General features: G+C 64.3%; 74 protein-coding genes, 2 tRNA genes, 2 pseudogenes and 1 CRISPR repeat array. Of the genes and pseudogenes, 30 read left to right on the forward strand and 48 right to left on the reverse strand.

The window, feature by feature from the left end; genetic code table 11:
* Positions 1 to 59 precede the first annotated feature (59 nt).
* Positions 60 to 454: direct repeats of the CRISPR family, unit length 28 nt; unit sequence GTCTGCTCCGCACACGCGGAGATGATCC.
* 410 nt (positions 455 to 864) lie between these two features.
* Positions 865 to 2052: pseudogene (locus OU11_RS06935) on the forward strand (IS110 family RNA-guided transposase); the annotation flags it as partial.
* Positions 2053 to 2314: 262 nt separating this feature from the next.
* Here the strand turns inward: OU11_RS06935 and OU11_RS06940 are convergent.
* Together OU11_RS06940 and OU11_RS06945 are read right to left on the reverse strand one after the other, a co-directional pair.
* On the reverse strand, positions 2315 to 2569 hold the full coding sequence (locus OU11_RS06940; RefSeq protein ID WP_033515703.1) for a DUF2442 domain-containing protein: 255 nt from the start codon (positions 2567 to 2569) through the stop codon (positions 2315 to 2317).
* Between the two features lie 10 nt (positions 2570 to 2579).
* Positions 2580 to 2837, reverse strand: coding sequence for a DUF4160 domain-containing protein (locus OU11_RS06945; protein ID WP_033515608.1), 258 nt, complete (start codon positions 2835 to 2837; stop codon positions 2580 to 2582).
* Positions 2838 to 3448: 611 nt separating this feature from the next.
* On the opposite strand from OU11_RS06945, the gene OU11_RS08680 reads away from it, so the two are divergent.
* The 9 genes from OU11_RS08680 (at position 3449) to OU11_RS06990 (ending at position 13888) form a co-directional block, all read left to right on the forward strand.
* Positions 3449 to 6829: a CRISPR-associated endonuclease Cas3'' gene (locus tag OU11_RS08680; protein WP_081963511.1), complete on the forward strand. Its 3381-nt coding sequence runs from the start codon at positions 3449 to 3451 to the stop codon at positions 6827 to 6829.
* Positions 6822 to 8510 (forward strand): type I-E CRISPR-associated protein Cse1/CasA, encoded by a 1689-nt coding sequence (gene casA, locus OU11_RS06960; RefSeq protein WP_161782768.1) that lies wholly within the window; start codon positions 6822 to 6824, stop codon positions 8508 to 8510. Before OU11_RS08680 ends, casA begins: the two co-directional genes overlap by 8 nt.
* 38 nt (positions 8511 to 8548) lie before the next feature.
* Entirely contained in the window at positions 8549 to 9220 is a 672-nt protein-coding gene (casB, locus tag OU11_RS06965; RefSeq protein ID WP_052122762.1) for a type I-E CRISPR-associated protein Cse2/CasB, read from the forward strand.
* A 74-nt stretch (positions 9221 to 9294) separates the two neighbouring features.
* On the forward strand, positions 9295 to 10485 hold the full coding sequence (gene cas7e / locus OU11_RS08685; protein WP_052122763.1) for a type I-E CRISPR-associated protein Cas7/Cse4/CasC: 1191 nt from the start codon (positions 9295 to 9297) through the stop codon (positions 10483 to 10485).
* A gap of 3 nt (positions 10486 to 10488) precedes the next feature.
* A complete protein-coding gene (gene cas5e, locus OU11_RS06975) occupies positions 10489 to 11325 on the forward strand; it encodes a type I-E CRISPR-associated protein Cas5/CasD (RefSeq protein WP_081963512.1) in 837 nt (278 codons plus the stop codon).
* Positions 11322 to 12014: a type I-E CRISPR-associated protein Cas6/Cse3/CasE gene (gene cas6e, locus OU11_RS06980; RefSeq protein ID WP_033515611.1), complete on the forward strand. Its 693-nt coding sequence runs from the start codon at positions 11322 to 11324 to the stop codon at positions 12012 to 12014. The genes cas5e and cas6e overlap by 4 nt, the downstream gene beginning before the upstream one ends.
* A gap of 1 nt (position 12015) precedes the next feature.
* Positions 12016 to 13194 (forward strand): type I-E CRISPR-associated endonuclease Cas1e, encoded by a 1179-nt coding sequence (gene cas1e / locus OU11_RS06985; RefSeq protein WP_081963513.1) that lies wholly within the window; start codon positions 12016 to 12018, stop codon positions 13192 to 13194.
* Positions 13188 to 13553, forward strand: coding sequence for a type I-E CRISPR-associated endoribonuclease Cas2e (cas2e, locus tag OU11_RS09030; protein WP_081963514.1), 366 nt, complete (start codon positions 13188 to 13190; stop codon positions 13551 to 13553). Before cas1e ends, cas2e begins: the two co-directional genes overlap by 7 nt.
* A 247-nt stretch (positions 13554 to 13800) precedes the next feature.
* Positions 13801 to 13888 (forward strand) — tRNA-Ser (locus tag OU11_RS06990).
* 129 nt (positions 13889 to 14017) lie between these two features.
* Here the strand turns inward: OU11_RS06990 and OU11_RS06995 are convergent.
* A complete protein-coding gene (locus tag OU11_RS06995; protein WP_033515612.1) occupies positions 14018 to 15667 on the reverse strand; it encodes a hypothetical protein in 1650 nt (549 codons plus the stop codon).
* A gap of 380 nt (positions 15668 to 16047) precedes the next feature.
* Between OU11_RS06995 and OU11_RS07000 the strand changes: the two genes are divergently transcribed.
* Together OU11_RS07000 and OU11_RS07005 are read left to right on the forward strand one after the other, a co-directional pair.
* Complete coding sequence (locus OU11_RS07000) at positions 16048 to 17397, forward strand: FtsX-like permease family protein (RefSeq protein ID WP_033515614.1); 1350 nt, start codon at positions 16048 to 16050, stop codon at positions 17395 to 17397.
* Positions 17394 to 18560, forward strand: a complete 1167-nt coding sequence (locus OU11_RS07005) for an ATP-binding cassette domain-containing protein (protein WP_052122766.1) — start codon at positions 17394 to 17396, stop codon at positions 18558 to 18560. Before OU11_RS07000 ends, OU11_RS07005 begins: the two co-directional genes overlap by 4 nt.
* Positions 18561 to 18792: 232 nt before the next feature.
* Here the strand turns inward: OU11_RS07005 and OU11_RS07010 are convergent, their stop codons facing one another.
* Positions 18793 to 19623 carry an HD domain-containing protein gene (locus OU11_RS07010; protein WP_033515616.1) on the reverse strand — a complete coding sequence of 277 codons (831 nt, stop codon included), beginning with the start codon at positions 19621 to 19623 and terminating at the stop codon, positions 18793 to 18795.
* A 199-nt stretch (positions 19624 to 19822) separates the two neighbouring features.
* On the opposite strand from OU11_RS07010, the gene upp reads away from it, so the two are divergent.
* The gene (upp, locus tag OU11_RS07015) at positions 19823 to 20467 is read left to right on the forward strand and encodes a uracil phosphoribosyltransferase (RefSeq protein WP_033515618.1); all 645 of its coding nucleotides are present in this window, start codon (positions 19823 to 19825) and stop codon (positions 20465 to 20467) included.
* 319 nt (positions 20468 to 20786) lie between these two features.
* On the opposite strand, the gene OU11_RS08690 is transcribed toward upp, so the two are convergent.
* From OU11_RS08690 to OU11_RS07050, 6 genes are all read right to left on the reverse strand, one after another.
* Positions 20787 to 24299 (reverse strand): family 43 glycosylhydrolase, encoded by a 3513-nt coding sequence (locus tag OU11_RS08690; RefSeq protein WP_081963515.1) that lies wholly within the window; start codon positions 24297 to 24299, stop codon positions 20787 to 20789.
* A 131-nt stretch (positions 24300 to 24430) separates the two neighbouring features.
* The gene (locus tag OU11_RS07030; RefSeq protein ID WP_223224120.1) at positions 24431 to 30457 is read right to left on the reverse strand and encodes an Ig-like domain-containing protein; all 6027 of its coding nucleotides are present in this window, start codon (positions 30455 to 30457) and stop codon (positions 24431 to 24433) included.
* A gap of 436 nt (positions 30458 to 30893) precedes the next feature.
* Positions 30894 to 32912 (reverse strand): glycoside hydrolase family 127 protein, encoded by a 2019-nt coding sequence (locus OU11_RS07035; protein WP_052122768.1) that lies wholly within the window; start codon positions 32910 to 32912, stop codon positions 30894 to 30896.
* Positions 32913 to 33088: 176 nt separating this feature from the next.
* Positions 33089 to 33907, reverse strand: a complete 819-nt coding sequence (locus OU11_RS07040; RefSeq protein ID WP_033515619.1) for a carbohydrate ABC transporter permease — start codon at positions 33905 to 33907, stop codon at positions 33089 to 33091.
* A gap of 12 nt (positions 33908 to 33919) precedes the next feature.
* A complete protein-coding gene (locus tag OU11_RS07045) occupies positions 33920 to 34846 on the reverse strand; it encodes a carbohydrate ABC transporter permease (RefSeq protein ID WP_033515620.1) in 927 nt (308 codons plus the stop codon).
* A 171-nt stretch (positions 34847 to 35017) separates the two neighbouring features.
* Entirely contained in the window at positions 35018 to 36337 is a 1320-nt protein-coding gene (locus OU11_RS07050; RefSeq protein WP_033515621.1) for an ABC transporter substrate-binding protein, read from the reverse strand.
* 454 nt (positions 36338 to 36791) lie between these two features.
* On the opposite strand from OU11_RS07050, the gene OU11_RS07055 reads away from it, so the two are divergent.
* On the forward strand, positions 36792 to 37826 hold the full coding sequence (locus OU11_RS07055; RefSeq protein ID WP_033515623.1) for a LacI family DNA-binding transcriptional regulator: 1035 nt from the start codon (positions 36792 to 36794) through the stop codon (positions 37824 to 37826).
* Between the two features lie 182 nt (positions 37827 to 38008).
* Here OU11_RS07055 and OU11_RS07060 read toward each other — a convergent pair whose 3' ends face one another.
* From OU11_RS07060 to OU11_RS07075, 4 genes and pseudogenes are all read right to left on the reverse strand, one after another.
* Positions 38009 to 39058, reverse strand: coding sequence for a glycerophosphodiester phosphodiesterase family protein (locus tag OU11_RS07060; RefSeq protein WP_033515625.1), 1050 nt, complete (start codon positions 39056 to 39058; stop codon positions 38009 to 38011).
* Positions 39059 to 39124: 66 nt separating this feature from the next.
* The gene (locus OU11_RS07065; RefSeq protein ID WP_033515628.1) at positions 39125 to 40171 is read right to left on the reverse strand and encodes an aldo/keto reductase; all 1047 of its coding nucleotides are present in this window, start codon (positions 40169 to 40171) and stop codon (positions 39125 to 39127) included.
* A 158-nt stretch (positions 40172 to 40329) separates the two neighbouring features.
* Positions 40330 to 42123, reverse strand: coding sequence for an ABC1 kinase family protein (locus OU11_RS07070; protein WP_081963517.1), 1794 nt, complete (start codon positions 42121 to 42123; stop codon positions 40330 to 40332).
* Positions 42124 to 42192: 69 nt separating this feature from the next.
* Positions 42193 to 42399, reverse strand: a pseudogene (locus OU11_RS07075) (phasin family protein); the annotation flags it as partial.
* A gap of 292 nt (positions 42400 to 42691) precedes the next feature.
* Between OU11_RS07075 and OU11_RS09035 the strand changes: the two are divergent.
* Positions 42692 to 43072 (forward strand): aquaporin, encoded by a 381-nt coding sequence (locus OU11_RS09035; RefSeq protein ID WP_206538228.1) that lies wholly within the window; start codon positions 42692 to 42694, stop codon positions 43070 to 43072.
* A 105-nt stretch (positions 43073 to 43177) separates the two neighbouring features.
* On the opposite strand, the gene OU11_RS09255 is transcribed toward OU11_RS09035, so the two are convergent.
* From OU11_RS09255 to OU11_RS07120, 8 genes are all read right to left on the reverse strand, one after another.
* A complete protein-coding gene (locus OU11_RS09255) occupies positions 43178 to 43954 on the reverse strand; it encodes a type 1 glutamine amidotransferase (protein WP_052122769.1) in 777 nt (258 codons plus the stop codon).
* A gap of 9 nt (positions 43955 to 43963) precedes the next feature.
* Complete coding sequence (locus OU11_RS09040) at positions 43964 to 45562, reverse strand: Mur ligase family protein (protein WP_152597115.1); 1599 nt, start codon at positions 45560 to 45562, stop codon at positions 43964 to 43966.
* Between the two features lie 2 nt (positions 45563 to 45564).
* Positions 45565 to 47034 (reverse strand): replicative DNA helicase, encoded by a 1470-nt coding sequence (gene dnaB, locus OU11_RS07095; RefSeq protein ID WP_033515632.1) that lies wholly within the window; start codon positions 47032 to 47034, stop codon positions 45565 to 45567.
* Positions 47035 to 47074: 40 nt separating this feature from the next.
* Complete coding sequence (locus OU11_RS07100; RefSeq protein WP_033515634.1) at positions 47075 to 48337, reverse strand: ATP-binding protein; 1263 nt, start codon at positions 48335 to 48337, stop codon at positions 47075 to 47077.
* Positions 48338 to 48578: 241 nt separating this feature from the next.
* Positions 48579 to 49934, reverse strand: coding sequence for a hypothetical protein (locus OU11_RS07105; RefSeq protein WP_033515636.1), 1356 nt, complete (start codon positions 49932 to 49934; stop codon positions 48579 to 48581).
* 94 nt (positions 49935 to 50028) lie between these two features.
* The gene (locus OU11_RS07110; RefSeq protein ID WP_033515638.1) at positions 50029 to 51012 is read right to left on the reverse strand and encodes an ATP-binding protein; all 984 of its coding nucleotides are present in this window, start codon (positions 51010 to 51012) and stop codon (positions 50029 to 50031) included.
* Positions 51009 to 52022 carry a hypothetical protein gene (locus OU11_RS07115; RefSeq protein ID WP_033515640.1) on the reverse strand — a complete coding sequence of 338 codons (1014 nt, stop codon included), beginning with the start codon at positions 52020 to 52022 and terminating at the stop codon, positions 51009 to 51011. The genes OU11_RS07110 and OU11_RS07115 overlap by 4 nt, the downstream gene beginning before the upstream one ends.
* Positions 52019 to 52843 carry a LytR/AlgR family response regulator transcription factor gene (locus tag OU11_RS07120; RefSeq protein WP_033515642.1) on the reverse strand — a complete coding sequence of 275 codons (825 nt, stop codon included), beginning with the start codon at positions 52841 to 52843 and terminating at the stop codon, positions 52019 to 52021. Before OU11_RS07120 ends, OU11_RS07115 begins: the two co-directional genes overlap by 4 nt.
* An 809-nt stretch (positions 52844 to 53652) precedes the next feature.
* Here OU11_RS07120 and OU11_RS07125 point away from each other — a divergent pair.
* Positions 53653 to 54993 carry an MATE family efflux transporter gene (locus OU11_RS07125; RefSeq protein WP_033515644.1) on the forward strand — a complete coding sequence of 447 codons (1341 nt, stop codon included), beginning with the start codon at positions 53653 to 53655 and terminating at the stop codon, positions 54991 to 54993.
* Between the two features lie 171 nt (positions 54994 to 55164).
* On the opposite strand, the gene OU11_RS07130 is transcribed toward OU11_RS07125, so the two are convergent.
* From OU11_RS07130 to ftsY, 4 genes are all read right to left on the reverse strand, one after another.
* Positions 55165 to 57087 (reverse strand): [protein-PII] uridylyltransferase family protein, encoded by a 1923-nt coding sequence (locus OU11_RS07130; protein ID WP_033515646.1) that lies wholly within the window; start codon positions 57085 to 57087, stop codon positions 55165 to 55167.
* A 198-nt stretch (positions 57088 to 57285) separates the two neighbouring features.
* A complete protein-coding gene (locus OU11_RS07135; protein ID WP_033515648.1) occupies positions 57286 to 57624 on the reverse strand; it encodes a P-II family nitrogen regulator in 339 nt (112 codons plus the stop codon).
* Between the two features lies 1 nt (position 57625).
* Complete coding sequence (locus tag OU11_RS07140; protein ID WP_033515650.1) at positions 57626 to 58909, reverse strand: ammonium transporter; 1284 nt, start codon at positions 58907 to 58909, stop codon at positions 57626 to 57628.
* 356 nt (positions 58910 to 59265) lie between these two features.
* Positions 59266 to 60495, reverse strand: a complete 1230-nt coding sequence (gene ftsY, locus OU11_RS07145; protein WP_033515652.1) for a signal recognition particle-docking protein FtsY — start codon at positions 60493 to 60495, stop codon at positions 59266 to 59268.
* Between the two features lie 101 nt (positions 60496 to 60596).
* Between ftsY and OU11_RS07150 the strand changes: the two genes are divergently transcribed.
* From OU11_RS07150 to OU11_RS09335, 4 genes are all read left to right on the forward strand, one after another.
* A complete protein-coding gene (locus OU11_RS07150; RefSeq protein ID WP_081963519.1) occupies positions 60597 to 61385 on the forward strand; it encodes a TetR/AcrR family transcriptional regulator in 789 nt (262 codons plus the stop codon).
* Positions 61386 to 61561: 176 nt separating this feature from the next.
* A complete protein-coding gene (locus OU11_RS07155; RefSeq protein ID WP_033515654.1) occupies positions 61562 to 62599 on the forward strand; it encodes a glycosyltransferase family 2 protein in 1038 nt (345 codons plus the stop codon).
* A gap of 83 nt (positions 62600 to 62682) precedes the next feature.
* Positions 62683 to 62758, forward strand: a tRNA-Lys gene (locus OU11_RS07160).
* A gap of 225 nt (positions 62759 to 62983) precedes the next feature.
* A complete protein-coding gene (locus OU11_RS09335) occupies positions 62984 to 63589 on the forward strand; it encodes a hypothetical protein (protein WP_052122770.1) in 606 nt (201 codons plus the stop codon).
* A gap of 398 nt (positions 63590 to 63987) precedes the next feature.
* Here the strand turns inward: OU11_RS09335 and ucpA are convergent, their stop codons facing one another.
* Entirely contained in the window at positions 63988 to 64794 is an 807-nt protein-coding gene (ucpA, locus tag OU11_RS07170; protein ID WP_033515656.1) for an SDR family oxidoreductase UcpA, read from the reverse strand.
* Between the two features lie 91 nt (positions 64795 to 64885).
* Positions 64886 to 66310: an APC family permease gene (locus OU11_RS07175; protein WP_081963520.1), complete on the reverse strand. Its 1425-nt coding sequence runs from the start codon at positions 66308 to 66310 to the stop codon at positions 64886 to 64888.
* 373 nt (positions 66311 to 66683) lie between these two features.
* On the opposite strand from OU11_RS07175, the gene OU11_RS07180 reads away from it, so the two are divergent.
* A complete protein-coding gene (locus tag OU11_RS07180) occupies positions 66684 to 68255 on the forward strand; it encodes a C69 family dipeptidase (protein ID WP_033515660.1) in 1572 nt (523 codons plus the stop codon).
* A gap of 9 nt (positions 68256 to 68264) precedes the next feature.
* Here OU11_RS07180 and OU11_RS07185 read toward each other — a convergent pair whose 3' ends face one another.
* Entirely contained in the window at positions 68265 to 68543 is a 279-nt protein-coding gene (locus tag OU11_RS07185) for an Lrp/AsnC family transcriptional regulator (protein WP_033515662.1), read from the reverse strand.
* A 104-nt stretch (positions 68544 to 68647) separates the two neighbouring features.
* On the reverse strand, positions 68648 to 69886 hold the full coding sequence (locus tag OU11_RS07190; RefSeq protein ID WP_052122771.1) for a putative ABC transporter permease: 1239 nt from the start codon (positions 69884 to 69886) through the stop codon (positions 68648 to 68650).
* Between the two features lie 194 nt (positions 69887 to 70080).
* Between OU11_RS07190 and OU11_RS07195 the strand changes: the two genes are divergently transcribed.
* Both OU11_RS07195 and OU11_RS07200 read left to right on the forward strand, forming a co-directional pair.
* On the forward strand, positions 70081 to 72738 hold the full coding sequence (locus OU11_RS07195) for a YhgE/Pip domain-containing protein (protein WP_152597114.1): 2658 nt from the start codon (positions 70081 to 70083) through the stop codon (positions 72736 to 72738).
* Positions 72735 to 74912: a YhgE/Pip domain-containing protein gene (locus OU11_RS07200; protein ID WP_033515664.1), complete on the forward strand. Its 2178-nt coding sequence runs from the start codon at positions 72735 to 72737 to the stop codon at positions 74910 to 74912. The genes OU11_RS07195 and OU11_RS07200 overlap by 4 nt, the downstream gene beginning before the upstream one ends.
* Before the next feature lie 19 nt (positions 74913 to 74931).
* On the opposite strand, the gene OU11_RS07205 is transcribed toward OU11_RS07200, so the two are convergent.
* From OU11_RS07205 to OU11_RS07235, 7 genes are all read right to left on the reverse strand, one after another.
* Complete coding sequence (locus tag OU11_RS07205; RefSeq protein WP_033515666.1) at positions 74932 to 75483, reverse strand: FMN-binding protein; 552 nt, start codon at positions 75481 to 75483, stop codon at positions 74932 to 74934.
* A 117-nt stretch (positions 75484 to 75600) separates the two neighbouring features.
* Complete coding sequence (locus OU11_RS07210; RefSeq protein WP_033515668.1) at positions 75601 to 76392, reverse strand: ABC transporter ATP-binding protein; 792 nt, start codon at positions 76390 to 76392, stop codon at positions 75601 to 75603.
* A gap of 98 nt (positions 76393 to 76490) precedes the next feature.
* Positions 76491 to 77714 carry an ABC transporter permease gene (locus OU11_RS07215; RefSeq protein WP_033515740.1) on the reverse strand — a complete coding sequence of 408 codons (1224 nt, stop codon included), beginning with the start codon at positions 77712 to 77714 and terminating at the stop codon, positions 76491 to 76493.
* A gap of 19 nt (positions 77715 to 77733) precedes the next feature.
* Positions 77734 to 79035, reverse strand: a complete 1302-nt coding sequence (locus OU11_RS07220) for an ABC transporter permease (protein WP_033515670.1) — start codon at positions 79033 to 79035, stop codon at positions 77734 to 77736.
* Between the two features lie 15 nt (positions 79036 to 79050).
* Positions 79051 to 80409 (reverse strand): DUF2318 domain-containing protein, encoded by a 1359-nt coding sequence (locus OU11_RS07225; protein ID WP_033515672.1) that lies wholly within the window; start codon positions 80407 to 80409, stop codon positions 79051 to 79053.
* A 70-nt stretch (positions 80410 to 80479) separates the two neighbouring features.
* Positions 80480 to 81118 carry an iron transporter gene (locus tag OU11_RS07230; protein WP_033515674.1) on the reverse strand — a complete coding sequence of 213 codons (639 nt, stop codon included), beginning with the start codon at positions 81116 to 81118 and terminating at the stop codon, positions 80480 to 80482.
* Between the two features lie 46 nt (positions 81119 to 81164).
* Positions 81165 to 82889 (reverse strand): FTR1 family protein, encoded by a 1725-nt coding sequence (locus OU11_RS07235; protein WP_033515675.1) that lies wholly within the window; start codon positions 82887 to 82889, stop codon positions 81165 to 81167.
* A 177-nt stretch (positions 82890 to 83066) separates the two neighbouring features.
* Between OU11_RS07235 and OU11_RS07240 the strand changes: the two genes are divergently transcribed.
* Together OU11_RS07240 and OU11_RS07245 are read left to right on the forward strand one after the other, a co-directional pair.
* Positions 83067 to 84035: an FAD:protein FMN transferase gene (locus OU11_RS07240; RefSeq protein ID WP_223224117.1), complete on the forward strand. Its 969-nt coding sequence runs from the start codon at positions 83067 to 83069 to the stop codon at positions 84033 to 84035.
* A gap of 130 nt (positions 84036 to 84165) precedes the next feature.
* Positions 84166 to 84654 (forward strand): MarR family winged helix-turn-helix transcriptional regulator, encoded by a 489-nt coding sequence (locus OU11_RS07245; protein WP_033507304.1) that lies wholly within the window; start codon positions 84166 to 84168, stop codon positions 84652 to 84654.
* A 74-nt stretch (positions 84655 to 84728) separates the two neighbouring features.
* Here OU11_RS07245 and OU11_RS07250 read toward each other — a convergent pair whose 3' ends face one another.
* Positions 84729 to 86231, reverse strand: a complete 1503-nt coding sequence (locus OU11_RS07250; protein WP_033515676.1) for an amino acid permease — start codon at positions 86229 to 86231, stop codon at positions 84729 to 84731.
* A gap of 101 nt (positions 86232 to 86332) precedes the next feature.
* On the opposite strand from OU11_RS07250, the gene OU11_RS07255 reads away from it, so the two are divergent.
* Positions 86333 to 87532, forward strand: coding sequence for a cation:proton antiporter (locus tag OU11_RS07255; protein WP_033515743.1), 1200 nt, complete (start codon positions 86333 to 86335; stop codon positions 87530 to 87532).
* Here OU11_RS07255 and OU11_RS07260 read toward each other — a convergent pair.
* Positions 87516 to 91028: an ABC transporter permease gene (locus OU11_RS07260; protein WP_478209781.1), complete on the reverse strand. Its 3513-nt coding sequence runs from the start codon at positions 91026 to 91028 to the stop codon at positions 87516 to 87518. The two genes, OU11_RS07255 and OU11_RS07260, sit on opposite strands and share 17 nt — an antisense overlap.
* 153 nt (positions 91029 to 91181) lie before the next feature.
* Entirely contained in the window at positions 91182 to 91883 is a 702-nt protein-coding gene (locus tag OU11_RS07265) for an ABC transporter ATP-binding protein (protein WP_033515678.1), read from the reverse strand.
* A 117-nt stretch (positions 91884 to 92000) separates the two neighbouring features.
* Between OU11_RS07265 and OU11_RS07270 the strand changes: the two genes are divergently transcribed.
* Together OU11_RS07270 and OU11_RS07275 are read left to right on the forward strand one after the other, a co-directional pair.
* Complete coding sequence (locus tag OU11_RS07270) at positions 92001 to 92561, forward strand: TetR/AcrR family transcriptional regulator (RefSeq protein WP_033515680.1); 561 nt, start codon at positions 92001 to 92003, stop codon at positions 92559 to 92561.
* A gap of 105 nt (positions 92562 to 92666) precedes the next feature.
* Complete coding sequence (locus OU11_RS07275) at positions 92667 to 94151, forward strand: amino acid permease (protein ID WP_033515682.1); 1485 nt, start codon at positions 92667 to 92669, stop codon at positions 94149 to 94151.
* 86 nt (positions 94152 to 94237) lie between these two features.
* On the opposite strand, the gene OU11_RS07280 is transcribed toward OU11_RS07275, so the two are convergent.
* On the reverse strand, positions 94238 to 94471 hold the full coding sequence (locus tag OU11_RS07280) for a hypothetical protein (protein ID WP_033515684.1): 234 nt from the start codon (positions 94469 to 94471) through the stop codon (positions 94238 to 94240).
* Between the two features lie 291 nt (positions 94472 to 94762).
* On the opposite strand from OU11_RS07280, the gene OU11_RS07285 reads away from it, so the two are divergent.
* The gene (locus tag OU11_RS07285) at positions 94763 to 98059 is read left to right on the forward strand and encodes a glycoside hydrolase family 2 TIM barrel-domain containing protein (protein WP_033515686.1); all 3297 of its coding nucleotides are present in this window, start codon (positions 94763 to 94765) and stop codon (positions 98057 to 98059) included.
* A gap of 312 nt (positions 98060 to 98371) precedes the next feature.
* Here the strand turns inward: OU11_RS07285 and OU11_RS07290 are convergent, their stop codons facing one another.
* The 5 genes from OU11_RS07290 to OU11_RS07310 form a co-directional block, all read right to left on the reverse strand.
* On the reverse strand, positions 98372 to 98998 hold the full coding sequence (locus tag OU11_RS07290; protein WP_033515688.1) for a YesL family protein: 627 nt from the start codon (positions 98996 to 98998) through the stop codon (positions 98372 to 98374).
* A 31-nt stretch (positions 98999 to 99029) separates the two neighbouring features.
* Positions 99030 to 100394 (reverse strand): ABC transporter substrate-binding protein, encoded by a 1365-nt coding sequence (locus OU11_RS07295; protein WP_033515690.1) that lies wholly within the window; start codon positions 100392 to 100394, stop codon positions 99030 to 99032.
* 67 nt (positions 100395 to 100461) lie between these two features.
* Positions 100462 to 101298 (reverse strand): carbohydrate ABC transporter permease, encoded by an 837-nt coding sequence (locus OU11_RS07300; protein WP_033508883.1) that lies wholly within the window; start codon positions 101296 to 101298, stop codon positions 100462 to 100464.
* On the reverse strand, positions 101295 to 102149 hold the full coding sequence (locus OU11_RS07305) for a carbohydrate ABC transporter permease (RefSeq protein ID WP_033515692.1): 855 nt from the start codon (positions 102147 to 102149) through the stop codon (positions 101295 to 101297). The genes OU11_RS07300 and OU11_RS07305 overlap by 4 nt, the downstream gene beginning before the upstream one ends.
* A gap of 108 nt (positions 102150 to 102257) precedes the next feature.
* Positions 102258 to 104084, reverse strand: coding sequence for a glycoside hydrolase family 13 protein (locus OU11_RS07310; RefSeq protein WP_033515694.1), 1827 nt, complete (start codon positions 104082 to 104084; stop codon positions 102258 to 102260).
* A 366-nt stretch (positions 104085 to 104450) separates the two neighbouring features.
* Between OU11_RS07310 and OU11_RS07315 the strand changes: the two genes are divergently transcribed.
* Entirely contained in the window at positions 104451 to 105491 is a 1041-nt protein-coding gene (locus tag OU11_RS07315) for a LacI family DNA-binding transcriptional regulator (RefSeq protein ID WP_033515696.1), read from the forward strand.
* A 101-nt stretch (positions 105492 to 105592) separates the two neighbouring features.
* Here OU11_RS07315 and OU11_RS07320 read toward each other — a convergent pair whose 3' ends face one another.
* Together OU11_RS07320 and OU11_RS07325 are read right to left on the reverse strand one after the other, a co-directional pair.
* Positions 105593 to 106396: a sulfite exporter TauE/SafE family protein gene (locus tag OU11_RS07320; RefSeq protein ID WP_033515698.1), complete on the reverse strand. Its 804-nt coding sequence runs from the start codon at positions 106394 to 106396 to the stop codon at positions 105593 to 105595.
* Between the two features lie 192 nt (positions 106397 to 106588).
* Positions 106589 to 107338: an alpha/beta hydrolase family protein gene (locus OU11_RS07325; RefSeq protein ID WP_033515700.1), complete on the reverse strand. Its 750-nt coding sequence runs from the start codon at positions 107336 to 107338 to the stop codon at positions 106589 to 106591.
* Between the last annotated feature and the right edge of the window lie 173 nt (positions 107339 to 107511).

Consider the following 107511-nt stretch of genomic DNA (forward strand, 5'->3'; position numbering starts at 1 on the left):
CTGCTCCGCACACGCGGAGATGATCCCAGGTGCGCCAGCGGCTTGAGATGGACGACCAGGTCTGCTCCGCACACGCGGAGATGATCCCACGTTGCCATCGATGCTGCCGTTCCAACCGTTGTCTGCTCCGCACACGCGGAGATGATCCCTCCAACGACGGACAGGTCCGCATCTCCCATGTGTCTGCTCCGCACACGCGGAGATGATCCCATGGATGAAACGATGTTCAGATGCGACATATGGTCTGCTCCACACACGCGGAGATGATCCTCGGATGTGGACAGCATCTGGCCGAGCGGCGGGGTCTGCTCCGCACACGCGGAGATGATCCGTGGCCGCGAATATTGAACGTCCCCCCAGATTCCGTCTGCTCCGCACACGCGGAGATGATCCTACTTCATCGACAACACGCGAGGCTACATTGGCGTCTGCTCCGCACACGCGGAGATGATCCCAACGTGACCGCCGGAAAGGTCGCGCACGCCCATAACGCGCTCACCCGGCTCAAACGTGTACGATGAACGTAACTGCAACGAATAATCAACCCGAACGCTAACGTCCAGAATCTCAGCGGCAGAAACCATGATTCACCTACTTTCCGCCCATTACAGTATTAGGTGAGTCCTCAAATTGATTCGGGACTTGGTCGCCGACCGCGGTATGGCTCTTTCGCCCTGTCATTTCCATGATCCGGGGGTGCTGCCGCCGCGGACGGGACGCTTGGTGACCGCTGATAGGGACATGGCCCGCCGCGCAGGTCCTGGGGCGCGGTGAGGCCTCCTCGTAATGTGGCTGCCGGGACCGGGCGTCATGATCGCACGTCGATCGCGGCGGCCCGGAGGCGAACGGACAAAGGAGACCGCCATGCAGGCCAATGACATCGGCGTCTGGCTCGGACTTGACGTCGGCAAGGAATCGCACCACGCGTGCGCCCTCGACCGGAATGGCGACAAAGTCCATGACAAACCTCTCGGACAGGACGAGACGGAGATCCGGGACCTGCTGTCCCGCCTCGCGGAACGCGGCCGTGTGCTGCTGGTCGTGGACCAGCCCAACACCATCGGCTCGCTGCCTTTGGCGGTGGCCCGCGACATGGGCGTGGCCGTGGCGTACCTGCCCGGAGGGGCGATGCGCAAGGCCGCCCAGCTTCTGCCGGGAGACGCAAAGACCGACGGGCGGGACGCGTACGTGATCGCGTTCACCGCCCTGCACATGCCGTCCACTCTCAGGGATTGCGGCAGCGACGACGAGACCCTCGCCGGGCTGAAAGTGCTCTCCGGCTACGACAAGGACCTCGCATGGGAGACCACGCGGCACGTCAACCGCCTGCGCAGCCTGCTGCCGCAGATCCACCCCGCGTTCGAACGCGCACTGAAATCGGACAGAATCACCAGCGGCACGGTCCTGGCGCCGCTCGAGCGCTACGGAGGCCCCGCGGGCATGCGCCGCACCGGCATCGCGCGCGTCTCCGAATGGGCCAGAAGCCGCAAACCGCGCAACTCCGCCGCCATCGTCGCCTCCCTGTTCGACGCGATCGGCAGGCAGACCGTCACCGTGGCCGGCACCGAAGCCGCCGAGACGGTGATCCCCGCGACCGCCCGCCAGCTCATGGAACTCAAACGACAGCGGCGCGAGGTGGCGGGGCGGGTCGAGCGCCTATTGGAGAACCACCCTCTTCTCACGGTCTTGACCAGCATGCCAGGAATCGCGGCCAAGACCGGAAGCCAGATTCTCCTGGCCATCGACGGCGACATCACCAGGTTCGAGAACTCGGCCCGCCTCGCCGCCTACGCCGGCATCGCGCCCGTCACCCGACGAAGCGGCACCAGCATCAGGGGCGAGCACCCCTCAAGAGGAGGCAACAAACGGCTGAAGAACGCCCTATGGCAGTCCGCGTTCATCGCCGCGTTCCACGACCCGGAAAGCAACGCCCACTACCGGCGCAAACGAGCCGAGGGGAAACGCCACAACGCCGCCATCATCTGCCTCGCCCGACGCCGTTGCGACGTCCTCTACAGCATGCTCAAAAACGGAACCCTCTACCAACCCAAGCAAACCGACCTGGCCAAGGCCGCCTGGCCGACATCACGCAGGACCAACACCGACGGCACCGGACACAGGGCGAAACGCGCCCGAAAACGCCACCAACAAACAACCCCAAACGGATTGACAAAACCATAGGGGCACCCCCAAGTAATAAACTATGGGGCTTGACAAAACGGACAATGATTAAGCAAAACCCCGGTAGTCTCACCTACCGGGGCATTCATTGAAAAGCCCGCCACAATGGGCGGGCCAGAAGAATTGACGAGACTTAAGCCGTGGCAAGCTCCATATCGGAACGCACTCGCTCCGGCGCGATATCAATATTCCCCGGCCACGTCGGCGCACCGAAAACCAGACGCACGGCATTGAACACACTCGTATCCTTCAACCGTTTGAACATGCCACGCTCCAAATACCGGGACATATCGAACACGCCCGACACGCCATCCGAACACTTGACCCTAAGCCGATACCCAGGCAAAGGCTCACACTCGGTGACCCGAATCAGATAATCAATCGCCATCTCAACCACCTCACTTCAACGGCTCAATAGGATAAGGCTGCTCACCTTCATGGGCAATCTCCCACGAGGCACGCAAATCATCCTCATGCATGGCTATCCAACCTTGCACCATATGACGCTGCTTACGCGGCAGATCGCCACTGATAAGCTCCCCGTCAAACGTAAAAGCAGCCTCGTTGCCCTGATAGGACACATGCACATGCGGCGGATTATGATCATCCGCATACATACGGACGATGATTCCGAAAAACATGCTGATTACCGGCATTCGCACACCTCCTTAAGGTTTCATGCCTCAAGCGTATCCCGTCCACCTTGGGTACGCTCCGAGTGGACACCACCGCCCATAAAGAGCGACGGCATCCCAACCACCATTAGCCCGATGGCCGGGGCAAGAACATATCTAGGGCACACACACGCCTAAACAGCGCTGTTTTCTTTCAGACTCGAAGAGTCCTCAGCGACAAGTTTTCGCAAGTCCTTGACCTTAAGAGCGTCGGCGATACGGATAGCAACGTTTAACGAAGCGTCTCCAATATCGCGGCCATCTGACCCCGTTTCAAACGCAACGATACGGGGCCGAGGCACGTTGGCCTTTGGCTAGTTGCTCTTGGGTCAGGCCCTGTGCTTTGCGCAATTCCCTAAGACTCATATTGGCACCTCACTATCGCTACCAGTGAGGCTAATTGTACATTTTTCGGCCTTTGTTCGCATGACCCATGTGGTGCGACCACACGGTTTTACAGGTATATGTCGGTGACCTGACGTCAACTAAACCGATATTACGTTCACCAGCGCAATTACAGTGGCAACACCTGCCATACAGGCATTCCCAGAGCCTGCTATGATAAGTCACATCAACGGGGATAAAGGGGTTCCATGGCCAGTACAGCGCAGTTGAACACACACGGTTCTGATACGCCAGATTTTGGCATCGGAATCCCGCACGGTCTATCTGAGCAAACACTGTCCGTATGGGCAAAGACCAACCTCGCCGACCCATCCGATCCGAGTTATCTCCAACTGTGGCAGCATCTCGAAGACACCGCCGCCACGGCGTCTCATGTCTGGGACGATTTTCTCCCGAATCACGTCAAGGAGCTCTTAGCTACAGATCTCGGTGGCATGAACGAGGCACGCGCAACGCTCCTGTTCCTGTGCGGCGTCCACGATGCGGGCAAGGCCTCGCCCGCATTCGAGATGATGAATCAACGCTGCGCCACGCGCACGCAACATACCGGCCTGACCATCGAGTACGACTTCTTCGGGGTCGAGAACAGATCACGAATCCGGCATGAACTCGTCGGCTATCGCGATCTGTGCGATTGGCTCACGGTTCGCGCCACAGCGCGCCCCGGAACCTCCGACCAAGGCAACGAACACAGCCCCACGAACACGTCGCGACAGGCACAGCCCACACTCCCGGCACTCGGATTGGCCAATGTCGTCGGAGGACACCACGGCACCTCAATCAACGACGACCAACGCCGGCTATTAAGAGGCAACGCCGGCGCCCGCCGGCTGGCCGGTCTGCCCCGCGACTCCGCCCCTTCCAATTGGCAACGGTGCAGGTTCGAACTATTCGATTGGATGGCCGCCGCCAACGGGCTCGACGCCATATCCCCGATATGGCCGCAACGCCCCGTCCCCAAGCGCTCACAGACCCTGCTGACCGCCGCCGTGATCATCTGCGACTGGATCGCCAGCAACACACGGTATTTCCCGCTGAACGCCTCCGAACAGGACGAGGCCGTGTTCAATGCCGCCGGCCGAGCTGCGCGAGCATGGAAGGAACTCGGTATACCCACGCCGTGGCGGGCACCGCACTCGACGAAAAGTGCGCCCGACACCACGTCCCCCGACGGCGTACGCACCGCGTACGACCGGTTGTTCGCCGAGCGTTTCCGGATTCCGGACGCGACGCTGCGCCCCGCGCAACGCGCCGCCGTGGAGGCGGCCGATACCATGGCGGAACCCGGTCTGATGATTCTTGAGGCGAATATGGGCGAAGGCAAGACCGAGGCCGCGTTGCTGGCCGCAGAGCGCCTTGCGGATCGGTTCCATCTCGGCGGCGTGTATTACGCGCTGCCTACCCAAGCCACGGTGAATGCGATGTTCACGCGTTTCACCAACTGGATAGAACAGCTGCCGGCCGGCAATCGCCCGGCATTCGCCTCGATCTTCCTCGCCCACGGCAAGCGTGACCTGAACGACGAGTTCGCCGCACTGCGCACGCGGCGGCATGGCGACGGGACCTCGGCGGAGACAGCGTTCAACGAATTCAACGACGATTACGAGCTGCGTTGGAGCATGGACCACGCCAACTCCGATGGCCACTCCAACGGCCGTTCCGACAGCCGGCAGCATGCGTTGTCCGCGGTGGTCAACCCCTGGCTCTCGGGGCGGAAGCGGGGCAATCTCTCCGATTTTGTCGTCGGCACCATCGATCAGGTGCTGATGGCTGCCCTGCGCAGCAAACATGTGGTGCTTCGTCATCTTGCGTTAGCGGGCAAGGTGGTCGTGCTCGACGAAGTGCATGCGAACACCGCGTACATGAACATGTTCATGGAGCGGGTGCTGTCATGGCTGGCCTATTATGAAACGCCCGTCATCATGCTCAGCGCCACGCTGCCGCAGCAGCGTCGCCTCGCGTACCTGCAGGCCTATGAGGCGGGCAGACGGGCGCTGAGGAGCGAACGCCGGTACGCCTTGGACTACACCTGCGGGCACGACCACAGCGAATCCGCCGACAACGTCGCGACGTCGTCTGACGCCGAACGGCAGCATGGCAGTCGCGCCCGTTGGCGCCAGCGTCGGGAACACGATGCCACAAACGCCGCCCAGACGCCCGCAACCACGCCGCCCCCGTCTCCCGACGTGCAATCGACCTATGATCTGCGGTATCCGTTGATTTCGCTGTCCGGAGATGATGCCCCGCGATATATCGCCCCGGAGTCATCCGGCAGATCCTCCCGCGTCACGGTCCGGTATTGCGACGACTCCGACGAATCGCTCACGTCTCTGTTGCGCACACAGCTCACCGACGGCGGCTGCGCAATCGTAATCCGAGACACAGTCGCCCGCGCACAGCACGCCTACCAGCTAATCCGACGCGAGCTGGCGGAGGATTTAGGGGCCGATGTCACGTTGGCGCATTCACGGTTCCTGGCGTTCGACCGCGCACGAATCGACCGCGATCTGGTTCACCGGTTCGGCCCCGATGGCGCGGACCGGCCGCATTGTGCGATCGTTGTGGCCACTCAAGTCGCGGAGCAGTCGTTGGATGTCGATTTCGATCTCATGGTGACGGATGTCGCCCCGGTCGACCTGATTCTGCAACGCGCGGGACGCCTGCATCGGCATCGCCGCGGCGCAGACGAACGTCCCGAGCGTCTGCGTGCCCCGCAACTGTTCGTCACCGGTATCGCGAAATGGAAGGATGATGCGGCCCCGGAGTTCAGCGCCAGTGTAGCCACCGTATACCATCGCCATCTGTTGCTGCGATCGCTGGCGGCACTGGGAATATCCCCAGACGCGAATCGTGTCGTTGATATTCCCACCGCCATTCCGGAGCTCGTGCAACGCACGTATGGTTCCGATCCGATCGGTCCGGAATCATGGCGAGACGCCATGAATGCCGCCGCCGAAGCTTGGGTCAATCAGCAAGACCGCAAGCAGGCCGACGCCATGTCCTTCCGTATCCTGGACCCGGGCTCGTCTCCTTGCGATCTTGATAATTGGCTCGACCGTGATCCGCTTGACGATCCAGACGGCCGCTCCGACAAGGCGAGACAGGCACGCGCCGCGGTCCGCGACAGCGATGAGAACGTCGAGGTCATCGTGCTGCAACAGACATCTGACGGGCTTCAGTTGCCGGCCTGGGGCGATTTCCATTCCGACGACCCGTTGCCCAATGGCATGGGAATGCCCTCCGGCGACCAGATCCGGGATATCCTGTCCTGCACCATCTCCCTCAGCCGATACAGTGCCGGCTGCTCGCTCGACGCCTTCATCCGCGGAGCCGAACTGCGCTGCACCGGGCCGGATGCCGTGTCCCGCCTGTGGATGGATTGGCAGCGGGTGCCGGAGCTCGCCGGACAGTTGCTGCTGCTGCTGGATGCAGATGGGTGCGTATCCGTCAACATCGAGGAATACCCGAATGACGATGCAGCCACCAGTACACGACGCAAGCCCATACGCAGAACCATCGCGTACCGCTATACCCCCGAGGTCGGCTGGCAGGCGATCCGCGATGAGTGATAACACTCCAAGGAAGGAGGCAGCGATGCCGCACACTCCATCATTTGACCTACGCACCGAACCATGGATTCCAGCGACGTTCATTTCCGACGGCAAGGAACACATGGTCTCCCTCTCCGATGCCCTAATCAATGCCCGCGATATCCGATCCATCGGCGGAGACATGCCCATACAGACCCCGGCGATGCTCCGACTACTACTGGCCGTGCTATACGGACTCTACCCCGGCGGACCGTCCTTCGACGAGTGGCGCGAACTTTGGGATAAGGGACCATTCAACGACGACATTGCCGATTATCTCGACCAATACGCCGACCGCTGGGATCTGTTCGACGAGCACACGCCGTTCTTCCAGGTCGCCGACTTGCGCACGGAGAAAGGCACCTATTCAGGTCTGGAGAAGCTCATCTTCGACGTGCCCAACGGTGCCCCGTTCTTCACCACACGTCTCGGCGAGGGGCTGCAGCGTCTCTCCTTTGCCGAGGCGGCACGTTGGCTGGTCACCGCCCAGGCTTTCGACCCGTCCGGAATCAAGTCCGGAGCCGTGGGGGACCCTCGCGTCAAGGGAGGCAAAGGCTACCCGATCGGCATCGCCTGGACAGGCAATCTGGGCGTGCTCATCTGCGAAGGGGCCAATCTGTGGCAGACACTGCTGCTGAACTTCGTCGGCAGCGCCTTGGCCCCGCACGGCGAACCACTGCCTTGGTCCGACGACATGCCGGCTTGGGAGCGCTCCCAGCCCACGGCATTGGCCACGCCCGGTCTCGATCAGGAACACCCCGGCGACGTTCGACGATTCCATGGCCCGGCCACGCTGATGACTTGGCCAAGCCGTCGTATCCGACTGATTCACGACGACCAATGGGTCACCGGCGTCATCATCGCCAACGGCGACCAACTCAAACCACAGATGGCTGACAGCTACGAGACGATGACGGCGTGGCGGGAAAGCGCTCCACAGGCGAAGGCGCTCGGGCGGCCGCAGGTGTACATGCCCCGCACCCATACGCCAAATCGCGCAATCTGGCGAGGCATCGCCACATTTCTGCCATCCGGAACCATATCCGGTGAGCAACCGGCCCAGTCCAAGCCCCCGCTGACGGTCGATTGGTTGAACAAGCTTGAGCTCCACGGACTGTTGCCTGACATCCAGGTCCGGATGCACGCCTATGGCGTGACCTACGGCAGCAACAACTCCGTCATTGACGAGGTCGTAGATGACGCCATGGATCTGCACCTACACGTACTCGCCTCGGACTCCGACGACCTGAAACAATGTTTCATCTCCGCGGCCGACTTGGCCGACCAAGGCGCCGGTATCTGCCGATCCTTGGCCTCCAACCTCGCATTGGCCGCCGGGATTCCGCCAGACGCGTGGCGGACGCAGGCCACCCAGCAAGCCTATGCAGCGTTCGACCGGCTGTACCGGAGTTGGACAGCAAACATCACATCGCCGAACCAGACCGATCAGGCCCGCGAACAATGGAGGAACATCGTCCGCAGCACACTCAATGATCTGGGCGACTCCTTGCTCGCACAGGCACCGTCGAGCGCATTCACCGGCAGATACGATGCCGCCGGCACCTTGCAATCGGCAGGCAAGGCCGACCTGTTCTTCCGCTCCGCAGTCAACAAACTGACCGCCACCCCATCAATCAGCAGCGAGCAGGACAACGCATAACCAGTCACGCCACCAATCGATCATGGAAAGGAGCTCGTATGGACAGCGCTACAGACACCCAGCAACCCACCATCAGATCCACCAGGGTGCACACCCCGCTTGGCCAATGGATCAACCAACAAATCAAAGCCCTTATGCATGGTGGCGTAGCCGGGAACGGCATGAAACTCACGGGTTATATGCACGACGATTCACGCGCCGTGGCTGTACTGGCCCGGCTTCGGCATGGTCTAGGCAAGCCCATCGGGGAGTTACCCCAGCTACTGGAGTGGACCATCGTAGGTCTGCTCGAACCGGAACAGCCCCGGCATGACAACGGTGAGCCCACCGTCGAGGAATGGGCGGCGTACACCACATTGACGCTGTACGCCCTCCACCAACGCTCACTGCACACCGACCCCATGCACAAGCCCGGAACCGGATTCGGCTCCGCCGTCGGCATGCTCGCCTCTGGTAACCCCAACGAGGCCGGCATCTATCGACGGCTCTCCTCCATGCTGACCGCCGACGACACCACAGAAATCGTCCACCATGCCAGAGGGCTCATTCAGCTGCTACACGCCAAACGCCTGCCATTCGACTACGCCTCGTTCGCCGAGGATCTCGTCGACCTGAACAACCCGTATCGCCGCGACCGCGTCCGCCTGCAATGGGGACGAGACTACTTCGGAGCACTGCGCAAACAGTCTTCCCCGAACACCGACGACTGATCCATCCCAACGGACCGTACATTATCCGCATCCACCCAATCACATCGGTCATATCAACCATAAGGAGTAACATCATGGCAACCAACCGCACCATCGCCGAAATCCACATCCTGCAGACCATGCCGCCCTCGAACCTCAACCGCGACGACACCGGCAGCCCGAAGAAGGCGGTCTACGGCGGCATCACCCGCGCCAGGGTCTCCAGCCAGGCGTGGAAGCGCCCGACCCGACTCAAGTTCCGCGAACTCGTCGATCCCAATCAACTGGGCATCCGCACCAAGCGGGTCGTCGAAGTACTAAATAAACACATTATTGACCGTATGCCGGACACGGATCCACAGCTCTCAGCCGAAGTCGCGAAATCCATTCTTCTTGTAGCACTGAAGGGCAAGAAGAGCAAGAAAAAGGACAGCGAGATTCTTGTCAAACCGCGTACATCCAAAGATAGTGGACAGAACGACGACCTTGAACAATCTACCTACCTGCTGTTCCTCGGCTCTCACCAGTATGATGAGCTCGCGGAAATCGCCGTGAATGCCATCGCATCAGGAGACCCGACCGCATTCATCAAATCCAGCGACGTGAAGAAACATATCAAAGCCATAGCACAGAACGACCGCGCCATCGACGTTGCCCTGTTCGGCCGTATGGTCGCCGACGATACGGACCTGAACGTGGACGCGGCCGCGCAGGTGGCCCACGCCATCAGCGTGCAGCGGGTCGATTTCGATTCGGACTATTTCACCGCCGTGGACGATGTCAAGCAGGACAGCGATGAGGAGGGCGATGCGGGCGCCGCCATGATTGGCGACGTCGAGTTCAACTCCGCCACGTTCTACCGGTATGCCAACGTGGATGTGGACAGGCTGCTGGATACGCTCGGTGACGCCAATGCCACCGTGCAGGCCGTCACCGCGTTCATCGACGCCTTCTCCACCACCGTGCCCAACGGTAAGATCAACTCGTTCGCGCACAACACCCTGCCAGATCTGGTGGTCGTCAACCTGCGCGATACGCAGGCCGTCAACTTGGCCGGCGCGTTCGAGCGTCCGATCGCCGGCGACATCGTCGCCAACGCCACCAAGGCGCTAGTCGAGCGCGAGCAGGAGATCGACGCCAGCTACGGCACGACGCCGGTGCACACATGGGTGGTCCGAGTCGGCAAGGATACCAAGGCCGCCGACCAGCTCGCGGCGCGGCAGCCGCTGCGCGACGTGCTGACGGAGCTCGGGGACGCGGTCGCCGCGCGCCTGGTCCGGGAGTAAGCCATGAGCGTCCTGCTGATACGACTCAAGGGACCAATGCAGTCGTGGGGGTCGCACAGTCGATTCTCCCTGCGGTCCACGGAGCCCTATCCAACCAAAAGCGGCGTCATCGGCATGATCGCTGCCGCACTTGGCATGGCTAGAACGGAACCGTTGGACCGGTTCGAGGGGCTGCGGTTCGGTGTGCGCGTCGACCAGCCCGGGGTGCTGCTCGACGACTTCCACACGGCGCATAACGACGCCGGGGAGTCGATGCCGCTCTCACACCGCCACTACCTGTCGGACGCCGTGTTCCTTGCGGCCCTGGAGGACCCGGACGGGGACACACGGCTGCGTGAATACGCGGACGCCCTGGCCGCCCCGCACTTCCCGCTGTTCCTGGGGCGCCGGTCATGCCCGCCCGATGGTCCGATCGCCACATGGATCGTGGACGGTAGCCTGGAGGATGCGCTCCGATCCGCCCCCTGGCAGGCGACCGAGTTCCACCAACGCCGTTGCCTGTGGAACGCCCGGCGCTTCCCGAATAGGCTGGAGGCGGAGATCTTCGTGGAATCCCCCGACGCCGCGACGAACGACCCGGACACGTTCATCCTGAACGATTCCCCACAGAGCTTCGACCCGCGTGGCAGACTCTGGACGGAACGCACGGTCGTGCGGCTGGGAGCGGTGCGCCCCCGCCCCACCGTCGAGGTGCCGACGTCTCCGGACGCCCCATCCCCCGGCAATCGCCGCCAGTATCGGGATACGGATTTCCCCGCCGACACCCACGACCCGATGACCGCCATTCTGTCGGCACCGGTCGAAGCCGATGCGACGTCCGACAAGGAGGCCGAAGCATGACCACGTTCACCCGCATACGCATCAACCCACGGCATCGTGCGGCCCGGCACGCGTTGGCGTCGAATGAGCGCATCCACGCCATCGTCCAGCGGGCGGCGGCCTCCGGATCCCCGGATGCGAATCAGCCGCGCACACTGTGGCGACTGGACCCCGGACACGCCACCCACGCCTTGTACATCGTCAGCGACGGCTACGTGAACGCGGCGGTGGTTCAGGAGCAGTTCGGCGCCAAGCTGTCGGACATCGCCACCTGCAGCTACGACCCGTTCCTCGGGCAACTCGCCACCGGACAACAATGGCGGTTCCGACTCAAGGCAAACCCGACCAAAAGTATCGGGTCGCGCCAGCCCGGCATCCGCGGCAAACGCATCCCGATCACCAAACAGGACGAGCAGATCGAGTGGCTGACCCGACAGGCGTCGCGCTGCGGGTTCCACATCCCCATCAACCGGCTTGACGTGCCCGAGGTCATCGTCAGGGATTCCGGCGCCGTCTCGTTCATGCGGCAGGACCGGCAGGTGACGCTGCACTCGGCCATCTTCGACGGGTTCCTCGCCATCGATGATCCGGCAGCGTTCCGGCAGGCGCTGGTCACAGGAATCGGCAGAGGCCGCGGGTACGGGTTCGGACTGCTCACCATCGTCCCCGTTCCCCGCCCGGCGTCGGACGACACAGCGACCGGAGCCTGAGATGGCGGACGTCCCGGGCATCAAACCACCGCCGCTGACATCGCTTGCGCGGGCGGAGGACCGTCTGTCGTTCCTGTATGTGGAACATTGCGTGGTCAACCGTGACAGCAACGCCGTGACGATCACCGACAAACGCGGGACCGTCCACGTGCCCGCCGCCACGCTCAGCGTGCTCATGCTCGGCCCCGGCAGTACCGTGACGCACGCCGCCATATCCCTGCTCGCCGAATCGCGGGCGACCTGCATCTGGGTCGGCGAGCAGGGCGTCAGATACTACTGTCACGGCGCATCGCTCTCCCGTTCCACACGGCTGCTCGAGGCACAAGCGAAGCTGGTGTCCTCCGAACGGTCTCGATTGAAGGTGGCTCGCCGCATGTACGAGATACGATTCCCGGACGAGGACACATCGCATCTCACCATGCAGCAGTTGCTCGGCAAAGAGGGAACACGTGTACGCCGAGCGTACGAGAAGGAATCCAAACGTACCGGAGTGCCTTGGCATGGGCGCTCTTACAAGGTGGAAGATTTCGAATCGTCCGACACAGTGAATAAGGCACTTTCCGCGGCGAACACTTCACTGTACGGCGTGGTGCATGCCATCATCGTGGCACTCGGTTGTTCGCCCGGACTCGGTTTCGTTCATGCACGCAATGAACGCAGCTTCGTCTACGACATCGCCGACCTGTACAAGGTCGAAATCACCATTCCGTTGGCCTTTAATCTTGCGGACGAAGATCCTCCGGACATCGGCGTCGCTGCACGTCGAGCGGTACGCGACCATATGCGTGATGGACGCTTCATGCAGCGATGCGTACACGATATCCGCTATCTGTTGACCGCAGACGGAGCGGCGGATACAGGGCCCCGTTCCCTGGCCCAGCACCCACCGCAGTCAGAAAAATCGGATGTGGCTTACTACTCCGACGTCACGGAGTTTCCTCCCGATATCGACGATTTTTCCTCTGAGGAGGACGAGGACTATAACGACGAACTCAACCTCTGGGCCGGGCGGCAAGGCATGGTGGAAGCGGGGAAGAATTACGCAAATGATTCTCCGCGCACCGCATATTCTCACGTCAATGAAAGTGCCGACGATGCTTCATCAAACATGACGCCGGATGCAGCTCGAGAGGACGCAAAGCCATTGCTATTCGACGACTTGGAGCCGCCATCATGGTAGTAGTGGTTCTGGCAGTGGTCCCCGAACGCCTTCGAGGACACCTAACCCGGTGGTTGATGGAAATATCACCCGGCGTATATGTGGGCAAAGTATCAGCACGAGTAAGAGAACTGTTGTGGGAGCAAATTCGCGAGAACTGTAAGCACGGACGAGCGATCATGGCGTATTCGACCGATAACGAGCAAGGGCTGGCCTTCAAGACGCATGGTCAGGAATGGGAACCGGTGGATTATGAAGGACTGACGCTGATTATGCGACCAAACACCTCACAAACGCAGCAGCGGAATGCGCAGCATTCCGAACACACTCGACGAACTGGATGGAGCAAAGCATCCAAAATGAGGCGATTCGGCCGATAGACACGTGCGACGACCGAGGACACGACGTCGTAACGTCCTGATTCTCCGACGCCCACCACATTTCCGCGTTCGACCGCAGTGACGGTCATCTCAAAACTCACAATCAGTCTCCACGACCCTACGCCCCGCGTCACCGATCCGCAATCGCAATTGTCGACTCGCCGCAGACGCACGGCATTTGGAACTGTCCCGATACTGTGTTATGGTTACTTCTTGTGCTTGAGATGCGTATGCATCGCAACGCCGTGGAGGATTCGCCTAGTGGTCTATGGCGCACGCTTGGAAAGCGTGTTGGTGTAACAGCCTCACGAGTTCGAATCTCGTATCCTCCGCCATTCAAAGGTCTTGGCCTTGCGGCCAAGACCTTTTTCACATCCGGACCACCCTATCCCATCCGCCAGGCCGATAACCCACGCATGCTCGCGCAATCTGGCCCGGCCCCAGCAATCGGAACGGACAGGCCGTCACCGTTCCGCTGCCGGCACCAGCGGCGAGGGCATGTCCACGATGTCGGGCACGACCTCTTCCAGCTGCGATTCCAGGTCCTTCAGAACCGCCTCGCCGTCCTTGTCCAACGTGATGTTCTCGCGTTCCAGCAGTTCCATCACCATCACGTTGTACCGCGACGGGTCGCATTGGAGCATCGCTATCGCACCGCGCCGCGCCAAGGTCTCGTCGGGCATCCGCGACAGCGTCACGGCGGCCAGACCGGCGCCGATCTCCAGCAACTCGTTGCGCCCGTCCTCGGCATCATCCCCGGTATCGCCCTCAGCATCCCCTTCGGCACCGCCACCGATATCGCCATCGATGACGTCCCCCTTGACACGATCGGCGCGGTCGACGCGATCGGCGCGATCGGCGCGATCGTCCCCGCCGATACCGACACCTTCGCCGCCGCCGTCCCCGACACCGACGGCTTCCGTGCACCCGCCTTCCTCGAACAAGCAGCCGTATTCCTTCCGCACACGGTCGTCCAGTTTCCGGTACAAGTCCCGCATCTGCAGATCGGCATAGAACTGCAGTACGCACGCCGGCAGCATCAGCACCCCGACCTCCTTGACGAACTCCACGAACTCACGCAACTGGGCCACGCCCTCGTCGAACCGGGCCCGGTCGCCCTGCTCGAACCCGATGCTCAAATCACCGCCGAACAACGGCCCCATCAGGGAATCCGCCAAGTCACGCAGATACACCGTGTTCCGCCACAACGGCACATCCGGATTGCCCCCGCCCCGCTCCACCGACTGCAGGATCTCGCTGCCGGAGCGGAACGCCGCACTGCCGCCTTCGCGCCACATCGCCTCATACGCCTCGATCAACCGCTCGGCGTCATACACATACCGGGCATCGACCTCGGCGAACCCCGGCACGCGCTCCCCGTCCAACGGCGTCGCCTCGCCGTCGGCGAGCGCCCGCGCGTACTCCAGGTCGCCCGCGGCACGCAACTGCCTGATATACGCCACCGGCCGGCGATACCCGGTGTCGGGCACGGCGCCCAACGCCATCACCGTGTCATCCTCACGCAGCAGGCACATGCCCAGACCGGGTTGGGTGAGCAACATGTCGGCGATCTCCAGCGAGCGCGGCTCCCGCTCGCCCCAGCGCAGCATGCTGTAGGCGGCGAGCCAGTGCATCTGGTTCATATGGTCGACCATCGACCGCATGCGCTGCCGCTTCGGCCCATACCGACGCTTGCCGTTGCGCGCGCATCGGCGGACCAGCTCCTTGCCGTCCACGGGCTGGATGCACATCGGCATCCGGTCCGACGGATCGCCCACGAATACGGCCTTGGTGGAATCGTTGATCAGGTCGTACAGCCATGCCGCCATGCCGTACTCGCGCACGATGGATGCCGACCCTTCCACGAACCGTCGGCATTCGTCGATGAGCCTGCCGATCAGCGAGGAGGCAGTCACGCACATCGTCATCGTCCACCCGCCGCAACCGAATACGGCGGAGGAAAGCTCGTAGAGCCTGTGGTCCACGGGGTCCCGCCCCTCGGGGTGGGCGCAGGCCTCGCGCATCGCCTCGGGCGAGGTCAGTTCACCGAACCGCCGTTCCAGCCGGTTCACCGTCTGCAGGAAACCCACCGTATCCATATTCAACGTCGTCATCGTCATCCCCTTCGTCACGCCGCGCATCCCCGGACGGTCCGGTTCGCCGGCGCGTACAGGACACTGTGGCACACCCGCGCCATGTCCGCCACCACCCACACGCAATTGTGGATATGCGGACCGACGCTTGCGCACATGTGGACAAACGCCCCCGCATCCACCGTTTCCACCGCCCCGCCTCCCAACCCCTTCCAGCCCACTCCCAGACTTCCCCAAGCGGTATAACAGAAATGCGCAAGATAACATACACGTAGCCTGACCATAGTGGTGGCTACGGGGTGCCGACGCCCAACCGGCGCGACGGCCCCCGTCCACCCAGCTTCGCGACGGAACCGTAACCGCCGCGCCGCGAGAGAACTAGAGAACTGGAGACTCACCGCATGTTCGTTCTCAAGAACGCATGGTACGCGGTCACGCGCCGACCCTGGCGCTCGCTGCTGACCTTCCTGATTGTGCTGCTCGTTGCTTTCGGCTCGATGTTCGGCCTGGCGGTGGCCACGGAGCATGATGAGGCGAACGGCGCCACCTATGACGCGCAGCAGGCGACCGCCACGATTCGCCTGACCGACCAGGGCTTCGCCGACCGCGATGGCGCGGATCCCGACTGGCCCGCCGACAATCTGCTCACCTGGGACGACTACACCGGCTATGCCACGTCCGCGCAGCTCGCGGGATTGCAGTTCAGCTATACGGTCACCGAGTCGGTGCCGGTCCGTCAGAGCGATTCGCTGAAGCCGGTCGGCTCGGCCGCGCAGTCCGACGACGCGCCTTCCTCCGACGACACCGGCGGCGAGTTCACGCTGCGCGGCTTCTACACGCTGGACGCCGCCCGTTCCAACGACCTGGGCCGCTACAAGGTGGTGGAAGGCAAGCATCTGAGCTATGGCGGTTCGGCGCCCAAGGGAGCGCTGATCTCGCGCGAGGTGGCCGATGCGAACGGTTTGGAGGTCGGCGACTCGTTCACCGTCGGAGATCCGACCGACGCGGACACCACTTTCGAGATGACGGTCCGCGGCATCTACGAGTACGTGGATGATGACGCCCCCGCCGGCCGTGGCGACGACGCCACGCTGAGCAAGGACGACCGCCGCAACGCGATCTACGTGAGCGCCTATACGTTCATCGTCACCAACGGGCTGGATTCCGAGGATGCCAAGGGATGGGCCCAGCCGGACATCGACATCATGTTCATGATGAGCAGCCCGGACGATTATCAGAAGTTCGTCAAGGCCGTGGAGGGCTCCGATACGGAGATGAAGGACGGCTATGCGATCTCCTCGCCGTCGCTGGATGCGTATCGCAAATCCATCGCCCCGCTGAATGCGCTGTTCGACGCGACGCATACGGCCATGCCCGTCATGTGGATCGTCGGCGGACTGTTGCTGCTGGCATTGACGATCGTCAACGTGGCGCGCCGCCGCGGCGAGATCGGCTACGCGCTGACGGTGGGCGTGTCCAAGGGACGTCTGGGCTGGCAATTCATGCTGGAGGTACTGATGGTGGCGTTGCCGGCGTTCGCGATCGGCGCGCTGGCCGGAGGCTTCGCCGCCGGTCCGCTGGGTGCCGCGCTGACCGACGGCCACACCACCGCGATGACGGCCGACGTGGCCTGGCATGTGATCGGTGCGGGGCTGGGCTGCTGTCTGGTGCTGGCGATGGTGGCGCTGGTGCGCGTCATCGTGTTCCGGCGTAAGTCGCTGTTTGATTCCCGTTCGGAGGTGACGGCATGACCGACAAGGAAATGAAGGATATGGACGAAACCAACGAGATCGACAAGACCGCCATGGACGAAACCGACGCCAACGAGATCACCGAAGCCGTCGAGAACGGAACCGATACGGATGCGGCCGCCGCCGAAGACCCTGCGACAACCGGTGCCGAGGCTGCGGCCAGCGACGATACCGACGCCACGGACGACCTGCTCGACGTCGTCGAGGATGATCTGCAGTTTGACGTGGACTTCGACGACGAAACCGACGAAACCGACGACGAAACCGAAGCCATTAACGAGGCGGCTCCCGTCGACGAGGCGGTTCCCGTCGATGGCGGCGCCGACGTCGCGGCGGCGAACGCCGATCGCGTTAATGCCACACTGGACCTCGCCATGCCGCACGACGCCGACGATGACGCATCGCCGCTGGAATCCCAGACGCCGCGCTCCGCGACCTCCGTCACGGCCGTCTCCTCCCATATCGACCGCGAGGTCGGGGTCGGCGACGAGGATCTGAAACTGCTGCGTTCCTATCCGACGCTTTCACTGCACAACGTGACCTACCGCGACCGCAAAACCGGCCGCGCCGCCATCGAAAACCTGACCTGCGCGTTCGAGACGGGCACACTCGCCGCCATCCTCGTCCCCGACGGGGATACGATGGCGCAGTCCGCGCTGGTCGGCCTTTTGTCGGGACTGACACGCCCGGAGTCCGGTCAGATCATGAACCGCAGCGCGGCATACGACGAGATCGAACCGCTCGAACTGCGCGGCCACCGCGTCGGTCTGGCCACGCAGCGGTTCGCGGTGCGCGACGACCTGTCCCCCGTGCAGAACCTCGTATATGCCATGGATGCTTCCAACCGCAACTTCCTCAAGCCCAAGCCGGTGCTGGCCCGCGAACAGCTGCTGGCCGCGGGATTGGGCGAGGAGCTGCTGGACGCCCGCGTTGGCACCCTGGACGAGGTCGACCGCCGCCGCGTCGCCATCGCACGCGCACTGTGCTGCGAGGCCGAAATCGTGGTGATCGACGAACCGGTGGAAGGCCTTGAAGACGACGAGCGCGACGCGATCATCGGCCTGCTGCGCGCCATCGCGCACGGCGACCCGAAGCGTTGCGTGGTCGTCGTCACACAGGATGCCGCCGCCGCGGAATCGGTGGATCAGAGCGTTACGCTCTGACGTCGGCTTCCGCCATCACGCTCCACTGCCGGAAGCCGTGCGGTGTTCTCGGCGAGAACAGCCCTGTCGTCACACTCCGTTACCGGATATTGGTTTCCTGACGATGTTGCGTTTGAGGCCGGTGACAGGTGGAGTACCAATGGCTCCGTCCAGACTCCGTTTGTCACCGGCCTCAGACGCGGTACCTGTCCTTCCACACACAATACGGCGCATGGGAGCCGAGTCGAACGAATCAGATCATCCGCATGTGCCAATGTTCGGCGAGCGCCGGCACGTCCGGCACACCGTATTCGCGCACCAGCTCGAGCCAGCGCCGTTTGTTATCCTCTCCGAAACGGGCGGCGCGCGCGGTGTAGGCGTCAACGGAGACGAACTTGGGCGGCACGGATTTGCTGTGATACTTGTCCGCCACCATCACCGATTCCTGTTCCAGATTGAGCGGCACGTAGTCGTCGGGCGGCAGCGGCAGACCCTGGGCAATGACGCTGTCGCGTGTCAGCCCCACGCCGGTGTGGTTGCGGGCGAACTGGGCGATCGACTCGTCCACACCCTCGCCAACCAGGTACTCGTAGCCGAGCAGCCCGTGCAGAATGTAGCGTTTCTTGCTGAATTCCAACGGTCCGCCGTCGCTGCCGTTGTGTTTCTTCTTCAATACGTAGTAGGTGCCGATGTCGTGCAGCAGGCCGCCGATCACCACCAGGCGCTCGTCGATGAGCCGTGGCGGCACCGTACCGCCGGTCACGCCGTCGGTAGGGGCTGCCACAGACGCCCCCCTGTCGTCCTTGTTGTCCCCGTCGTCCGAATCGGAGGATTCCGTCATACGGCCTTGGAGCGCAGCCGAGACGCAGTCCGGGAAATCCCGGTAGAGTCCGGTCCACTCCGGTGCGTCGGCGGGCAGCGTGCAACGGCGCATGAACAGGGCGTTGCGGCGGCGGGCCAGCCGGCGGGCGATATCAGCGACGATGACGCAGTGCGTGTGGATCAGGTCGTAGGCCGCCTGCGAGGGGGCGATCTTGCGGTGGAGTTCGTCGATCTGTTCCATAGTGGGGATGTAACCGCTCATAGCTTCATGCTACGCCCGTTCAACCCACCAATCACGGAAACGGCCCCGCGCCACGGACCTGCTGTGTGATTGCGGAATCCACGGCGCGAAATCCACCGCGTATGCGATTCACGTCCCGTCCGCCCGCAATCCGTGCCGGCTACCGTTCTTCGGCACGTCGGGGATACCGAACAGGCTGCAAGGGCTTACCCTAGTAAGTATGGAAATTCATGTTTTGGATCATCCGCTGGTGGAGCACAAGCTCACCGTCCTGCGAGACAAGAACACCTCGTCCGCCACGTTCCGCGAACTCGTCTCCGAGCTGGTCATGCTCGAGACCTATGAGGCGACCCGCGACATCGACGTTGTGGACGCCCCGATCGAAACCCCGATCTGCCCGATGGTCGGCAGGAAGCTCTCCGACCATCCGCGCCCGATCATCGTGCCGGTGCTGCGCGCCGGTCTGGGCATGCTGGACGGTATGACCCGCATGCTGCCGACCGCTGAGGTCGGCTTCCTCGGCATGAAGCGCGACGAAGAGCATCCCACGCAGCAGATCACCTATGCGAACCGTCTGCCGGAGGATCTGACCGGACGTCAGTGCTTCCTGATCGACCCGATGCTCGCCACCGGCGGCACGTTGGTGGCCGCCACGCATTATCTGGCCGAGCGCGGCGCCAAGGACGTGACCGCGGTGTGCATCATCGCCGCTCCGGAGGGCATCGAGTTCGTCAAGCAGCACATCGACCCGGCCATCGACTTCAAGGTGGTCGTGTGCGCGGTTGATGAGGGCCTCAACGACAAGGCCTACATCGTCCCCGGTCTGGGCGACGCCGGCGACCGCCTCTACGGCGTGATCGACTGAGCCCTGGCTCCCGCTCCGTATACACAGAACATCCCGGCCCACCGATCTTCCGGTGGGCCGGGATGTTCTGCTATGCGCCCGCAACACGCCCGGCCCATTCCGGACTCTGATGCATCGTGACCGTGATCCAATCCAAGAAACGGCGGAATACCGCCATTCCCGGCAATAGATCAGGGTCACGATGCATCACGGTCACAATGTGTCAGAGTCCGGAATGGGCGGGGCGGGAACAGCGCCGGAGAAGGGGCCGGGCTCCGGAGTGGCCGGAGCCCTTGACCCGGAAGCGGGAAGGAAGCCCATACGCAGACTTCGCGGAAGCCTAACGTCTTCCCTGCAATGACCGGTCACGACGACGCAGCGCGATGGCGGCCGCACCGATCAAGGAGACCAACACCGCAGTCCCCATGCCGATGATGGCGCTACCCGTCGCCGGCATCTGTTCCTGTCCGGAAGTGTTGCCTTCTCCGGAATTTTCGGGATCTTGACCGGATTCGCTTCCCGGTTCCGGTTCAGGATCAGAATCCGGCTCCGGCTCGGGATCCGGTTCCGGTTCAGGCTCGGGATCAGGTTCAGGATCTGGAGCCGGATCGGGTTCAGGCTCAGGTTCGGGCTCCGGTTCAGGCTCGGGCTCTGGTTCAGGTTCCGGTTCCGGCTCCGGTTCGGGATCGGGCTCGGGGGCGACCGCATGGACCTGCCATTCGGCCACGGCCGTGCTGCCGGCCTGCGGCTGATCGCCGAACGACTGCATCACCAGCCGCAATCGGCTGGTGGTTACCGGTTCCGGCCACAATGCCTCGCTCCACCCATCGTTGGAAACCGCCCAATGTCCGGGCGCATTACGCTCGATCGTGTAGGTGGCATCGGGGATATCCGCCCAGCCGCCGGTACCGTCCTGCGCCGCGGCATCCCAATACTGCAGCTTCCACGAGCGCGGTATCTGCAGCCCAGCGCCGACATTCGGATCGGTCTGATCCGACGTGAACTGCACACGGCTGGAATCAATGACGACCTCACGGTCCCAAGAGTATTCCAGCGCCATTTCACCGACATTCGGCCAAGTGCCCCAGATGCACTCGTTCTCCACGGTGCATCCGCCGGGGATGGTCACCCCGTCGTTCAGCGCGGCCGCGCCCTTGGTCCATCCGGATTCGGCACCGCTCGGATCGTTGACCGCGGCGTCGCCTTCGATATACCCGGTCAGCGGCACCGACACGTCAGAGGGGATGTCCGCCGACGCCGGCACCGACACATTGCCGGCCACATCAACGGCCCGGAAGGTCACGGTCTCACGCGCGGACGAGGACGCGGTGATGACGTCGCCCTCGGCGTATTCCGCCCACTCACCATCTCCAATACGGTATTCGATGCCGGCCACTCCGGAACCGTCCCCATCGGAAGCCGACAGCGTCATCGTGCGCGCGCCCGCATCCACGTTCGCACTGACCGTCGGTGCCATGGTGTCCACCCATACCTCGGCGCTTTCCGGTACCGACACCCGTCCATCGGCGTTGGTGGCCTTGGCGTGCACCCTGACCAACCCCTGCCCGTCCACGGGCACGGCGGCCAGGTTGGCGTCAACCGCCACGGTCTGCCAGGATCCGGCACCGACTTTGAGTTCCAGTTTCGCGTTGACGCCGCCGCTGGGATCACTGCCCGAGACAATGGCGACCGGGCTGGTCACCAGCCACCCCTCATTGCCTCTGACGCCGGCGAGCGCCACGCGTACACTTGGCCGTTGTGTTTCGCCGGACGGCTGGTAGCCGTCCACCACGTCGACGGCGATCGTCACGTTACCGTCGAGGCCGCCGTTGGAGTCGGATGTCTCGGCCACACCGGCGACGACGCCCTGCACGGTGAAGGAACCGACCTGGGCGTATGCCGCGGGATCCACCGGCCGCCAGATCACGGGGACATTGACGCTTTCCGCGCCATAGGCCACCGATACGGTGGTCGGCAATGTGGGCGCGGTGCCGGTGGCCGTGGTCACGGGCTGCGGTGCGGTGATGTCCGGGGCGTCGTCGACGGCGTGCACCTGCCATTCGGCCACGCCCAGGGAGGCGTAGCCGCCGTCGACGGACTGGGCCGCCATGTCGAGTTCCAGCGCGACCGCGGTCACCGGGGAGAAGGTCACGACATTGGGGTTGTCAACACCTGTGGCCGTCGGGTAGCCGCTGGCGTCGGGCACGTCATGCCATTGCCCCGCCTCGTCGAGGTATCGCAGCTTCCAGGATGCCGGGGCGCGCAGCGCGTTGGAATCCGTGTCGAACCAGACGGTGGCGGAGTCGATGCGAACGGCGCCGTCCCATTGGTAGATGAGTGCGTCCGTGGCCCGTTCCTGTGGCATGCTGCGATAGTTCGTCCAATGGTTGGGCGGCACGACCGCTGTCTGGAGCACGCGGCCGTCATTGACGGCACCCTTCCAGGACGCGGTTTCCGTATAGGTGGCGGAAACGGACGCGTAGGGTGCCACATTGGAGGAGGGCGTGATGCGTTCCGCCTTGGTCGGGTGCGCCACGGCGCTCATCGTCCCACCGGACCATGTGACCTCGTCGATGCATACGGCGCGACGGAAATCGGTGCCGCCGGTCTTGTCGCCGGTGTGGTAGGTCACCCACCAGGTGTCTCCGAACGGCAGTACGGAGGGGTGCATGGTGGTGGATGAGCCCGATTCCAGGAGGACGCCGCGGTAGGTCCACGGCCCGAGCGGGCTGGACGAGGTCGAGTACTGCACGCACGCCTGGTAGTTGGATTCCACGCAGGACGCGATGCCGGAGCCGGGCTTGCCGCCGTCATACACGTTGTAGTAGACGCCGTCCTTTTCGAACACCCATGCCGCCTCGAAGAACCCCTTGGGGCCATTCGCGTAGGCGCCGCCGTTGGCCGAGGTGTCGAGTCCGGCGTTCACGCCGGCCGCGTAGGCGCTGCCCAATGTGTCCTGTTCCGGGTCGTAATCGGGGATGCCAGCCAACGCGTCGGCGTCGCGCATGGTGAAGATCTTCGGTTCGCCGTCCGCGGTGCCGTCCGTGGTTTCCAGCTGCGTGTAGGAGGTGCGGCCCGTCTCGGAATCGGTGGCCATGCGTACGGCGAGCTGGCTGTTGAACGTGCCGAAGTACAGATATCCGGTTCCGTCATCGTCCGTGAAGAACGCCGGATCGATGGTCTCGATGCCGGTTTGCGTGGTGGTCAGCAGCGGTTCGCCGATGGCGTCCTCCCATGGGCCGAGCGGGCTGCGGGATCGCGCCACGCCGATGGAGAACGGGTCGGCACCGGCCGGCGCGTTGCGGTCCTTGACCGGGATGTAGTAGTAGAACCAATCGTCGGAGGGGTCGTTTTCGGTGCCGCCGTCGTCGACCACCACATGACCGGCGTAGGCACCGTCGCCGGTAGCCCAGTCGAACAAGTCGGCCTGCAGGATGTTCTTGTAATGGGTCCAGCGGCCGCTGGTCGGGTCGTCGGTCACGTAGACGCCCCAATCGTGCATGTCGAAGCTGCCGTAGGTGGGGGCGGCCTCGTCGTGACCGGTGAAAACGAAGAGTTTGCCATCGTAGGACAGTGCCGCCGCATCGGCGGAATAGTAGTTGGCATCCAGATCGTCGGGGGTGTCGACGCCTTCGTCCTGCCCGATCGGGTTGCGCAGGGCCGCCGGTTTGGCGCTGTTGTCGATCTGCGCAACCTCTACGGTGGGGTTGGCATACGGCAGCGCGTCGTATGCGTATCCGGCGACGCTCGGCGCCTGTTCGGCTGGTGTCGACGCCATCGCCGGCACCGGCATCAGCGCGCCGACCATCAGCAGCGTCGCGATTGCGGCCGGCGCACGCAGGGATATGCTCATCGCTGAGTTCCTTCTCATGTCTTGGAGTCCGTATGGAAAAGGCCGGAACCGCGCCGCACATGGCGGCGGTTCCGGCCTGGTCAGGTCCCTCAGGACTCCGGAGAGCCCCGAGGGAACCGTATGGGTTCAGATCACTTGCCGGTCATGTAGCGACGGGCCGCGATGGCGACGGCACCGGCCAGGGCCAGCAGCGTCACGGCGGCGACGCCGATGACCGCGGCACCGGTGGCGGACAGATCGCCACCGGGCTTGGTGGTCTGATCACCGGGCTTGGTCTGGCCGCCGGTGGTCGGCGCCTTCTGCAGGCCGTTGAGGGCATCCTCGATGGCCTGGATGGCGGCATCCACCTCTTCCTGCGTCGCGTCCTTGTCGGACATGACCTGCTGCGCGTCGGAGAGCGCCTGGTCGAGCGCCTTGAGCGACTCGGCCGTGTAGGCGTTGCGGTCGACGGCCTGGCCCTTAGCGATCGTCGCAGCCAGCTTGCTCGTGTCCACTGTGTCGCCCGGCTCGTCCGGATCATCCGGATCGGTCGTTTCGGCGGGCTTCAGACCGAGCACGGCATCCTGCAGCGTCTGGGCGGCGGCGTCCACCTGCTCCTGCGTCGCATCATCGGCCATCAGCACGGCCTTCGCGTCCGCAAGAGCCTGCGAGAACACGGACCACGTCTCCGGCGTGTAGTCCGCCTCACGCAGCGCATCCGCCTTATCCACGGCCGCCTTCAGCGCGGTCTTGTCGGCCTCCACCGGCTCGACCGGCTTGGCTTCAAGCTTGCCAACCGCATCGTTCAACGCCTGGGCGGCGTCGTCCACGGCCTGCTGCGTGGCATTCTCGTCCTGCATGACCGCGTTCGCCGATTCCAGCGCGTCCGCCACGGCGGCCCAGCTTTCCTCGGTGTACGCCGACTGGTCGAGACGGTCGGCCGCGTCGATGGCGATCTGCAGCGCCGACTTGTCCGCCTTGGCGACGAGGTTCTTCTGCGCGTCCTCGAGCTTCGCGGTCGCGTCGGCGACATCGGCCTCGGTGGCCTCAGCGTTGTCGTACACGGCCTGGGCGTTCGCGAGCGCGTCAGCCAGCACCTGCCAGGAGGCCGGCGTGAAGCGGTTCTGGTCCAGGGCGCCGGCGGCGTCGATCGTGGCCTTCAGCGCGGTCTTGTCGACCGGTTCAGGCTCCGGCTCGGGCTCCGGCTCCTCGTTCTCGACGGCGTGCACGCCCCATTCGGCGACGGCGGTGCCGTAATACGGGATCGAGGCACCTTCGACGGTGGCGCGCGGGGTCAGCACCAGACGAAGACCGGTAGTTTCAACCGGCTCGAAGGTCACGGTGCTCCAGCCGCCATCCTCGGCCTCGCCGCGATGGGTCGGGTCGTTGCGGACCACGGTGTAGGCACCGTTCGCCGTCGGGGTGACGGGCTGCCAGTTGCCTTCGGCGTCCTTGTACTGGATCTGCCAGGCATCCGGGATCTCCAGACCGGGGTCGTCATCCTGAGCCTCGCTGCAGTTTGCCCAGAACTGGACGCGCGAGGAGTCGATGGTCGCGGCGGCGTCCCAGGTGTACTCGGCGTAGATGCCGTCGTCGGCCACACCCCAGGTACCCCAGACCATGGCGTTCACATCGGCTTCATCGGTGGACGGCCAAGTGTCGTCGATCACCACGCCGTCGTTGAGCTTGCCCGCGGCCGGGGACCAGCTGGCCTCGGCGCTGGCCTGCAGGCTCGCGGCCTGGCCTTCGATCCAGCCTTCGAGCGGTTCCGGTTCGGGCTCCGGGCCGGGTTCCGGCTCCTGCACGTCGTTCGGGTTCACGAGCACGTGAATCGTCAGACGTGCCTGTCCGCTGGCACCGTCGGCGGTGCCGGTCACCACGTAGTCGCCGACCGTGTTCAGATCGACGGCCGCCACGGTGGCCTCATCCCAAGTGACCGCACGGTCGTCCTGGGCGCCGTTGGGGAACTGGACCGGCACGGTGGTCGGCAGCGTGATCGACTCGGCGCCACGGTAGACGCTCTGCTCGATCGGCTGCGCGGTGCCGGAGTTCTGGTTGTCCGCGTCGGACTTGACGTTGAGGATGGCCTGCGCGCCGCTCAGCGCGCCGGTCACGGTGCCGTTGAGGGTGATCACCGCACCGTCGACGAGCTGGTCGTCGGACACGGAGGACCAGCTGACCTTCAGGTCATGACGGCTGCCGTCGGCGTAGTAGGCGCTGACGGTATCCGGCAGATCGAGTTCCTCGGCCTTGGTGCCGGCCTGCACCATGCGGTGCACATTGTCCACGCCGAGCGGGTCGGCCACGTAGGCCTCCAGCTCGCTCAGACCGACGCCGTTGCCGTCGTCGGCGCGCTTGGTCAGCACGATGCGCATCTTGCTGGTCCACACCTGTTCGAAGGAGACCTCGTTGCCCTGGGCGCGGTTGACCGTGTAGGACTGGCCCTCCTTGAGGGTCACGTCCGCCCAATCCTCGACGGCCGCATCCCAGTACTGCACCTTCCAGTCGGCCGGCAGAAGCACGCCGCCGTTGTCGGTCCAGAAGTAGGCCTGGACCTTGCTCAGCGGCACTTCGGCATCCCACTCGTAGGTGACGGTCGGGGTCTTGTCCCACTGCTGGCCCCAGTTGTTCCACGACTTCATCGTGTCAGAGCCTTCAAGGTCGACGATGCCGTCGTTGAGGATGTCCACGTCGCCGATGGCGTAGCTGTTCCGGGAGCTGGCCGTGGCGGTCGCCTGGGAGGCGATGTTCACGGTGCCGTCGGAGGGCACGCCGTGCACGGTCACGTCGACCGAGGCGGACTTCTCGCCGTCGGAGGCGGTCAGACGCAGCACGTAGTCGCCTTCGATGTTGAAGGTCACGGTCGTGCTGGCGGCCTTGTCGTCCATGAAGGAGGCGACGCCGCCCTCGGGGCCGGAGACCTGTTCCCAGGTCACGTCGAGCTCACCGCCGGGCAGACCGTCGTCCTTGACCACGCCGACGAGTTCGGCGCCGGACGAGGTGCTGCTGTCCACATAGGCGTCGATGCTCGGGGCCTGGTTGGTCGGTTCGGCGGTCGGCTCGATGCCGGTGTTGTACGCCTGGATCGACTTCAGACCGATGGCCTGGCCGGCCTGCGGCGTGAAGGTGGCGCGGATGGCGGTGGTCGTCACCGGGTCGAACTGGACGCGGTTGTAGTTCGCGCCCGCGTAGGTGGGGGTGCGCACCTGGTTCGGCAGCGTCTTCCATTCACCGGATTCGTCCAGATACTCCAGCGTGTAGACCGAAGGCTCCTTGTAGCCGGTGATCGTCTGGCTGGACGAGGTCTGGTAGAAGTACAGACGCACGTCGTCGATGGTCTGGGCGCCGTCCTTGAAGGTCACGGCGATCGTGTCCGTATCGTTCGACGAGCCCTTGGTGCCCCAGAACGACTCCATGACGTTCTTGCCGTCCACGGCGTTGGTGGCCGGATAGCCGTCGGCCTCGTAGGTGGCCTCGACGTCGGCGCCGCGAGCCACGTCGATCTGGCTGTCGGAGGCGGAGTCGATGTTCTGGCCGGAGGTGGCGAAGATCTCGGTCACGCGGTCATCGGCGTCATAGGTCACCTGGTTGGCGGCGGGCAGGTTCGCGGTGGTCGCACCGGTCACCTGGGCGCCGGAGTCGTCCATCACCTCGACCGTGCCGGTGGTCGGGTCATAGACCAGATGCGCCAGCTTGTCGGAGGTGAACACGGCCTTGCCGTCCAGATACAGGGTGTAGCCCTTCGGCGCGTTGTACGTGCCGTCGTTGTTCCACACGATGGACAGGTCCTGGCCGTGGTAGCTCAGGTTGTTCACCGTGAAGTGCTCCCAGTCCGGCAGGGCGATCGGGTTGAGCTCGATCTTGTTGTCCTCGCGCGGCACCATGCCGGCCACGTCCTCGATGATCGTCCAGTTGGTGGTGCCCAGCTGGGTGTGATGGATCCAAGAGCGGTAGGTGATCTTGCCGCCGTTCTGTGTGGAGTCCAGGTTCTTGTCGACGTTGTTGACCACGCCGTCGCCGTTCAGGTCGCCGACGTTGTCGTTATCCATGTTCCAGAACTCGTTCTGGTCGGGATAGTTGTTGTTGCCGCCCTGGTAGTGCGCGAACGCCACCCAGTACAGCAGCTTCTTGAACGTCTCGGACGTGATGTAGCCGTTGTCGTCCGCGTTGTAGTCGCGGATGCCCGCGGAGTAGATCTGCAGCAGCGGCGTGGCGTTGATGATCGAGAAGTTGTTGGAGCCCGGGAAGCCCAGTTCCTCCTTGTCCGCCTGGTTCGCGGTGAAGAACGGGAAGATCGGGAACTCGTCGGCGTCGGCGAACAGGCGCAGCGCCTCCTCGTACTCGGCCTGGTATCCTTCCTCGCCCTCGGAGGGGATCAGACCCACCGAGTACGGGTAGTAGTTGTTGTTCTCCTTGTACTTCGCGAAGGCGCCGTCGCTCAGCCACTTGTGCTGGATGAGCTTGGTCTCCGGGTTCCACAGCTCGGTCAGGACGTCGTCCTTGATGTTGTCGGCGGTCTCCTGCATCGTGTCGGCCTTCTCCTGCAACTCGGCCTTCTTGGCCTCGTCGGTCTCCGCCTCGGCGGCGGCGTAGTAGGCCTGGGCGGCGGCGTTGGCGTTCGCCCACATGTTGGCGGAGCCGTCCGCGCGGTCCATGCGCTGGCCGCTGCGTCCGGGCTCGGAGAAGGACACCGCGTCCGCGTCGTTGCCGGTCATCGACCACCAGGACCAGTCGATCAGGTAGTTCTCGTTGTCGTTCTGGTTGTCGTTGTCGTCCGGTTCGCTCTCGGAGTTCAGCAGGCCGTTGACGTCATCGGAGCCGTAATCGCCCAGCGCCTCGGCGAGGGACGACGGACCGCCGTGGACCTTATACGAATCCCAGCCGGCCTTGGTGATGTACTGCGTGTAGCTGTGGTTCCAGTTGGCGGGATCGCCCGGGTTGTCGTGGTAATAGTAGTACCCCGACTGACCCTTCTTGGCGGTCTGGCCGGCCGACACCCAGGTGCCGTAGGCCAGGTCCGGATTACGCAGCCACTTGGTGTCGTTGATGAACATGCCGGAGGTCAGCACGATCTGGTTGTTGTAGCCCAGCACACCCTCGATGGAGGTCGGGTACTGGAACGTGTTGCCGGGCATGTTCGCGTCGAGCGAGTTGAACCGGGCGAGCCACCAGCGGTAGACCACGGTCTTGTCGATGTTGTGCTCGGGGGTTTCGATGTAGGGGATGTTGTCGACCCACCACTGGTTGTAGGTGGTCACCGAATCCTTGTAGGAGGCGGCCGGATCGACCAGGTCGCCGGTGTAGCGCGCCTCGTACTCGGTGGTGGAACCGGGCAGCTCCTCGGTGATCATGCCGAGCTGGACCTTGGTGGTCTGCGGGACGTTGGCGTCCAGCGTCATCGTGGAGACGAGCGCGCCGTCCTGCACGGTGAAGCCGTTGCCCGAGAACCGCGGGTACAGCGTGGTCAGGTCGTTCTTGGCGTTGGTGCGTCCGGTCAGCTCCGTGGCGCCGTTCTCGCCGGTGTCGGCGAACGGCGACTCGGCGGTGAGGGTGACCTCGCCGCCCGTGGTGCTGGACACCTCGAGGTTGGCCACCATCACGTTGTTGTAGGTGATGTACTTGGTTTCGGTGATGGTGACGGTGCCGTCCGCGTTGCTGAACACGGTGGTGAAGTAGCTCGGGGTCTGCTTGCGCTGGGATGCATCCTCACGCATGCGCTGCTCCACGCCGTCCAGGCTCACGCCGATGGTGAAGCCGTTCTTGCCGGTGGAATCCCAGTACGCGGCGTCGCCTACGAAGCCCAGCGAGCCCGGGGTGTGCGTGTACATGTACATCGCACGGCCACGGGTGAACAGGTAGCTGTTGCCGTCGGCGCCCTCATAGTAGTACTCGCCCGCCTCGTTCTCGCCCGTGCCGTTGGGCTCGTTGCCGGTGCGGGTCAGGATCTTGTCGATGTAGAAGTCGTGATCGGTGTCGGTGCCGGCGCCGTTGGCCACGTCCTTGTCGAAGATGGTCTTGAGGTAGCTGGTCGACGGATCGTAGGTCAGCCCGTTCTCTTCAAGATAGCCAAGATACGTGGGATCGTCGGACCCGTAGAAATGGGGATATCCCATCGCCGAATTCGGGTTCTCGATCACGGCATCGTCGGCCGCGAGCGCCGTCGACGCCGGAACCAGCATCGAAGCGGCGACCAGACCGGCGATCAGCGCCGTTCCCGATCGCGTGAGCACGGTACGGAAGTATGACCTTCCTCCCGGCCTCATCTGTGAACTCATGGATTGAACTCCTCTCAGGCTTCCGCCTGCTCTGCTTCATTGCAGTGGCCACGGCGACGTCCGCGTCGCGACCACCCTGACGAAATGAGAGAAAAAACGCGAAACACCGTCTGGAGAACAGAATATTCGCATTGTTTTTACAAGAATACCCTTGCGAAAGCCTTTACGCAAGTTTCCCCATGTCGGCATTGGACGCCTGCAAACAGCCGCCCCTTCTTATGGAAGGGGCGGCTGCATCTCTCATTTCATGACCGGTCGGCCAACTCCAGACTCAGGCCGACCGACCATCCCGCCCGGCAACGCGGATATCTCCCGCGGCGTCGGGCAAGCTTGCCTTATGTCACGACCGGTTCAGCCAGACCGTCATCTGGCCGTCGGCGCGATTGGCCCAGGTGTAATAGGGCACCATCCTGAGCTCGGCCAGCTCGGAGATGCCGCGCTCCTCCGCGCTGAGATACAACGGCCCATCACACGGGTCCTCCTGGGCGCGTACGGCGGCCTTGGTCACCACGCCGACGCCACCCAGCAGGTCGGGGTCATACCGGTAGCCGGCCTCGGTCGGAGTCGCCCCGCTGATCGAATACAGCCACAGCGGCCCCTCGTTGTCGCACTCCTCGGCGCAGTACACAAGCGGGCCGCGCATGACGGCCACCTTGCCCGCATCCTCGCGCACCCGGTTGGAGGCACGCACCAGCCTGACGCCCATGTTCAGCCCCAACACCACGGCGAACCTGTCAGCACCGGCCGGCACCTCGATGTAGACGAAGCCGTCCTCCACGCCATCGGTCACCTGCTCGCCCTCCACGGTCAACGTGTATTGGCCGGCCGACCATGCCGGCACACGCACGCCGAAACGCACGGGCGTCTCGTTTGGGTTCGACACGCTCCAGGAAATCTCGCCGTCCCACGGGTAGTCGCCGGTCTGCTCGATGCGCACGCCGTTGGCGAACGTGGCCTTCGAGGCGATGAACTGGTGGGCCAGAATCGTGCCGTCGGCCATGACCGTGTAAATGTAGCGGTCGATCGACGTGATCAGACGTGCCAGATTGGACGGGCAGCAGGCGCAGGCGAACCATCCGGCGCGGTGGGTAAGCACGTGGCCCTTGTCCGGGGTACCGGCGGAGGCGGCCGGATCGGCCTCAAGCGGGTTGACGTAGTAGAAATGCGTGCCATCCAGGGACATGCCGGCCAACGCACCGTTGAACAGCTCCTTCTCCAGCACGTCGCCGTATTCGCCCTTGGCCCGCAACGCCAGCATCTGACGGGCGAAGAAGCTCATACCCACGGAGGCGCAGGTCTCGCCGTACATCGTGTCATTCGGCAGGTCATAGTCGTACGTGAACGACTCGCCCACATGGGTGGAGCCGATCTGTCCCGTGATGTACATGCGGCGGCGCACGATGCTGTTCCACAGGCGCTCGGCGGACTCGGCGAGCGAGGCGTCCCCCGTCAGTCGGGCGATGTGCGCCAGTCCCGTGCACAGGTAGGCCACACGCACCGCATGGCCCTGCGCGTCCCGCTGGTCGGCGATCGGCTCGGCCGCCTGGTAGTAGGTGCGCGGGAAGTCGCGGATCATCGAGAAGAAGTCACGGTCCCACCCGTCGGCGCGGTTCTGGTTGTCATAGAAGTCGGGGTCCTGACCACGGATGTTCAGGAACCAGCGACCCATCATCGCGTACCGCTCCTCGCCAGTGGCCTCGGCCAGGCGCGCGAGTGCCAGCTCGATCTCGGGATGGCCGTCCGCACCGTGGACCTGGGTCTCGCCGTCCCCGAAGTTCGCCTCGATGCACGCGGCCATGCGCTTGGCGATCTCCAGCGCCTTCTCGTTGCCGGTCGCCTGCCAGTAGGCCACGGCGGCCTCGATGTAATGGCCCATCGAGTACAGCTCGTGCGACTGCTGGATGCGTTTGAAGACACGGTCCTTCCACTGGATCTGGAAGAACGTGTCCAGATAGCCGTCCTCGCGCTGCGCGCGGGCGATCAGATCGACCACATCGTCGGCGAGACGGCGCAGCTGCGGATCGTCCCGATGATGCAGCGCGTACGCCACGGCCTCCAACCACTTGTAGACGTCGGAATCCTGGAACGGCATGCCGTGGAACGGCGCATCCTGTTCGCCGGCGGCCACTTTCAGGTTGCGGATGGAGTGGTTGAGCTTGTCGTAGCTGTCTACCGGATTGCCGCCCGGATCCGGCGGCAGGTCGACCTCCTGCTCGCCGTTGAGCACGGCCCACTGGTACGGCAGCACCTTGTCGATGACCAGATTGATGTAACGGGTCCAGAACGCCGAGGTGATCTCGACGTCGGGAAGCCGGGCCTCGGTGCCGGCGGCTCCCGGAAATGCTGTTGTTGCTCCCATGGATGGCTTTCTTTCGTTGGGCCTTCGCCCCCGACCTCCCGCTCCGCAGCGCTTGCGTAAGGAATGCACGTGGCCGGCCGCCCACGTCCTGACGCACGAACATGCACGGCCGGCCACGTGTTGTTGGGAGGAAAGGAGGGAAGGAAGTTTGTTCTGTCAGTTACCGATGCGGCCGGTCAGCCCTTGACCGCGCCGGCGGTGAAGCCCTTGACGTAGTACTTCTGCAGGGCCAGGAACAGGATCGCGGCCGGGATCATCAGCACGACGACGCCCGCTTCGGTGGCGCCGTAGTCGATGACGCCCATCGTCTGCTGGCGCATGTTGACCATGGCCAACGGCAGCGGGGTGTTGTCCGAGCCGGCGAGGTACAGCGGGATCATGAAGTTGTTCCAGGCCTCCAGGAAGGCCAGCAGGCCGACGGTGACCATCGAGGGCTTGACGACCGGGACCAGCACACGGATCAGCGCCTGCAGCGAGTTGCAGCCGTCCACCATGGCCGCCTCCTCGAGCTCCCTGGGGATGGCGTCGAACGCGTTGCGCATGATGAACGTGGACATCGGCAGCTGGAACAGCGTGATGACCAGGCCGATGCCAACCAGCGTGTTGTTCAGGCCGATCTGGCTGTACCACACCATCAGCGGGATCAGCAGCGAGGCGTACGGCACCATCAGGATGGACAGCGTGACCATGAATCCCAGGTCACGGCCCGGATACTCGAATCGGGAGAACGAGTAGCCGGCCATCGTGCAGATCACCACGGACAGCACGATGGTGATCAGCGAGATGACCACCGAATTGAACAGGTAGGCGGGCAGGCCGGCCTGGTAGTTAAACAGCGTGACGTAGTTGTTGACGCCCCACCCGTCGGTCTGCGCCGAACCCGGCTGCGGACTGAACGAGCTGACGATGACCCAGACCAGCGGCGCGATGAAGACGAGGGCGAGGATGGCCTGCAGGATGCGGCCGATGACGCGCTTCCACAACGGAGTAGTCATGATGGTCCCTCCTTACTTGGTGTTGTCGCGCATGCCGCGCATCTGGATGGAGTTGATGATGACCAGGGCCACCAGCACCAGCAGCGAGAGCGCCGCCGCCATGCCGAGGTCCTTCTTGGAATCGAAGGCGAAGTTGTAGATGAGCTCCACCACCGTCATCGTGGCGTTGTTCGGACCACCCTTGGTCAGGATGAAGAACTGGTCGAAAGCCAGGATCGAGCCGGTGACGCAGTAGACCAGGCACATCACGATGGTCGGCTTCATCAATGGCAGCGTGATCGAGCGGAAGATGCGCCAGGTGCTGGCGCCGTCCATGCGGGCCGCCTCATACAGTTCACCCGGAATGGACTGCAGGCCGATCATCATGAGCAGCATGTAGTAGCCGGAGAAACGCCAGACGATGACGATGATCGTGGCCCACAGCGCGGACTGGCCGGTGGCGAGCACCGAACCGCCGTCCTCCATGAGACCGAAGAAGCTCAGGATCTTGGTCACCGGCCCCACCTGCGGGGAATACAGCGCATAGAACAGCAGTGAGGCGGAGGCCAGGCCCGTCGCGCTCGGCAGCAGGAAACAGGTGCGCAGCACGTTGTTCCACTTGGAGCTCTCCTGGACGATCAAGGCCAATCCCAGACCGAGCACCAGCAGGAAAATCGTGACGATCACCGTATATTCCAAGGTGAACAGAATCGACTGCCCCAACAGCGGATGACTGAACACCTCGATGAAGTTCTCCGGGAAGTTCCACCCACGGTTGCCGCCCATCAGGCTCCAACGGGAGCAGGCCATGACGACCAGCAGCACGATCGGAACGAAGAACAGCGCGACGATCATCACCCAGTCGGGAAGCGCATACAGCAGACCGCGCCGCGTCGCGTCGGCTTTGGCCTTGGACTTGCGCATCTGCCCCGTTGAGGGTTGTTTGGAGACGCTTGTCATATTCTCTCCTCATCTAATGGTTGATTGGGATTCACCGATGAAATCCCTCATCGGCTCCGGACCATCGGCGGTCCGACGCCTATGACGCATCTCAGGGCGAAAGGGTGGGTGGCGCCCGGCGAACCGGACGCCACCCGGTACTCATCACTCAGCGGTCATGCGATGGCGCGTTCACTGGGCCAGCACATCGGTGATGGCCTGGTTGTCGGCCTCAAGGCTGTCGCCGGAGCCCCACACGTAGTTCTGGATCAGCAGCTGGTACGGCGAGCCGGCGGCGTTGAACGCCTCGTTGAACGCGGACGACTTCGGGGTCTGTCCGTTGCCGTCGATGATCGTGGAGTTGATGGTCTGGATGCGCGGATCGGCATCCTCGTACGCGGTCTTCAGCGTCTCGATGTTGGAGGCGGTGTAGCCGTTGGCGGCGAAGACCTCGGCCTGCGTGTCGGACTGCATCAGCCAGTGCAGGAAGTTCCAGGCCTGGGCCACGTTCTTGCAGTCCTTGGAGATGCCCATCGCGTCGCCACCGAGGAAGGTGGAGGTGTTGCCCGAGGTGCCGGCGATCGGGGTCACACCGACCTCGAAGCCGCCCGAAGCCTCAGCGTCGAAGATGTCGTTGAGCGAGGTGTTCGGGTAGGGCATGACACCGATGTTGCCGTTGGCGAACGGCGCGGTCCAGGTGGCGCCGGTCTCCTCCTTGGAGCCCGCACCCAGGCCGTTGTCGGTGTTGGCGAGCTCACGGTAGGAGTCCAGCACGGCCTTGAAGGAGTCGTTGGTCAGCGTGGCCTCGGTGCCATCCTCGTTCATCACGGTCTCTCCGTCGGCCCACACGGACGGGAACAGCTTGAACACCAGCGCGCCACCGGACTGTCCGGCCAGGTAGGAGCCGGCCACGCCGTCCTTATCGAGGGCGGCCACGGCCTTGGCCTGCTCGGTGAAGGACTCAATGTCGGTCGGGCCCTGCTCCGGGTCGAGACCGGCCTGCTCGTACAGGTCCTTGTTCCACACCCACACGGAGACGTCGGTGATGAACGGCAGCGTGTGCTTGGCGCCGTCCACGGTGCCGGCCTCGATGTGGCCCTGCTGGATGTCGTCCAAGTTGTCCAGGCCATCGATCTGCTCGGTGATATCGGCGAAGATGCCCTCGGATGCCCAGTACGGGATGCGCACGACATCGCCGGCCAGGATGTCCGGCAGCGAGTCGGTCTGCGAGGCGCCGCCGACGCGGCCTTCCATATCATCGTTCGGGATGATCTCCAGCTTCACCTGGTTCTCGTGGGAGGCGTTGTACGCCTCGACCACGGCCTGGGCCTGACGCTCCAGCGGGGAGCGAGTCCACAGCGTGATCTCGGTGCCGTCGTCCGTGCCCTCGGCCGGGATGTCGGCCGAGGCGGTGGAGCCACCGCCATTGCCGCCGCAGGCGGCCAGCGGAACCAGGAGCGCGGCGGCCGCGATGCCGGCAAGCGTTCTCGTTACCTTATTGAAAGACACCATATTCGCTTCTTTCTCTTGTAGTTACCGCCCAACATCAATGTGAGAGACGGCGGCGGTCTATCCGCCCCACGGCTTCCCGACATTTGCGCCGCTATGCGTTTTCCCAAGTATCGCGAAAGCCTTTTCTCATAGTACGATGTTTTTCTCAACTTTGCAAAATCGCTTTCGCAAAAAATGCAAAACGGCGTGTTGCCCCATATACCGCCAAGTCGACGCATAATGCCCCTATTGGGACAATACCCCCCGCCATTCACCACAGCATATTTTCGCGATTTTTCCTCTACTTGGCATTCACTTTTCTGTTCCCGTTTCACATTTTTACGCACCTGCCCCATCCTCTCGCCCCGATTCCACCCATCCCCTCAACGGACCCGGCGATGCGAAAACATTTTCCCAACCGGTTCGATTTGCGTTATACTGTAGAGAAAAGCTGCAAATGAGAAGGACTTCAACGATGCAGGACGAATCATCCGGGGGCGTACGCACTCATCGGAAAATCACCCTGGCCGACGTAGCGTCGGAGGCGGGCGTATCGCTCGCCACGGCATCCAAGGCGCTGAACAACCAGCCCCGCGTCAGCGAAGCCACCCGCGCTAAGGTCATCGACGTCGCCAGAAGGCTGGATTACGCGCCGAACACCTTCGCACAGTCCCTGGCCACGGGGAAAACCAACTCCATCGGCGTCATCACCTCCGACCTGGTCGGCCGCTGGAGCATCCCCGTCCTCATCGGCGCCGAGGACGAGCTGGGCAACTCGTCGAACACCGTACTGCTCAGCAACGCCCGAGGCGACACATTGCTGGAACGCAACAGCCTGGATTTCCTCATCTCACGCAACGTCGACGGCATCCTCATCGCTGGGCAGGAGACCAACCCCCGTCCTCCGCTGCGCACCACGGCGAATGTGCCGCTCGTCTACGCCTACGCCCCCAGCGAGGATCCGCAGGACTGCTCGGTCACCTGCGACAACGTGCAGGCCGGACGTCTGGCCGTCGAGCACCTGCTGTCGTGCGGCAAACGCAAGATCGCCATCATCGGCGGCAGCGACACGTTCAGCGCGGCGGTCGACCGTCTGCGTGGCGCGCTGGAGGCACTGCACCAGGCCAATCTGGAGCCGGCCGGCCCGGTGCGGTTCAACGAATGGTCGGAATCCTGGGGACGCGCGGCCACACGGCTGCTGCTCGACCAGCACGTGGACTTCGACGGGGTAATCTGTCAGAACGATCAAATCGCCCGCGGATGCCTGACCGTCCTGCGCGAGGAAGGACTTTCCATCCCCCACGACGTGGCCGTCATCGGTCACGACGACTGGCAGGTCCTTACTTTGGACTCCGTACCCCCGCTGACCAGTATCGCCAACCAGATCGAAGAAGTCGGACATATCGCGGCGCGAAATCTGCTCGACGCCATCCAGGGACATCCCCATCACGGCATCGAATACGTGCCCTGCCGCGTGGTCCAGCGCGCCTCCACGCTCCCCTTGCGCTGACGGGGGATACCGGTCACCGCCCCCATGGACCGGATCCCCACCATGCACTCGCAACACGCCCGGCTTGTGCGGACTCTGACACATCGTGACTGTGACACATTCCAGGAAACGGCGAAATAACGCCAATCTCTGAAAGTGTCAGAGTCACAAAAGTGTCAGAGTCCGCACAGGCCGGGCGTGTCTCAGCGCTCGTCGGGAATGAACGACTCGAAGACGTGGTGGTCGAACCACTCGCCGCATTCGGCCACCTCATCGCGATTGCGCACGGTCCACGACACCGGGACGGCACCCATCGCACGCGCCAGGCGCACCTGCGGGGAGCCGCCGCTGCGCCAATCGCACGCCACGAAATCCGGGCGGGACAGCCAGTTGAACAGCAGACGCCCCGCCGCCCAATACGTCATGTCGGTCTGTCCGAACGGCAGCGGTTCGATCAGTTGGCCGCGGCACGTCTCCGGACGGTGTTCCTTGTACCACCGCATCGCCATCGGATGGAACGATTCGACCACATACGGTCCCGCATAGGCCTGCAGCAGCGCGTCGCCCTTCTCCATCAGCTCCTCGCAGCGCGGCGTCCAGTCATTGCCGTCGAACTTGTACTCCACAATCAGCGGCACACGCCCGCCGACCAACTTGAGCACGTCGGAGAACAACGGCACATGCTGGTAATACCCCACCGGCGGCTTGGCCGGAGTCACCACCAGCGCCGGGGCGTCGACCGCGTTCGGCACCGGCTCGGCGATGGCGCAGCCGGGGCGCGACGGGGCCGGGTACAACGGGATACGGCACAGCTCGTCATAGGTCAGATCCGCCACGCGACGGGGGTCGCCGGCCACACGCATCAAGTCGGCGTCATGCAGCACCACCACCTGGCCGTCCATGGTCAGTTGGATGTCGAGTTCGATGCCGAAACCGGCCTCGCAGGCGGCGGCGAACGCGGCCAGAGAGTTCTCGGGGGCGATCGGGCCGACACAATCGGGCGTGCCGTAGCCGGCCTTCATCGCCATGCGACGGGCTAGGGCCACATACTCGCCGCTTTCGGCCGCATACTGTGCGGTCAGGCCGGAACCGGCGTCGTGCAAGCCGCGATGAGCGTACCACGCATCCGGAATCGAGGGGACGAAGTTGTCGCGCTTGTCGGAGAAACTGCGCGGGGCGATCGCCCACGCCGCAGCGCCCGCCGCGGCCGCGCCAGCCAGCAGCACCTTACCGAACATCCCACGTTTCGCCATGATGATCCTCCCTCGGGTCGGATGGTCCACTGCTACCGAGACTAGCCGCACGCCCCGTCTTTGCCATCAAACCGGACGGCTTCCACTTTCGGTCAGCGTGGGCGCGTGGGTGCCGGCGAGCGCCTTCTCCCCCGGCCGTCCCAGCGGACCGACCAGTTCATGCGCAGTGTATGGTTCCTCCAGATAGGCGATGTCCTCGTCTGTCAGACGCACGTCCAACGCCGCCACCGCATCGTCCACACGCTCAGGCCTCGAGCAGCCGACAAGCGGCGCGGTCACGCCCTTGGCCCAATGCCAGGCGAGCGCCACGCGGGCCATCGGCACGCCAAGCCGCTCCGCAACCTCGGCCACGCGACGGATGATCGGCATATCCTGCTCGCGGGCGCGGTCGTACTTGTCACGCATCGTGCCGTCTGTGGCGCCGCGAGTGGATGAGGATTCCCACACCGGACGCGCCAGATGGCCGGACGCCATCGGGGAATACGGTGTCAGCGCCACGTCGTACTGGCGGCAGACGGGGATCATCTCGCGTTCGTCCTCGCGGTAAAGCAGGTTGTAATGGCATTGCATGCTGGTGAACTTGGTCCAGCCGTTCGCCTCGGCCGCGGCCTGCATGTTGTGGAACTGGTAGGCGTACATGGCGCTGGCGCCGAGGGCACGCACCTTACCGGCCTTGACCAGTGCGTCGAGGGCCTGCATGGTCTCCTCGATCGGGGTGGCGTAGTCGAAGCGGTGGATGATGTACAGGTCCAGATAATCCGTGCCGAGACGGCGCAGCGTGCCGTCGATCTCTCGCGCGATGGCCTCGGCGGAGAGGTTGCCCTCGTTGAAATACACCTTGCTGGCCAGCACCACCTGGTCGCGAGGAATGCCGAGGTTACGGATCGCGCGGCCGATGTATTCCTCGCTGGTACCGAACGCGTAGCAGTTCGCAGTGTCGATGAAGTTCACGCCGAGTTCCCAGGCGCGGGCGATCACCGCCTGCGTGGCGTCCGCATCGATCGTCCACTGGTGGAACTCCGGCGAGGCCTTGCCGGAGCTCATGCCTCCCAGGCAGACCTTCGAAACCTGAATGTTGGACCAGCCCAACGGGGCATACTGCATATCGGTCATGATCGTTCCTTTCCTGGGTATCCGCGCAGACACGATGTTCCGTTGCTGTCAGCATATGAACCACGGCGCGCCACCGCCAATACCCGGACGGCTGTTTCCTCCATACGGCATCCGCATGGCCGTATGCGATTCGGCAGACGAGCTGGAACGTAGCGTCCTTACCGCCTCTTGGGTTTCCGACCCTTGAAGTTGATGTCGAAGACGATCCACACGGACAGGATGAACGCCACCAAATATCCCATGAACCCAACCACGGGGATGCCGAACACGATCGGCGGCACACCCGCGAAGTAGACAATCGACGAGCCGACGTACAGGCCGACGACGATCAGCGCCATCGTCAGGCGGTTGACCATGTCGGACAGTTTACGCATCGGCTCCTCGGCGCCGGCCAACTCCAGGTTCACGCGCAGCTGGCCGCGCGTGAGCATGCGTGCGGCCACCTTGGTTTCCGACATTGCGCCCAGCAGGCCGTGCAGGGCCTCATGCGCCTCGATGGTCAGCGACTTGGCCTCGTCCGCTGCCGCCCGGTCGAGGGATTTCGACGTGGCGATGTGCTCCGAGATGATCTCGATCATGTTCACGTCGGGGATGAACTCGTCGAGCAGCCCCTCGAGCGTGACCAGGGCGCGGGCCACCGTGGTGACGGTGCTCGGCACCTCGATGCCGTGGCGCTGCGCCAGCTGGGTCAGCGCAGTCACGAAGGCCGCCAGATCGAGTTCCTTGAGCTCGACGGTGCCGTATTCGGCGACGATGGTGTCCAGGTCGGCCAGCAGCGCCGGATAGTCGGCGGCGTCGGCCTCCGTGCCGGCGAAGCGGAGCAGCCCGTCGGCGAGCGCCGGGGAGTCCTGCTTGGCGACGGCGAAGATCATCTGTTTGAGCACCGACCGCGTCTTGGCGTTGAGCCGTCCGGTCATGCCCAGGTCGATCAAGACGATCTGCCCGCCGTCGATGATGATGTTGCCCGGATGCGGGTCGGCATGGAAGAAACCGTCGTCGAGCACCTGGGTGGCGTAGTTGTCGACGAGCTTGGTGCCGATCTCCTTCAGGTCGTAGCCGGCGGCGATCAGCTGTTCGGGGTGGGAGACCGAGATGCCGTCGACGTAGTCCATGACGACCACGTGCTCGGTGCACAGGTCCATGTAGGGCTGCGGACAGTCCATGTAGGCGTAGGGCTGGCAGAACCGCTTGAATTCAGCGAGGTTGCGGGCCTCGACCAGGAAGTCCGTTTCGGATTCGAACGTGTCCCAGAGCTCCTCGACCACGCCGCCGAGGTCCACCACCTGGGCGTTGGGCATGACGCGGGTGGCGAGCCGCGCGATCGAACGCATGATGGACACGTCCTGCGCCATGGTTTCGCGCACGCCCGGACGCTGCACCTTGATGGCCACGTCCTCTCCGGTGACGAGAGTGGCGCGGTGCACTTGGGCGAGCGATGCGGAGCCCAGCGGCGTGGGGTCGATGCTGGCGAAGACCTCGCCGATCGGGCGCCCGTATTCCCTGGACAGCGTTTCGACCACCGTCTGGTAGGGCATGGGGTCCGCGTCGGCACGCAGTTTGGCCAGTTCGTCGCAGAACGCCTGCGGCAGCATCTCGGAGCGCATCGACAGGATCTGCCCGACCTTGACGAAGGTGGGGCCGAGCGCCTCGAGCATGAGACGCATCTTGACCGGGGTCAGGCCGTGGACGACGTCGAACTGGTTGGCGATGCGCGCGATCTGCCACAGACGTTTGATCTTGTTGCGACGGGTCAGATGGTACCGTTCGGCGAACGCGTTGTTGCGGCGGGATCCGAACAGGCCGATGAGTTCGGCCACTTCCGCGTCGGCGCTGCCGGGCGCGTATCGGTTGCCGTACGACGAGTATGCGGAAGCCGCGGCGGACGCGTCCGTTGCGTCCGTCGTTCGCTGGCTCGGCTGGGATGCCGCCGGCTGCCGGGATTCGTCATGCATGATGATATTGACAAGCGTCCGGTACGCCTACACGGTACCGGACGCTTGGATTGCGGTCGAGTGTGGTCACTCGGCCTTGGCTTCGTGCTCTTCCTTGACTTCCTCGGCCTTGCGCTTGAGCTCGGTGTTCAGGGCCTTGCCCTGCTCGACCGTCAGCTCGCCCTTCTTGACCAGATCGTCGACGATCTCCTGGCCCTTCTCCACCGTGGTGGCCAGGGCGCCGACGCCCGCCAGGAACACCTTGCGCAGGCCTTCGCCGAAATCGAAATCAGCCATCTTGTCCTCCTTAGAACGGATGTGGTTCCACTCTACCGCATATCGCGGCTCACACTGCTGAGGATTCCGCAATCGCACCGGCCGTACCCGTCTCATATCATGTACCGCAATCCGAACGATACGGATTCCGCGCATAACGATGTGCCCGTCAGGGGCATGCCCGCCGAAGGCCGTACCACGAAAAAAGCATGGAATGCCTCTCTCTCCGGCATCATGCCCCCGCCGATGCCGTAGGCTGACTGAGGTTCTGCGCCCCCATCGGCGCAGGTTCATCGACAAGAGAGATAGCACTATGAATATTCGCAAGTACATCGCCGAGTTCATCGGCACCATCATGCTCGTGACCATCGGCTGCGGCACCGGCGCGGACATCGCGTTCCTCATCGAGGTCGTGCTCACGTTCTTCTTCGTGCTGCTGATTCTCGGCGTGACCTCCAAGCCGGAGTTCGCGAACATCGCCGGCATCGTCATCGGCCTGGCCCTGGCCGCCATCGTGATCCTCGGCCTGCCGTTCACCGGCACCTCGGTCAACCCGGCCCGTTCCTTCGGCCCGGCCCTGCTGGCCGGCGGCGAGGCTCTGGCCCAGGTGTGGGTCTTCATCCTGGCCCCGCTGGTCGGCGGCGCCCTGGCCGCCCTCGTGCACCGCTTCGTGCTGACCGCCTCCGAGCAGTGACATCACCCGCTTCCGCATAAACGGAAGCGCCATGGGTACAGCAACGGTCGTTCCGCCTTGCCGTGGAACGACCGTTATTGTATTTGGAAGGCGCCCACTAGGCCGTCAGCGCGGCCTGTTGGCGGCCACGGCCCGGGCCTTGGCTGCGATGGCGTCGATGCGTTTGAGTTCGGCGGCCCATTCCTTGGTCTGCCGCGGTTCGAATGAGCCGTAGCGGCGTTCAGTGGCCGAACGGATGAGGAAGTCCGAGATAGCCGGGTTCTTCGGCAGCAGCGAACCGTGCATGTAGGTGCCGATCACATTGTTGACCCGAGCGCCTTCGGTGTGGTCCTCGCCGTTGTTGCCGGTGCCCTCGTGGTCGACGCGGCCCAGCGGCTCCACGCCAGGATCGAGGAAGGTCTGCCCGGAGTGGTTCTCGTAGCCGATGATGTCGCCGAACCGTGCGGAGTGTTCGACGAGGTTGCCGATCATGCGCACGTCACGGCCGACGGTGTGGGCGCGGATGATGCCGATGCCGTCCAGGCGCGTGCCGTCGATGGTCTCGAAGTAGTGGCCGAACAGCTGGTACAGTCCGCAGATCATCAGCATCGGCACACCGTCCGCGGCGAATGCGCGCAGGTCGTCGGCGCGGGCGAACAGGTCGTCGATGATCTTCTTCTGTCCGGTATCCTGGCCGCCGCCGCCGAGGATCATGTCGACGTGTGCCGGCCACGGATCGCCCTGGTTGATCTCGTGGATGCACGGCGCGTAGCCGTACAGCGCGAGCCGGCGGGCGATGGTGAGCACGTTGCCGGAATCGCCGTAGATGTTCATGTCCTTGGGGTACAGGGAGACGACGTCGATGATGCCGGCAGTCCCGTTGGTCTCGTTGGTTTCGCTCATCGTCACTCCTTAACGTCCCACGCCGGCATCGGCGACCTCGGTCATGTGGCCGAGCCGCGCACGCACGGCGAGCATGGCGGTGTATGTGCAGTAGATGTGCTTCGGCACGCCTGGATTGGCGGTCACGAACCGTTCGACGGCCTTGTCGAGCTCGGTGTCGGTCTCGGCGACCGGTACCTGGTCGTATTCGAGGCGCAACGCCATGTCCCAGGCGCGCACGCCGGAGACCATCGCCACGCCGGTGCCGCGCAGGCTGGTGAAGTCCACGTCCCACAGCCAGCTCATGTCGCGGCCGTCGGCATATTCGTCGTTGATGCAGATCATCGTGTCATGGCCCTCGGGCGGGAACGACGCGAGCGACAGTCGGAAGCCCATCGGGTTCTTGACCAGCAGCAGTTCGACCTTGGACCCGTTCACGTCGATCGACTCGCCGCGGCCGAAGGCCGGCGTGACCGTGGACAGCGCCTCCAGCAGCGCATCGGTATCGGACTGTGACACGTCCGTCACCCGTGCAGCGGATGCATCAGGGCCCGTCGGTGCGGCGGCACCGCGTGTTCCACTCATGTCAGCCACATCGCGGCGGATGTCCGCCAGCACGGCGCGGACCACGGCGAGCGCGGCCGCCGCGTTGTACAGGTTGTAGACGCCTTCGAGCCGGACCGGCGTGGTCAGGTCGGCGCCATCGATGCGGAACGTAGCCTGGTGGTCGCCGACCGCCATCAGTGTGACGTCGGCGGGCAATTCGCCGGAAACGGCGGACTCCAGCCCGGAGTCGGCGCCACCGGACGGCGAGTGTACAGCTTCAGCGGCGAGCGCGGCGTCGACGGGAGACGCGGCGTTCGCGGCGGATTCGGCATCCGACGCCTTGCTGGAGGCGACCCCTTGCGCGACGCCCGGCAGGCTCACCGTGGTGGCCATGTCGTCATCGGACGGGAAGAACGAACGCAGCGAGGCATCCAGACCGAAGTAGCGGACGGATTGCGCGGCCGCCGCCACGTCGGTGAGCGCGGCGATGCGCGGATCCTCCCGGTTGAGCACCACGGTGCCCGTGGTGGCCTCGGCCACGTTGCTCAGCAGCCGGGCGGTATTGTCGATCTCGCCGAACCGGTCGAGCTGGTCGCGCATGACGTTGAGCAGCAGACAGTACCGTGGTTTGACCTGACGCACGAAATGTACGGCGTAGGCCTCGTCAAGCTCGAGTACGGCGATGTCGGCGTCGAGCCGACCGCCGAGCGTGACCTGGTCAAGCAATGCGGAGACCACGCCACGGGTGAAGTTCGAGCCGGTGGGGTTGGTGAACACCTTCAGCCCCAGGTTCTCCAGCACGGAGGCCACCATACGCGTGGTGGTGGTTTTGCCGTTGGTGCCGGAGACGAGCACCACGCCGAGCGGCAGCTGGCCCAACGTGCGCGCCAGGAACCCCGGATCGATGCTTTCGGCGATCTTGCCGGGGAAGGCGCTGCCGCCGAAATGAGCGAGCCGTGCGGCTTTACGTACGGCCTTGCCGATCAACGGGGTGGCGAAGGACCACGGGCGCCGTGACGCCGCCTGCCCGGACGGAGTCCGTACGGCGGTCGAGGTCTGCGAGGTTGCGTTATGTGCGGTCATCATCACACCCCCTGATTGTTGTAGTCCTGCTGCGGCATGTCCTTGAACTTCGACGTCGCGCCCAGGAACGCCAGATTGAAGGTATCGGTGGGGCCGTTGCGGTGTTTGGCCATGATGATATCGGCCTCGCCCGGACGGTCCTCCTTGTCGTAGAAGTCGGGACGGTGTACCAGGAACACCACGTCGGCGTCCTGCTCGATCGAGCCGGATTCACGCAGATCCGACAGCTGCGGCTTCTTGTCGTTGCGCATCTCGGGACCACGGTTGAGCTGCGAGAGCGCCACGACCGGCACCTCGAGCTCCTTGGCCAGCAGCTTCAGCGCACGGGAGAACTCGGAAACCTCCTGCTGACGGCTTTCCACGCGTTTGCCCGAGGTCATCAGCTGCAGGTAGTCGATGACCACAAGTTTCAGGTCGTTGGTCTGCTTGAGACGCCGGCATTTGGCCCGGATCTCCATCAGGCTCATGTTCGGGCTGTCGTCGATGAACAACGGGGCGTTCTGCATGCGGTTCCAGAACTTGTTCAGCGTGTTCCACCGTTCCGGGGTGATGTCGTCGGCGCGGCGCAACGCCACCAGCGGGATGTCCGTTTCGGCGGAGATGATGCGCTGGGCCAGTTCCGTCTTGCTCATCTCGAGGCTGAACACGATGGAGGTCAGGCCGTGGTGCAGAGAGGCGGCGCGGGCGAAGTCGATGCCGAGCGTGGACTTGCCCATGGCCGGACGGCCGGCCACCACGATCATCTGGCCGGGCTGCAGGCCCTGCGTCACGTCATCGATGTCGCGGAAGCCGGTGGGCACACCGCGCTCGACGTTACCCTGCTGGAGGTTGTCCAGCATCTCCAACGTGTCCTTGACGGCGTCTCCGAGCGGCGCGTAATCCTGCCGCACGCGGCCCACGCTCATCTCGTAGACCTCGGATTGGGCCAGGTTCACCACGTCCTCGGCCTGGGAGCCCTCCGCCGAATACCCGAGCTGGGCGATCTTGGTGCCGGTGGCGATGACATTGCGCAGGATGGCGCGCTGATGCACGATTTCGGCGTAGAACGTGGCGTTCGCGGCGGTCGGCACCGAGGCCACCAGACTGTGCAGATAATCGGCGCCGCCGACCTTCTCCAGGTCGCCGGATTTCAGCAGCTCGTTGGCCACCAGCACCACGTCCACCGGCTGGGACCCGGAGAACAGCGTGATGATGGCCTCATAGATGGTCTGGTGCTTGGGCTGGTAGAAATCGGAAACGTCGATCATCTGCGAGACCTCGCCGATGGCGTCCTTGCTCATCAGCATGCCGCCGAGCACGGCCATCTCGGCGTCATCATCGTGCGGGGGCACGCGGTCGAAGATCACGTCACGCGACGACGTGCCGGAGGCGCCGGACGTATACGACGCGTCACCGGCGTAACCGTCCGCGCCGCGCGAACCGCGGCCGTTTCCGCCCGGACGGGACTCGTCCCAACTGTTTCCATCAACCATACGTTCGAGTATAGGTGCAGGGGTGAAAGCCGGTAGATATCTACCGGTCACCCATGTCCCCATCGACGTCCAACAACCAATCGACGGCCCGGACGACGCCGATGCCATCCCGCGTGGTGCCGATGCCGTAGGGCTCGAGCGTGACGACGGATTTCGGGAAGGAGTCGCCGACCGCGCGCAGCGGCGCCAGTTCATGCTCGCGCGTGGCCTCGTCGGCCATCGACGCGGCGACCTGGACGTACTGCGTCGCCGACCCGCGCTTCGCGACGAAATCGACCTCGCCCGTGGACAATGCGCCAACATGAACCGTCCACCCGCGGCGCAGCAGTTCCATGCATACGATGCCTTCCAACTGGAATCCGGAGTCCACACCGGCAAAGCCCAGGGCATAGTTTCTGAACCCATTGTCGACCGGATAATACTTGCGCCGGGGGCGGAGGATCTGCTTGCCCCTCAACCCGGCCTGCTCCGCCGCATAGATCACGAACGCCTGTTCCAGCATCCTGATCTGCTCATCCAACGTCTGCGGGCTGATGACGACGCCGGAGGATTTCAACGTGTTGACGATTCTGCGCACCGAGAACAGATTCCCGGACGTCGCGAACAGGTACCGAGCGATCTTGTCGAACGTCGCGAGGTCGCGGATACCGTACCGGCTCGCCACGTCCTTGACGACGATGGTGTTGAATATGGCGTCCAGAACCTCCGTGGCACGCGCCTCGTCCGCCGCCCCCAGGGCGAGCAGCGCCGGCATGCCGCCGTATCGCATGTAGTCGGCCAGCAGCACGTCGGACGAATCCGACGATTCGTCCTGCATGGCACGACATGATACGTATTCCTCGAATGAGAACGGGTAGACCGGTATCTCCACATACCGGCCGGCGATGTAGGTGGCCAGTTCGCCGGACAGCAGCATCGCGTTCGATCCGGTCAGATAGATGTCGGTATCCGGCTGCGTCTGGAAACGACGGACGACCTTCTCCCATCCCGGCACCTCCTGCACCTCGTCCAGCAGGATGGCGAACGTACCGTTCTTGTCCGCGGCACGGTACGCCGCAGACAGTTCCTCATACAGGTCTCGCGCGGCGTAGTCGAAGGGCAGGTCCGCGGCATCGAGCTGTTTGAAGAACAGGTTGGATTCGGCGATGCCGTCTGCCCTCAGACGGTCGGCGAACATGCGCAGCAACGTCGATTTGCCGCACCGACGGACACCTGTCAGCACCTTGACCTCGTCGGTGCCCATGTGTGCGATCAACGATTCCAGCAGTCGGGGCCGGGGATACGTCAACGCGCTTTTAAACATAGAATATATTTTACATTATTTATAATATATGTCATAATATGATTTATATTTTATATTTTTCGAAACAACAATGTCTCACACTCTACGCGCGAGGCGTCGAACGATAAGCTGACGTCACAGACGCTGAACCGCGCTTTCCCGAAAACGTCCGCTCCACCAATGGCCAAACAGCAATCAAGGCGGCCCCGACAAGAACCGAGGCCGCCGATTGTACTGTAATGCCGTATGACCTATTCCACTATCATCGGACCATGCGACGGCCCAACCGAAACACGACACCGATCATGGCAGACGCAACCAACACACCCAAGACCACGACGATACCGACACCGGTATTGGGCAGAGGCTTCTTCTTGTCATCGGAAGGCTTGGCCTCCGACTGAGTTTGAGCGTCCCCACTTTGGTCAGAAGGTTTGGTCTCCGGCTGATCGGAGGTATCCCCATACTGATCGGAAGGCTCGGTCTCCGGCTGGTCGGAAGGCTCGGTCTCCGGCTGGTCGGAAGGTTCGGTCTCCGGCTGACCTGAGGTGTCCCCGCTCTCAGCCGGAGTCACCTCGAGATCAAATTCGGCGACGGAGATGCACCCCTCCTCATCGACCGTCAAACTGATGTGGTGATTACCAAGTGTGGTATCAGCCGGAATCTTCACCGTGGTATTGAACGCGCCGCTGGCATCGGTCGTCACAGATCCCAACAGCACGGGCCCCGGGTCCAGCGACAGCCAGTACGTGGTGTTCGGCTCGGCCCCCTTACCCGTAATGGTAAACTCATCGCCCTGCGCTGCAGTCGGAGCCCCTTCACCGGAGGCATCACCGGCGGATTCCCCCACGCCCTCGATACTCGGCATCTGCGGAACACCATTCACGAGTCTGAATGGAAGGGAACCCGTAGGAACGTCGAAACCTTCACGGTATACCACGAAGGCGTACATTCCCGTACGTCCGGCAAGCGGCGTGAAGTCACGCATAATCAGACCATCGTTGCTGGCCTGAACGTGCTGTTCCGAGGCTACAACATCATGATTCGCATCAAGCCACTGCAGCGTGTAGAAACCATTCGGGATGAGATTACCTGCCATAACGAAGGGAGTTGTGTCCAAACGCGCATAAACCCCCATAAGCGGGGCGGGCGGCTCCAGCACGGTGATCTCCTGATTGCCATCCGAGTAGCCCCCGGTATTCGGAATCGCCAGCTGCAGCACATACTCGCCCGGGGCCAAATCGGTAGGAATGATGACGCTACTACCCATTTCCTTTGCCCAGTCGCCATTCGAGTCGAACGTCACCGAAGCCAACCGCCGCCACGGGCCGCCGGCCTTCGGATATAGGTAAACACCCCAATCCCCTTCCGAAGCCGAAATCGGATTGACATGCGCGGTCATCCAGACCACCATCCCAGGCAGTATTGCCTGCGGATCCACATCCGGCGTGAAGAAATCCAGGCGCAATTCATCATCTTCAGCCTGCGCAGCGGCCTCCGACGCCACGACGTCCGGCGTCGCGACCTCATCGGCAACGGCAACAGGAGCGATGACCAGTCCCCCAAGCATCATGGCGGCGGCCACTACGCCTATGCCGAATACGTGCTTCCTTCCCATACTTCCTCTCCCTTACGGATCAGCAATGCCATACACGGTGGAATGTATCGGCAAAGCCCCGAGGACAGGCCACCCCCGTCACAACGCATGACGTTCACGTCATAACCGATTGCGCCGGGCAAGGCACGACCACCTTCGCGACGAATTGCGGCCCACCGCCGGACGCGGCAACATACGATACATCGAACGTGCCGCCGTGGCGTTCGGCGACGCCGCGGATGATCGACAGGCCCCATCCGTGCGAGGCGAACCGGCGACCATGCGCGGCGACGCCGCGGAAGCTTCGAGGCGGAGACGAGGCCGCGGCGTTGCTGGTCTCAATGACCAGACAATCGAGCACGACATGCGCGCGCAATGTCATCCACCGCCGACCGCGCGGTAATGCGAGGCACGCCGTACCGGCATTGTCGAGTAGATTCGCGAACAACGCACACAGCTCAGCGCTCGGCAGCGGACAGTCATCGTCCAGATCGATATCGAGGTCGCATGCGACACCGTCGCGGCGCAACGCCGGTATGATTGTCGCGCACAGCGCGTCGACAGCCTTGTGGCGGCAGAACGCACGACACCGCGGCAACCGCACCGACAGATCCGCGCACCATGCGTGCACAGCGTTCGCATCCCGGCGTGCCAGAGCGGTACGCGCTTCGGCCAGACGCGTCTCGATCACCTCGTCCACGGCCATCGCCTTGTCCAGCTCGCGATGCAGCGTCCGCAGATGCCGACGCTGGGCGTACAGCTGCCGTTCAAGTCGCGCCCGCCGCTCCCGGTACAGCAACGCCTTCTCAGCCTCCGCCAAGTTGCGGAACAGCGCGACATCCCCCATCGCGCACAACACGGCGAGTGCGGCCAGCAGCAACGCGTAGGGCACCCGGTACCGGACATCACCGCCCAGATGAAGCGAGACCATGTTGTATCCGATGAACGCCATCTGACTCAACGGATACAGCATGTTCACGGCACGCCTACCGACCGTCGCGCCTTCCAGACCGCCAATCAGACGTACCGACGACAACAGCAGCAACGCGAATGCAAGGCCGTCAGCAACGGCGGCGGCAATCATAACGGCGGTCGTCATCGCCGCCGCCCTGAGGTCGCGCGATCGTCATCATGCATCTGCCGGCCAAGTGCCGCCACCGACTCCAGATGCCGAGTCGCCGCATCGAACTCGCCACGCCGCGCCAACGCGGACACAACGGCCAACTGATTGCGGATATCATGATTCCGTCGCGCCACCGACTCCACGTACCCTGCGACTTCGCCATACTGCCGCAGGCACGCGTCCAGTTCCCGTTGCAGCAATTGCGAGGCTTCCCGATCCAGACGTGCCCGATATTCGCGCTCCATTGACCGAAACAACACAACGTCCACGAACAGGCAAACCACCCCCAGGGCGGCCGCACCAAACAGATACTGCCGCCCGTCCGCAAACACCGACACGGCCATCGTCAGGGACACGCCAAGAATCGCGAACTGAAACAAGGAGAACAACAGGAACCGGTCGTTGCGCAGGAAGTCCGCATGCGCATAATACCGACGCGCCCGTTCCGACACCATCAATTCGAGCAACAACGTCAGGCCAATCTCAACGACCATGGCACCTATCGCATAGGCCCGCACCGTACGCATCGAACCCGGCAACACGCTGACGCCCGACAGAACCTCGGCCAACGGCACAGTCGTCAAGACGAGCGGCGGCGCCCCCAACAGATGTGCCCGCAACGATGCCAGACCGACCGCGGCGAACGCCGTCGTGCAGAACGCCAGCGTCGTGGCGCATACGGCAAGCATGCGTTCCACGACACCGCCCGTATAGAGGGCAAAAGGCAGTACGACGTATATCACGACAGGCAAGACCACCAAGCGCAGAACGCGAACCGCCACGCCGTCTTCGACAAGTCCGGTTTCGGGGCGCATGAGCATCATCACGAGCAACAGGACCGACTGCCCGCACATCAATGCGACCGGCGCGCGGGAACGCATCGCATGGTTCTGCACATGGAAACGCGCGACGGCAACCAGTACGGCCGCCACGTCACCGACCATCGGCCCGGCGACATAGGCCTCCAACATTGCTCCCGCAGTCATCGCACCGTGCGCGCGTACGCCAACACCGCCGCCTTCGCCACGGCCCGACGACGCTGACTGATTGGAATCGCCCTGCCATCGGCGAGTACGAACCGGTCGTTGTTCCATGCCGTCACATAATCAAGATTCACCAGGAAGCTTTGGTGACAGTGGACAAAGCGATCGGGGAGCATCTCGGCGAACCGGGCGAGTTTGAGGTATGTTTCCACATCACCGTAGCGGGTGTGGATACACAACAATCGGCGGTGGCTCTCCGCCCACATCACGTTGCGCGGCAGCACGACACGCACATCGCCGCCGGACGCGACGAGCACCGGGCGCTCAGCCGACTCGGCACGTCGCTGAAGCGCCTCCGCCACCGCCTCATCCACGGCTTTCTGCCCGACCGGTTTCATCAGGAAACCGACATGCTGGGTCGTATACACCTTGGAGTGGTAGTCGCCGTATCCGGTGACGTAGATGACCTGCGTCGTACTGCCCCGCGGAAACAATCGGGCCACCGCCTCGATACCCTCCGCCGCAGCGGACCCGCCGAAGCGAATGTCCATGAACACGATGTCGACGCAGCACTCCCCGTCACGACAGAACCGTTCGAAGGTCTCCACGGAGCCGAAACAGCAAACGTCCACGCCGTCCGATGACATGTCGCTACCGGCTTTTTCGGCGACGGGCAACGCGTCAGAACATCCGCTTGACGCATGGGCAGCGGATACATGGTTTGACGATCGCGACAAAACCCGGCCCAGCGATGGCGAGCTCCGAACCATCCGGGCCAATTCCTCGGCCTGCAGCTGATCGTCATCCACAATCGCCACCAACATGGCTTCCCTTCCCTTTGTCGCGCCATGCCGCGGCGACCGTGTCGGTCACATCGGTCGCCGGCGTGCGTCACGCTTCCCCCGCAACTCAGGCTTCCTTCCGTATCATAAGCCTCCGAAGCCACACACGACACCGCCGATGTCACAATCGCTCAAGAACACGTAACAACCGATGATCGCATCGGCCTCCCGACAATACCCATGCGCTCCGAACCGCCCGAAGCCAAGCCTCCGACGTCGCCGCCTTCGGACACCCGTTCGGAGTTCACCGGCAGCCCGACCAACAGCCTCGTGTGGCGGCCCGCACGACCTCCGGCAATGTATCAGCGCCGCCCGTTCTTGTACGTTACCGTTCACATTGCGTTCAGGGAACGTTCGGCAGTGCGACACGCTCGGACTCTGCAATGTGGATAGAAAAACCCGAGTTATCCACATTTTGGGGATAACTCTGTGGATAGAGATATGAGTTATCCACAATATGGGGATAACTATGTGCATAACTTGGGGATAACTCGGGGATAACCCCACAGACATGAGACCTCGATTTGCCTAATCGAAGCAACCGTGGTAAATGCAAGCAACCGCCTCGTTCGCGCCATTCGCGCATCATCATTCGCACACGTCACCACGTTCGTTTCGGCAAGCCGAGCCAAAACCGCGGCCCACACCCAGGCCATCGGCCCAACACCCGCATACCAGTCATACCTTTCCGCACCGCACTCGCCATTCCGCATCACCCGGCCCGTCCCACCGTCCCGCACCATCCCCACCGTTCCGCACCATCCGGTCAGTCCGGTAGGTAGAATCACCTCGTGCCACGAACGAATCCCGCCGACGCCCGCGCCATCAACCGCCAGATCCTGACCCTCGCCATCCCCACCTTCGGCCAGCTCATCGCCGAGCCCGCGTTCGTGCTCATCGACACGGCCATCGTCGGCCACATCGGCGACACGGCGCTGGCGGGGCTCTCGATCGGTTCCACCATCCTGCTCACCGTGGTCGGCCTGTGCATATTCCTGGCCTACAGCACCACCAGCCAGGTCGGGCATCTGATCGGCGCGGGGCGGCGGCGCGAAGGTCTCGAAGCCGGCATCGACGGCCTGTGGCTGGCACTGATCATCGGCGTTGCGGCGTCCCTCGTTCTGTTCCTGACCGCCGAACCGCTGTGCTGGGCCGTGGGCGCGCGCGACGCCGTGCTGGACAACGCCACGGCCTACCTGCGCGCCGTGGTGTTCGGTATGCCCGGAATGCTGCTGGTGTACGCGGCGAACGGCATCTTCCGCGGCCTGCAGAAGGTTCGCGTCACATTGATGGCGGCGGTGTGCGGTGCGGTGGTCAACACGGTGCTCGATGTGCTGTTCGTGTTCGGATTCGGCTGGGGCGTGGCGGGATCCGGTGTGGCCACCCTGGTCGCCCAGTGGTTCATGGGCGTGTTCCTGGTGGTGCCGGCACTGCTGTGGGCACGGGCGGACGGTGCGGACTGGCGGCCGCGCCTGCACGGTATCCTCGGCAGTGCGGGCGACGGTGCCGTACTTTTCGTGCGCACGCTGGCCCTGCGCGTGTGCATGGTGGCCACCGTCATGCTGGCCACGTCGATGGGTACGCAGGTGCTGGCCGCCTATCAGTCGGTGAATTCGTGCTGGAATTTCGTCATCAACATGTTGGACGCCATCGGCATCGCCGGCCAGGCGCTGGTGGCCACCGAACTCGGCGCAGGACACCGCGATCGCGCGCAACGGATGACGCGCGCCGCCGGCCATGCAGGGCTGATGGGCGGCGCGGCGATCGGAGCGGCCCTGATCGTGGCCGGCTTCGCCGCCGCACCGCTGTTCTCCCCGACGCCCGACGTGCAGCGGCTCATCACGGTGGGCATGGTGGTGTTGGCGGTGTTCCTGCCGCTGGGCGGATGGATGTGGGCGATCGACGGCATCCTGATCGGCGCGGGCGACTACCGGTATCTGGCGGTCGGATGCATCGTCACGGCGGCGGTATACCTGCCGGTTCTGTGGGCGATCCGCTGCGTCAATGACACGTTGCTCCCCAGTGATGCGATGCGGATGGCGGTGCTCTGGGCCGTCATCAACCTGCTCTTCGTCGGCGTGCGCGCCATCTTCAACGGCGCACGCATCTGCACCGACCGCTGGATGCGCTAACACACCCGGTTTCCACGGACTCTGACACAACGTGACTCTGATACAACGTGACCATGATCTATCGAGGCTTTATCGCCTCACAAAAAAGCTTGGAATATCGCCATTCCCCATAATGTGTCACGGTCACGATAGATCAGAGTCACGATGTGTCACGGTCACGATATGTCACGGTCACATCAGGAAACGGCGGGCGGCGGCAAGCATGATGCGGGCGGTGGATTCCCGCCACGGCGACCATCCGTACCGCTTCGTGATCGTCTCGTCGGAGGTCGCGCCCAACGACGAGCCATCGGCGCGGGTCAGGTCGAACAGCATGTCCAGCATCACCGGGTCGCATCCCACCCGTTCCGCCAGTTCGGCACCGGTGGCCGGGTCGTTCGGGTCTCGACCCGTGGCGAACTCCGACAGCGTCAGATGCTCGCGCACCAGCAGCGCGGCCATGCCGACCACGTGCCCGTCGAATCCCATACGGCGCAGGATCACCGGCACATGGCGCGCGCCTTCGGCCGCATGATCGCGCACACCGGGGCGCTTGCCGATGTCATGCAGCAATCCCGCCAACAGCAGCGCGGTGTAATGCTCGTCGTCGTATTGTTCCGACAACCCCGGCGCCGATACATCCGACGGGACCATACCGATCGGGGCCGTGATGCCGGAACCCGTGCCGACGCCACGGAGGCCGCCACGGCCGTCGGGACGCCCGCCGCCACGTCCCAGGCGCGCGACGACCTGGATCATATGCTGGTCGATGGTGTACCGGTGCGCGGCCGAAGCGCTTGGACGGTTGCGGACACCCAGCCATTCGGGCATCCACCGCCCCGGAATGCCGACATAGTCCAGCCGCTCCCACACCTCCGGCAAAGCCGCGCCGCAGGACAGCAGCCGGATGAGCAGTGCACGGGATTCCCCGTCCCAGCCGGAATCACCGAGCGGGCAACGCGTCAGATTCGTCAACGTCACGGGGTTGATCGGCAGTCCCGACTCGCCGGAGGCCACCGCCACGCGCAACGGCAAGGTCGTATCCGCCGAGAGATCCACGCCGGGAGCCAGCGCGATCTCCCCCTCATGCCGGACCACGCCGGGCGCCACCGCGTCGAACTTCGGCGCTTCGCGACGTCCGGCCGCACGCGGCTGGAGCATCTGGAAGAACGCAAACCGCGTCCGGTCGTGGACCAGCGAGCGCCGCGCACGCGACGCGGTATCCAGATAGGCGAACGACACCGTGCGCCCCAATCGGGCGATCATCGTCATCAGGTCGTCGATGGAGGCGGCGGCGCGCTCGTCTTCAGGCAACGTGGGATCCGCCAGGCCGAGCATCGCGGCGACCCTGGGCTGGTAGGCGGTCAGCAGCAGGTTCGTATCCCGCCCGGACGCCAGATGGATGCAGTCGCGGACGTCAAGCAGCCGTTCGACGGCATCGTCGTACCGGCCATGCGGACGGTCGGCCAGCCAGGACGCGGCCAGGGCCGACACGAGCACCGTATCGCGCAGTCCGCCGTGCGCCTCCTTGATATTCGGCTGGTTGAGATAGGACATGCGGCCGGACTCCGCCAGTCGCGCCTGCGCCGAGTCGAGCAGTTCGGGCAGTCTCCGGCGCGCCGCCTTGCGCCAGCGTTCGATAATCGACGAGGCCGCGTCCTCTATCAGTTCCGTATCGCCCGCGATCGGCCGGACCTCCAGCCAGCCGACGGCCGCCGGCAGATCGTGGTCCGTCACCGCCTCGCACTGGGTGCGGGAGCGCACGGCATGATCGAGGTCCAGACCGCTGTCCCACAGCGGATACCACAGCAGGTCCGCCAGTTCGGCGATCTGGCGCGAATCCAGCGTATGCCCGTCGTGGATGAGCACCAGGTCCAGGTCCGAACACGGACCGATCTGCCCGCGGGACAGGGACCCGGTGGCGGCCAATCCCACGCCGCGGTCCGGCACCACGAACGACGTCGCCCCGCACGCCTCATCCCACAATCCGCGCAAGCAGTCCACAGCCAACACGGTGCGGGCGTGCCGCTTGTCCGCTCCGTCACGGTAGACGCCGTCCCCGTCCGGGGCGCTCAATGCCAGCAAACGGGTCTTCAAACCATCCACGGCGCTCATATCAAACTCCTCATCGCTCCCCGTCACCAACACCGACCGGAAGGGGCGCACGGCCCGGAACCGATCGAGACGTGGCCAGTCTCCCCACGCTGCGCACGACCCGCGCCGCACGCGGATCGCGATACGCCATAGACAGCGGGTCCCCGCACACCGTCGGCGTGAGGGGACCCGCAATGGAACGCTTCCGAACGGACCACGTCAGATGGCGGCGGAACCGGTTTCGCCGGTGCGAACGCGCGTCACCGAGTCCAACGGCGTGACCCACACCTTGCCGTCGCCGATCGTGCCGGTGGCCGCGGCCCTGACGACCGTGTCGACCAACGCCTGCACGTCGGCGTCGTCGGCGAGCACCTCCAGGCGGATCTTCGGCATGAGGTCCACCGTGTATTCGGCGCCGCGATAGATCTCGGTGTGTCCGCGCTGGCGACCGTAGCCGTTCGCCTCGGACACCGTCATGCCGTGCACGCCTGCGGCGGCCAGAGCGGACTTCACGTCGTCGAGCTTATGGGGCTGGATGATGGCTGTGATGAGCTTCATCTCACTTCACCTCCTTGAGAACGGAGCTGGCGGTGCCAGCGAAATCGTAGGCGCGCTCGCCCTGATCGGCCAGATCGATGCCGCCGATCTCCTGGGCCTCGGTAACACGCCAGCCGATCGTCTTCTCCAGCGCGAACGCGATGACCGCCGTCACCACCGCGGAGAACACGATGGCCACCAATGCCACCAGCAGCTGGACGGCCAGCTGACGCCAGTCGCCACCGGCGAGCAGGCCGGTGCCCTCGCCGAACAGGCCGATCAGCAGGGTGCCGATCAGGCCGCCGACGCCGTGGACGCCGACCACGTCGAGCGAATCGTCATAACCGAACTTGAACTTGAGGCCGCAGGCGAAGCAGCAGACAATGCCGGCGACGGCACCAATGACCATCGCCCACAGCGGGGAGACCACATCGGCGGCGGGGGTGATCGCCACCAGACCGGCGACGATGCCCGAAGCGGCACCCATCGCGGTGTAGTGGCCGGAACGGATCTTCTCGGTGAATCCCCAGGCCAGCATGGCGGCGGCAGCGGCGGCGGCCGTGCTCACCCAGGCATAGCCGGCGACGCCGTTCGCGGTGAACGCCGAACCGGCGTTGAACCCGAACCAGCCGAACCACAGCAGGAACGCACCCAGCATCACCATCGGCACGTTGTGCGGACGCATCGGCTGCGTGCCGAAGCCTTTACGACGGCCGATGATCAGCACCACAACCAGCGCGGCGGTGGCGGCGTTGATATGCACGACCGTGCCGCCGGCGAAATCATGGGCGGCGGCGCCCAACGCCTGGGAGATCGCGCCATCCGGGGACAGCAGGCCGCCGTTCCACACCATGTGGGCCATCGGGCAGTAGCACAGCGTGATCCACAGCGCCACGAAGATCATCCAGGTGCTGTACTTGATGCGTTCGGCCAGCGCGCCGGAGATCAGCGCCACGGTGATCATGGCGAACGCGGCCTGGAACGCCACGTCGATGCTGCCCGGATACGTGCCGGACGTGTCGACGGCGGTGAACACGCCGTCCTGGGCCGTCATCGAGTCGCCCAGCAGGAATCCGGCGATCGGGTCGCCGAAGATGCCGGCGACGTCATTGCCCGCGTATGAGATCGACCAGCCCCACAGGACCCAGACCACCATGGTGACCGCCAGCGCGGCGGCGGACAACATCAACATATTCAACACGGCCTTGGCTCGCACCATGCCGCCATAGAACAACGCCACACCCGGCGTCATGAGGAAAACAAGGGCCGCGGAAGTCAACAGCCATGCGGCAGCTCCGGTGTCCATTTGCCTACCTCCCTCTCTTGGTTTCGTTCGACTGCCCAAGCGCCGTCCGGCGCGGGCCGTTTCCGTCGGTTGTTCACGGGGAACGCCGACGTCCGGTATCAAACGTCCGTTCGATGTGCAATGCGTTACGCCGTATTTCCGTACGGTTACGCATCGGAGGGGAGGAAGGTGCCCGGAACGGGCGCGTTCAGGGCCAAGACGGGGGAGGATGACGCGGCATGCCGCCGTTTGCGGCGATTGTTGCGACTATGTGACGACGTCGCCCGCCGCATCCCACGCCACGTCCGCGATGCGGACATATGACGGGTTGCGGCGGGCGACGGGAACGTTGCGGGACGACTCCGGCGACGTGGGTGTCAGGCGAGGATGCCGTCGACGAAGCCCTCCGGATCGAAGGGGGCCAGATCGTCGGGGCCTTCTCCCAGACCGACCAGTTTGACCGGGACGCCGAGCTCCTTCTGCACGGACACGACGATGCCGCCCTTGGCCGAACCGTCGAGCTTGGAAAGCACCACGCCGGTGATGCCGATCGCCTCGGCGAACACCTTGGCCTGGGTCATGCCGTTCTGGCCGGTGGTGGCGTCGAGCACAAGCAGCACCTCGTCGACGGGCAGGTTCTTCTCCGTCACGCGGCGGATCTTGCCCAGCTCATCCATCAGGTTGGCCTTGTTCTGCAGTCGGCCGGCGGTATCGATGATGAGCACGTCGGCGTTCTCCTCCTTCGCGCGGGCGGAGGCCTCGAAGGCCACCGAGGCCGGATCGGCGCCGTCCTTGTCCGAGCGGACCACGGGCACGCCGACCTTGGCGCCCCACGTCTCCAGCTGATCGGCGGCGGCGGCGCGGAACGTGTCGGCCGCGCCCATCACCACCTGCTTGCCGTCGGCCACGAACAGGCGGGCGAGCTTGCCGGCGGTCGTGGTCTTGCCCGTGCCGTTCACGCCGACCATGATGATGACGGACGGCGTGCTCGCGTCCTCCTTGTTCGCGTTGAGACGGCGGTCCATGCCCGGGCCGACCAGGTCGAGCAGCTTGGAGCGCAGGGCCTCGCGCACCTGCGCCGGATCGGAGGTGCCGGTGATGCGCGAGTCGGTGCGCAGCTCGTCCACCAGCTGCGCGGAGGCCTCGGCGCCGACGTCGGCCAGCAGCAGCGTATCCTCCACATCCTCCCAATCGGCTTCGGACAGGTTGTCCTTGGCCAGGATGTTGAACAGGGCCTTGCCGAAGGGGTTGGAGGATTTGGCGAGTTTGGCGCGCAGACGCTCGATGCGGGAGCGTGCGCCCTCGGGCTTGTCGAGCGCGGGCTTGGCGGGGGCGGCCGGCACCGCGGCGGCGGTCGCGACCGACACGGCGGAGTCCGCAGGTGCAGCGGTTCCGGCGCGTGCGACGACTTCCGGTTCCGCGGTTTCGGATGAGGCCTGTTCATGACCGGTCGACGGCTGCCCGCCGGCGGAGGCGGCCACGGTCGATGCCTGTTCCTGCGGCGACGGCCGGTCCGCGGATTTGCGGGAATGCAGATACCACACGATCGCGATGATCGCGATGACGACAACGGCGGCGACAATGCCGATAATCACATTCGGTTCCATGCCATCAAGCCTAAAAACCGCAACGGACAGGGCGGATTCGCATCGCGCCTCGCATCGGCCGCGCCCCGCCCCTCGGCAGACGTCCGCCTACACTGGTGCCTATGGCCAACACCTCTCGTATGACGTCGCTGCAGCGGCGCGAGCAACTCATCCGCATCGGACGGTCGCTGTTCGCGACCAAGGGGTTCGAGGCGGTCAGCGTGGAGGAGATCGCGGCAAGCGCCAAGGTGTCCAAACCGATCGTCTACGAGCATTTCGGAGGCAAGGAAGGCCTGTACGCGGTGGTGGTCGACCGTGAGATGCGGGCGCTGACCGAAGCGTTGTCGTCCGCGCTGACCGGACCCTCCGACCATCCGCGGCAGATTGTGGAGCGCACGGCGTTGGCGCTGCTCACCTACATCGAGGAGAACGCCGAAGGATTCCAGGTGCTGGTGCGGGATTCGCCCTCCACCGACCCCGCCGGCTCGTTCAGTTCGCTGCTGGGCGAGGTCAGCATGAAGGTCGAGGAATTGCTCGCCGTCTCGTTCAAACAGCGGAAACTGCCGACCAAGGGCGTGCCGTACTATGCGCAGATGCTCGTGGGCATGACCGTGTTCACCGGGCAGTACTGGGCGGACCAGCGCAAGGTGGGCAAGGAGCAGCTGGCCGCGCACATCGTCAACCTGGCCTGGCACGGCCTGTCGCGGTTGGAAGCCAAGCCGACGCTGCTGTTCGAGGGGGCCAAGGCCAAGCGCGCCCATTCCTCGGCCGCGGCATTGCCGGCGGCGCACACCGTCATCACCGTCACGGCGGCGGATGACATTCCGTCCGAAGCGGGCGCGACGGCCGACGACACGGAGCCGGACATCGCGGCGGGGCCCGACGGGGCGACGGCCGCGGCTACGCGGTAACGCCCGGCACAGACGTCGCCGCCATCCCCTAGGGGAACAACCCGGGTCTTCCCGCCGTCGATTCAGGTGTGGATTCCTTGTCCGGACGAGCATATCGGCAGGCGAAGTGCTACGTTGGAATACAGCAGAGAACCGAAGGGCCTTGTGGGCCAACCGACCAAGGAACACCGAGCATTATGGAGCAGAAGACCGCCAAAACCATCACTTTCGTAGTGCCTGCGTACAACATGGAGACCTACCTCGGCCGGTGCATCGAGTCGCTGGTCACACCGCAGCGCAACGACGACATCGAGGTCCTGATCGTGGACGACGGGTCCTCCGACAACACCCCGCAGATCGCCGACACGTATGAGCAGCGATATCCCGGCATCGTGCGCGCCATCCACCAGGAGAACAAGGGGCACGGCGGCGCGGTGAACACCGGCGTGGCCGAGGCGAGCGGCGTGTACGTCAAGGTGGTGGACTCCGACGACTGGATCGGCGCGGAGGCGCTCGAACGGGTGATGGAGACGCTGCGCACGCAGGTGGCCGGCGGCGCGCCGATCGATCTGCTCGTCACCGACTACGTGTACGACAAGGTCGGCAAACGAGTCAAGCATGTGGTCGATTTCAAGCATGTGATGAAGCCGAACCGTGTGCTGACCTGGGATGATCTCGGCCGCTTCGGCGTGGCGCAGTACATGATCATGCACACGCTGACCTTCCGCACCGAGGTCGTGCGCGCCTCCGGCATGCAGCTGCCGGAGCACACGTTCTACGTGGACTTCATCTACTCGTACCATCCGTTCCCGTGGGTCAAGACGCTGATGTACCTTGACGTGCCGTTCTACCACTACTTCATCGGCCGTGAGGGGCAGAGCGTGCAGACCGACGTGATGATCCGCCGCGTCGATCAGCTGCAGCTGGTCAACCGCTGCATGCTGGCGGCCACGCCGGAACGCGGCACCGTGCCGGATGGCCTGTACCGGTACATGATTCACTTCCTGGCCATCGAGAGCTCGGTGACCAGCGTGTTCCTGATCCTGTCCCGCAAGCCGGAGAGCTACAAGATCAAGGATGAGCTGTGGGAGAACATCCGCCGCACCTCGCCGACGATCTACCACGATGTGCGGCGCAAGCTGATCTCGCGGGCGCTGAACCTGCGGGGCCCGGTCGGACGCTGGATGATCCGCGTCGGCTACCATGTGGCGAACCTGGTCGTCGGATTCAACTGATCCGACGACGGACGACGTCCGCCACCCGTACCACGCCAGCGGTTGCGCGCTTGGCCAATAGCGTTGTATACTGTGAGTTTGTTGCCCCTCTAGCTCAACGGTTAGAGCAGCGTCCTTTTAAGTCGTGGGTTGTGGGTTCGAATCCCACGGGGGGTACCATCATCGGAGAGTCCGTCGGAAACGGCGGACTCTCCGCATACTTCAGGGGTGATGTCGTCCCACGCAATCTTTCTCCGACCTAATCTCCACACGTCGCCCACCTGAAATACACCTTCTGTTCACCCGCGCGTAACCGTCGTTCCTTATGGTGAAGCCACTCGGCACCGCCGATATCCGACTGCAACCGCAGCCTTCGGATCGACCGCCTACCCAATGGAGTGTACAATGAGCGCGCAATCCTCGATTCGCCATAAAACCACCGTAGCCTTGGCAGCCATTGCCCTTTTGTTCGGGCTGTCTTCCTGCGACGCACCGGACGTAGACGACGATATTGTCCCGCAGCAGAACACCTCGGAAAACGGCGGCGCGAACAATCGCGACGACGACGCCGACGACCGCAATGACGATGCCGACGACCGCAATGACGACGTCAATGACGACATGGACGACGGTCCAGGCGATGACGACGCCGACGACCGCAATGACGATGCCGACGACCGCAATGACGACGTCAATGACGACATGGACGACGGTCCAGGCGATGACGACGCCGACGACCGCAATGACGATGCCGACGACCGCAATGACGACGTCAATGACGACATGGACGACGGTCCAGGCGATGACGACGCCGACGACCGCAATGACGATGCCGACGACCGCAATGACGACGTCAATGACGACATGGACGACGGTCCAGGCGATGACGACGCCGACGACAACGACGACCGGGATGATCTCGACGACGACAACGACGATGACCGGGATGATCTCGACGACGACAACGACGATGGTCCGGACGACGACAACGACGACGGTCCGGACGATTGATCCGCGTCGGCGCCGCATGACGTCCTTCGTCACCGCTCTCCCTGCACGCCGGAGGAGTCAAACAAACCGTACGGGAACGAATCCCACAACCATGACCCGCCACACACGAACGCCGGAAGAACCACAAAGTCTTCGCCCCAGCCGCAGCCAAAAGGCCCTTCCGTCGCATAGGCACCGTGCTCATGCGTCGGAAGGACCAGTTCGGGCATGTCAGGAGGCCCTTCTGTTGCATGAGCACGAAGCCCATGCGACAGAAGGGCCATGGGGCGAGCATAAAATGGTCCCTTTGACGCAGGGGAACAAGCCTCCTGCCTCAAAGGGACCGATGCACACCGATCAGCTGACGCCGATGCGCCGATACCGGTGCGGGCCGATCAGCTGACACCAGAGCGCGCCGCTCAGTTGGTGCCGATGCTCATCGTCTCGGGCAGGGTGCTGCCGCCGTCGATGACCACCTGCGAACCGGTGAGGTAGCTGGCCTCATCGGAGCCGAGGAACGCGAACAGCTCGCCGACCTCGGTGGGCTTGGCCAGACGCTTCATCGGCACGCCGACCGCGATGTCGTTGATCGCCGACTCCGGATCCTCCGGGTTCGATTCGACGGCCATCTTCTCGACCATCGGGGTGCGCGCGTAGCCGAGCTGCGAGCAGTTGACGCGAATGTGGCGGTCCGCGTACTCGACCGCCAGGCAGCGGGTCAGGCCGACGAGCGCGGCCTTGGTCATGGCGTAGGCGGCCTCACCCGCGTCGGCCACGATGTCGCCGGTCACCGAGGAGGCGATGACGATGGCGCCCTTGCCCTCCTCCAGCATGTACGGGATGGCGGCCTGGCAGGTGTTCCACACGCCCTTGATGTTCACGTCGATGTGGAAGTCGCGGATCTCGTCGGTCATCTCCTCGAACGGGGCCAGACGGCAGACGCCGGCGTTGCAGCAGGCCACGTCGAGGGAACCGAAGGCCTCCTTGGTCTTGGCGGCGGCGTCGATCATCTGCTGCTTGTCGGCCACGTTGGCCACCACGGTGATGATCTCGGCGTCCGGATACATGCCACGGATGCGATCGGCGGTCTTGTCGACGTTCGGGTCGAGGTCGACCATGCAGATCTTCGCGCCGTACTTGGCGTACGTCTCCGCGATGCCCTCGCCGAGGCCGGCGGCCGCGCCGGTGATGATGGCGACCTTGCCTTCGAGCTTGCCCTGAACCATAGTGATAACTCCTTTGTTGATTGGTTGGTTGTCTTTCGTCAGCGACTCGTGTGCGGGACCGTGTCACGCCCCGTACACGAGGCCGCCATGATCAGAATTCCTGTTCGCCGTCCGGCGTTTCGATGACGACCGACGTCTTCTTCCACTGCACGACGACCATCCACAGCCAGATCAGCACGCCGACGCCCAGGTAGACGCCGAACGAGATCCACGAGCCGATGCCCTGGCCGAGCGTGCAGAAGAACGCGATGGCGATCATGATGACCATGGCCAGGATGCGGAAGAAGTCGCCGCCCTTGACCACGTTCTTGTTGTCCTTGTACCACTCGGGGTGCTTGTGGCGCATGCGCACGGCGGACACCATCGTGATCGCGTAGGCGCAGGCGCAGCCGAACGACATGAGGTTGAAGAAGTCGTTCATGAACGTGCCCGCGTTCTGCAGCAGAATGAAGACCAGGCTGATGACCAGCAGGAAGACGTTCGGCAGGATCGGCTGCTGGTGCTTGTTCACCTTGGTGAACACCTCCGGCAGGAAGTTCTTCTTGCCCATCGAGTACAGCATGCGCACGGTGGACATCCAGAAGCCCAGGATGGAGGCGGTCATGCCCATCAGGATGGAGACCAGGCCGTAGACGACCGGCCAGAAGCGCCAGCCGAGGATGTTCTGCATGGCGGTGATGGTCATGAAGCCGTTGGCCGCGTCACCCGCGAGCAGTTCGTCGGCGGGGGCCAGGCCGGCCACGCAGAAGAAGAAGATCGCGTAGATCGCGCCGCAGGTGATGACCGAGCCACAAATCGCCTTCTTCGCGTTCGAGGTCGGGAAGTCGCCCTCCTCGACCATCTGGGGCACAGTCTCGAAGCCGAAGTACGGGGTGATCAGCAGCGCCATGCCGATGATCCAGCCGGGGATGCCCAGGGAGGCGTCGATGCTCGTGAAACCGAACGATTCCACGATGTTCGAGAAGCTCCAGTGGCCGCAGGTCAGAATCAGCACCGCGGTGATGAGCGTGGTGATGATGTTGGCGAACAGACAGGTGGCCTGCGCCTTGACGAGGAATTGGATGTCCTGCATGCTCATGATGAACACGAGCACGAGGAATACCACGGCGATGATCATCGTGGTGCCGAAGCTCAGGTTCAGCCCGAACAGCTTGCTGATGAACGTGGCGACGGCCATGACCACGGCCGGCGGCACGGAGATCCAAGCGGCCATGATCAGCCACGAGGCCAGGAATCCGACGTGTTTGTTGAATCCGACCGTGTTGTAGATTAGTTCGCCGCCTGCGGTCTTGAACATCGACGAGATCTCGCTGTAGACCAGAGCGGTCGGCAGGATCGCGACCGTCATCAGCGCGAACGCCAGGAACGTGCCGGATCCGCAGTATCCGAAGAACACGGAATCCCAGTAGCTGACATAGGTGAAGATCGAGCCGGTGGCAACGGTATACACGAACACCAGTTTCAGGCTTCGTTGCAGACCCTTGTTTCCGGCGGGCTTCTTGTCTGCCTCAGACATTGATTCACCCCTTTGCGATACATAGGGTTGGTGGCGCAGTGGAAGCGACGGCGGTCGGTCGTCAGGAGTCGTCCTCGACCCGATGTCCCGATCCGTTCCGGCGGCGTCGGAGGATGGTCATTCCCGCGCAACGCCGCGAAATGCGTACGAAATGAGGCGTCATCGCCATTCCGCTGTGTCATGTGGACACGGAACATATTAAGCACGGCTAAACGTTTTAGCAAATCGCGCACCTATGGCGATTTATCGTTGTACCTCACTCGGGCGCATCACCTGCCGCAGGAGGCGGGAATTGACTCCGGGATGGTCGGCACCGGGCGCGCACCGCCCGCCATCCGCCACCCGGGTAGGAATTGGGCTACAGTGGCGTCTTATGTCTTGCACCACCATTCTCATCGGGAAAGCGGCCAGCTACGACGGGTCGACGATCATCGCGCGCGACGACGACTCCGGCTCGGGCAGGTACGACCCGAAGCGATTCGTCGTGGTCCGGCCTGAGGACCAGCCCCGCCACTACCGTTCCGTACTCAGCCACGTCGAGATCGATCTGCCGGAGAACCCGTGCCGGTACACGATTGCGCCGAACGTGCTGCCGAACCGCGGCATCCTGGCGGAGGCCGGCGTCAACGTGCACAACGTGGCGATGAGCGCCACCGAAACGATCGCGGTCAACGAACGTGTACTCGCCGCCGACCCGCTGGTCGAGCTCCGGCCCGCGCAGGGGCAGCCGGGCAGCGCCGACTACCAGCCGGAACAGCCCGGCGGCATCGGCGAGGAGGACATCATCACGCTGGTGCTGCCATACGTCACCACCGCGCGCGAGGGAGTGCGGCGGCTCGGGGAGCTGTTGGAGCGGTACGGCACCTATGAGGCGAACGGCGTTGCCATCAGCGACGCCAACGAGATCTGGTACGTCGAAACGATCGGCGGCCACCATTGGATCGCACGCCGCGTGCCCGACGACTGCTACGCCACCATCCCCAACCAACTGGGCATCGACGCGTTCGACATCGACGACGCGTTCGGCGAGCAGCGCAACCACCTGTGCAGCGCGGACCTGTCCGACTTCATGGAGCGGCATCATCTGGATATGACGATGCGTCCGGCCACAGCCTCCTTCGGCACCCGCGCGGGCGACGGCAAGGCGACGGCAGCCAGCCTGTGGCCACGGCACCGGTTCAACCCGCGCGCCGCATTCGGCACGTCCACGCCGAAGGACCATATCTACAACACGCCGCGCGCCTGGTACATGCAACGGCACCTGAACCCCGGCGAGGATTGGGATTCCCCGAACGCGCGGTTCACGCCGACCTCGGACGACATCCCCTGGTGCCGGCGCCCGGAGCGCAAGGTGAGCATCGAAGACGTGGACTTCCTCATGAGCTCGCACTTCGAAGGCACGCCGTACGACCCGTACGGCACGCTTGGCACGCCGGAAACGCGCCATCGCTATCGCCCGATCGGCATCAACCGCACCGGACACATGGTGGCGATGCAGATCCGCGGCGATGTGCCCGATGTTCACCGTTCGGTGATGTGGGTGTCGTTCGGTTCGGGCCCGTTCAACGCCGTGGCGCCGTTCTACGCGAATGTGACGGACACGCCCGCCTATCTGCGCGACACCCCCGCGGAGCCGTCGACCGACTCGTATTATTGGTCGATCCGCATGATCGCCGCGATGGCGGACCCGCATTACATCGAATGTTCGAACGCCATCGAGCAGTATGCGGAGGACGTGCGCAGCTTCGGGCATCGGCACGTGTTCACGACGGACGAGGCCATGTACAAGACGGATCCGGATGAGGTGACCGCCACACTCACCGCAGCCAACGAGGCCATGGCGCAATATCTGCGGACGCGCACCGCCAGGCTGCTGGCGGACGTGCTCTACACGTCCAGCAACCTGATGCGCAACTCGTTCGCCATGTCCGACCGCTGGATCTGAGTCCGCCCGTCAGTCGAGACCGAGGTCGTAGGCGGCGGCTTCGTCCTTGCTGCTGTAGGTTTTGAAGGCCATCAGCGTGCGGGTGCGGGTCACGCCGTCGACCTTGGCGATGCCTCCGGGGATGATTTCGGTCAGCTGGTCGATGTCGTCCGCGTTGATGACGGCGACCAGATCGATGTCGCCGGCCACGGAATACACCTCGCGCACGCCGCGGATCTCGGCCACGGCCCGGGCCGCCTCGTTGGCCTTGCCGCTTTCCACATCGATGAGCACGATCGCATTGGTCATGGTTCCTCCTTCGCCGCCCGAGAACGCTGTCGCCGCCCATTATAGGGAACGCGGGCCGGGAGCGGCCCACGGTGTACGCTACGCGGACAAGCCACCGCATCTGCCTACAGACGCCCGGAACGCGAGGGGTCGATCGTCATGGTCTGGAAACGGCCCTCCATGTAGGCATCGCCGAAGTGTTCGGCGAAGAACCGCGTGACCGGCGAATCCGGTTCCAGACCGGACACGCGCCCGTACCAGCAGTCGAAGGCCATCAGCGTCATCGCGGCGTTGACGAGCATGAACGCGAACACCGCCGCGGTCAGCGAATACCTCACCTTCCACGGGATCCGGTTGATCAGTTTCAGGATCCGCGGCAGCAGGAACTTGACCCACACCACGCCCAGGAACCCCCAGAACACCATGTACTTGCCGGAGGTGCGCCCGTCGATCGACAGCCATTTGCCGGTGTAGTCCCACGCGGTGATGCCGAACGCCACCTCCATGAACCAGCTGACGAAGTATTCGAACGCGCCGCCGATCACCGCGCTCATGCAGAAGATCAGCATCGGATGCGAGCGCCACAGCCGGTTCAGGCAGGCGGTCAGCACCACCGCGCCGCAGCCGTAGATCGGCGAGAACGGGCCCCACAGCAGTCCGGCGCGGTCCTGCCATTCGCCCCATACCACACGGTGGTAGAGGGTTTCGACCACCAGGCCGAACACGCAGCCGATCATGAACAGCCAGAAGATGTTGAAGAATTCGAGTTCGATGTATCCCTTGCCGCTGGGATCGCGGCCGAGCATGCCTTTGGCGAGCGCCTCCTCGTAGTCGCTGCGTTCGTCCATGCGTTTGAGGGTGCGCTGCAGTCGGCGTTCCTCCAGCAGGGCGGGGTCGAGCACGATGGACAGGGTGGTGAGGATGGCCAGCTGCGCGATCGGCGGGATCAGGTTCCATCCGACGCCGGCGAGCGCGAGGGAGAGCATGCCTTCGGCGATGCTCATCGGGATGATGGCGTAGGCCCAGCGGGCCGCGTGTTTGCGGCGGTTGCACAGCAGGAATATGCCGAAAACCACCATGCAGGCGGATGAGACGAGCATGACGGCGACCTGGATGCAGGTCAGGATGAAGGTCAGGTCGAGCACGTCGATGCCGGTGGCGCCGGTCAGGACTTCCACGATGCCGCGGATGGCGATGAATGTCAGTCCGGGGATGGTGACGATGCCGCTGATCAGGACGAGGACGCCGTAGATGCGGGCGATGAGGGGCAGGCGGCGGTCGTCGATGTCCACGCGGCCGTCGCCGTTGGTGTCGCCGGGCAGGCGTGGTTGCCGGGTGTGGTCGTCGCGCGTCGTGGTTTCCATTGGCACCACGGTAGCAGACGGGCGGCGGCGCGGTGCTGTTGCGCGGGGGTGTTATCGGGCATCGGGCGTCGACATGCCCAAGCCACCCCCACCTTGGGTGAACGGCCGCGGCTGGGGGCCGTGCGGCTCGGTATGCTGGCCGAAACATATGTGGCGCCGTGTTCGGTTCGACGCCCGGGATCAGGGAGCGTGCCGTGCGCAATGTGTTGTCCGTGTTCGTCCGCGATGTCCGCCGGCTGCTGCGCGTGCCGGCGGCGTGGGTGATCGTGCTGGGGTTGGCTGTGTTGCCTGCGTTCTACGCGTGGGTGAACATCATCGGGTTCTGGAATCCGTACGGCAATACCGCCAATGTGCGGGTGTCGGTGGTCAACCGGGACCGCGGCACCGAGTCGGCGCCGATCGCCGGCGTCGATCTCGGCGACCGGATCGTCGATTCGCTCGGGGACAACCATGACATCGGCTGGGCGTTCGTCGACGAGGACGCCGCCATGCGGGACGTCAGGTCCGGCCGTTCCTATGCGGCGATCGTCATCCCCGAGGATTTCAGCGACCGGCTCGCGGGCCTCATCGCCGGCGACGACAAGCGGCCGGCGCTCGAGTACTACGTCAATGAGAAGGCCAGTCCCATCGCGCCGAAGGTCACGGATACCGCCGCGAACACGGTCGACCGTCAGGTCAACGCCACGTTCGTCTCCACCGTCAGCGAGGTGGTGGCACAGGCCGTCAACCAGGCCGAGGCCCAGGCGTCGGATTCCGCGGACGCCGCCCGTGCCAAGGCCGACCGGGCGCTGGCGGACGCGCAGGATGCCGTCGCCTCGATCCGCTCCGCCATCGCCGACGTCACCGATGCCGACGACCCGATGGATCTGACGGGCGTGCGCGCCACGCTCGACGATGTCCGCCGGCTCGGCACCGACGCCGCCAGCGGGCTGGACGGCCTCTCCGACCTGCTCGGCACCACGCGGACCACGCTCGGACAGACCGTCGACACCGCCTCCACGGCGTTCGACACCGGCAACTCCCTGCTCTCCCAAGCCAACGCCAAGGCCACGGGCGCTCTGGCCTCGGCATCGGGGGCAATCACCGCGGCCAACGGCCAGGTCTCCGGCGGTCTGGCCACGCTGCAGGACATCACCGACCGCAACGCCACGCTCCTGAACGATCTGAAGGCCCTGTCCGAAGCCCTGCCGGATTCGGCAGGCACCATCGCGCAGGCCATCGAGCAGCTGCAGCAGGCGAACACGACGCTGGACGGCACCGTCGAAAGCCTAACGGCGCTGAACGGCACCATCGCCACCACCGCCACGGACACCGGCGCCCTGGCGGACGATCTGGGCACGGCCACGCAACAGGCGTTGGACGCCTCCGCGCAGGCCCGGTCCACCCTGAACGCCGACGCATGGCCCGCGCTCGGCAACGGGCTGGGGGCTCTGTCCACGGCGAGCGGCACGCTCGGCGGCCAGCTGTCGGCGCAGGGCACGCTGATCGACCAGGCGTCGCTGATCGTGGATCAGCTCGACCAGGCGCTCCAGCAGACGAAGACCGCCCTGTCCGACACCGACGCCGCCCTGGCGCGCGTGCAGACCAGGCTGGGCACGCTGCGCACGGATTTGGGCGCATTGTCCTCCGCCGGCACGCTGGACGCCCTGTTCGGCGGGGACGGCACGCTCGACGAACGCAAGATCGCGGATTTCATGCTCTCCCCCACCGTACTGGACGAGCATGTCGTGTATCCGGTCAACTCGTACGGTTCCGGCATGGCCCCGCTGTTCACGAATCTGGCGATGTGGGCTGGCGTGTTCATGCTGGTGGCGCTGATGAAGCTGGAAACCGACGGCGAGGGCGTCGAGGACCTGACCGCCACCCAGGCGTATCTGGGCCGTTGGCTGCTGTTGGCCGTCATGGCCGCCGCCCAGGGGCTGGTCGTGACCGTCGGCGATCTGGTGATCGGCGTGCAGACGGTCAGCCCCGTCGCGTTCGTGGCCACAGGGGTGATCGCCTCGGTGACGTACAGCGCGGTCGCGTACATGCTGGCCACCACGCTGCTGCATGTGGGCAAGGCCCTGATCATGGTGATGATCATCGTGCAGATTCCGGGGGCGGGCGGCATGTATCCGATCGAGATGATGCCCGGGTTCTTCCGCGCCCTGCACCCGTTCTTCCCGTTCACCTACGCGATCGACGCCCTGCGTGAGACGATCGGCGGGTTCTACGGCAATGTCTGGTGGACCAGCATGGCGCATCTGCTGGTGTTCGCCGCCGTCGCGTTCGCCGTCGGCATCGGCGTCCGGCCGCGGCTGACGAACGTGAACCGGCTGTTCGCCCGGCAGATAGCCCAGGCCGGAATCCTCAACGGCGAGCCGGTGACGCTGCGCGGCCATGAGTATCCGATTGGCCAGATCCTGCGCGTGTTGGGCGATCGTACGGAGTATCGGGAGGCGATCGTCCAACGGGCGGCCGCGTTCGAGGACCTGTATCCGCGGCTACGACGCGGCGCGACGATTGCCGGGTTCGTGGTGCCGATCATACTGGCGGTCACGTTCTCGCTGACCACGGACGCCAAGCTGGCGATGCTGGGCGCATGGACCGTATGGGTGCTGCTGATCATCGCGTTCCTGATGGGCATCGAACTGATGCGCGACCATCTGCGTCGACAGGTCGAGCTCGGCAATCTGGACGACGAGGAGATCCGCGTGCAGCTGGCGTTGCGCGATCTGGACCGTACGCGCGCCCGCCGCGCACGGCGGCGTAGGCGCGCACGCCGCGCGGACCGCACGCGGGAGGCCGCGCGCCAGGTCGTCGAAACCGATCTGATCGGGTTGCATGATTCCAAGGGGAGGCACCGGGCATGAGGGATATCTGGCATCTGTTCGTGGATGATGTGCGCCGGCTCACCGGCAACGTGGTCTCCGTGATCATCGTGATCGGCCTGGTGGCGATTCCCAGCCTGTTCGCCTGGTTCAACATCGCCGCCAGTTGGGATCCGTTCGGCAACATGGGCGCGATGCGGTTCGCGGTGGCGAACGACGATGAGGGCTACCAGTCCGACCTGATCCCGGTCCGCGTGTCGATCGGCGCCGAGGTGGTGGACGAGCTGCGCGCCGACTCGCGGCTGGATTGGACGTTCACCACGCGACAGGATGCAATCGAGGGCACGAAGTCCGGGGAATACTATGCCGCGCTGGTGATCCCGAAGGATTTCAGCGCCACGATGATGACGTTCTTCACCGAGGACGCGCGCCACGCCGTCATCGAGTACTACAGCAACGAGAAGAAGAACGCGGTCGCCCCGAACCTGACGGGCGCCGGCGCCGACGAGGTGGCCGCGCAGGTCAACGAGATGTTCGCCGAAACGCTGACGGGCACCGCGTTGGACATCGCCGCGGCGCTGGTCCGGCAGCTCGACCGCCCCGAGGCCCGGAACGCGATGGACGATTTCCAGGCCAACATCGCCGACTTCGCCGCCCAGTTGAACGACACCGCCGACTCCCTCGCCACCTACCGCGCGCTGACCGACACGGCGCAGTCGCTGCTGGAAAGCTCGTCGGCGCTGGTCGGGCAGACCGCCACGGCCATCGACGACGACGCCGAACCGTTGGGCGACGCCCGTCAGACGGTCCGTGACACGGCCGACGCGCTCTCGGCGGCCGCGGGCACGGTGACGGACGCGTTGTCCGCCAGCGCCGACGGGTTCACCGGCGTGCGCGACGATCTCGACACGTTGTTCGACGACGCGCAGGACAACGCCGCGGCCACCGCCGATGCGCTGCGCCAGCAGTCCTCCGCGGTGGCCGACCAGGCGACGCTCTACCGGCAGCTGCACGATACGCTGCTGGGGCTGCCGGGCGCGGCCGACAACCCCGACCTGACGGCCGCGGCGGACGCGTTGCAGCGCACCGCCGACCAGCTGGACACGCTGGCCACGGCGTTGACCACGGCCGCCGACACGGTGACGCGGGACGCCGACGCCGCGCTCGGACAGCAGGAGCAGATCCGCACGCTCATCGACCAGGCCGTCGCATCCGTCACCGACGTCTCGGACGGGTTCGCGGCCGACATCGCCCCGCAGGTCGACCAGCTCACCGCCGCCGTGCGGGACGCCTCCTCCGTGCTGGATCAGGACACGCAACGGTTGGATTCCACGGTCTCCACGCTGGATGACGCCGCTGCGGACGCCGGCGCCACGGTGGCGGACATCCGCACGATGCTGGACGACACCGCCGCGCACCTGCGCGAGGCCGGCGCCGGGCTGACCACCTTCCATGACGATCTGTCCGACGCATTGACGAGCGGCGACGCCGACGCCGTCCGTTCGCTGCTCGCCGGGGACGCGTCCTCGTTGGCCTCCGCGCTGGCCGCGCCGGTCGAACTGGATCGCAAGGCCGTGTTCCCGGTGACGAATTTCGGTTCGGGCATGGCGCCGTATTACACGTTCATTCCGTTGTGGACCGCGTCGATCCTCATCGCCCTGGCGGTCAGGACCTCGCTGGCGGACGAGCAGCGGCGGCGGTTCCGCCGGCTGCGGCCGCATCAGGTGTTCCTGGGACGCTTCGGCGTGTTCGCGCTGATTTCGCTGCTGCAGAGCACGGTCAGCTGCGCGGGCAGCCTGCTGTTCCTGCGCGTGCAGGCCGTGCACCCGCTGCTGTTCATGCTCTCGGGCTGGGTGGGCGGACTGGTGTTCGCGTTCTTCATCTACACGATGGTGGTCAGTTTCGGCAACATCGGCAAGGCGATCGGCATGCTGATGCTGGTGTTCCAGGTGTCCGGTTCGGCCGGCTCGTACCCGCTGCAGGTGCTGCCGGGGTTCATGCAACGGCTGAGCCCGTTCCTGCCGATCACGCACGCGATCAACGCGATGCGCGCCGCGATCGCCGGCGTCTACCAGAACGATTATTGGATGGAACTGGGCAGGCTGCTGCTGTTCGTGCCGCCGCTGCTGCTACTCGGCCTGCTGCTGCGCAAGCCGCTGGTCGGGCTGAACCGCCGGTTCGGCGAGCAGCTGGAACGCACCAAGCTCATCGGATGAGCTGCGACCGACCCGCGCGCTATTGGACGACGGAGGCTTCCTGCCTCGCCACGTCAAGGGCGGCGTTGAACGCGTCCGACGTCCAGCTGGCACCGGCCACCTTGTCCACCTTCAACCCTTTGAGCGGTTTGCCCACCACCACGCCGGGCACGGCTTCGGCGAACGCCTCCTGATGGTGCTTGGAGATGGTGGTGAACGGGTGTCCGACGACATCAACATCGGTGACAGCACCGTCCGCAATGGTCAGATACACGTCGATGGTGTCCTCGCCGACCGGCCCATACTGGCCCTTGATCGCATAGGTGCCGTCGGCGTAGACGCCGGTATCCTGCCGGGCTCCGCCATTCCCGCCATCAGAACCGTCCGGCGCCTCATCATTGCCCGCATCCTCGGCGGTGCCCGTTCCCGTCGTCCCCGAATCCGCCGACTGCCCGGAATTCCCGGCGAACTCGTCGTCCATCGGCACGGCTTTGGGTTCACCGCACCCACCCAGCAGGGCGGCGGTCACCGCCAGACCGGACACCGTCATGCCGATTGCACGGCCGCTGAACGCCACTGCGTTCCGTTCCATATCGCATATCCTTTCCGTTCGCAGTCGCACCGTTACTGTCGAACCGACAAACCGACGCGGCCCTCCGGCGTGGTTCAGTCTCTCCGTCCCCGGCTGCCGCACCTATTCCACCTGTACTCACGCCCCGGTTTTCGCGGCCTTGGTCGGGTCGGCGAACGCCATTGCCGTCTCCCCGGTCTGTGCGCCCTCCACCTGCGCCCCGGTGGATGCCGGTCGCCCGCCCGCCGCCTCATACGCGAGCCGGGCCGTTTCGTCGTTCCACCGCTCCCCCACCAGCACGCCGTGGTTGAGCATGATCTCTCGTTGCGCGCAGGAGGCGACCAGCGCGTCATGCGTCACCACGATGATGGTGGTGCCCTGCTCATGCAGCTGCCGGAACAGGTCGAGCACAATGCGCTCGTTGCGTTCGTCGAGATTGCCGGTCGGTTCGTCGGCCAACACCAGTTTCGGGCAGTTGATCAACGCCCGCGCGATGCACACACGCTGCTGCTCGCCACCGGACAGCTGGGCGGGCAGATGGTGGGCACGTTCCTTCAACCCGACCCGTTCCAGCGCGGCCATCGCCTGCGCCTCATCAACCACCGAATGATAATACTGAGCGACCATCACGTTCTCCACCGCCGTCAGATGCGGCACCAGATGGAACTTCTGGAACACCAGACCGATCACGTTCTTGCGCACGTCGGCCAGCTGCGCGGCGTTCAAGTCCTCCAGTCGCCGCCCTTCCAACGTCACCGAACCACGGCTGGGCGAATCCAAACACCCGATGATGTTCATCAGCGTGGTTTTGCCGGAACCGGACGAGCCGACGATCGCCAGCCACTGTCCTTCCGGCACGGTCAGGTTCAGATCGTCAACGGCGTTGAGCTCGCCGTAAATCTTGGAGATATGGTCGAGTTCCAGTAACATGCCTTGTCCTTTCCCTATCGTGAATGAATGAACGAGATCGCAGTCCGATCGAATGACTCGTCGCCCCGCGGTCCGGCCGGAAAACCTGTCATGGCCTGTCATTCCTCCCGCAGCACCACGGCCGGGTCGATGCGCGTGGCGTTCCGAATCGGCGGAGTCGACGCCGCCACCGCCACCGCCATGCTCAGCGCCACCGATGCGGCACCCAACGCCACGCTGAAATCCAATGTTCGGTCGAACACCATCCGGCACAGCGCACGCGCCAGCGCATACCCCAAACCGACACCACACAGGCCGCCGGCCATGCCATACAACGCCGATTCGGCGGCAAACTCGGCCACCACGGAACGCGTCGTGGCTCCGAGCGCCCTGCGCAGGCCGATCTCGTTGCGCCTCTGGGAGACGATCGATGACATGGTGGTCGATACGCCCACGAGCGTCAGCGCGAGCACCACCGCCGAAACGAACCAGAACAGCGTCTGCAGCATGGCGATGATGCGGCGGTTCGACGAGGTCATCCGGGATACGCGCTGTGCGCTCACGCCCAGTTCGCCGTCGTTGATCGCATCGGCGAGGGCTTCGAGATGCCCGTCATCAGCCTGTGAGGCGAATTCGATGACGTCCGGCCCACGGTCGCCCGCCAACGCGACAACGTCGTCCACGGTCGCGTAGATGATGCCGTCCTCGTTGCCGCCGGTTTCCAGGATTCCGGCCACGCGATACCCGACGCCGTCGGTTTCCAGGATGTCGGTGGACACACGGCCGTCCCGCATCTGCCCCGCGACGCTGCCCGAGGAATCCTCTGACGAGGTTCCGCCGCCGGCGTCGCCGGGAGCGCCCGCATTGTCCGCGCGGTATCCGATGGTCACGGTGTCGCCGATCTGCAGGCTCATCGCTTCGGCCGCATCCGAACCGACCAATACCTGCCCATCGCTCGGCCAGTCGCCGTCGACGACCCAATGCCGGTTGAGCGCGCGCGTCGCGTAGACGTCGATGCCGGCCAACACATACGATGCCGCGTTGACGCGTACGGTTTCATACCGGTAGGTCGCCGCGTCCGCCTCCGCCGCGGCCCGCACCTGCGTTTCGACAGTACGGACGACGTCGTCGTCCATGCCTCCTTGCGGGCCGGTGACGATGAGATTCGCGCCGTACGCCCGCATCTCGTCGCCCATCTGTTGCGGCACGGTCAGGCAGATCGCGGCCAGCCCGAACAGTGTGACGGTGCCGACCATCGAGGCGACCACGGCCATGATGGCACGCGAACGGCGGCGGAATACCGCCCCGAACACCATGGTGAGGAACATGCGCCGGTTCGTCATACGACGTCCGGCATTGCTGTCAGCGGCCATGAAGCACCTCCGCGGGACGTACTCCCAGGATCGAACGGATGGATGAGCAGGAGGCGGCCAGCACGGTCGCGGCGATCAGCACGGCCACCAGGATGAACACCATCGGCCGTAGCGTGATCGACGAGGCGAACACGACCTGTCCGATCAGCTGCGCCGCGCCGACACCCAATCCGGCACCCGCGAGCGCGCCGATCAGTGCGATCACCGCGGTTTCCAACAGCATGAGCCGCGACACCGCGCCGTCGGTCGCTCCGATCGCCTTGAGCAGCGCGAGTTCGGAGGACCGTTCCGTGATCGAGGCGGCCATCAGGTTCGCCACGGCAATGGCTGCGGCGAGCAGGCTCAGGCCGGTCATGACGATCATGACCGCGCGAGTCTTGTTGAGTACATCGCCTTGCAGTTCGGAGATCTGGCGGATCTGTTTGGCCACGGCGTCGGGGAGCACCTCCTCGATCTGGTAGGCGATCGACGAGGCGTAGGCGGTGCAATACCAGGTTTCCCATTCCTCCTGGGTGACGGCCGCGGGATTGCGGGATACTTTGCGCGCCAGGTCGTTTTCCGGTGTGGTCAGCGCTTTGACCTCCACCTCGTCGACACAGTCGGTCAGACCGCTCAGTTCCTGCAACGTCGCCGAGGGAACATAGACGGCGCCGTTTTCCTCGTCGCCCGAATCGTAGATGCCGACGACGGTGACGGTGGCCGCCGCATTCCCCCGGGATAGGGTGATGGTCACGCCCGGGGCGTCGATGTGCAGTTGGTCGGCGAGATCCGCGCCAATCATCGCCTCGCCGGCATCGTCCTGCGCCCAGCGCCCGTTGACGGTCCACCACGAGCGCATGCCTTGTACGCCGACGACCGAAGTTTCCCCGGTGGCCAGATGCAGTGTGGTGTTGAACCAGGTGCCGACGACGGGCACGGTTGCGGCATCGCCGCCGGTGCCGGCGGTGATGTCCGCGTGCAGGTTGAGTTTCGGAGCGAAGTTGGTGATGTTGTATGCCCAGAAGATCGTTTTGATCTTCTGAATATCGCTTTCCTTGAGGAAGGAGGTCGGTTCGGTGTCGCTGCCGTCCACCGTCTCGTACAGGTCGGCGACCACCGCGTCCGATTTGGGTTCGATGACGATGTTGGAGCCGTAGGCCGAGAGTTCTTCGTTGAGTTTGTCCCCTACGTCGAAGACGACGCCGAGCATGGCCGTCGCCACCGCCGAGGATAGGCAGATGGTGATGGCGACGAGCAGCCGTCGCCGGAACTGTCGGCTGAACGAGCGGAAGATCATGCGCAGGATGAACACCGGAACCTCCTTTCGTTATTGGAAGTGCGCGGACAGCGCATCAAGGTCGGTGGTGTGGATGGTGATGGCACCGTCGTCGACCTGGTAGGGGAACGGTATGGGGTTGCAGCCGCCTTTGAACCCGATGGTGGCCAGGTTGATCGCCACGTCGCAGCGTTTGCAGATGATTTTGCCGTCCTGTTCGTAGTAGCCGGCGTCGCCGCAGGTTTCGCAGGCGTCCAGGCCGACGCCGTACGCGCCGCCGTTCTTGAGGATGATGATGAACCGCATCTCGGTGCCGTCGGCCGCCGTGTATGCGAAGCGATGCAGATGCCCGTCCTCCACTTGGGAGAAGGGGATGGTGGCCACGCCGTCCACAAGCGAGTATTCCTCCGGTTCGGAGATGACCGGCTGTTTGTTCAGTTCGTAGGTTCCCCATGCGAGCAGCGCTGTCAGCGCGATGGCGGCCGCCATGCTCCACGCGCCGGCGGCCACGGCTCGACGGCGGAAGGCGATGCGTGCGCGAACCCCCGCCTCGTTCAACGGCGGGGTTGCGGCGTCTTCCGGCAGGCGGCATCCGTTCGGCGTGGTGCGCAGGCCGATGATGATTGAGGCGACGGCGGGGATGAGGAAGGCCAGCGCCTGTGCATAGGTCATCCACAGTTCGTGGTTGTGCAGCAGGATGAGCACACGGAAGGCCGGCCCGTGCAACACCAGGATCATCATGTTCATCAGCAGCGAGAACAGTTCCGTGGCGTGCATGGCCAACTGCAGGATGGCGACGATCAGCGCGGCGGCGGTGAAGGCGCGGCGGATGTCGGGGGTGCGCAGGGTGTGGAACACCGCCGCCACGATCAATGCCATGCCGATGCCCAGCAGGAAGCCCAACGCGCGCAACAACATATCGGAGGTGAACGGCGAGTCGCCGGTGTCGACGAAATTCGTCAGCTGCAGGATCACGTCCGGCATCGCGAAGAATATTGTGACCGCGATATCCGCCGCGGCGACGCCATTCGCCACGGCCATCCACAGGCGGGCGCGACGAACCGACGCATCCTCCTTCCCGTCTGCGGAAACGCGGCTTGCGGATGTCCGACGCCACCGTTCGACGATGCCCTGGGAGCGAACGATTACCGCGATCAGTGCGATATCGAGGATCACACCGAGGATCAGCGTCGGCAGGTTCACGGTGGACCGTCGATTGAGGATGGCGGTGCCGCGCAGTATGGCGAAGACCACGGCCGCGGCCAGGCCGATGGCGACGCCGATCGCGCGCCACCGGCGACTGGCCGGCCGGTTACGGCCTTCCCCTACGGTGAGTAGCACGCTCAGGCTCATCACCAGCAGGCATGGGCCGATGGTGCCGGAAAGCGCCTGGTTGAATTGCCCGAGCATGATCTTCCTTTCATTCGTCTTCTCTCAAGTGCGGCCAGTGGCCGCATCCCGCCCTCAGCGGGCGGACCGGTCACCACTGGTGGACGGTGTAGTCCCAGTCGAAGGTGGCTTCCAGCGGCTCGTTCCACCAGTGGCCGGTCACGCCGGTCTCCGGGTCGGTGTGCAGCATCCAGCCGTTCTCGGCCGGGGAGTGGATCTTGAACGTCAGCGTGTATTCACCATCCTTGTCCAAGGCGATGTTGCCGCCGTAATGCGGACCGTCGGAGGCGACCATCTCCATGAACGTGCCCTCCTGCGTATTGGACGGGTCGTTCTTGTCGGTGATGACGTAGTCCACGGTCAGGCCGGGCACGAAATCGCCGGCACCGTATCCCAGGTCGTTGCCTTCCAGCGCGGTGATGTCGGCTTCCAGATGCAGGTTCGACTCCGCGGCGCTCAAGCCCATGCCGGCGGGTTCCATATCAATCGGCTGGAAATAGACCGCGGCGGCGTTAATCTCGCCCTCCAGCTCCACATCGGTGCCGATCGGAATCTCCTCGAAGCCGGCACCGGTATCCGCGGCGTCGGCGGCGCCCTCGGTCTGCGACGCGGCGTCGGTACCCGAGTCGGTGTTTGCGGCACCGGTGTCGCCGCACGCCGCGGTCGCCATGCTCAGCGATCCGGCGAGCAACAGGCCCAGCAGGGTTGCCAGCGTTTTCTTGGTGGTCATGGTGTTCTCTCTTTCTGGTTGGTTGTTTGGATAGGGGTATGGTTACCTACGCCGTCCGTTCGGCGCGGCGGCGGGTCTTCGCCTGCCTGGCCGCACCGATGGCGAACAGCGCGAGCACGGCAACCAACGCAATGCCTTGCGCGGCCAGCGTTTCGACATAGGGGTACAGGCCGAGCCAGTCGTTCGTCGGGAAGCCTTCCAGGTAGATGCCGCCCAGCGCATCACCTTCGATCAGCGAGTGCACGCCGCCGCCCGCGAAGATCACAACGAGCACGGCCAGCAGCACCGAAGTGACGATGAAGAACGGTCTGATCGGGATGCGCACCGATGTGAACCGGATGAGCAGGAAGACGCCGATCAGCACAACCGCCGCGGTGATGCCGCCGATCCACATGCCGCTGGCGTCCTGTGTCATCGAGTAGATCGACTGGTAGAAGATCACCGTTTCGGCACCTTCGCGGAAGACCGCCAGGAAGCTCAGCAGGGCGAGCGAGATGATGCCGGCCGCTCCCAGACGTTCCGGTGTGGGGTCGGTGCCCGCCGTGCCGCCGATGCGTGCGACGGCGGCTTCGGTTTTGGCCCGGATGTACCGGTTCCACGCGTCGACGCTGGATTTGTTGAGCATCCAGTTGCTGGTGTACAGCAGCATGCCCATCGCCACGAGCGCGCACACGCCTTCCATGATCTCCTGCTGCGGTCCGCTGCCACCGAACAACGCCATGAACACCGCGGCGATGGCCCCCGATGCGGCCAGGCCGGCCACGACGCCCAGGTAGATCCACCGCACCAGACGGCGGTTACCGGATTTGACCAGATAGGCGATGATCGCCGCGACGACGAGCAGGGCCTCCAGTCCCTCGCGGATCAGGATCAGGAACGCCTGACCGAACGAGCTGGTGATCAGGCGCGTGAACCCGCCGACCTCGCTGCCGGCACCGCCGTCCAGCGCTGCGGCGTCCTCGACGAGCATCGTCTTCAACTCGTCGACATGGGCTTTCGCATCCGCGGCATCTCCGGCGACCATGGCCTTACGGCTTTCCTTGAACGTGCTTTCCACCTTGGAGACGCGGCTGCCGCCGATGGCGTTCATCACGTTCTTCTCGAACCCCAGCTTTTCGTAGTACTGGTAGTAGGCCTCATTGACGAGTTCCGCGCCTCGCTCCCCGTCTCCGGATTCGCTGGCGGCCAGCGAATCGTCGAGCACGGCCACCATTTCCGTGGCCACATCCGACCAGGAGCGGGTGCCGATGCCCTCGTTCTTGTGCACCTTGGCGGCATCCAACGCCTCGCGTTCCTTGGCGGTCTGTTCCTCGCGCATCCGCGCGTAGTCGCGCGGATCGCTCAGTTCACCGTTCCCATCCAACGTGGCGCCGCATTCCCTGACATCGTCAGCGAGCGCGTCGCGCAGGGTCTCGATGTCGGTCCGGCGATTCTGCTGGTAGACGAGGCGCTGCAGATCCTGGAATTGCCGGCGCTGGTTCTGGTATCGGTCCGCGCCGATGGTGTCGTTGACGACCTTGGCGAAGTTGGAGGCCACGTAGTCGGTGTTGTATGCGACGTTGAACGCGGAGGCCGCACCCGCGTGGTCGCCGTCAACGTATTCGGCGACGCCTTCGTCGAGGTCCGCGACGATCGTCTGGGCGATCTGCGTCCATGATTCGGCGTCGGCCGGCTCGTCCGCGACTGCGGGAATCATGAGCGACAGCGCGGCGGCGGCCGTCAGTATCAGGCCGAGCAGTGCGGCACCGATTCGGGTCACGGTTCTGGTCATGTCGGGCCCCTTCAGGTTGTTGCGGATCGATGTGATTCAACCTATGGGGTGTTGTCCGAAATGAAAAGACTTGACTTTTGGTTCGCTGCGAGGTAATGCGAGCCCATAATACGCTGTTATTTGTCTCATATTATGGACATCTGGCGCGTCCGTCCGGGCGATTCTATGATGGCCGACATGGCGTTTCCCCACTCGTTGATTCTGCCCGACACGCTGGGCACCGGCCTTGTCGTCCAATCGACGGCTCCCATGGACGACACATCGATACGTGCGTTCGTCGACGAGTACGAACGCACGCTGTCACGGTTCCGATCCGACTCGATACTCGCCGCGATGGCCGGCGCCGCGCATGGCGGCAGTTTCGACTTTCCGGACTGGTGCGAACCGCTGTTCGACCTCTACGACCGGCTGTGCGAGGCAACGGATGACGCGATCGACCCCTGCGTCGGCGCCGCCTTGGCACGCTTGGGCTACGGCCCCGATCTCGCCTTCGAAACCGGAACGTCGGATTCCCAACGGATTTGGGTCGCCCATCCGACCTGGCGCCATGACGTCGAACGCCACGGCACCACACTGGTCACCGCAAGACCCGTCCATCTCGATTTCGGTGCCTGCGGCAAGGGGTATCTCGTCGACCTCATCGCAGCCATGCTGACACAGCAGACGACCGTACGACCGGGATACGCACCGGATTTCGTCATCGATGCCGGCGGCGACATCCTGGCGCACACATCGCCCCCGATCACCGTGGCGCTGGAGGACCCGCACGATACCAGCCGGGCCGTCGGCATCGCGCATATCGATCACGCCGCCATCGCCGCTTCGGCGCCGAGCCGTCGCCATTGGCGGACGGCAGGCGGCGAACAGGTGCATCACCTGCTCAACGCGGTGGATGGCCTGCCGGTCGCCGATATGGCCGCCACCTGGGCGGTCGTGGACGCGCACTCCAGCGAACCGGGCCGCAGTTCGACTCGCCCTGACGGCGGATATTTCCCTACGGCACTGGCGGATGGTCTGGCCACGGCGTTGTTCCTCACCGACCCGGAACGGCTCGCCCAACACTTCGATTTCGCTTGCGTCACGATCCGCACCGATCGCGTCGCCACCCGCAGCCGGCATTTCCCCGGCACGCTGTTCACCGGATGACGCCCCAACACACCCCAACCTGCCCTCAGCCCAAGCAGGCCCATCGCCTGCGCAGACGCGCATAAACGCCCGGAGCGGTGCCGCAAGACACGGTACCATGGGTAGATATCCGGCAGGGAGGCGTCACATCATGGGATTCGAACAGGAAGCGCTCGACGAGCTGATCGAGCACATGCGCGGCCGTGGAGCCGCCATGCAGGAACGGCTCACGCACAGCACCAAGGGCGAGCCGCTGGTCCTCCACGAATTGGCCGTGCACGGCACACGCACGCCCTCACAGTTGGCCGCCGCCGCCGACACCACATCAGGCCGCATCTCCGCGGTGCTCGCGTCCCTGGAGAAGAAGGGGTTCATCACCCGCACAACCGATCCGAACGATCGCCGCGTCACGCTGGTCAACATGACCGAGGCGGGTCGGGCCGCGGACCAACGCAACTTCGAGGTGCTCTGCTCCACCGTCTGCTGGGTATTCTCCCAGATGGGCGAGGAGCACACCCGTCAACTCGTGGACCGAATGAACGAATTCGCCACCTACCTATCGCTATGCGGCCCGGACGGTGCCCGTCCCACCCAGGAGCAGATCGACGAGGCCTTCGGGGCATCGGCCCAAGGCGAGTAGCCCCCCGCAGGTGCACCGGCTGCGCCGTCGCGCATAGGCCCGGCGCAAGATGCATTCCCGCATCATCCAGGCTGTCAGCGACCCAGGGCACCCTTGAGGTCGCGGTTCTGGAAGTGCTCGTGCAGCAAGCAGTAGCCGCCGAACAGCACCAGCCAGATCAAGCCCGCAATGCCTGAGCCGCGCGTGTCGTCGGCCAGGAACAGGGTGGCGTACACGAACACGAAGAACACGATGGCGATGGTGTTCGTGACCCGCCATGCGGGCATGACGAACCCGTCGGCGGCGAAGTCCGGGGACTGGCGGTACTTGCGGTGCGCCACCATCGTCAGGATGTAGATGAACAGGAACACGGCGCTGGACGCGGACGAGAACAGCACGAACGCGCTGGAGACCTGCGGGAACGCGTTGATGACCGGCGAGAGCATGATCAGCGCCGCGGAGACCAGGATCGCGCGCGCCGGCACCTTGTGCGAGGAGACGACGCCGACCTTCTGCAGCGTGGGCGAATGCGACTCGGAGGCGATCTGGTACAGGTGGCGGCCGGCCGAGTACAGCAGCGAGTTCAGCGCCGAGCTGGCGGCCGTGATGACCACGAAGAACACGAGCGCGGACGCCCAGTTGAGACCCGCGTACTGGAACACCATGATGAACGGGGAGGCGAACGAGCCGTCCTCGTTGGCGGTGAAGTTGCGCCACGGCACGATGGCCATGATCGCCACCAGCGCGCCCACGTAGAAGATCAGGATACGCACGATGATCTGGTTGATGGCCTTGGGCAGCACCTGACGCGGGTTCTTGGTCTCGGAGACGGTCACTCCCACGAACTCGATCATCTCGTAGGCGAAGAACACCATCTGGAAGCTCATCAGGAACGCGAGCCAGCCGTTCGGGGCGATCGAGAACCCATCCAGGATATTGTCGAACCCGGCGTGACCGGCCGGCGTGGGCGCGTCGGCACCATGGATCTGCACGGACGGATAGTGGTAGCCGATGACGATCATGACCACGGCAGTGGCGATCATCGCCACGATCAACGTGATCTTGATCATCGAGAACCAGAACTCCACCTCACCGAACACCTTGACGGCAATCAGGTTGATGCCCACGAGCGCCACCAGGAAACAGGCCTCGATCAGCCATTTCCACGCGCTCACATCGATGCCGAAGGTCTCGAAGAAGGTCACGAAATACGTGGAGACGGCCGTGATCTCGGTCATGCCGAGCAGCACGAGCGCCACCCAGTACGACCACCCGGCAAACTTGCCCCAGCCATGCCCCAGGTAGCGTTCCACGAAATTGATGAATGTATGCTGGCTCGGGTCGCGGTACATCATCTCGCCGATGGCGCGCATCAGCAGGAACATGACCACGCCGACCAGGATGTACACGAACACGATGCTCGGGCCGGTCAGGCTGATCGACTTGCCGGATCCCAGGAACAGGCCGGTGCCGATCGTGCCGCCGATCGCGATGAACTGGACGTGACGGTTGGACAGTCCGCGTTCCATCTCGTTGTCGGAGTCCAACGACTCCACCGATGTCAATCCATGGGTCTGCTGTTCGCTCTTCTCTGCCATACCGTGGCAGTTTACCCCGCCCGTGTAACAGCGCAGCCTCCCCGTCCGCATACCGTCGCGGAGCGGTCCCGAGTACACCCCCCTGCGCGATACTAAGAGCCATGACCCATGACCTGATCTCATTGACCATCATCATGGCGGTGGCCGTGATCTGCCCCGTCATCGCCGAGCGTATCCCCGGCAAGCCGATCCCACAGACCGTGCTGCTGCTCGCGTTCGGCGCGATCCTCGGCCCGCACGTACTGAACAGGATATGGCTGACCGACGCCACCGATCTGCTCTCCGAACTGGGGTTGGCGTTCCTGTTCCTGCTCGCCGGATATGAGATCGAGCCGAAGCAGCTCGGCGGCCATCAGGGACGCGTCGGCCTGCTGACCTGGGCGGTCACGCTGGCAATCGCCTGGCTGCTGGTATTCCTCGTGCCGTTCTTCGCGCATCACGATATGAACGGCGCGGCGGCGGTGATCACGCTGACGACGACGGCGTTGGGCACGCTGATGCCGATTCTCAAGGAGCGTGCGTTGGAGGATACGCCGGTGGGCGATGCGATCATCTCCTACGGCACGTGGGGTGAGCTGGGGCCGGTGCTGGCGATGGCGGTACTGCTGTCGACCCGTTCCGGCTGGCAGACGATGCTGGTGTTGGGGTTGTTCACCACGATCTGCATTGCGGCGGCGCTGGCCCCGCATATCGCGCGGCGGGCGGGAGGCTGGCTGTACCGTTTCTTCACGGCGAACGCCAACACCTCGTCGCAGACGCTGATGCGGCTGACCGTGCTGCTGCTCATCGCGCTGATCACCATTTCCCGCCTGTTCGACCTGGACGCGGTGCTCGGCGCGTTCGCAGCCGGGTTCATTCTGCGCATCGTGATGCCCAAGGGAGTGGAAACGTTGGAGACCAAGCTCGAGGGCGTGGCCTACGGGTTCCTGATCCCCGTGTTCTTCGTGGTCTCGGGTGCCTCGATCGACGTCCACGCCGTGGCGGGCAACCCGCTGCTGCTCGTCGTGTTCATCATCATGCTGATTCTGGTGCGCGCGGTGCCCGTCTTCGTGGCCACCACGCTCGACGCGAAGAAGAGCCCGCTCGACCTGATGGACCGGCTCACGGTCGCCGCCTACTGCACCACGGCGCTGCCGGTCATCGTGGCGGTCACGTCGGTGGCGGTCGGCGCCGGCACGATGCAGGAGGACACCGCCTCCACGCTGGTGGCGGCGGGCGCGGTCTCCGTGTTCCTGATGCCGCTGATCGCCGGCGTCACCGGCCGCATCCGCAAACGGCAGGCCGCTACTCCACGGATTTGAGCGAGCTGACCGGGTCGATGCGGTCGAGAATCGGGTTGGTGACCAGCTGCACCAGCAGCGCGAACACCAGCGTGATCGCCGCGGCGATCAGGTAGCTCCACCAGTGCACCTCGACCTCGAAGTAGATACTCGGCATGTTCAGGGCCGCGGTCAGCAGGCCGCCGATGAACCGTCCAAGCGGCAGGCCGGCCACGATGCCCACGCCGGTGAGGATCATCATCTCCTTGTTCACGTAGGTGTGCACCTCACGGTCGGTGAAGCCCAGCACCTTGAGCGTGGCCATCTCGCGCACGCGTTCGGACACGTTCGTGTTGGCGAGCGTGAACAGCACCACCAGCGCCAGGCCACCCGCCAGGCCGATGATCAGCGCCACCACGGCGGCCATCAGTTCGAACCGGAAGCTGCGGCGCATGTCCTCGCAGCTAATCGCGGTCAGCACCACCGGGTCGTCCTGCAGTTCCTCCGCATATTCCACCTGCTCGTCGCCGCTGCCCTCGTAGTGCGCGTACACCGCGTTCCAGGTCATCGGGGCGTCGTCGTCGAACGCCTGACGGTACGCGCTTTCGCCGATGTACACGTCGGAGCCGATCACACTGCGGTTCACGGCCGTCACCGTCACCTCGCCGTGCCGCATGTTCCCGTCGGTCAGCGATACGGTGTCGCCGGACTTCACGCCGAGCGCGTTCGCCGCCGATTTCGAGACGATGACCGCATCGTCCTCGAGTGTGAGCTCGCGCCGGCCGTGCTCCACATCCTGCAGATCGACCATGCCGGCGAGGTCGTCGCCCCCGCCGTCCGGAATCACCATCAGCTGGATCGTGGCGCTGCCCTCGTCGGTGGCGATCTCGCCGCTTTCCAACCGCACGCGCATCGTGTCGGTCACGTCGGCATCGCCGGTCACCAGGTCGGCCATCGCGTCGGCGTTGTCGTCGTTGGCCACCACAAGCAGGTCGTACCGGTACAGGTCCTCATACTGCTTGGGTCCGAGCGTATCGACCGAATCGTTGATCGCGAATCCGCAGACGATGAGCGCGGTGCATCCGGCCACGCCGCCGACGGTCATGATCAGGCGGCTCTTGAACCGGAAGATGTTGCGCACGGTCACCTTGTTGAGGAAGCTCAGCCGCCTCCACACCGGCCTGATGCGTTCGAGCAGCACGCGCGAACCGGCCTTCGGCGCCTTCGGGCGCATGAGCTGGGCCGGCGTCTGCCGCAGTTCGCCCAGGCAGGCCGCGCCCGTGGCCACCAATACGGCGACGACGAACAGCGCGATGCCCAGGCTGCCGTACAGCCAGTCGTATTCGAGGACGATTCCGGGGATGACGTACATGTTCTCCAGCACCGCCAGCAGGAAGGCGGGGATGCCTAGGAATCCGACCAGCAGGCCGATGCCGCCGCCGATCAGGCAGGCGAGCGCGGCGAACAGCAGGTACCGCGAGGCGATGGTCAGGCTGCCGTAGCCGAGTCCGGTATAGGTGCCGATCAGGCCGCGCTCCTCCTCCACCATGCGGGTCATGGAGGTCAGGCTCATCAGCACGGCCACGAGCAGGAACACCACGGGGAAGGCGAAACCGAGCGTCTCGATCGAGGAGACGTCGGAGTCGAGCGACGAGTAGCCGCCGATCGACGAGCGGTCCTGCACGTACCAGCGGGCGTCGGCGATGTCGTCGATGGTCTGCTGCTGTTTGGCGAATTCCTCGTCGGCTTTGGCGCGCTGGTCGTCGAGTTCGGCCTGCGCGGCTTCAAGCTGCTGTTCGCCGTCGGCCAGCTGCGCCTCGCCGTCCTCCACCTGTTTTAAGCCATCTTCCACCTGCTGCTTGTTCGTGGCGAGCGTGGCCGCCTGGGTCTCCAACTGGGAGGCCTGTTGTTCGAGTGCGGTGGCGTTGGCCTCCAGCGTGGAGGCCTGCGCGTTGAGTTCGGCTTCGCCGGCGGCCGCCTCCTGCTCCTTCTGGGTGAGTGTGGCGTTCTGCGCGTCGAGTTCGGCCTGGCCGGCGTCGATCTGGTCCAGGGCGTCCTGGGCCTGCTGCCGCTGATCCTCGAGCTGCGTGATGGCGTCGGCCAACTGCGTCTTGATCGATGCCAGACCGTCTCCCGGCTGCACGGTCGAATCCACGGGAATGCCGGCGGCGGCCAACGCTTCCACGATTTGGTTCCAGGTCTCCTCGTCGATCTGCCCGGGGTCGGGGATGCCGTTCACCAGCGTCTGCGCCTGCTGGGCCAGCGTCAGCATCTGTTCGACCTGGGCCATGCCGCTTTCGGCCTGCGCGCGCCCGGAGTCGAGCTCCTGCTGTGCGGCATCGAGCTGCGCGCGACCGTCGGCGAGCTGCTGTTTGCCGGCGTTCAGCTGGGTGCGGGCCTCGTTAAGTTGCTGGCGGCCTTGGGTGATCTGCAGTCTGCCTGCGGCGATCTGCGAGCGCGCCGAGGCGATCTGCGTCTCCCCGTCGGTGATTTCGGTTTGCGCGGCTTCGAGTTGGCTGCGGGTGTCGGCCAGGGTCTGGCGGTTCTCGTCGAGGGTGGCGCGCTGGTCGTTGATTTGCTGTTGGGCGTCGTCGAGCTGGGCGTAGGCGTCGGTTTTGGCGTCGTTGAGTTGGCGTTGGGCTTCGTCGACGATGCTTTGGCGGCGTGCCTGCTGGCGGTCGTCCTGTACGGTGCATTCGATGCGGTCGACGACTTCGCCGACGATGCGGTCGTAGTCGTCGCCGAAGGTGTCCTGTTCGGCGGCGCCCTCGACGCTCAGGCTGATGGCGGTGTAGACGTTGCCGGTGACGCCGTCGCTGGGGGCGAAGAACACGTAGTCGGCGGTGGTGGGGCTGCGGAGTGCGGAGGTGGCGTATCCGGTGGGGTTGGTCAGGTCCTTGGGGTCGAGGACCCGGGCGGTGATGGTCAGTTCGGTCGGGAATTCGGGTGAGGTTTCGGCATCCGTGTCGGCATCCGCGTCGTCCGAATCCTCCGATTCGTTCGTTTCGGCGTCAGTCTGGGCGGCGCTTTCGTCCGAATCCTCCGATTCGGACAGATCGACGCCGAAGGTGGTTGTGGTTTCGGCGGGGGTGATGGTGATGGTGTCGCCGATGTCGTGGCCGGAGTCGATGAGGAATTTCTCGGTGACGGCGACCTCGCCGGCCTTGGTGGGCATCCTGCCTTCCTGCAGGTAGGGCTGGTCGAGTCCCGCGACGCCGATTTCGGTCATCGTCACGCTTTTGTCGGTGCCGCCGACGTCGGTGGTGGCGCTTTGGGTGCGTTCGGGCTGGACCACGTCGACGCCGTCGATGCGGCGCAGCGCCATCACGTCGTCGTCGGTCAGGCCGTAGGTGGACAGGACCTGAATGTCGTGCAGTCCTTGGTCGTCGTAGAACCGGTCGGCGGCCATGAACATGTCGCGGCAACCGGCGTAGATGCCGGTGAGCACGGATACGCCGAGCAGGCAGATCACGGCAATGGAGAGGAACCGTTTCCAGCTGTGCAGCCAGGAGCGCAGCGTGTCCTTGCCGTAGGCCAGGGCGATGGCGCCGCCGTGTGGGCGGCGACCCCGCCCTTGGGGCGATGCAGTGAAATCGGTGAGGTCGGCCGCGACCACATTCCGTTTCACGGCATGTTTCACACTATGGCGAGAGTGTTTCACAAGACGTTTCACACCCATCGCGACCACCACCTACCATTCGATGTCGGCGATCGGCGTCGGATCGGGGTTGACCTCCTCACCGGTCACCTTGCCGGAACGGAACCGGATCACCTTGTGGGCCATCGGCGCGAGCGCGGAGTTGTGGGTGATGATCATCACGGTCATGCCCTCGTCGCGGCAGATGTCCTGCAGCAGCTGCAGCACCTCCTTGCCGGTCTCGTAATCCAGGGCGCCGGTCGGTTCGTCGCACAGCAGCAGTTTGGGTTTCTTGGCGATGGCGCGGGCGATCGAGACGCGCTGCTGCTCGCCGCCGGACAGCTGCGCGGGGAAGTTGTCGAGCCGGTCGGCAAGCCCCACCTTGCCGAGGGTTTCGGCCGGGTCAAAATGGTCGGCGCAGATCTGGGAGGCGAGCTCCACGTTCTCAAGCGCGGTCAAGTTCGGCACGAGGTTATAGAACTGGAAGACGAAGCCGATGTCGTTGCGGCGGTAGCCGACCAGCTCCTTGGGCCTAAGGCCGGTGATGTCCCGGCCGCCCACCACCACACGGCCGGAGGTGGCGGTGTCCATGCCGCCCAGGATGTTCAGAGCGGTGGTCTTACCGGCGCCGGACTGGCCGAGAATCACGGTCAGACGGCCTTCGTCGGCCGTGAAGCTGGCCTCGTCGAGCGCGCGAATCACGCTGCCACCGGAGGGGTATTCCTTGACCACCTTGTCAAATTCGATGTATGCCATCGCGCACCTCCCGGACCATGCTTGGAACTGCTATACTATCCAGTAAACCAACACAGTGTCGGTTTGGCAACCGACAGTCGGGTTGCGAGTTGTCGGATTAGCGGCGAGGGAGACGCCATGGCAAGGGAGCTGGTCGAGAGCCGCCGCACGCAGTACACGCGGCGGGCGTTGCGCGATGCACTCATCGAACTGCTGGCGGACAAGCCGCTCGCACGAATCACCGTGCGCGAGCTGTGCGAGCGGGCCGACGTGAACCGATCCACGTTCTACGCCCACTATCCGGATCTCGACAGTCTGTTGCGCGACATCGAGGAGGACACGATCGACTGGGTCAACGGCACGCTCCAGCAACTGCTCGAACGGCCGGATCCCGACAGCGTCGGCCGCGTCATCGAACACGTCTGCCGGTACATCGCCGACAATCGCAGCCATCTGCGTGTGCTGATGAGCCCGCAGGCCGACCTGAGATTCCAACAGCAGCTGCTCGGCCTGATCTACGGGCGCATCGACCTGGCCACACAGCTGCAGGGCACCGACCCGCAGGAGGCCGAGATGCGCATGCACTTCGCCGTCTCCGGCAGCATCGGCCTGCTCCAGCATTGGCTGGCCGCCGAACCGACCGTCTCCCCCGAAACCGTGGCCCGAATCATCACCACGATGGCCCTGCCCGCCCGCTGACGCTCGCCATCCGCCCATCCAGCGGACGCACGGGGGTTCGCGTCGCCTCCCGCTGCTTACAATGCCGTTCAACCGGCATTCGGCCGGCAGAGAGGGGAGCCACCCATGACCAACACCAACCACGCCAGCGCTCCAGCCGGCTCCGCCAGCGACGTCACTATCCAGGAACCGCCGTCGCTGCGCAAGTCGCTGAAGAACCGACACATCCAGCTCATCGCGCTCGGCGGCGCCATCGGCACGGGCCTGTTCTACGGCTCCAGCGAGTCGATCTCGCTGGCCGGCCCGGCCATCCTGCTCGCCTACCTGATCGGCGGCATCGCCATCTTCATGATCGTGCGCGCGCTGAGCGAGATGTCGGTGGAGGACCCGAAGGCGGGCGCGTTCAGCTACTACGCCACCCGCTACTGGTCCAAGCGCGCGGGGTTCGTCTCCGGCTGGAACTACTGGTTCAACTACATCCTCGTCTCGATGGTGGAGCTGTCCGTGGTCGGCTCGTTCGTCAACTACTGGTTCCCGAACATTCCGCAGTGGGCGTCGGCCGCGTTCTTCCTGGTGGTCATCACCGCCGCGAACCTGCTCGGCGTCAGCAAATTCGGCGAGATCGAGTTCTGGTTTGCCATCATCAAGATCGTGGCCGTGCTCGCCATGATCGTCGGCGGACTGGCCGTCATCGCGTTCAACCTGCCCACCGATTCCGGCATCCGCGCCAGCTTCGCGAACTGGTTCGCCTTGGACGGCGGCTTCCTGCCCAACGGCGTCATGCAGCGCAACGCCGACGGCACCTGGACCGGTCTGCTCATGGCGCTGGTGGTGGTCATGTTCAGTTTCGGCGGCACCGAGCTGATCGGCGTGACCGCCGGCGAGACCGAGGACCCGCGCACCACCATCCCGAAGGCCACCAACGGCGTGATCTGGCGCATCCTGGTCTTCTACATCGTGGCGCTCGGCGTGATCATGGCCGTGGTGCCGTGGAACATGATCGACGGTGCGTCCAGCCCGTTCGTGCAGATCTTCGATTCGATCGGCGTGCATGTGGCCGCCGGGATCCTCAACTTCGTGTGCCTGACCGCCGTGATGAGCGTGTACAACTCGGGCCTGTACGCCAACTCGCGCATGCTGTATTCGCTGGCACGCCAGGGCAACGCGCCCGCCTACCTAGGCCGGCTCAACTTCCACGGCGTACCGGTGGCGGCTGTGCTGACCTCGGCGGCGATCACCGTAATCGCCGTGGTGGTGGTGTTCGTGTGGCCGGAGTTCGCCTTCAACTATCTGATGAGCATCGCCACCATCTCGGCAATCATCAACTGGTCGATGATCATGGTCACCGAGATGAAGTTCCGCCGCGTGGTGGCCGCCGGCGGTTCGCCGCACGATTCGGCGCTGGCCGGCAAGAGCGGCCGGGAGGCGCTGGACGCGATCGCGTTCAAGCTGCCGGCGGCCCGCGTGACCCCGTGGGTGGTGCTGGCGTTCCTGGCCATGATCGTGGTGCTGATGTGCTTCTCCGCCAGCTACCGGATCGCCGTGGTGGCGGGCGTGATCTGGCTGGCCGTGCTGCTGGTGGCCTACCAGCTCACGCAGCGGCGCCGCTAGGGGCTCCTCACCACGCCAATGTGGTACGGAACCATCAACCACACGCCTGAACGGTTCTGTACCACAAACACCGGCGATGCAGCCGGCTACATCGCCAGCCGCATCATGGTGGTCACCAGATGCACCGCGGCGATGGCCACCAGCACCACGCCCACAATCCAGATCACCGACTTATAGGTCCGGTCCGGCTGCTCGCCCTTGCACAGCGACAGCCGGACGCCCAACCTCCAGATCCAGTCGGGCTTGAGCAACGTCATCGCCCCTGCCCCGGCGCATAGCACGATGATCACAGCCTCCAACACGATCTCGCCGACACCCATATCGCCTCCGTTTCGTCGCACTCCCCGCCATTATCTCAACGTTGTAAACCGTTGACAACCCCGCGTCAACCGGTGCCATCCACGAGCCCACCGCCTTATACCCAACAATCACAAATCCGTAACCCCGGCAACCTCACATCGCGCGCGCCGAACGCCATGGCATGCGGATAATGGATGGTAACGAAAACATCCGCCACACCACAATCACGCGGTTGTGCCAACTGCAGTCGCGCCGGCCACAGTCGCACCAACCGCGGTTGTGCCGAACACGGCCGTTCAAAGGAGACACGCATGTTCATCCCCCGCCACTACGAGGACCCCCACACCCTGCATGTCGGCACCATGCCGAACCGGGCCTATTTCATCCCCGCCTCCACGCGCACCGACACCGTCGGCGAGCGCCGCGCGGATTCCGACCGGTTCACGCTGCTGAACGGGGATTGGATGTTCCGCTATTACGCCAGCATCTACGATCTGGACGCGGAGGTCTCGCGTCGGCATCAGGCCGGCCTGCCGGCGTTCTACGACCGTGGATTCATCGATTCGCTCGGCATCTCCGACGAGCCGCGTCCCGACGAACTGCGCGCCGCCGGTTATACGACGATTCCGGTGCCGTCCGTCTGGCAGAACCACGGCGTCGACCGCCACCAGTACACGAATATCAATTACCCGTTCCCCCTTGACCCGCCGTACGTGCCACAGGACAACCCGTGCGGCGTGTATCTGTATGCGTTCGAACATCGCATCAACGACGCGGCGCCGCACACGTTCCTGACATTCGAGGGTGTGGATTCCTGTTTCTACGTGTGGCTGAACGGCACGTTCGTCGGCTATTCGCAGGTTTCGCATGCGACCAGCGAATTCGATGTGACCGGCATTCTGGCCGACGGTGCGAATACCCTGGCCGTGCTGGTGCTCAAGTGGTGCGACGGTAGCTACCTGGAGGATCAGGACAAGTTCCGCATGAGCGGCATCTTCCGCGATGTCTACTTGCTGGACCGCCCCGCCGCCGCGATCCGCGACTATGCGGTAAGCACCGAGATCGATTGGCGCGAGACGACGCAGGATGCCGGGGTGCCGGAGGCCGGCCATGCGACGGTGCGCATCGCGTTCGACTTCCTGGACGGCGCGACCACGCCGGTGACGGTGACGCTGCTCAACGAGTACAACGAGACGCTGGCCAAGGTCCAGGCCGAGCCGACGGATGCGGCGGAAACCCCGATTCCCGTGCAGCCGACCGTGAGCGGCGACGGCACCGACTATGCGGGTTCCGATTTCGTTGCGCGTGCGACCGCCACGTTCATCGTCGACGACCCGCACCTGTGGAGCGCGGAGACCCCGTACCTGTACACGGTCGTGATTGAGACGGCCGGCGAGGCGATTGTGGACCATATCGGCATCCGCGAGATCTCGACCGAGGGCGGCGTGCTGCGGGTGAACCGGCAGCGGGTCACGCTGCATGGCGTGAACCGGCATGACTCGGATCCGGTGACCGGGCCGGTGATCTCGCAGGAGCAGATCATGCGCGATCTGCGGCTGATGAAGGAGCATAACGTCAACGCGATCCGTACCAGCCATTATCCGAACGCGCCGCATTTCTACGATCTGTACGACCGGCTGGGCTTCTACGTGGTCGGTGAGGCGGATGACGAGAGCCATGGCGCGACGTGCGTGGTCGCGCCGGACATGTCGGAGCGGGCCGCGCTCGAACGCTGGAACCGGATGATCTCCGACAATCCGGAGTTCACGGACGCCACCGTGGACCGTGTGCGCCGCTGCGTGGAGCGGGACAAGAACCGGCCGTCGATCATCATGTGGTCGATGGGCAACGAGTGCGCGTACGGCTGCACGTTCGAGGCGGCGCTGGCGTGGACGAAGCGCTTCGACCCCTCGCGGCCGACCCACTACGAGTCGGCGCGCTACGTGGCCGACGGCAAGACCTACGATTTCTCGAACCTGGACGTGCACAGCCGCATGTACCCCACGTTGGAGTCGATTGAACAGTATTTCTCCGACGAGGGTCCGCAGGGCGACGGCGCGAACGGTGACGACGGCGCCAACGGCACCAAACCGTATGTGCTGTGCGAGTTCTGCCATGCGATGGGCAACGGCCCGGGCGATTTGGAGGATTATTTCGAGCTGATCCAGCGGTATGACGGGCTGGCCGGCGGGTTCATCTGGGAGTGGTGCGACCATGCGATCGACCGCGGCACCGCGCCCGACGGCCGCCGCGTGTACGCGTACGGCGGCGACTCGGGCGAGTACCCGCATGACGGCAACTTCTGCATGGACGGTTTGGTGTACCCGGACCGCACGCCGCACACGGGGCTGAAGGAGTTCAAGAACGTGTACCGTCCGGCGCGCGTGACCGCCTTCGACCAGAAGACCGGCACGCTGACGCTGCGCAATTATATGGATTTCACGGATCTGGCCCGATACATGACGATGCATGTGGAACTGATGTGCGACGGCGAGCCGATCTGGATGTCCACGCCGCACGTGCCGTCGATCCCGCCGCATGGCGAGGCCGACGTGGTGGTGCCGCGTCTGGCCGACGCGATTCCGGACGAGGGCAAGGCCACGCTGGTGGTGCGCTATTCGCTGAAGGCGGCGGACGAGCTGCTGCCGGCCGGGTTCGACCTCGGATTCGACGAGGTGCCGGTTGAGACGTCCGACCCGCGCAACCAGACGGTGGTCCGGGCGGCGAACGCGGCGGGCAAGGCCAACGACCCGCAGCCGACGGTTGCGGAGCGGGGCGCGATGCTGGTGATCGGGAACGCGCGGTTCCGTTACGTGTTCGACCGGTGTACCGGCCTGTTCGACACGATGACGGTCGGCGACCACAACCTGCTCGACCGTCCGATGCAGATCGACATCTGGCGCGCACCGACCGACAACGACCAGTACGTCAAGGCCCAATGGTTCGCGGCGCGCTACGATCGCGCAACCGTGCGCGCGTACGATGTGTCGGCGAGTGCTGAGGGCGGTGTGGCGCGCGTCTCCGTGACGATGGGCGTGGTGGCGCCGGTGGTGCAGCGGATCGCCACGGTCAAGGCCGTGTGGGCGATCGCCTCGGACGGTTCGGTGGATCTGCGCATGACCGTGGAGCGCGATACGCGCATGCCGTTCCTGCCGCGGTTCGGCCTGCGGATGCTGCTGCCGCGGACGATGGACCGGGTGAGCTACTGCGGTCTGGGCCCGTTGGAGAGCTACGTGGACAAGCGCCGCGCCAGCTGGCATGGCGTGTTCTCCGGCACCCCGCAGACGCTGTTCGAGCCGTATATCAAGCCGCAGGAGAACGGCAACCACCACGATTGCGACTGGGCGCGCGTGGCCGGCGACGGGATCGCACTCGGCGTGTACGGGACGCAGCCCTTCGACTTCCAGGCCTTGCCGTACACGGCCGAGGAGATGACCGCCAAGGCGCATAACCACGAGCTGGAGCCGTGCAGTTCGACCGTGGTGTGCGTGGACGCCATGCAGAGCGGCATCGGATCGAACAGCTGCGGCCCCGAGCTGCAGACCAAGTACCGGCTGGATGAGGAGCGCTTCACGTTCAACGTGCTGCTGCGCCCGGAGATCGGCTGATCGGGCGGAGCACGCCGACGGCACGTTCCGTCTGTTCGCCTCGACACGCCCGGCCTTTACGGACTCTGACACTTTTGTGACCGTGACACAAGTGTAAAACGTTGAAATTCCAACGATTTCGAGATTGTATCAGAGTCACGATGTGTCAGAGTCCGTGCAGGCCGGGCGTGTTGGCGATCGTGCGTGTTTTGTGGCGCCCTGCGTTCAAAGGGCCTCTAAGACGGATGATGAAGTCCCTTTGGCGCACGGGCATGGAAGCCATGTGTCAAAGGGACCCTGAGAACAGCGGTCGCGAGTCTTTATGGCATGAGGTTACGAGCGCGCTGCAGCGGAAGGACCGGCCGAGTAGGCGGCGATCACCGGACGGAGGATCGCCTCGTGCGCCAATGAGACCAGCCCCGGCCCCAGCAGAACCAGCAGGAACAGTCCCTGCTGGAACAGCATCAGCGAGGCCGCCAACAGCACTCCGAACGTCGCCCAGACCAGCACGACCGCAATCGTGCGCACAATCTGGGAGATACCGATGAGCAGGGCGTTGCGCAGGGTGCGGCCCACCGGGTTCTCGAACCGCGCCTGCAGCGGCCACACCCACACGGCCATGATGAGCCAGAGGATGGTGGCGGCGAATTTGACGACCAGCAGCGGGGTGATCTGGATGAACACCCAGGAGGCGGCGATCGCGGCGCCGGTCACGCCCATGACCAGCCAGAGGCCCGTGGCCTTGACGAGGTTGGAGCGGAACGCGTCGGCGAACCGGCGGGTCATGTGCCCTTCGCCCGAGCCGAGCGTGCGGGCCGTTTCATAGGAGGCGCACCATGCCGCGCCGATCGTGACCACCGGCAGGCAAGCCACCACGGTCAGGATGGTCAGCCACACCGCGTCGGTGAGGTAGGACATGCCCCGCATCAGGGCGGAATCCTGGGAGAACAGCGTGGTCATGGTGCGCTCCTTATGTCAGGAAGGCTGGATCTCAGCCTTCGGCGGAGAACTTGTCGGCCTGCGGGAGCATGCCGAGCGACTCCTCGTTGTTGGCCCATTCGGTGGCCCAGCCGTTGACGTACGCGTCCTTGACGGCGGACCATTCGCCGGTGCCCTGCGCGTATTCGACCAGCGCGTTGGTGATGTTATCCTGCCACTGCTGGTTCGGGACCGTGAAGCTGCGCAGTTCGATCTTGCCCGCATCGAACTGGGCCTTGGCGGCAGCCGTCAGCGGATTGTCGGGCTGATCGTCGTCGCCGAACGTGGTGAACGGCACGGCGAGATCGCAATCCTTGGCGAGGATCTGCTTGGCCTCGTCGTCGGTGACCATCCATTCGATGAAGTCGAGGGTGGCCTGCTTGTCCTTCTCGTCGGAGTTCTTGTTCACCGCCCACGAGGCGTCGTACACGCCGGCGGGGCCGTACTCCTCCTCGCCTTCGATGCCCATGTAGTACGGCAGCATGCCGAGGTCCTCATCGGCGACCTCGTTGTCCTTGATGCCCGAGTAGGCCCACACGCCGTTCGGGTAGAAAGCCACCTGGCCGAGGGCAAATTCGGCGGTGCAGTCGTCATAGGTCTTGGAGCTCAGTAGACCGGGCTCGGTGGGGCTGCTCTCCAGTTCAAGATCGAACAGATCCTTATAGTTGTCGAGGTATGTGCCCTTGATCTCCGGCATGAAGGTGGTGTCGTTATCACGGTATTCGAAGAACAGCGGGATACGGGACATGTGCGCGACGAAACGGTATGCGTCGGAGGCATCGAGGCCGGGCGACGTGATGGCTCCGGTCAGGCCGAGGTCGTCCTTGTTCTCCTGGATGCTTTCGACGACGGACTTGAACGTGTCATAGTCGGTGATGTCATCGACGCTGTCGATCACGGCATAGCTCTTGGAGCAGTAATCCTCGAGGATCGCCTTGTTGTAGATGATGCCATACCATTCGGCGGCATACGGCAGCGTATACGACTCGCCGTCCACCGCGTACGAATACGCCTTGCCGTCTTCGGTGAGCAGATCATACACGTCGGTGTCGGTCAGGGGCTCCAGATAATCCATGTACTTGGCGAACTGGTCGTAACCAGCGATGTTGAACATCGTGGGAGCGTTGGATTTGGCCAGTTCCGAGGTCAGCGTGGAGTCGAAGGTGCCGGAGGTCGCCGTCTGGACCTCGACCTCGACCCCGGTCTCCTCGGTGTACATCGAGGCCAGCTGATCCAGCTGGTCGACGATTTCGGATTTGCTGTTGAGGAAATACACATGCCCCTGGTCGTCGGCCGAATCCGTACCGCATGCGGCGAGACCGGTCAGACCGAGTGCGATGGCGGCGACTGCGGCGGCGCCTCTCTTCATGGTTACCATTGTTTCTCCTTGATTGTTTGTTGGTTTTCGGTTATCAGATGACGATTGTGTTGGGCCGGAATCACGCTCAGCCCTTCACCGCGCCTGCGGTGACGCCGGCGATGATGTACTTCTGGCAGAACAGGTAGAAGACGATGATCGGGATGATGGCGAGCACGAGGCAACCCATCATCGCGCCCATGTCGACCGAGCCGTAACCGCCCTTGAGGTATTGGATGGCGATGGACATCGTCTTGTACTTGCGCATGTCCAGGGTCAGGTACGGCAGGAGGAAGTCGTTCCAGATCCACATGGTCTGCAGGATGGCGACCGAGACCATGCTCGGCTTCATCATCGGCACCACGATGGTGAAGAACGTGCGCGGCACGGAGGCGCCGTCGATCATCGCGGCCTCCTCGATCTCGGCCGGCAGCGATTTGATGACGCCGGTGAAGATGAACACCGCCAGACCCGCGCCGAAGCCGAGGTAGACGATCCACAGGCCCCACGGGGTGTTCAGCCCCAGGCTGTCGGCGATCTTGGACAGCGGGAACATGACCATCTGGAACGGCACGATCATGTTGAACAGGAACAGCAGGTAGATGGCCTTGGCGAACACGTTGTTCACACGGACGATCCACCAGGCGCACATCGAGGTGCACAGCAGGATCAGCGCCACCGAGCCGACGGTGACGACCACCGTCCACCCGAAGCTGGCGATCAGATCGGTACGGTCGATGCCGCGCGCGTAGTTCTCCAAGCCGACGAACATGTCCCCTGTGGGGATGCTGAACGTGTCGGAGCTGATGTAGGCCTTGGACTTGAACGAGTTGATGACGACCAGCACGATCGGGAAGATCCATGCCAGCGAGACCACGGTGAAGATCGCGGTCCACAGACCCCCGTGCTTCATCTTCTTGTTCATGCGGTCACCTCCTTGCGGGTGGTCAGCTTGTTCTGGATGACGGCGATCACGGCCACGATGATGAAGAACACCACGGCCTTGGCCTGGCCGACGCCCTCGAAGCCGATGCGTCCGTAGAACGTGCGGTAGATGTTCAGCGCCAGCATCTCGCTCATGTTGCTCGGTGCACCGTTGGTCAGGGCCAGGTTCTGGTCGAAGAGCTTGAAGCCGTTGGTCACGGTCAGGAACGAGCAGACGGTGATGCTGGGCATCATCAGCGGCAGGGTGACTTTGAACAGGGTCTGGCGCGAGTTGGCGCCGTCCACGGCGGCGGCCTCCATGACGTCGGTGGGCAGGGCCTGCAGGCCGGCGATGTAGATGACCATCATGTAGCCGATCTGCTGCCAGCACACCAGGATGACCATGCCCCAGAAGCCGTAGGTGGCCGAGTAGGTCAGCGAGCGCCCCCAGTGGGCCAGCACGCCGTTGAGCAGCAGCTGCCAGATGTAGCCCAGCACAATGCCGCCGATGAGGTTCGGCATGAAGAACACCGAACGGAACAGGTTCGCGCCTTTCATGGCCTTGGTGAACATGTAGGCCACAAAGAACGCGGCGACGTTGATCAGGATCGTTGTCACGATCGTGAACAGCACCGTCAGCCATAGCGCGTGCAGGAACTCCGGGTCGCTGAATACGCCCGCGTAGTTCTCAAAACCCACCCATTCGGCGTCGGTCACGGTGGTGAAGTCGGTGAAACTCAGATAGATGCCGATGATGAACGGCGCCACGAAGCCGATGGCGAACGCCGCGCACGTCGGCAGCGCGAAGAGCGCCCACCATCGCCGTATGGACTTGCCGACCATACTGATCATCGTTCTCTCGCTTTCTCTTCATTGAGGCCCGGTCGGGCTGCGCCGCCCGGACCGGATGATGGTGTCGGCCGGATCCCGGTGCCCCCGGGACCCGGCGGGATGCCCGATTCAGTCGAGCATCATCCAGACGCTGGTGTCCTGCGGCAGCCGACCGTCCCCGGTCAGCTCGCCGGAGGCCAGCAGCACCTCTCCTTCGGGCAGGGCCACCGGCTCCGCCCCGAAATTCGTCAGTACCGCCCAGCCGTTGGAACGGCGGTAGGCGATGATGCCGCCGCGGTTGCCGTCGGCGCCATCCGGCGCGTCGGATGCGGCGTCCTGTTCCAGCCAGACCAGTTCCGTGTCGTTCGGCATGACGCGATGGCGCAGCCGCAGGGCGGCGCGGTACAGGTTGAGCATCGAGTGCGGGTCGTTCTCCTCCGCGTCGACCGCGTACTGCGCGTACCAACGCGGCTGCGGCAGGTGCGGCGCCTCGGCGGACTGACCCGCCTCGCCGGCGTCCACGCCGGCTCCCGCCGATTTGACGGCGGGCGAGAACCCAAACGAACCGGTGTGCTCGTAATTGCCGTCGCCGGTGTCCCGGCAGTCGTCGGCGACCCACGGCAGCGGCACACGGCAACCGTCGCGTCCCTTCTGCGCGCCGGCGCGGACGGTGTGGAACGCGGTCGGGTCCTCAAGCTGGTCCCACGGGATGTCGGCGGCCTCGAACAGACCCAGTTCCTCGCCCTGGTAGATGTAGGCGGAACCGGGCAGACCGAGTTCCAGCAGGATGGCGGCACGCGCACGCTTGGTGCCCAGCTCGCGGTCCTCACGGTAGGAGGCACCGTCGCGCAGCAGCCAATCGATGGCGATCTGGTGGTGCACGCGGGCCGGCACCTGCGGCAGGCCGTAGCGGCTGGCATGACGCGGGATGTCATGGTTGCTCATCACCCATGTGGCGGTGGAGCCGGACGCCTCGGCGGCCGCCAGCCCCTCTTCGATGGCCTCGTGGATCTCGTCACGGATCCAGTTCTTCTTGGCGTACTCGAAGTTGAACACCTGGCCGAGTTCGTCCGGGCTGGCATACAGGTACTGCCGCTTGGGGTTGACCCAGGCCTCGGCCACGGCGAAGCGCGGCGGGTCATATTCGTTGAAGACCTGGCGCCATTCGCGGTAGATCTCGTGGACCTCGTCGCGATCGTAGATCGGATAGCTGCCGTCGTCAGGCAGGAACGGGGCCTGGATGGGGTAGTCGTCCAGATCGCCGCGGTCGAGATCCTTGGCCAGGCCGTGCGCCACATCCACACGGAAGCCGTCGGCACCGTGGTCGGACCAGAAGCGGATGGTCTTGAGGAAATCTTCGCGCACGTCCGGATTGTTCCAGTTCCAGTCGGGCTGTTCGACCGTGAACAGGTGCAGGTACCACTGGCCGTCCTCCACGCGCGTCCAGGCGGGGCCGCCGAAGCTGGCGGTCCAGTTGGTGGGCGGCAGTTCGCCGTGCTCGCCGCGACCGTCGCGGAAGATGTAACGGTCGCGTTCGGGCGAGCCGGGGCCAGCCTTGAGCGCGGCCTGGAACCATTCGTGCAGATTCGAGGAGTGGTTGGGGACGATGTCCACGACGATCTTGATGCCGTGGGCGTGCGCGGCTTCGGCAAGTCGGTCGAAGTCGTCCATCGTGCCCAGACGCGGGTCCACGTTGCGGTAGTCGTCCACGTCATAGCCGCCGTCGGCCAGCTGGCTGGGGTAGAAGGGGCTGAGCCAGATCGCGTCCACGCCGAGTTCGGCCAGGTAGTCGATCTTCTCGGTCACGCCGTTCAGGTCACCCAGGCCGGAGCCGGTGGAATCCTTGAACGAACGCGGGTAGATCTGGTAGACCACGGCCTGCTGCCACCAGTCCAGCTCGGACCGGTCGGGGCGCGTCTCGCCGGTCGCCCGCACGGTGTCGGTCACGTTGGCCATCGCTGCCTCTCCTTTCCTGTTTCTGCGGTGTCGCCTGTTATGTGAGAGCGCTTGCATTCTTTGCAAGGCACATGCACATCACTATGCAAATCTCGACATATCCATAACGACCGATGTCTTGAGTTATCAGCTTTGTCTTCGACAATCCGCCATTTTCAGCCTTGAAACCGGATGGCGAATTGTGGTGACTTCGATGATAGCGCTTGCATACAAGCAGAGTCAAACGGCGTGTCGCATCATGTCAAACCCGGCCACCAACCACACGAATACCGGGTTTTGTCGTATAATATGTAAACGCTGACATTTCTCAGCGCCCCACCGATATCATGGAAGGGACAATCACTACCGCAGCAAGGAGGTACACCGATGGCACGCTCCACCATCCAGGACGTCGCCAAGCTCGCGGGGGTCTCCGAGGCCACCGTCTCCCGAGCCCTGCGCGGGCTGACCAACGTGGCGCCCGCCACCAGGGAACGCGTGGAGGCCGCGGCGGCCGAACTGCGGTTCACCCTCTCGAAGAGCGCGTCATCGCTCGCCTCCGGCAAAACGCATCGTATCCTGCTGCTCGTCTCCGGCGGACTCAACAACTGGTTCAACTCGTCGGTCCTGCAGGGAGCCATCGAGATCCTCTCCCCCGAGGGGTACGACATCGTCCCCTCGTTCGTCACCAACCGCGCCGAACTCTCCCAACTCATCGAGACGCTGCCCAGTAACCGCGACGTCGATGCCATCATCGTCACCTCGTTCACGCTCGACGCCGCATTCCGCGCCGCGCTCGCCTCGCTGGACATGCCGCTGGTCGGCATCAACAACCCGGATATCGACGGCCTGAACGCCTCCGTGCGCATCGACGACCTCGAAGGCATGCGCCAAGCCGTCCAGCTCCTGCACTCGCTGGGGCACGAGCGGCTGGCCTACATCGGCAACCTCATCCCGCCCGACCTGGACTACAGCACCGATCTGCGCGGCGAAGGATTCCACAAAACCGCGCTGGAACTCGGATACGACGAGGGGAACCTCTACATCTCGCCGCCGGAGGAGGCCAACCAGTTCCGGCCGACGCCCGAGATCGCCCGGCGCAACGTGGCCGCGCTGCTGGCCGCCCCGCAGCGGCCAACCGGCGTCTGTGTGCAGACCGACGAGATGGCCGCGCACATCCTCAACGAGCTGCGCCGGCAGCACGTGCGCGTGCCCGAACAGATGTCGCTCATCGGCTTCGACGACAATCAGCTCGCCCAGATTCAGGACATGACCACCATCCATCAGGATCCGGTGATGCTGGGGCGCGAGGCGTCACGCCTCGCCCTGGACCTGCTGCAGGGCAAGCCCGTGGCCGAGCCGCATATCATCGTGCCGACCACGCCCGTGCTGCGCGGCACCACCGGTGTGCCGACGGACCGCGGCTGATTGCCACACAACATCCGGCCATCAGCCCCTTCGCCGTCAGATGCCATCAGTGCCATCATATGATTCCGGCAGCATGGCGTTCTCCGCAATCCTGCCCAGGTTCACCTATCATGCAACTTCGGGATATTGACCCCGGGTGTCACCTTCAACGCCGACCATACGCTGCGCACGAACAGCACGGCCAGATACGCCACGAACAGGTTCGCGCCCATGCGCGGCGTAATCATGCCGGCGAGCATTGTGCCCAACGGCGCCGTCACGGCAGCTGCCACACCGATGATCAGACCATGCCTGAGATATACCAGGCCACGCCTCCAATTCGCCACCGTACCAGCGATCGCGCTCGGGAACATCGCCAACAACGACGTACCACGAGCAATCAGGTCGGAAGCCCCGAACAACAGCGACAGCGAAGGCACGGCCACGGCCCCGCCGCCAATGCCCAGCAGACCGGACAGGACGCCGATCACCACGCCCAACGCCACCAGCAGGATGCCCGTCACCACATGCAGATGAATAGTCGAATCACGCAACGGCGTGAACACGAGCTGCGAGACGATCACGAACACCAGGAACACCGCATAGAACCAACGCAGGAACACCTCGGGCAGACGCGACAGCAGCCAGCTGCCGATCTGCGAACCCGCCACCATACCGCAGGCCAGCAGCAACGCGGCGATCCAATCCACATCGCCGGCGGTCGCATAGGAGATCACGCCGGAGATCGATGTGGGCACAATGGCCGCCAGCGATGTGGCCGCGGCCTGCCGCTGCGTCAGACCGACCAGCACCAGCGCGGGCACGATCACCGTGCCGCCGCCGATGCCGAACAATCCGGACAACAAGCCGGAAACCACACCGACGACCAATAACGTCACCGTAACCCGCACGTTGATATTCCTCATGAGCCCCTCGTTCCTTGCAATCGACTGCCAGTGTACCGCCGTGCCTTCGATTCGACCGCTATTCCTCCGGATTATGGCGGCACTGACCGCACGGCACGGAAAAGTAGGTTCGCACTACCTCGACGTTGAAAATCACAGGGTGCTTTTTCCAAGGGGTCTGAAATTAATCCTTGAGGTAGTGCGAACCCCTATTCAGACACTTAAGAAGTCAATGACCTCATCAACCGCCTTGTCGCCATCCGCGCCGTTGATGCCGTGGTCCAGCCGCGGATACAGGCTGACCGCGCAGTTGGGCATCATCTCGCCATAGCGGCGCGAAGCCTTGGAATCCACGATGTCATCGGCAAGCCCGTGGATGGCCAACGCAGGCCCGGTGAATCGGGCCGTCGTCTCATAGATCGGCAACACCTGGGCGATGCGGAAGTAGTGGCCGCCGACTTCGCCGGCACCGGGCACCTTGACGACGTCGGGGATGTGGTCGGGGTCGTACCGCCGCCCCATGCAGGTGCCGGCGAGCGCATCGTCCTTGAGCGTGGCCGCGGGCGCCAGAAGCGCCAGCCGGTCGATGACGTCGTGGTAGAGGCCCGCGACCATGCCGGCCACCACGCCGCCCTGGGAGTGGCCGAGCAGACGGATGGCGGTCACGTCGGTGCGGGAGTGCACGTACCGAAGCACGGCGATGAGGTCTTCGATCTCGTTGAGCACGTCCATGTGGGAGAATTTGCCGTCACTACGCCCATGACCGTTGAAGTCGAAGCGGAGCACGGCCATACCGCGGGCTACGAGCCGCTTGGCGATCCGCTGGTACAGGCTGCCTGGATAGGCGTCCATGCTGCCGCCGAACCCGTGGCACATGATCACGATGGGGCACGGCCGGTTATGGCTGGGGCGTTCGAGCAGGGCGTGCAGGCGCAGCCCGTCGCGGGTGATGGACAATTCCATAGAAGGCCCTTTCGATGATGCCAAATACGAGTGGGGCCGCCAGTCTTGCGGCTGGCGGCCCCACTCATGTCATATTAGGCTGGCTCCGGCGGCCCGAAAGCCCGCAGGGCTTTCTTTACGCCGCCTCGCGCGCAATGACTTGTGAAATTCCCTGCGGGAATTTCTGTCACACA

Source organism: Bifidobacterium pullorum DSM 20433 (assembly GCF_000771405.1).
Classification (GTDB): Bacteria; Actinomycetota; Actinomycetes; order Actinomycetales; family Bifidobacteriaceae; genus Bifidobacterium; species Bifidobacterium pullorum.

Bases quoted from the DNA above. Each gene is read 5' to 3' on its own strand.
- OU11_RS06940 (WP_033515703.1), bottom strand. From the start codon at position 2,569: ATGGCGATTGATTATCTGATTCGGGTCACCGAGTGTGAGCCTTTGCCT.
- OU11_RS06945 (WP_033515608.1), bottom strand. From the start codon at position 2,837: ATGCCGGTAATCAGCATGTTTTTCGGAATCATCGTCCGTATGTATGCG.
- OU11_RS08680 (WP_081963511.1), top strand. From the start codon at position 3,449: ATGGCCAGTACAGCGCAGTTGAACACACACGGTTCTGATACGCCAGAT.
- casA (WP_161782768.1), top strand. From the start codon at position 6,822: ATGAGTGATAACACTCCAAGGAAGGAGGCAGCGATGCCGCACACTCCA.
- casB (WP_052122762.1), top strand. From the start codon at position 8,549: ATGGACAGCGCTACAGACACCCAGCAACCCACCATCAGATCCACCAGG.
- cas7e (WP_052122763.1), top strand. From the start codon at position 9,295: ATGGCAACCAACCGCACCATCGCCGAAATCCACATCCTGCAGACCATG.
- cas5e (WP_081963512.1), top strand. From the start codon at position 10,489: ATGAGCGTCCTGCTGATACGACTCAAGGGACCAATGCAGTCGTGGGGG.
- cas6e (WP_033515611.1), top strand. From the start codon at position 11,322: ATGACCACGTTCACCCGCATACGCATCAACCCACGGCATCGTGCGGCC.
- cas1e (WP_081963513.1), top strand. From the start codon at position 12,016: ATGGCGGACGTCCCGGGCATCAAACCACCGCCGCTGACATCGCTTGCG.
- cas2e (WP_081963514.1), top strand. From the start codon at position 13,188: ATGGTAGTAGTGGTTCTGGCAGTGGTCCCCGAACGCCTTCGAGGACAC.
- OU11_RS06995 (WP_033515612.1), bottom strand. From the start codon at position 15,667: ATGACGACGTTGAATATGGATACGGTGGGTTTCCTGCAGACGGTGAAC.
- OU11_RS07000 (WP_033515614.1), top strand. From the start codon at position 16,048: ATGTTCGTTCTCAAGAACGCATGGTACGCGGTCACGCGCCGACCCTGG.
- OU11_RS07005 (WP_052122766.1), top strand. From the start codon at position 17,394: ATGACCGACAAGGAAATGAAGGATATGGACGAAACCAACGAGATCGAC.
- OU11_RS07010 (WP_033515616.1), bottom strand. From the start codon at position 19,623: ATGAGCGGTTACATCCCCACTATGGAACAGATCGACGAACTCCACCGC.
- upp (WP_033515618.1), top strand. From the start codon at position 19,823: ATGGAAATTCATGTTTTGGATCATCCGCTGGTGGAGCACAAGCTCACC.
- OU11_RS08690 (WP_081963515.1), bottom strand. From the start codon at position 24,299: ATGAGCATATCCCTGCGTGCGCCGGCCGCAATCGCGACGCTGCTGATG.
- OU11_RS07030 (WP_223224120.1), bottom strand. From the start codon at position 30,457: ATGCTGGTTCCGGCGTCGACGGCGCTCGCGGCCGACGATGCCGTGATC.
- OU11_RS07035 (WP_052122768.1), bottom strand. From the start codon at position 32,912: ATGGGAGCAACAACAGCATTTCCGGGAGCCGCCGGCACCGAGGCCCGG.
- OU11_RS07040 (WP_033515619.1), bottom strand. From the start codon at position 33,907: ATGACTACTCCGTTGTGGAAGCGCGTCATCGGCCGCATCCTGCAGGCC.
- OU11_RS07045 (WP_033515620.1), bottom strand. From the start codon at position 34,846: ATGACAAGCGTCTCCAAACAACCCTCAACGGGGCAGATGCGCAAGTCC.
- OU11_RS07050 (WP_033515621.1), bottom strand. From the start codon at position 36,337: ATGGTGTCTTTCAATAAGGTAACGAGAACGCTTGCCGGCATCGCGGCC.
- OU11_RS07055 (WP_033515623.1), top strand. From the start codon at position 36,792: ATGCAGGACGAATCATCCGGGGGCGTACGCACTCATCGGAAAATCACC.
- OU11_RS07060 (WP_033515625.1), bottom strand. From the start codon at position 39,058: ATGGCGAAACGTGGGATGTTCGGTAAGGTGCTGCTGGCTGGCGCGGCC.
- OU11_RS07065 (WP_033515628.1), bottom strand. From the start codon at position 40,171: ATGACCGATATGCAGTATGCCCCGTTGGGCTGGTCCAACATTCAGGTT.
- OU11_RS07070 (WP_081963517.1), bottom strand. From the start codon at position 42,123: ATGCATGACGAATCCCGGCAGCCGGCGGCATCCCAGCCGAGCCAGCGA.
- OU11_RS09035 (WP_206538228.1), top strand. From the start codon at position 42,692: ATGAATATTCGCAAGTACATCGCCGAGTTCATCGGCACCATCATGCTC.
- OU11_RS09255 (WP_052122769.1), bottom strand. From the start codon at position 43,954: ATGAGCGAAACCAACGAGACCAACGGGACTGCCGGCATCATCGACGTC.
- OU11_RS09040 (WP_152597115.1), bottom strand. From the start codon at position 45,562: ATGACCGCACATAACGCAACCTCGCAGACCTCGACCGCCGTACGGACT.
- dnaB (WP_033515632.1), bottom strand. From the start codon at position 47,034: ATGGTTGATGGAAACAGTTGGGACGAGTCCCGTCCGGGCGGAAACGGC.
- OU11_RS07100 (WP_033515634.1), bottom strand. From the start codon at position 48,337: ATGTTTAAAAGCGCGTTGACGTATCCCCGGCCCCGACTGCTGGAATCG.
- OU11_RS07105 (WP_033515636.1), bottom strand. From the start codon at position 49,934: ATGGGAAGGAAGCACGTATTCGGCATAGGCGTAGTGGCCGCCGCCATG.
- OU11_RS07110 (WP_033515638.1), bottom strand. From the start codon at position 51,012: ATGACGACCGCCGTTATGATTGCCGCCGCCGTTGCTGACGGCCTTGCA.
- OU11_RS07115 (WP_033515640.1), bottom strand. From the start codon at position 52,022: ATGACTGCGGGAGCAATGTTGGAGGCCTATGTCGCCGGGCCGATGGTC.
- OU11_RS07120 (WP_033515642.1), bottom strand. From the start codon at position 52,843: ATGTTGGTGGCGATTGTGGATGACGATCAGCTGCAGGCCGAGGAATTG.
- OU11_RS07130 (WP_033515646.1), bottom strand. From the start codon at position 57,087: ATGAGCGCCGTGGATGGTTTGAAGACCCGTTTGCTGGCATTGAGCGCC.
- OU11_RS07135 (WP_033515648.1), bottom strand. From the start codon at position 57,624: ATGAAGCTCATCACAGCCATCATCCAGCCCCATAAGCTCGACGACGTG.
- OU11_RS07140 (WP_033515650.1), bottom strand. From the start codon at position 58,909: ATGGACACCGGAGCTGCCGCATGGCTGTTGACTTCCGCGGCCCTTGTT.
- ftsY (WP_033515652.1), bottom strand. From the start codon at position 60,495: ATGGAACCGAATGTGATTATCGGCATTGTCGCCGCCGTTGTCGTCATC.
- OU11_RS07150 (WP_081963519.1), top strand. From the start codon at position 60,597: ATGGCCAACACCTCTCGTATGACGTCGCTGCAGCGGCGCGAGCAACTC.
- OU11_RS07155 (WP_033515654.1), top strand. From the start codon at position 61,562: ATGGAGCAGAAGACCGCCAAAACCATCACTTTCGTAGTGCCTGCGTAC.
- OU11_RS09335 (WP_052122770.1), top strand. From the start codon at position 62,984: ATGAGCGCGCAATCCTCGATTCGCCATAAAACCACCGTAGCCTTGGCA.
- ucpA (WP_033515656.1), bottom strand. From the start codon at position 64,794: ATGGTTCAGGGCAAGCTCGAAGGCAAGGTCGCCATCATCACCGGCGCG.
- OU11_RS07175 (WP_081963520.1), bottom strand. From the start codon at position 66,310: ATGTCTGAGGCAGACAAGAAGCCCGCCGGAAACAAGGGTCTGCAACGA.
- OU11_RS07180 (WP_033515660.1), top strand. From the start codon at position 66,684: ATGTCTTGCACCACCATTCTCATCGGGAAAGCGGCCAGCTACGACGGG.
- OU11_RS07185 (WP_033515662.1), bottom strand. From the start codon at position 68,543: ATGACCAATGCGATCGTGCTCATCGATGTGGAAAGCGGCAAGGCCAAC.
- OU11_RS07190 (WP_052122771.1), bottom strand. From the start codon at position 69,886: ATGGAAACCACGACGCGCGACGACCACACCCGGCAACCACGCCTGCCC.
- OU11_RS07200 (WP_033515664.1), top strand. From the start codon at position 72,735: ATGAGGGATATCTGGCATCTGTTCGTGGATGATGTGCGCCGGCTCACC.
- OU11_RS07205 (WP_033515666.1), bottom strand. From the start codon at position 75,483: ATGGAACGGAACGCAGTGGCGTTCAGCGGCCGTGCAATCGGCATGACG.
- OU11_RS07210 (WP_033515668.1), bottom strand. From the start codon at position 76,392: ATGTTACTGGAACTCGACCATATCTCCAAGATTTACGGCGAGCTCAAC.
- OU11_RS07215 (WP_033515740.1), bottom strand. From the start codon at position 77,714: ATGACGAACCGGCGCATGTTCCTCACCATGGTGTTCGGGGCGGTATTC.
- OU11_RS07225 (WP_033515672.1), bottom strand. From the start codon at position 80,409: ATGCTCGGGCAATTCAACCAGGCGCTTTCCGGCACCATCGGCCCATGC.
- OU11_RS07230 (WP_033515674.1), bottom strand. From the start codon at position 81,118: ATGACCACCAAGAAAACGCTGGCAACCCTGCTGGGCCTGTTGCTCGCC.
- OU11_RS07235 (WP_033515675.1), bottom strand. From the start codon at position 82,889: ATGACCAGAACCGTGACCCGAATCGGTGCCGCACTGCTCGGCCTGATA.
- OU11_RS07240 (WP_223224117.1), top strand. From the start codon at position 83,067: ATGGCGTTTCCCCACTCGTTGATTCTGCCCGACACGCTGGGCACCGGC.
- OU11_RS07245 (WP_033507304.1), top strand. From the start codon at position 84,166: ATGGGATTCGAACAGGAAGCGCTCGACGAGCTGATCGAGCACATGCGC.
- OU11_RS07250 (WP_033515676.1), bottom strand. From the start codon at position 86,231: ATGGCAGAGAAGAGCGAACAGCAGACCCATGGATTGACATCGGTGGAG.
- OU11_RS07255 (WP_033515743.1), top strand. From the start codon at position 86,333: ATGACCCATGACCTGATCTCATTGACCATCATCATGGCGGTGGCCGTG.
- OU11_RS07265 (WP_033515678.1), bottom strand. From the start codon at position 91,883: ATGGCATACATCGAATTTGACAAGGTGGTCAAGGAATACCCCTCCGGT.
- OU11_RS07270 (WP_033515680.1), top strand. From the start codon at position 92,001: ATGGCAAGGGAGCTGGTCGAGAGCCGCCGCACGCAGTACACGCGGCGG.
- OU11_RS07275 (WP_033515682.1), top strand. From the start codon at position 92,667: ATGACCAACACCAACCACGCCAGCGCTCCAGCCGGCTCCGCCAGCGAC.
- OU11_RS07280 (WP_033515684.1), bottom strand. From the start codon at position 94,471: ATGGGTGTCGGCGAGATCGTGTTGGAGGCTGTGATCATCGTGCTATGC.
- OU11_RS07285 (WP_033515686.1), top strand. From the start codon at position 94,763: ATGTTCATCCCCCGCCACTACGAGGACCCCCACACCCTGCATGTCGGC.
- OU11_RS07290 (WP_033515688.1), bottom strand. From the start codon at position 98,998: ATGACCACGCTGTTCTCCCAGGATTCCGCCCTGATGCGGGGCATGTCC.
- OU11_RS07295 (WP_033515690.1), bottom strand. From the start codon at position 100,394: ATGGTAACCATGAAGAGAGGCGCCGCCGCAGTCGCCGCCATCGCACTC.
- OU11_RS07300 (WP_033508883.1), bottom strand. From the start codon at position 101,298: ATGAACAAGAAGATGAAGCACGGGGGTCTGTGGACCGCGATCTTCACC.
- OU11_RS07305 (WP_033515692.1), bottom strand. From the start codon at position 102,149: ATGATCAGTATGGTCGGCAAGTCCATACGGCGATGGTGGGCGCTCTTC.
- OU11_RS07310 (WP_033515694.1), bottom strand. From the start codon at position 104,084: ATGGCCAACGTGACCGACACCGTGCGGGCGACCGGCGAGACGCGCCCC.
- OU11_RS07315 (WP_033515696.1), top strand. From the start codon at position 104,451: ATGGCACGCTCCACCATCCAGGACGTCGCCAAGCTCGCGGGGGTCTCC.
- OU11_RS07320 (WP_033515698.1), bottom strand. From the start codon at position 106,396: ATGAGGAATATCAACGTGCGGGTTACGGTGACGTTATTGGTCGTCGGT.
- OU11_RS07325 (WP_033515700.1), bottom strand. From the start codon at position 107,338: ATGGAATTGTCCATCACCCGCGACGGGCTGCGCCTGCACGCCCTGCTC.